Origin of the sequence: Kitasatospora purpeofusca (genome assembly GCF_036010405.1) — a bacterium.
In the GTDB taxonomy this organism is placed as follows: Bacteria; Actinomycetota; Actinomycetes; order Streptomycetales; family Streptomycetaceae; genus Kitasatospora; species Kitasatospora purpeofusca.
In genome coordinates this window covers 6,231,261-6,346,603 of the sequence record NZ_CP108561.1, presented here as the reverse complement: position 1 = coordinate 6,346,603, position 115,343 = coordinate 6,231,261, and the positions used below count along the sequence as shown (strand labels likewise).

Annotated in this window: 96 protein-coding genes, 5 tRNA genes and 2 pseudogenes (1 of these 103 only partly in view); 23 read left to right on the top strand and 80 right to left on the bottom strand. The window is 72.5% G+C overall.

Features of this window, described 5'->3' with window-relative positions:
- Positions 1-30 precede the first annotated feature (30 nt).
- Positions 31-783 (top strand): annotated as a pseudogene (locus OG715_RS27900) (peptidoglycan DD-metalloendopeptidase family protein); the annotation flags it as partial.
- A gap of 130 nt (positions 784-913) precedes the next feature.
- On the opposite strand, the gene OG715_RS27895 reads toward OG715_RS27900, so the two are convergent.
- From OG715_RS27895 to OG715_RS27880, 4 genes and pseudogenes are all read right to left on the bottom strand, one after another.
- The gene (locus tag OG715_RS27895; RefSeq protein ID WP_266274744.1) at positions 914-1,486 is read right to left on the bottom strand and encodes a TetR/AcrR family transcriptional regulator; all 573 of its coding nucleotides are present in this window, start codon (positions 1,484-1,486) and stop codon (positions 914-916) included.
- A 309-nt stretch (positions 1,487-1,795) separates the two neighbouring features.
- Positions 1,796-2,779, bottom strand: a complete 984-nt coding sequence (whiG, locus tag OG715_RS27890; protein ID WP_266274501.1) for an RNA polymerase sigma factor WhiG — start codon at positions 2,777-2,779, stop codon at positions 1,796-1,798.
- Positions 2,780-3,108: 329 nt separating this feature from the next.
- Positions 3,109-4,401 carry a DNA-processing protein DprA gene (gene dprA, locus OG715_RS27885; protein ID WP_266274502.1) on the bottom strand — a complete coding sequence of 431 codons (1,293 nt, stop codon included), beginning with the start codon at positions 4,399-4,401 and terminating at the stop codon, positions 3,109-3,111.
- Between the two features lie 227 nt (positions 4,402-4,628).
- Positions 4,629-5,048: pseudogene (locus OG715_RS27880) on the bottom strand (magnesium chelatase subunit ChlI family protein); the annotation flags it as partial.
- Positions 5,049-5,103: 55 nt separating this feature from the next.
- On the opposite strand from OG715_RS27880, the gene OG715_RS27875 reads away from it, so the two are divergent.
- From OG715_RS27875 to OG715_RS27860, 4 genes are all read left to right on the top strand, one after another.
- Positions 5,104-6,642: a site-specific integrase gene (locus OG715_RS27875; RefSeq protein WP_266274503.1), complete on the top strand. Its 1,539-nt coding sequence runs from the start codon at positions 5,104-5,106 to the stop codon at positions 6,640-6,642.
- Between the two features lie 113 nt (positions 6,643-6,755).
- Positions 6,756-8,396, top strand: a complete 1,641-nt coding sequence (locus OG715_RS27870; protein ID WP_327064168.1) for a hypothetical protein — start codon at positions 6,756-6,758, stop codon at positions 8,394-8,396.
- Positions 8,393-10,621 carry an integrase gene (locus OG715_RS27865; protein ID WP_266274505.1) on the top strand — a complete coding sequence of 743 codons (2,229 nt, stop codon included), beginning with the start codon at positions 8,393-8,395 and terminating at the stop codon, positions 10,619-10,621. The genes OG715_RS27870 and OG715_RS27865 overlap by 4 nt, the downstream gene beginning before the upstream one ends.
- Entirely contained in the window at positions 10,618-11,040 is a 423-nt protein-coding gene (locus OG715_RS27860; RefSeq protein WP_266274506.1) for a hypothetical protein, read from the top strand. The genes OG715_RS27865 and OG715_RS27860 overlap by 4 nt, the downstream gene beginning before the upstream one ends.
- Here OG715_RS27860 and OG715_RS27855 read toward each other — a convergent pair.
- The 7 genes from OG715_RS27855 to OG715_RS27825 all read right to left on the bottom strand — a co-directional run bounded on the left by OG715_RS27855 (position 11,037) and on the right by OG715_RS27825 (position 18,221).
- Entirely contained in the window at positions 11,037-11,633 is a 597-nt protein-coding gene (locus OG715_RS27855) for a zinc finger domain-containing protein (protein ID WP_266274507.1), read from the bottom strand. The genes OG715_RS27860 and OG715_RS27855 overlap by 4 nt on opposite strands.
- Positions 11,634-11,922: 289 nt before the next feature.
- Positions 11,923-13,887, bottom strand: coding sequence for a DUF3732 domain-containing protein (locus tag OG715_RS27850; protein ID WP_266274508.1), 1,965 nt, complete (start codon positions 13,885-13,887; stop codon positions 11,923-11,925).
- A 5-nt stretch (positions 13,888-13,892) separates the two neighbouring features.
- Positions 13,893-14,378: a three component ABC system middle component gene (locus OG715_RS27845; RefSeq protein ID WP_266274509.1), complete on the bottom strand. Its 486-nt coding sequence runs from the start codon at positions 14,376-14,378 to the stop codon at positions 13,893-13,895.
- A 12-nt stretch (positions 14,379-14,390) separates the two neighbouring features.
- Positions 14,391-15,605, bottom strand: coding sequence for an ABC-three component system protein (locus tag OG715_RS27840; protein WP_266274510.1), 1,215 nt, complete (start codon positions 15,603-15,605; stop codon positions 14,391-14,393).
- 393 nt (positions 15,606-15,998) lie between these two features.
- The gene (locus tag OG715_RS27835; RefSeq protein WP_266274511.1) at positions 15,999-16,271 is read right to left on the bottom strand and encodes a ribbon-helix-helix protein, CopG family; all 273 of its coding nucleotides are present in this window, start codon (positions 16,269-16,271) and stop codon (positions 15,999-16,001) included.
- A 721-nt stretch (positions 16,272-16,992) separates the two neighbouring features.
- On the bottom strand, positions 16,993-17,904 hold the full coding sequence (locus tag OG715_RS27830; protein ID WP_266274519.1) for an IS3 family transposase: 912 nt from the start codon (positions 17,902-17,904) through the stop codon (positions 16,993-16,995).
- Positions 17,905-17,909: 5 nt separating this feature from the next.
- Positions 17,910-18,221, bottom strand: coding sequence for a transposase (locus OG715_RS27825; RefSeq protein WP_266271908.1), 312 nt, complete (start codon positions 18,219-18,221; stop codon positions 17,910-17,912).
- 364 nt (positions 18,222-18,585) lie between these two features.
- On the opposite strand from OG715_RS27825, the gene OG715_RS27820 reads away from it, so the two are divergent.
- Positions 18,586-19,125: a hypothetical protein gene (locus tag OG715_RS27820; RefSeq protein ID WP_266274513.1), complete on the top strand. Its 540-nt coding sequence runs from the start codon at positions 18,586-18,588 to the stop codon at positions 19,123-19,125.
- Here OG715_RS27820 and OG715_RS27815 read toward each other — a convergent pair.
- The 16 genes from OG715_RS27815 to proS all read right to left on the bottom strand — a co-directional run bounded on the left by OG715_RS27815 (position 19,082) and on the right by proS (position 33,473).
- Entirely contained in the window at positions 19,082-19,873 is a 792-nt protein-coding gene (locus tag OG715_RS27815; RefSeq protein ID WP_266274514.1) for an IS5 family transposase, read from the bottom strand. The two genes, OG715_RS27820 and OG715_RS27815, sit on opposite strands and share 44 nt — an antisense overlap.
- Positions 19,874-20,288: 415 nt before the next feature.
- Entirely contained in the window at positions 20,289-21,626 is a 1,338-nt protein-coding gene (locus OG715_RS27810) for a YifB family Mg chelatase-like AAA ATPase (protein WP_266271643.1), read from the bottom strand.
- Positions 21,627-22,076: a YraN family protein gene (locus OG715_RS27805; RefSeq protein ID WP_266271858.1), complete on the bottom strand. Its 450-nt coding sequence runs from the start codon at positions 22,074-22,076 to the stop codon at positions 21,627-21,629.
- A 345-nt stretch (positions 22,077-22,421) separates the two neighbouring features.
- On the bottom strand, positions 22,422-22,748 hold the full coding sequence (locus tag OG715_RS27800; RefSeq protein WP_030306725.1) for a DUF2469 domain-containing protein: 327 nt from the start codon (positions 22,746-22,748) through the stop codon (positions 22,422-22,424).
- Between the two features lie 55 nt (positions 22,749-22,803).
- Complete coding sequence (locus OG715_RS27795) at positions 22,804-23,277, bottom strand: NUDIX domain-containing protein (RefSeq protein WP_266271642.1); 474 nt, start codon at positions 23,275-23,277, stop codon at positions 22,804-22,806.
- Positions 23,278-23,395: 118 nt separating this feature from the next.
- The gene (lepB, locus tag OG715_RS27790; protein ID WP_266271641.1) at positions 23,396-24,145 is read right to left on the bottom strand and encodes a signal peptidase I; all 750 of its coding nucleotides are present in this window, start codon (positions 24,143-24,145) and stop codon (positions 23,396-23,398) included.
- A gap of 148 nt (positions 24,146-24,293) precedes the next feature.
- Positions 24,294-25,301 (bottom strand): signal peptidase I, encoded by a 1,008-nt coding sequence (gene lepB / locus OG715_RS27785; protein WP_266271640.1) that lies wholly within the window; start codon positions 25,299-25,301, stop codon positions 24,294-24,296.
- Between the two features lie 241 nt (positions 25,302-25,542).
- The gene (lepB, locus tag OG715_RS27780) at positions 25,543-26,478 is read right to left on the bottom strand and encodes a signal peptidase I (RefSeq protein ID WP_323182172.1); all 936 of its coding nucleotides are present in this window, start codon (positions 26,476-26,478) and stop codon (positions 25,543-25,545) included.
- A gap of 97 nt (positions 26,479-26,575) precedes the next feature.
- Positions 26,576-27,532 carry a signal peptidase I gene (gene lepB / locus OG715_RS27775; protein WP_323182171.1) on the bottom strand — a complete coding sequence of 319 codons (957 nt, stop codon included), beginning with the start codon at positions 27,530-27,532 and terminating at the stop codon, positions 26,576-26,578.
- A 78-nt stretch (positions 27,533-27,610) separates the two neighbouring features.
- Positions 27,611-27,961 (bottom strand): 50S ribosomal protein L19, encoded by a 351-nt coding sequence (gene rplS / locus OG715_RS27770; protein WP_030396741.1) that lies wholly within the window; start codon positions 27,959-27,961, stop codon positions 27,611-27,613.
- 154 nt (positions 27,962-28,115) lie between these two features.
- Positions 28,116-28,934, bottom strand: coding sequence for a tRNA (guanosine(37)-N1)-methyltransferase TrmD (trmD, locus tag OG715_RS27765; RefSeq protein WP_266271855.1), 819 nt, complete (start codon positions 28,932-28,934; stop codon positions 28,116-28,118).
- Positions 28,935-29,077: 143 nt separating this feature from the next.
- On the bottom strand, positions 29,078-29,662 hold the full coding sequence (rimM, locus tag OG715_RS27760) for a ribosome maturation factor RimM (RefSeq protein WP_266271639.1): 585 nt from the start codon (positions 29,660-29,662) through the stop codon (positions 29,078-29,080).
- Between the two features lie 132 nt (positions 29,663-29,794).
- Positions 29,795-30,034, bottom strand: coding sequence for an RNA-binding protein (locus tag OG715_RS27755; RefSeq protein ID WP_030056773.1), 240 nt, complete (start codon positions 30,032-30,034; stop codon positions 29,795-29,797).
- 2 nt (positions 30,035-30,036) lie between these two features.
- Positions 30,037-30,459, bottom strand: coding sequence for a 30S ribosomal protein S16 (gene rpsP, locus OG715_RS27750; RefSeq protein ID WP_030396738.1), 423 nt, complete (start codon positions 30,457-30,459; stop codon positions 30,037-30,039).
- A 522-nt stretch (positions 30,460-30,981) separates the two neighbouring features.
- Positions 30,982-31,560 carry a hypothetical protein gene (locus OG715_RS27745; RefSeq protein ID WP_266271638.1) on the bottom strand — a complete coding sequence of 193 codons (579 nt, stop codon included), beginning with the start codon at positions 31,558-31,560 and terminating at the stop codon, positions 30,982-30,984.
- A gap of 500 nt (positions 31,561-32,060) precedes the next feature.
- Positions 32,061-33,473, bottom strand: coding sequence for a proline--tRNA ligase (proS, locus tag OG715_RS27740; protein WP_266271637.1), 1,413 nt, complete (start codon positions 33,471-33,473; stop codon positions 32,061-32,063).
- 232 nt (positions 33,474-33,705) lie between these two features.
- On the opposite strand from proS, the gene OG715_RS27735 reads away from it, so the two are divergent.
- Positions 33,706-34,506 carry a class I SAM-dependent methyltransferase gene (locus OG715_RS27735; protein ID WP_266271636.1) on the top strand — a complete coding sequence of 267 codons (801 nt, stop codon included), beginning with the start codon at positions 33,706-33,708 and terminating at the stop codon, positions 34,504-34,506.
- Between the two features lie 134 nt (positions 34,507-34,640).
- Here the strand turns inward: OG715_RS27735 and ftsH are convergent, their stop codons facing one another.
- The 7 genes from ftsH to nsdA all read right to left on the bottom strand — a co-directional run bounded on the left by ftsH (position 34,641) and on the right by nsdA (position 45,264).
- Entirely contained in the window at positions 34,641-36,560 is a 1,920-nt protein-coding gene (gene ftsH / locus OG715_RS27730; protein ID WP_266271635.1) for an ATP-dependent zinc metalloprotease FtsH, read from the bottom strand.
- 155 nt (positions 36,561-36,715) lie between these two features.
- Complete coding sequence (locus OG715_RS27725) at positions 36,716-37,255, bottom strand: GNAT family N-acetyltransferase (RefSeq protein WP_053649738.1); 540 nt, start codon at positions 37,253-37,255, stop codon at positions 36,716-36,718.
- Between the two features lie 134 nt (positions 37,256-37,389).
- Entirely contained in the window at positions 37,390-38,958 is a 1,569-nt protein-coding gene (gene ffh, locus OG715_RS27720) for a signal recognition particle protein (protein ID WP_266271634.1), read from the bottom strand.
- A 123-nt stretch (positions 38,959-39,081) separates the two neighbouring features.
- Positions 39,082-41,559: a [protein-PII] uridylyltransferase gene (locus tag OG715_RS27715; RefSeq protein WP_266271633.1), complete on the bottom strand. Its 2,478-nt coding sequence runs from the start codon at positions 41,557-41,559 to the stop codon at positions 39,082-39,084.
- Positions 41,560-41,691: 132 nt separating this feature from the next.
- Positions 41,692-42,030 (bottom strand): P-II family nitrogen regulator, encoded by a 339-nt coding sequence (locus tag OG715_RS27710; RefSeq protein ID WP_266271631.1) that lies wholly within the window; start codon positions 42,028-42,030, stop codon positions 41,692-41,694.
- Positions 42,027-43,391: an ammonium transporter gene (locus OG715_RS27705; protein ID WP_266271630.1), complete on the bottom strand. Its 1,365-nt coding sequence runs from the start codon at positions 43,389-43,391 to the stop codon at positions 42,027-42,029. The genes OG715_RS27710 and OG715_RS27705 overlap by 4 nt, the downstream gene beginning before the upstream one ends.
- A 418-nt stretch (positions 43,392-43,809) precedes the next feature.
- Complete coding sequence (gene nsdA, locus OG715_RS27700) at positions 43,810-45,264, bottom strand: transcriptional repressor NsdA (RefSeq protein ID WP_266271628.1); 1,455 nt, start codon at positions 45,262-45,264, stop codon at positions 43,810-43,812.
- Positions 45,265-45,840: 576 nt separating this feature from the next.
- On the opposite strand from nsdA, the gene OG715_RS27695 reads away from it, so the two are divergent.
- Positions 45,841-46,512, top strand: a complete 672-nt coding sequence (locus tag OG715_RS27695) for a bifunctional DNA primase/polymerase (protein WP_266271627.1) — start codon at positions 45,841-45,843, stop codon at positions 46,510-46,512.
- A 110-nt stretch (positions 46,513-46,622) separates the two neighbouring features.
- Here OG715_RS27695 and ftsY read toward each other — a convergent pair whose 3' ends face one another.
- The 5 genes from ftsY to OG715_RS27670 all read right to left on the bottom strand — a co-directional run bounded on the left by ftsY (position 46,623) and on the right by OG715_RS27670 (position 54,140).
- Positions 46,623-47,816 carry a signal recognition particle-docking protein FtsY gene (gene ftsY, locus OG715_RS27690; protein ID WP_266271626.1) on the bottom strand — a complete coding sequence of 398 codons (1,194 nt, stop codon included), beginning with the start codon at positions 47,814-47,816 and terminating at the stop codon, positions 46,623-46,625.
- A gap of 111 nt (positions 47,817-47,927) precedes the next feature.
- Positions 47,928-51,539, bottom strand: a complete 3,612-nt coding sequence (gene smc / locus OG715_RS27685; protein WP_266271625.1) for a chromosome segregation protein SMC — start codon at positions 51,537-51,539, stop codon at positions 47,928-47,930.
- Between the two features lie 196 nt (positions 51,540-51,735).
- A complete protein-coding gene (locus OG715_RS27680) occupies positions 51,736-51,939 on the bottom strand; it encodes a hypothetical protein (protein ID WP_266271624.1) in 204 nt (67 codons plus the stop codon).
- A gap of 414 nt (positions 51,940-52,353) precedes the next feature.
- Positions 52,354-52,653, bottom strand: a complete 300-nt coding sequence (locus OG715_RS27675; protein ID WP_266271623.1) for an acylphosphatase — start codon at positions 52,651-52,653, stop codon at positions 52,354-52,356.
- A gap of 116 nt (positions 52,654-52,769) precedes the next feature.
- Positions 52,770-54,140: an EGFR-like transmembrane domain-containing protein gene (locus tag OG715_RS27670; RefSeq protein ID WP_266271621.1), complete on the bottom strand. Its 1,371-nt coding sequence runs from the start codon at positions 54,138-54,140 to the stop codon at positions 52,770-52,772.
- A 307-nt stretch (positions 54,141-54,447) separates the two neighbouring features.
- On the opposite strand from OG715_RS27670, the gene OG715_RS27665 reads away from it, so the two are divergent.
- Positions 54,448-55,371 (top strand): DMT family protein, encoded by a 924-nt coding sequence (locus tag OG715_RS27665; RefSeq protein WP_266271620.1) that lies wholly within the window; start codon positions 54,448-54,450, stop codon positions 55,369-55,371.
- 78 nt (positions 55,372-55,449) lie between these two features.
- On the opposite strand, the gene mutM is transcribed toward OG715_RS27665, so the two are convergent.
- The 10 genes from mutM to OG715_RS27615 all read right to left on the bottom strand — a co-directional run bounded on the left by mutM (position 55,450) and on the right by OG715_RS27615 (position 65,582).
- Positions 55,450-56,328: a bifunctional DNA-formamidopyrimidine glycosylase/DNA-(apurinic or apyrimidinic site) lyase gene (gene mutM, locus OG715_RS27660; protein WP_266271619.1), complete on the bottom strand. Its 879-nt coding sequence runs from the start codon at positions 56,326-56,328 to the stop codon at positions 55,450-55,452.
- Between the two features lie 57 nt (positions 56,329-56,385).
- Positions 56,386-57,174, bottom strand: a complete 789-nt coding sequence (gene rnc / locus OG715_RS27655; protein WP_266271618.1) for a ribonuclease III — start codon at positions 57,172-57,174, stop codon at positions 56,386-56,388.
- Between the two features lie 20 nt (positions 57,175-57,194).
- Positions 57,195-57,368, bottom strand: coding sequence for a 50S ribosomal protein L32 (gene rpmF, locus OG715_RS27650; protein ID WP_030056747.1), 174 nt, complete (start codon positions 57,366-57,368; stop codon positions 57,195-57,197).
- A 2-nt stretch (positions 57,369-57,370) separates the two neighbouring features.
- Positions 57,371-58,015: a YceD family protein gene (locus OG715_RS27645; protein WP_266271617.1), complete on the bottom strand. Its 645-nt coding sequence runs from the start codon at positions 58,013-58,015 to the stop codon at positions 57,371-57,373.
- 170 nt (positions 58,016-58,185) lie between these two features.
- Complete coding sequence (locus OG715_RS27640) at positions 58,186-59,400, bottom strand: ATP synthase F0 subunit B (protein ID WP_266271616.1); 1,215 nt, start codon at positions 59,398-59,400, stop codon at positions 58,186-58,188.
- 226 nt (positions 59,401-59,626) lie between these two features.
- Positions 59,627-60,118, bottom strand: coding sequence for a pantetheine-phosphate adenylyltransferase (coaD, locus tag OG715_RS27635; protein WP_030396716.1), 492 nt, complete (start codon positions 60,116-60,118; stop codon positions 59,627-59,629).
- A gap of 51 nt (positions 60,119-60,169) precedes the next feature.
- A complete protein-coding gene (gene rsmD, locus OG715_RS27630) occupies positions 60,170-60,754 on the bottom strand; it encodes a 16S rRNA (guanine(966)-N(2))-methyltransferase RsmD (protein ID WP_266271615.1) in 585 nt (194 codons plus the stop codon).
- Positions 60,755-60,869: 115 nt separating this feature from the next.
- Entirely contained in the window at positions 60,870-61,403 is a 534-nt protein-coding gene (locus OG715_RS27625; protein ID WP_266271614.1) for a hypothetical protein, read from the bottom strand.
- A gap of 203 nt (positions 61,404-61,606) precedes the next feature.
- A complete protein-coding gene (gene recG, locus OG715_RS27620; protein ID WP_266271613.1) occupies positions 61,607-63,841 on the bottom strand; it encodes an ATP-dependent DNA helicase RecG in 2,235 nt (744 codons plus the stop codon).
- A 109-nt stretch (positions 63,842-63,950) separates the two neighbouring features.
- On the bottom strand, positions 63,951-65,582 hold the full coding sequence (locus OG715_RS27615) for a DAK2 domain-containing protein (RefSeq protein WP_266271612.1): 1,632 nt from the start codon (positions 65,580-65,582) through the stop codon (positions 63,951-63,953).
- Between the two features lie 285 nt (positions 65,583-65,867).
- On the opposite strand from OG715_RS27615, the gene rpmB reads away from it, so the two are divergent.
- A complete protein-coding gene (rpmB, locus tag OG715_RS27610) occupies positions 65,868-66,053 on the top strand; it encodes a 50S ribosomal protein L28 (protein WP_073813963.1) in 186 nt (61 codons plus the stop codon).
- 136 nt (positions 66,054-66,189) lie between these two features.
- Here the strand turns inward: rpmB and thiD are convergent, their stop codons facing one another.
- From thiD to OG715_RS27595, 3 genes are all read right to left on the bottom strand, one after another.
- Positions 66,190-66,987, bottom strand: a complete 798-nt coding sequence (gene thiD / locus OG715_RS27605; RefSeq protein WP_266271611.1) for a bifunctional hydroxymethylpyrimidine kinase/phosphomethylpyrimidine kinase — start codon at positions 66,985-66,987, stop codon at positions 66,190-66,192.
- A gap of 17 nt (positions 66,988-67,004) precedes the next feature.
- Positions 67,005-68,030: a 6-phosphofructokinase gene (locus OG715_RS27600; RefSeq protein ID WP_266271609.1), complete on the bottom strand. Its 1,026-nt coding sequence runs from the start codon at positions 68,028-68,030 to the stop codon at positions 67,005-67,007.
- A 210-nt stretch (positions 68,031-68,240) separates the two neighbouring features.
- Complete coding sequence (locus OG715_RS27595; protein WP_266271608.1) at positions 68,241-69,206, bottom strand: thiamine-phosphate kinase; 966 nt, start codon at positions 69,204-69,206, stop codon at positions 68,241-68,243.
- 218 nt (positions 69,207-69,424) lie between these two features.
- Between OG715_RS27595 and OG715_RS27590 the strand changes: the two genes are divergently transcribed.
- Both OG715_RS27590 and OG715_RS27585 read left to right on the top strand, forming a co-directional pair.
- Positions 69,425-69,658 (top strand): Lrp/AsnC family transcriptional regulator, encoded by a 234-nt coding sequence (locus OG715_RS27590; protein WP_030396708.1) that lies wholly within the window; start codon positions 69,425-69,427, stop codon positions 69,656-69,658.
- 20 nt (positions 69,659-69,678) lie between these two features.
- Positions 69,679-70,191, top strand: coding sequence for a DUF3515 domain-containing protein (locus OG715_RS27585; protein ID WP_266271607.1), 513 nt, complete (start codon positions 69,679-69,681; stop codon positions 70,189-70,191).
- Positions 70,192-70,275: 84 nt separating this feature from the next.
- Here the strand turns inward: OG715_RS27585 and OG715_RS27580 are convergent, their stop codons facing one another.
- From OG715_RS27580 to OG715_RS27570, 3 genes are all read right to left on the bottom strand, one after another.
- Positions 70,276-71,418 (bottom strand): D-alanine--D-alanine ligase family protein, encoded by a 1,143-nt coding sequence (locus OG715_RS27580; protein WP_266271606.1) that lies wholly within the window; start codon positions 71,416-71,418, stop codon positions 70,276-70,278.
- Between the two features lie 88 nt (positions 71,419-71,506).
- On the bottom strand, positions 71,507-72,508 hold the full coding sequence (locus OG715_RS27575; protein ID WP_266271605.1) for an NAD(P)H-dependent glycerol-3-phosphate dehydrogenase: 1,002 nt from the start codon (positions 72,506-72,508) through the stop codon (positions 71,507-71,509).
- Positions 72,505-73,326 carry a lysophospholipid acyltransferase family protein gene (locus OG715_RS27570; RefSeq protein ID WP_266271604.1) on the bottom strand — a complete coding sequence of 274 codons (822 nt, stop codon included), beginning with the start codon at positions 73,324-73,326 and terminating at the stop codon, positions 72,505-72,507. Before OG715_RS27570 ends, OG715_RS27575 begins: the two co-directional genes overlap by 4 nt.
- Before the next feature lie 213 nt (positions 73,327-73,539).
- On the opposite strand from OG715_RS27570, the gene cofC reads away from it, so the two are divergent.
- On the top strand, positions 73,540-74,262 hold the full coding sequence (gene cofC / locus OG715_RS27565) for a 2-phospho-L-lactate guanylyltransferase (RefSeq protein WP_266271603.1): 723 nt from the start codon (positions 73,540-73,542) through the stop codon (positions 74,260-74,262).
- Between the two features lie 54 nt (positions 74,263-74,316).
- Complete coding sequence (locus OG715_RS27560; RefSeq protein ID WP_266271602.1) at positions 74,317-74,538, top strand: hypothetical protein; 222 nt, start codon at positions 74,317-74,319, stop codon at positions 74,536-74,538.
- Between the two features lie 161 nt (positions 74,539-74,699).
- Here OG715_RS27560 and OG715_RS27555 read toward each other — a convergent pair whose 3' ends face one another.
- From OG715_RS27555 to leuC, 4 genes are all read right to left on the bottom strand, one after another.
- Positions 74,700-75,449, bottom strand: coding sequence for an HU family DNA-binding protein (locus tag OG715_RS27555; RefSeq protein ID WP_266271601.1), 750 nt, complete (start codon positions 75,447-75,449; stop codon positions 74,700-74,702).
- Positions 75,450-75,582: 133 nt separating this feature from the next.
- Positions 75,583-75,849: an SCO5555 family protein gene (locus OG715_RS42480; RefSeq protein ID WP_455583953.1), complete on the bottom strand. Its 267-nt coding sequence runs from the start codon at positions 75,847-75,849 to the stop codon at positions 75,583-75,585.
- A gap of 265 nt (positions 75,850-76,114) precedes the next feature.
- Positions 76,115-76,711 (bottom strand): 3-isopropylmalate dehydratase small subunit, encoded by a 597-nt coding sequence (gene leuD / locus OG715_RS27545; protein ID WP_266271600.1) that lies wholly within the window; start codon positions 76,709-76,711, stop codon positions 76,115-76,117.
- Positions 76,712-76,716: 5 nt separating this feature from the next.
- Positions 76,717-78,138 (bottom strand): 3-isopropylmalate dehydratase large subunit, encoded by a 1,422-nt coding sequence (leuC, locus tag OG715_RS27540; protein ID WP_266271599.1) that lies wholly within the window; start codon positions 78,136-78,138, stop codon positions 76,717-76,719.
- Between the two features lie 234 nt (positions 78,139-78,372).
- On the opposite strand from leuC, the gene OG715_RS27535 reads away from it, so the two are divergent.
- Complete coding sequence (locus OG715_RS27535) at positions 78,373-79,086, top strand: IclR family transcriptional regulator (RefSeq protein WP_030306825.1); 714 nt, start codon at positions 78,373-78,375, stop codon at positions 79,084-79,086.
- 199 nt (positions 79,087-79,285) lie between these two features.
- On the opposite strand, the gene OG715_RS27530 is transcribed toward OG715_RS27535, so the two are convergent.
- From OG715_RS27530 to OG715_RS27500, 7 genes are all read right to left on the bottom strand, one after another.
- Positions 79,286-79,360, bottom strand: a tRNA-Gln gene (locus OG715_RS27530).
- Between the two features lie 48 nt (positions 79,361-79,408).
- Positions 79,409-79,481 (bottom strand) — tRNA-Glu (locus tag OG715_RS27525).
- 26 nt (positions 79,482-79,507) lie between these two features.
- Positions 79,508-79,580, bottom strand: a tRNA-Glu gene (locus OG715_RS27520).
- A gap of 27 nt (positions 79,581-79,607) precedes the next feature.
- A tRNA-Glu gene (locus OG715_RS27515) sits at positions 79,608-79,680 on the bottom strand.
- A gap of 39 nt (positions 79,681-79,719) precedes the next feature.
- Positions 79,720-79,791 (bottom strand) — tRNA-Gln (locus tag OG715_RS27510).
- 284 nt (positions 79,792-80,075) lie between these two features.
- Positions 80,076-80,876: a fumarylacetoacetate hydrolase family protein gene (locus tag OG715_RS27505; protein WP_266271598.1), complete on the bottom strand. Its 801-nt coding sequence runs from the start codon at positions 80,874-80,876 to the stop codon at positions 80,076-80,078.
- A gap of 228 nt (positions 80,877-81,104) precedes the next feature.
- Complete coding sequence (locus tag OG715_RS27500) at positions 81,105-81,323, bottom strand: hypothetical protein (RefSeq protein WP_266271597.1); 219 nt, start codon at positions 81,321-81,323, stop codon at positions 81,105-81,107.
- A 628-nt stretch (positions 81,324-81,951) separates the two neighbouring features.
- Between OG715_RS27500 and OG715_RS27495 the strand changes: the two genes are divergently transcribed.
- The 8 genes from OG715_RS27495 (at position 81,952) to OG715_RS27460 (ending at position 93,135) form a co-directional block, all read left to right on the top strand.
- Positions 81,952-85,848 (top strand): sensor histidine kinase, encoded by a 3,897-nt coding sequence (locus OG715_RS27495; protein WP_266271596.1) that lies wholly within the window; start codon positions 81,952-81,954, stop codon positions 85,846-85,848.
- 10 nt (positions 85,849-85,858) lie between these two features.
- Positions 85,859-86,272, top strand: a complete 414-nt coding sequence (locus tag OG715_RS27490; protein WP_043468791.1) for a roadblock/LC7 domain-containing protein — start codon at positions 85,859-85,861, stop codon at positions 86,270-86,272.
- 161 nt (positions 86,273-86,433) lie between these two features.
- A complete protein-coding gene (locus tag OG715_RS27485) occupies positions 86,434-86,859 on the top strand; it encodes a DUF742 domain-containing protein (protein WP_030396694.1) in 426 nt (141 codons plus the stop codon).
- Entirely contained in the window at positions 86,840-87,424 is a 585-nt protein-coding gene (locus tag OG715_RS27480; RefSeq protein WP_266271593.1) for a GTP-binding protein, read from the top strand. The genes OG715_RS27485 and OG715_RS27480 overlap by 20 nt, the downstream gene beginning before the upstream one ends.
- Before the next feature lie 406 nt (positions 87,425-87,830).
- Positions 87,831-91,265, top strand: coding sequence for a nitrate- and nitrite sensing domain-containing protein (locus OG715_RS27475; RefSeq protein ID WP_266271595.1), 3,435 nt, complete (start codon positions 87,831-87,833; stop codon positions 91,263-91,265).
- A gap of 10 nt (positions 91,266-91,275) precedes the next feature.
- Complete coding sequence (locus tag OG715_RS27470) at positions 91,276-91,689, top strand: roadblock/LC7 domain-containing protein (RefSeq protein ID WP_043468791.1); 414 nt, start codon at positions 91,276-91,278, stop codon at positions 91,687-91,689.
- A gap of 161 nt (positions 91,690-91,850) precedes the next feature.
- Entirely contained in the window at positions 91,851-92,570 is a 720-nt protein-coding gene (locus OG715_RS27465) for a DUF742 domain-containing protein (RefSeq protein WP_266271594.1), read from the top strand.
- Positions 92,551-93,135, top strand: coding sequence for a GTP-binding protein (locus OG715_RS27460; protein WP_266271593.1), 585 nt, complete (start codon positions 92,551-92,553; stop codon positions 93,133-93,135). Before OG715_RS27465 ends, OG715_RS27460 begins: the two co-directional genes overlap by 20 nt.
- A 102-nt stretch (positions 93,136-93,237) precedes the next feature.
- Here the strand turns inward: OG715_RS27460 and cimA are convergent, their stop codons facing one another.
- The 14 genes from cimA to gatB all read right to left on the bottom strand — a co-directional run.
- Positions 93,238-94,854 (bottom strand): citramalate synthase, encoded by a 1,617-nt coding sequence (cimA, locus tag OG715_RS27455; RefSeq protein ID WP_266271592.1) that lies wholly within the window; start codon positions 94,852-94,854, stop codon positions 93,238-93,240.
- Positions 94,855-95,265: 411 nt separating this feature from the next.
- A complete protein-coding gene (locus OG715_RS27450) occupies positions 95,266-96,378 on the bottom strand; it encodes a branched-chain amino acid aminotransferase (protein WP_266271591.1) in 1,113 nt (370 codons plus the stop codon).
- 217 nt (positions 96,379-96,595) lie between these two features.
- On the bottom strand, positions 96,596-97,633 hold the full coding sequence (locus OG715_RS27445) for a 3-isopropylmalate dehydrogenase (protein WP_266271590.1): 1,038 nt from the start codon (positions 97,631-97,633) through the stop codon (positions 96,596-96,598).
- A 77-nt stretch (positions 97,634-97,710) separates the two neighbouring features.
- Entirely contained in the window at positions 97,711-98,277 is a 567-nt protein-coding gene (locus OG715_RS27440; RefSeq protein ID WP_266271589.1) for a Uma2 family endonuclease, read from the bottom strand.
- A 116-nt stretch (positions 98,278-98,393) separates the two neighbouring features.
- Complete coding sequence (locus tag OG715_RS27435; RefSeq protein WP_266271588.1) at positions 98,394-101,771, bottom strand: S8 family serine peptidase; 3,378 nt, start codon at positions 101,769-101,771, stop codon at positions 98,394-98,396.
- A gap of 278 nt (positions 101,772-102,049) precedes the next feature.
- Entirely contained in the window at positions 102,050-102,211 is a 162-nt protein-coding gene (locus OG715_RS27430) for a hypothetical protein (protein WP_266271587.1), read from the bottom strand.
- Positions 102,212-102,516: 305 nt separating this feature from the next.
- Positions 102,517-104,100, bottom strand: coding sequence for a phosphoglycerate dehydrogenase (serA, locus tag OG715_RS27425; protein WP_030392696.1), 1,584 nt, complete (start codon positions 104,098-104,100; stop codon positions 102,517-102,519).
- A gap of 255 nt (positions 104,101-104,355) precedes the next feature.
- Positions 104,356-105,354 carry a ketol-acid reductoisomerase gene (gene ilvC / locus OG715_RS27420; protein WP_266271586.1) on the bottom strand — a complete coding sequence of 333 codons (999 nt, stop codon included), beginning with the start codon at positions 105,352-105,354 and terminating at the stop codon, positions 104,356-104,358.
- 130 nt (positions 105,355-105,484) lie between these two features.
- Positions 105,485-106,009: an acetolactate synthase small subunit gene (ilvN, locus tag OG715_RS27415; protein WP_030392698.1), complete on the bottom strand. Its 525-nt coding sequence runs from the start codon at positions 106,007-106,009 to the stop codon at positions 105,485-105,487.
- A gap of 35 nt (positions 106,010-106,044) precedes the next feature.
- Entirely contained in the window at positions 106,045-107,898 is a 1,854-nt protein-coding gene (locus OG715_RS27410) for an acetolactate synthase large subunit (protein ID WP_266271585.1), read from the bottom strand.
- A 310-nt stretch (positions 107,899-108,208) separates the two neighbouring features.
- Positions 108,209-111,118, bottom strand: a complete 2,910-nt coding sequence (locus OG715_RS27405; protein WP_266271851.1) for a putative bifunctional diguanylate cyclase/phosphodiesterase — start codon at positions 111,116-111,118, stop codon at positions 108,209-108,211.
- A gap of 612 nt (positions 111,119-111,730) precedes the next feature.
- Positions 111,731-114,766: a helix-turn-helix transcriptional regulator gene (locus tag OG715_RS27400; RefSeq protein ID WP_323182170.1), complete on the bottom strand. Its 3,036-nt coding sequence runs from the start codon at positions 114,764-114,766 to the stop codon at positions 111,731-111,733.
- Positions 114,767-114,897: 131 nt separating this feature from the next.
- Positions 114,898-115,059 carry a hypothetical protein gene (locus OG715_RS27395; protein WP_266271584.1) on the bottom strand — a complete coding sequence of 54 codons (162 nt, stop codon included), beginning with the start codon at positions 115,057-115,059 and terminating at the stop codon, positions 114,898-114,900.
- A 223-nt stretch (positions 115,060-115,282) separates the two neighbouring features.
- Positions 115,283-115,343, bottom strand: the 3' portion of a protein-coding gene (gene gatB / locus OG715_RS27390; RefSeq protein ID WP_266271583.1) for an Asp-tRNA(Asn)/Glu-tRNA(Gln) amidotransferase subunit GatB. 1,448 nt of this gene lie beyond the right edge of the window; 61 of the gene's 1,509 nt are visible here — the last part of the coding sequence; the start codon falls outside the window, past its right edge — the gene reads right to left on this strand; the stop codon is at positions 115,283-115,285.

The following is a 115,343-nucleotide window of genomic DNA, read 5'->3' as shown; positions in this document are numbered from 1 at the left end:
GGTCGGGCCGGCCCGGGGAGCCTCTGGCGCATGGCTTTCGGCGTGGTGGGTGCGGGTGCGGGTGTGACGGCGGGTGTGGGTGCGGGTGTGACCGTGGGTTCGGGTGCGGGTGCGGGTGCCGCTCCGGCTGGGAGCGGCAGCGGGGCAGGAGCGAGAGTGGCGGCGGGGCGGCGGGTGCTGCTGGTCGTGCCGGTGGTGCTGGCCGTCCTGCTGACCGTTGGCCGGCCCGGGGCGCTCGGGCACGCCGCGACCGGGTCGGACCAGGTGAGCAGGGCGGGATGGGCGGACGGGGCGGTGGCCGGTGCCGCTGGGGAGGCCGGTCCTGACTCGGTCGCTTCCGGGGGTCCCGGGGGTCCCGGGGGTCCTGGGGTGGATGGGGCGACTGGGGGCGGGCGGCGGTGGCCGGTGGACGGACCGGGCGGAGGACCGGGGGCCGTGATCGGCCGCTTCGAGCCGCCCGCGCGACCGTGGGGCACGGGCCACCGGGGCGTCGACCTGGCCGCCACCGCCGGAGCGGAGGTCCGCGCCGCCGCGCCGGGAGTGGTGACGTTCACCGGACCGGTGGCCGGACGGCCGGTCGTCACGGTCACCCACCCGGGGACGAGCTCCGCGGTGTCCGCTGCCCCGCCGACTCTCCCGCTGCGGACCACCTATCTACCGGTGGAGGGCGTGCTCCCGGTCGGCACCGCCGTGGCGGCCGGGCAGGTGATCGGACGCCTCGCCCCCGGGGACCACTGCGCCGGCAACCCCTGCCTGCACTGGGGCCTGCTGCGCGGGAAGCGCTACCTGGACCCCTCGGCCCTGTTCGGGACCGGTCGGGCCCGACTGCTTCCGCTCGACCGCCCGACGGAAGCGGTCACCGCCGCGCCGATCTCCCGGACCGGGCCGCGCGCCGTCCTCGGAAGGCGGCGGCTCAGCTCGGGCCGAGGCCGTGCAGGGCGAGGGCGACGGCGGCGTCCGCGATCACCTCGGGACTCTCGGCCCGGCCGCCCGCAGCTCGGTGCTCCGCCTGCCGCACCGCCGCTTCGACGATGCCCTGGAGCAGCGCGGCGGCCAGCCGGGGTTGCTCGTGGCCGAGGTCGTCCAGCGCCTGGACCACCAGTCCGACCAGCGTCCCGTGCGCGGCCCGGATGCGCTCCCGGGCCGCGTCGTCCAGCTCCAGTGCGGAGATCGCCGCGACCGCCCGGTGGCGCGGGTCGGCGGCCAGCGCGAGCTGGCTCCGGACGTACGCCTCGATCCGCTCGGCGGCGGTGTCCCGGCTCGCCATCGCGGCCTCGATCTCGGCGGCCCACAGCGGGAAGTCCACCTCGCAGAGCGCCTCCACCACCGCCCCGCGGGAACGGAAGTACTCGTACACCGAGGAACGCGCGAGCCCGGTACGCATCGCGAGCGCTGGGAAGGTCAGGGCTTCCATGCCTCCCTCGGTGAGGAGACTGCGGGCAGCATCGAGGAGGGCTGCCCGCTGCATCTGGCGATGCTCGGCCACACTGGCTGCTCGGATCTTCGGCACGCCCTCCACTGTACGGAGCCCTACATCCCACCGGTACGGTGCCGCGTACCGCAACGGATACGGAGGGATACGTTCCGGGGCGCGGAGCGCCGACCCGGCGTACGCGGCGCACCGACCGGCCCGCGTGACGACCGGCCGGGGCGTTCGGCCGAGGGGTGTCCGGCCGGGGGCGGTTTTCGGCCGGGGGCGGTTTTCGGCCGGGGCTCGTTCGGAGGGCGGTCGGGGCTCGGCTGGAGGACGTTCGGAGGGCGTTCGGCCGGAGGGTGCCCGGCCGAGGGCGCTCGGCTACCGGATGTCCGACAGCTTGGCGCGCAGCTGGAGCACCGACTTGGTGTGGATCTGGCTGACCCTGCTCTCGGTCACCCCGAGGACCTGGCCGATCTCGGCGAGCGTCAGCCCCTCGTAGTAGTAGAGCGTCACCACGGTCTTCTCCCGTTCGGGAAGGGTGTTGACCGCCTGCGCCAGCAGCCGGCGCAGCTCCCGGTCCTCGGCCACCTCGACCGGGTCGTCCGCCCCGTGGTCCTCCAACGTCTCCATCAGGCTCAGCCGGTCGCCGCCGTCGCCGACCGGGTGGAGCAGCTCGTCGAGCGCGACCACGTTGGCGAGCGAGAGCTGGCTGAAGATGGTGTGCAGATCCTCGATCGCGATGCCCATCTCGGCCGCGACCTCGGGCTCGGTGGGCGTCCGCCGCAGCCTGGCCTCCAGCGTCGCGTAGGTGCGCTCGACCGCCTTCGCCTTCTGCCGCACCGAGCGAGGGATCCAGTCCAGCGCGCGCAGCTCGTCGATGATCGCGCCGCGGATCCGGCTGATCGCGTAGGTCTCGAACTTGATGGCGCGCTCGATGTCGAACTTCTCGATCGCGTCGATCAGCCCGAAGACACCGGAGGAGACGAAGTCGGCCTGCTCGACATTGGACGGCAGACCGACCCCGACCCGGCCCGCCACGTACTTGACGAGCGGTGAGTAGTGCAGGATCAGCTGCTCCCGCAGCCGCTGATCGGCCGTCTCCTTGTAGGCGCGCCAGAGCTCTTCGAGCGCCGTGCGCTCGCGGCGGGGAGCCGGCGCTTCGGTGGACGCGGGGGCGGCCGGGGCGGCGGGGGCGGCGGGGGCGCCGGGCGCGTCCGGGCGGTCGTCGTGCGCCCCAGTGAGCGCCGGACGGCCGCCCTGCCGCGCCAGGGCCCCCATCGCACCCGTGGACTTGGACGGGTACTCGGTCGCGGTCCGCCGCTCGGTGCGCGGCCCTCCCGAGGACCGGGCGCCACCGGTCACTCGGTGTCCGGGAATGTGTGTGGGCATACGTTGGTCTGCGCCGTTCTGCCGAGTCATGTGCTGATAGGGAAGGCATGGCGAGCGTAGCGTGACCGACTCGCTGCAGAGTGCTACCGCCACTCGGTCGTCCCCCGATCCAGTGGCGTTCGTGTCGCCCCACCCGGGCACCGGAGGTGGACGAACCGGATGTCGGCCCCGCCCGGCCGCTCCGCCCCGTCAACCCCGCGCCCTTCCCCGTCCTCCTCCCGGTCGTCCCTCGGGCGCGTTTCCTCCTGACGCTCCGCCCCGCGGCTGCCCATGCCGCTCCGCCGCCTCGTCCGGACGGGCCGTCACCTCCTCCGCACCAGGCGCCAGTGCGCGCCGTGTCGCTCCACATGGCCGAGCGAGCCCAGCTCGTAGAGCCGCTGGAGCACCTCGTCCGGCGGAAGCCCCGACTGTCGGGCCAACCGCTCCACCGGCGCGCCCTCCGCGGTGGCCGGCACCGCCTCCAGGACCCGGGCCGCCTCCGGCTCCAGGAGGTCCCTGGGCAGCACCGGTCCGCCGCGCTGCGGCGCCAGGTCCTCTCCGATCGCCCCGATCAGCTCGACGACCTCGGCCGCGTCGGTCACGACGGTGGCGGCGCCGCTCCGGATCAGCGCGTGCACCCCGGCGGAGAGTTCCGAGGTCACCGGCCCGGGCACACCCATCGTGTGCCGGTTGAGGTCGCGGGCGCGTCTGGCGGTGCTGAGCGCCCCGCTGCGCAGCGCCGCCTCGACCACCACGGTCCCGCGGGTCAGCGCCGCGATCACCCGGTTGCGCAGCACGAACCGGAACCTGGTCGGGTGCTCCCCCGGCGGAAGCTCGCTCACCAGCAGTCCCTGTTCGGCGATCCGGCGGATCAGCGAGGTGTTGCCCCGCGGGTAGGCCACGTCCACCCCGCAGGCCAGGACACCGACCGTCGGACCGTCGACCGCCAGCGCGCCCCGGTGGGCGGCCGCGTCGATCCCGTAGGCACCGCCGGACACGACCACCCAGCCGCGCTCGGCGAGCTGGGCGGCGAGGTCCCCGGCGACGTGCGCACCGTACGCCGTGCAGGCCCGGGCCCCGACCACCGCGACCGATCGCAGGGCGAGCAGGCGCAGCGAACCCGTCCCCACCACCCAGAGCCCGGTGGGCCGGCCCTGCCCGAGGTCGTCCAGCTGGCTCGGCCACTCGGCGTCGCCCGGAATGATGAAGCGCCCGCCGACCGAGCGCACCCGCTCCAGGTCGGCGACCGGATCGAGGCCGGGCATCCGCGCCCGGTAGGCCGCCAGCCTGGCGGTGTCCACGCCCAGTTGCTCGGCCGGAGTGCCGTCCCGGATCGCCCGTACGACGTCCAGTGCGTCGAGGCGGGTGAGCCAGCGGCCGAGTGCGGCGTCCCCCGGTTCGCCGAGCCGGCTGAGTGCCGCCCTGGCGAGGCGCTCCGGCTCGGGCCGGGGCCGGGCCTCCGGCCCCGGCGGTCCCTCGGCCTCCGCTCCGGGGGCCCGGGGCGCCGCCGGGCCGGCCGGTTCGGCGACGCGCGGAGGGGCCTGCGGCCCGGGCTCGGGGACGGCTGCCGGTTCGGTGGGCGGGTGCTGGGGGAGGTCGTTCGCGGTGGGGCTCATGTGCCGCTCTCCTCGGGCTTTTCGGTGGGGGTGGGACCGGGCGGGCGGCGGGCGGACCGGGTGCGGGTGGGACGGCGTCCGGCCGGGGCGTCCGCTCGCTCCTCGGCCTGCTCGTCCGAGCCGTCGCCGGAACGGTCGCCGGTCCGGTTCTCGGCGCGATCGTCAGACCGGTCGGGGCGGTCGGGGCGGTCGGCGGCGAGGTTCGGACTTCGGAAGAACTGCTCGGTCAGCGGGAGCCCCTGCTCCACGCCGGTGCGCAGCACGAGGGCCGTCCGGATGTCGCGCTGTTCGGGGCGGTCCCGGCCGGCGAGGTCGGCGACGGTCCAGGCGACCCGCAGCACCCGGTCCAGGCCCCGGGCGGTCAGCAGACCGCGCTCCAGCTGGCGCGCGGCGTCGTTCAGCGCGCCCGGCGCCAGCTGCCAGCGGGTGCGCAGCTCGTGTCCGGGGACCTCGGCATTGGTCCGCCACGGGGTGCCCGCGAGCCGCGCCGCCGCGCGCTCCCGCGCCGCCAGTACGCGGGCCGCGACGATCGCGGTGGTCTCCGCCGAGGTGTCGCGCTGCATCAGCTCGGCCCTGGTCACCGGAGCGACCTGGACCTGGAGGTCCACCCGGTCGAGCAGCGGGCCGGACAGCCTGCCCTGGTAGCGGCTCATCCATTCCCTATAGCTTCAACGTGTTGAAGGGCTACAGGAGGGGTGTGTGATGACGGAGTGGCGGGTGTTCTGGGTGGGTCCGGACTGGCTGACGGAGTCGGATTCGCCTGGGGCCGAGTGGTCGGATTGGGGGATGCGGGTCGGGGATGCGGTGTTCGTGGGGCCCGACTACCGAGTTGATCCGCTGTTGTGCCGCTTCGGTCAGTCATCGGCGTTTCGGGGGTACGAGCAGGAGACGAAGCGGAACTACGCGACCGACATCTCGTTGCTGCTGGCGTTTCTGTCGCGGCGGGGTCGGCACTGGACGGATGCCCGGGAGAAGGATCTGAACGACTTCCGGAGCTGGCGGCTGGATGCGCCGGCGAATCCGGATCGGGTCGGGAACTCGAAGTCGAACCGGGAGCTGGCGGCGTTCGCGGCGCTGTACAAGTGGGCCAAGCGGGAGAAGTACGTGCCCGCGAGTCCGGTGACGATGCGCCAGGTATCGGACCTGCACGGCGGGACGAAGGAGGTCCCGGACGGACTGCGCAAGGCCGCGCCGTCGGACATGCACTGGCTGACTCCGCGTACGTGGCGGCTGTGGATGGACATCGGTCTGCGCGGCCACACCCGGGCCGGGGTGGTGGAGCCGGGCTGGTTGGGGCGGGTGGAGGACCGCAACACCGCGTTCGTTCGGCTGCTGGTGTCCTCGGGGCTGCGACGCCAGGAGGGCGGGTCGCTGCTGACGTTCGAGGTCCCGGGCACCCGGCTTGGCGGCAGCCGCTACTGCCGTGGCAGGGTGTCGGGGGCGGTGACCCGGTCGAAGGCTTCGCGGACGTTCTACTGCTCGACGGAAGCAGTCCGGGACATCGAGTCGTATGTGGAGTCGTCGAGGGCCTGGGCGGTGCGAAAGGCACAGGTGAAGGGCCGCTACGACAAGCTGACGGACATGCGGCTGGTCACCGAGGTCACCCGGGGGCCCAAGCGGAAGGTCCGCTGGACGGCTCGGGACGGCGTCGTCTTCGAGCAGTTGCTGGACTCCTTGACCTGGCGGGAGCGGGCGACACTGTTCACCGAGGGTCCGGACGGGCCCGAGCCGTTGTGGCTGTGGCTGAACGAAGCCGGACTGCCGTTCCAGCCCCACTCCTGGGATGCCGTGTTCCGCACCGCCAACCAGCGCTGCCGAGCCGCGCTGGAGCCGCCGGCCGAGCTTCGGGCCGACCCGCACAAGGTCTACTCCCCGTATGCCACCGTGCACGGCGCCCGCCACAGCATGGCCCTGTTCATGCTGGTGGTGCTGAACTCTCTGATGGACCAGCGCTTCGGTCTCAGCCCGAGCGAGCGCCGGGACTTCGCCCTTCTGTATGGCGATCCATGGCATCTGGTGCAGGGGCTGCTGGGTCACGCGACGCGGCAGGTCACGGTCGACACCTACCTCGCGCCGGTGCGGCACCTGCAGCTGCAGTCGCTGCTGGCCGAGGTGGAGGAGCCGTTGTCGGCCCCGCTGCCGGATCTGGACGACCTGTTCGCCCGAGTGGCCCGGGAGGCAGACGGTATCCAGGACATCGACGTGCGGCTGGCACCTGTGCTGGCGGGGGCCGCGTCGTGAACGCGAAGGATGGGACCGAAAGCCGTGGTCGGGGTAAGAAAGCTGCTCTGCCGCCCGCCGACTACAACGCGCCGGATGCTGTCAGCATCGTGGCCGGCCTGGTGGTGTGCCACATGAACCGTGACGGCCACCTACGGGACTTCGACTTCTCCACGCTCCCGGGGGCCGAGCCCTTGCAGCGTTCCTTGGCTGTCCTGTTCGCCGTGCACTCCCGCCGCTGGGGCTCCCATGAGACCTCCATCAGGGTCTTCCAGCAGATGCGGTCGTTCGCAAGGTTCGCCTCTGAGCGCATCCGGCCGCCGCAAGACCTGGACGAGGTCACCGCCGCCTTGATGGCCGCCTGGTGGGACCAGCAGAAGCTCACCGCGGGTGGTCGGGTCGTCTTCCGGCAGTTGAGTGCCTTGCTGCGCGACGACCCGCGTCTGCGGACCGGCCCGGTGGCCGAGGAGCTCGCCCGCCGTGTGACGCCGCTGCCCGCGAAGACCACTTCGTACGAGCCGGCGGAGTTCGACGGTATCCGGCTGGAGGCCCGGCGCACGTTCCGCGCCGCGCTGCTGCGGATCGAGGACAACGCCGCCCACCTGGAGCGCTGGCACAGCGGCGAGTTCGCGCCCGACAGCGCGGGCTGGGCGGTGGGTGAGGCCCTCGACCTCATCGCCCGTACCGGCGACCTTCCCCGCTACAAGAGTGGTTGCCTGCAGCGCCGTTTCCAGCGTGTGCTGGGAGGGGGCTCGGTCGAGGCAACGTGGAAGCGGCTGTTCCTGGACCGGATGGAGGCGACGGCTCTGGGGGTGGTGCTGATGGCCCAGTTCAGCTGGAACCTCGCGGTGATCGACGTGATGCCGACGCCGAAAGCCGCTCCCGACCCCGGCAGCGACGGCCACCCCACCTACCGAATACCGATCCGCAAGCACAAAGGCAGCAGCACCCGGACCGAGACCGAGAACGTCACCGACACCGGCGCCGACTCGGCGGGCCGACTGATCACACAGGCATTGCAGGCCACCCGCTTCGCCCGGGCGCTGGCACACGACCTCGCCCCGGACGCGAGCACCGACAGGCTCATCGCCTGGCGCACCCACTACCCGGACCGCGAGGTCGAGGACAAGACGCGGCGGACCGCTATCGGCCCCATCCGCCTGGGACTGGCCGGCAACGACGCGTCCCGCTGGGGAAAGCTGACCGGCACCGGCTCGCCGTTTCGGCGCGGTCGGCGAACGGTAGTGGTGGACCGCGGGGAACCGTCCCAGCACACCCGCGACACCCACGAGCGCCGCTACGTGCTGCCCGACGAGCGAGTCCAGCGGCAGGCCGCGCCCATCATCGCCGCCGGGGCAGCCGCCGCACTGGAGCACGCCCGCCAGGCGGTGAAGCTCGCTGCCCGGCTCAGCGCCGAGCGCGACCCCGGCCATCAGGAGACCGCGACCGCCGACTGCTCCGGCACCGAGCAGAGCCCGGCACCGCTTCCGGACGGGGGCTGCGGCGCCTCGTTCCTACTCTGCCTGGCCTGCGAGAACGCCCGCGTCCACACCGACCACCACCCGCGCCTGGTCCAGCTGCACCAATCCCTCACCCACATTCGCTCGGCTCTGCCGACGCCTGTGTGGGACCGGAACTGGAGCGATGCCCACGCCCGCCTGGACGACCTGAAAGGCAAGATCGGCGACGGATCGTGGACCAGAGCACGCGGCCGGATCACCAAAGCCGACCGGGAGATCGTCGGCGACCTGCTGAGCGGAGACCTCAACCCGTGACCACACCCCTCGCCCCCGAAGCCGACCGCTACCTGCTTCCGATGCCCGAATCCACCACCCCAGTCATATCCGAGCACCTGGTCATCGCCCGCCACGCCCACCTCAACAGCAGCTTCGGTGACATGGTGTGGCCGCTGGCCCCGCTCATCGACAACCCCAGCCAGATGCTCGCCACGATCGACTGGCACACCTGCCAAGCCGTCTTCCGCCCCGAGCTGCGACTGATCACGTGGACGTTCCTGAACGGCGAACTGCGCAACACCTTCGTGCGGGAACGCGGGATCATGCTGCGCTCGCGCATCTCCCCCGACCGGATGCAGGACACCGTGCGGGTCTGGCTGCGGCTGGCGGACTGGCTGCTGGAGCGGGGGATCGGCACTCTGGCCGCCTGTGATCGGACAGTGCTGCACGAGTACGGGCTGCACCTGCGCGACGCGGGCACCAGCCGCGGCAACGTGATGGGCAAGCTGATGGCGCTGACGCGGCTGTGGGCGTTCGACCAGCTCACCGCACTACCCGCTGGGATTGCCCGGCCGCCTTGGGACGAGGCCGGCCTGGACGACTACCTGCCCGCCGCGACGTCGACAGGCGGGGAGAACGCGCGCGAGGTACTGGGCGAGGAGACGATGGGCCCGCTGCTGGTGTGGGCGATCCGCTTCGTCGAGGACCTGGCCGACGACATCCTCGCCGCCCACACCGAAGGCCGCCGCCTGCACCAAGCCGCCCCCGCTCAGAAGGGGACCCCCGCCGGGCGGATCGCGCTCAACACCTACCTGAACCGGCTCACCGCCGCCGGCACCGCATTGCCCTCCACCCACCAGAACGGCAAGCCAGCACTGGCACGCAACTACATCGCCGGGATGACCGGCGCCTCCCTCCACCAGGTCCAGCACGTCTGGGAGAGGGACAACCTGGCCGCTCGCGTGGCCTCCGACCAGGGCCCGTGCCCGCTGGATGTGCCGCTCACCGGCCGGATCAACGACCGCCCATGGCGCGAGTCGATCGACTTCAACGAGACCACCGACCTTCTCAAGCAGCTGGTCACAGCCACGTTCATCGTCTGTTCCTACCTGACCGGCGCCCGCACCCAGGAGATCCTCGGCCTGCGTTCCGGCTGCTGCCCCGACCCGGAACCCGGAACCAGCGAAGCGGCAGGACGCCACGTGCTGCGAGTCCGCCCCGAGGACGTCGTCGCAGACACGGACGACGAGGAATACGAAGAGGAAGAGCCGCACCATCTCATCCGCGGACACCACTACAAGACCGCCATCGACCCCGACACGGGCCACTACCTGCCCGGCGGTACCGAGCGGCCTCTTCCCTGGGTCGCGATCACCCCCGTCGTCAAGGCCATCCGCGTCCTTGAGCGCATCGTCCCCGAGGGCGCACTTTTGTTCGACGCGGCCATCCACTGCCCCAGCCGCGTCACGCAGCAAGGATCGTCACTGAGGAGGAAGAGGCTCGCCGCCTGGATCGAGGACTTCGCGGTCTGGGTCAACACCGAAGCGCAGGCACGGGGCGGCGAGGTCATCCCCCCCGATCCGCACGGCAAGATCGGCACCGCACGGTTCCGTCGCACCCTGGCCTGGCACATCGCACGCCGGCCCGGCGGCCTGGTCGCCCTCGCCATCCAGTACGGCCACATGCGAACCGTCCTGAACACCGACCAGTCCGGGCGCTACGGCAGCCGCGGCCGCGACGGAATCCACAGCATGGTGAATGTCGAGACGGCGCTGGCCACCGCCGACACCGCAGCCGACCTCCACGAACGCATGCAGGCCGGCGAGGCCATCTCCGGCCCCGCCGCCCGCCGGGCGATCCTCGCCGCGGCGAACGGACCAGTGTTCCAAGGCGGCCTGGTCGGACTCGACTTCGTCCGCAAACACGCCGCCGCCCGCCGGTACCTGGCCCGTGACGGCAGCGTCCTCTACGACAACCCTCACGCACTGCTGCTCTGCCTCTACAAACGCGACCAAGCGCTCTGCGCGAAGGAGGGACAGCACGACGCGCCCAGTCTCGACCAGTGCGTTCCTGGCTGCGGTAACACCGTACGCACCGACCAGCACGCCACCTGGCTCCGCCAGCGCGCCGACGACCTCGACAGCAAAGCCGCCCACGTCCCCGGCCCTCTGGCCGCACGCCGACAGGCCACCGCCACCAGACTCCGCGAGCTGGCCAACGAACACGACCGCACCCGCTTCACCCTCAAGGAGAGTCCCGCGTGAGCCCTGCACCCGACGAACGCGACCGCATCCAGGCCGCCATGGACCGCATCCTCACCGGCACCCACGAGCGCTCCAACGGCGCCCTGACCATCGTCGCTCTCGCCATCGAAGCCGAGGTCCCCAGGAACGCCTTGACCCAACGTCACACCGATCTGAAGAACGCGTTCTACGACCAGGTCCGAGCCCGCGGCGGCACCCCCGACGTCGAGACCCGCCTCCGAAAGAAGGTCGTTGCCCTCAAGACGACCATCGCGAACAAGAACGCCGAGCTCGCCCTGCTCAAGGCCGATGCCCAGGGTTTCCTTGCGGAGAACACCCGCCTGACCTTGGAGAACCAGGAGCTGCGCGACGTCCTCAGCAACAAGGCGAGCAACGTTATCCCCCTCCGCGCCCGGCAAACGCCCCGCGACAGGACTTAAATCATGGGCTCTGGAACCGACTTTTTCGCTGCTGCCCACTCAGCCATAAAAGCCGGGTTCATCTCGGAGACGTCAAACACGCGTGCTACATCGGAGTTCGTCTGCACGACCCGTGGCCCGGCCACGTTCAAGAAGCCGCGAGCAAGGAGGCGAGTGATCGCGGTCTCGCGCTCGTCTTCCGTCAAGCCGAGAAACATGCTGGCAGTCATCATGACCACCGGGTTATTCACCATCGAACACTCAGGGTCGTACTGGCCGAGAGCAACAACAGTGAGAGCACCCATCTCATCCGTGTCTCGGAAGAGTGTCCTGAAGATGCTCTGTCTGACGCCCAGGATCGGCGAAGCCGGGTCTGAGACGTTGAGAGGCTGGTAGATCCACGCAGCATCGCGGGCAATCACCTCTTGCGCCGGAAGGGGCGCTTGGTCTCGCGATGCGAACTCCACTCGCGCTCGATGCGTATTCGACCGGCCTCCCGGGCCCGGCTTGCAGGGCTCCTCAGGCTCTGCCCAACAGTGCGTGCAGGTCTTCAGTCGGGCGGCCTTGCGCTGCTGGGCACGCGCCGCCCGCGCCTCGCGGGTGAGTGTATCCATGGCCCGCATAGTGCCCAAGAGATCGGCCGACCAGGTTCCACCACGCCCAGCGATTGAGCTGGATGGAGTACACATCTGTCCCCCTGAGTGAGGCCCGCCTGCGCAAGCAGATCCTCAACCTGAAGGAACTGCGGGCCAAGGACAGCAGCCGTAATGGCGACCAAACCGCTCCCGTGCTTCGACCTGCCGGAACCTAGCCTTGTCATTCAGGGCAAGGCTGGTGGTGTCCCCAGTAGGAATCCCGGACTGGCTCGCCCAGACGAGCATCGCGACTGACTTCCTCGCTTCGTCAGATGTCGAGGGAGCGCGTAATCCAGCTCTGCGGGATCAGCTTCGACCCGTGCCGCCAGTTGTGGACCACGGAGTTCTGGAACCAGTCCTCGTCCAGGTTCGCGTGATCGCAGACGATGACCTGGAGGTCGGGGGCGAGTTCGCTGACGACGTCGTGGATGAGCTGGAAGAGGCGGTTGACCGCTTCCCGGTCGCTGTCGTCGCTCGGCGCTCCGGAGCTCTGGTCCACGTCCGAGCGATACCACACCTGGGTGGGCTGGTCGAGCATGAGGATGCGGGGGACCGGGCGACCCTGCCGCACGAAGTACCGATGCAAGGCCAAGTGGGCGATCAGGTGGTAGCCGACCCAATTCTCACCACTACCGATACGGAACAACGGCGCCGGCCCCTGTTCGGTGTCGGCGACGACGGTCAGGCGGCTCAGGTCAAGCCGGACGTTGCCACCTCCGTGCTCCAGTTCCAGGTCGTTGGCCCAGCGGGTCATATCTTGGCTGATGGCGACGAGGCGGGAGGTCAGCTGTTCGCGTTCTTCCGCCGGGTCAAGTTCGGCTTCAAGGCCACGAACCCTCTCTGCCGCAAATTCGAACAGCTGCTTAAATCGCTCCAGCTCCTCATTGGACCCGCCTGGGAGTACGGCCAAGGTGGCGTGAATCCGGCCGCGGGTGAAGCTGAGCTGGGTGTCTGCTGCAAGTTGCGCAGTGACCTCAGCGCTGGACGTGAGCGACCGCAGGGCTACCTCGACACCTCGCAGGCGGCCTCGCAAGTCCGCCGCCCGCCCGTCGAGGGAGGTCAGCGCCGCCCTCCGGGCCGGCCGGGCAGTCTCGATCCCTTGCAACTGCTCGCTGAGGCCACGCAGGCTGCGGTCGAGCTCAGCAACCGCAGGGTCGGGGTCAGAAAGCTCGCTGCCGCAGAACCCGCAGGTGGCAAGCGCCTGGTTGTCTCCGCCGTCCAAGCCCAGCAGATGCAGGCTCGTGAGCCGCGCAGCCTGGGTCCGCACAGCGCCGACGAATCCCACCTCGGAGTCCTGCTGCTGCAGGAGGATCTCCCGCTCCGAGCCCACCGCCCGCAGTTGGTCGCGCAGATCATCGCGCTCGCGCTCCAGTTGCATGGCGCGGACGGCACTGACGGCCTCTCTCTCACCGTCTGCCGTAGGCGTCATTGGCCCACCGACAACCGCTGCCTGGAGCGCGGCGATGGCAGAAAGGCGGTCGGGCTGCTCGGGGTTGTCCACCATGCCCAGCGTGAACGCCTCCCGCCAGAGTGCCGCGAGAGTAGCGCCGGCAAGCTGGCTCGCTTCCTCGGCGCGGCGGTAGTTGCTCTCTGCTGTACGCAACTCGCGCTTGGCGGCTGTCAGCTGGGCACGTCGCAGGGCCTGGTCCCTGGGCACCGCCCCCAGGAAGTAGGGAAGGGTGTCCTTGAGGGTCTGGGCCATGCCCTGCTCGCCCTGCCGGTGGAAGAGCAGATTGCGGTTAGCGATCTCGCTCTGCCGCTGGAGGCAGAGCAACGTCGCATGCCCTAGATGGGCCTCGACAGCAGACCGCACTGCACCGGCGGGCGGCTCATGAAGGTTCTCTTCGATGCCGATCCGGCGGCCCAGTTGCTCGCGGATGGCAGAGGAGTCCATGTCCGCTTCCAACTCACCAAGCTCCAGGGGCTCCAGCGCGGTGCCGAACCGGAGCGTACCCAGCTGGGTCGAGCTCTTGCCCGGGCGAGGAGCAGGACGGGCCACGAAGGCCCGGCCGGCGCCCAATTTCAGCAGCGCCGCGTACCAGACGACCGTCTCGGTAATCGGGCCGATGGGCATCTGCAGGCTGTCGCGTCCCAAGCAGTACTCGACGATGTCGAGCAGAGCGCTCTTGCCGGTCTGCGACTCGCCAGTAACGATGTTCAGCGCTCCCGGCTTGAAGTCGAGGACGCGCTTTTCGCCCGAGGCGTTGTAAAGGATGATCGCGAGCAGCTGCACGGGAATCAGGGTGCCACGCCGAGGATGGCGAGGACAGTAGCTGGGCTGTCTGTCTTGGACAACCAGCGCCCAGCCAGGCTCGCCTTCCGTAGGAGCTCGTCGAGTTCACGCTCGGTCTTGAAACCGCGGGGGCGCTTGCGAGGCGGCGCGACGAGCCGGTCTTCGTGCATCTGCAGAAGCCCGTGCGCGGTTGCGAAGCGGAGCCCAGCACGCACCGGATCCACCAGGTTCACCGCCCGCTGGGGAAGTCCCGCTCGCAGTACGGGGTTGCGCGACACCCAGGTGGCCAGGTGAGTCCGGGTGGAGGCGGGCAGCGCTTCTCGCGTGCCGCGGTGTAGCACCATGGGGGCGACGACGAAAGACAGGACCCAGGGCATGTCCTGCCCAGACTCTTTCTGGTGGCCCTGCGTCGCCGCCTCCAGCACTGCGGCGAGCAGCGCCGGGTTGAGCATGGTGGCGACGACAGAGGGCTGCTGGTTCCAAGCCGTCACCGGCTTCCCTCCTTACGCTCCAACGGCTGCAGTGCCAATGTTGCTGCCGAGTTGGAGCAGTTCCTCGATCTTGGTTTGAAAATCCGCGTGCCAACCGACTCTTCCTTGGTCGGCCAGGGCGTGGCGCTGGCCTCGGGCGAAGAAGCCGTCGTTGTAGCGGGAGCGGACCGTGATCCCTGTCTGTGCCAGCAGGGCGCGCAGAAGGGCCTTGCCAGCCTCCTGCTTCGCCCTGTCATCGGCGTCGTCGTCGAGGCCGTCCGTCATCCACTCGAACTCGCGCTCCCACTCGTCGACCAGCTCGTTCTCGAATCGGTCGAGCTCCGCGATTCCGATCAAGTCTTCGTCGAGCCACCGGACCGCCTGAGTACAGGCCCGGTAGTAGTCGACGATCGCCTTCTGAAGGTTCTTCGGCGGGTAGGCCACCCACTTCATCTGCTGCACGAAGGGACGGGTGCGGTACTGCTCCTCGATCCCCTGCTCGTCGACATCGTTCAGGCTGATCAGCGTGGGGAGATTCTCCTGGGTGAACTGATCGCGGATGTGGGCGATCGCAGACTGCGCGGCGCCCACATCGAGGCTGCGGAGGCGTCCTTGGAGCATGGCCAGAGCCTGCCCGTCCCACCACTGCCAGACCATCGCGAGGAACAGTTCCTCGTGCCCAGTGGGCAGCGTCCATTGCAGGCACGTCCTCACCACGGCATGCACATCCTCCGCATGGGGGGAGCCGTCGGCGATGAGAACCCGGTGCAGGAAGGTTCTGCGGGTCGAGACGGGAAGGTCCATGAACGCCGCGCGCGCCTTGGCGGTATCGGTAGCGCCCTTCTCTTGGGCGACGGCTTCCAGGAACCGCAGTGCGGCCGCCTCGTCGCGGCCTTCCGTACGCAGGGCGGCGACTGCGCTGCCGGCAGCGGCGCGCTGTGTACTCACCAGCACCAACTTCGGTCCGTCCGCATCCCCAGGGGATGCCTCATCCATCCAGACCTGCAGCGTCTTCCACAGGTCCGTTGCGCGGTCGGTCAGTGCACGGCTGGTTCCCTGGTGGTGCTTGACCTGCAGCAGTTCACTCGGTGTTCCCGCCTTGTCCCAGGCGATGTCGTCATACAACTCCACGCTGATCGCGGCGTCGGGCCGCTCCGGGCCGGTGCGCAACAGCTCGACCAGGGCCCACCAGGTCTGGTGCTGGTAGCCGACGGCATTGGGTGCGGCGTTGTGTGAGCCCTGGGCCATGCGATGAGTGTCCCCGCATAAAACGATCACGTCCAGACGACAGACGGGGCGAACTGGCGCTGGTGGACAACTGAGCCTCCGGCCTGGCTGCCGGTGTAGAACTCCCCGGCCTCGTGCCTACCGTCAACACGCTCACGATGGAGAACCAGCAGCTCCGAAAGATGCTCGCGCAGCCCGACCCCAACGTCATCCCTCTCCCAGCCCGACAAACACATCGCGACACGAGCTGACCCAGCACCGCCCACCAGCACAGCAGTCAGGGGCGGGCTCACCCAACTGGGTGAGCCCGCCCCTGGCCAATCGCGGCCCACACTACCGAGCGCAACGGCGGGCCTCTTCATGTCTGAAGGGCCCGCCGTCGCATGCCACGTGAACGGCAAAATGCCTGCTCAGTCAGGTGAACAACAGCAGTTGACGCACAGCGCCGTCATAGTCGACGATCTGCAGCTTGCCGGGCTGGCCGGGCTTGTTGGTCTCACGCTCCACCAGGTCGAGCAGCGCAACCGCGCGCCTGACCGCCTCGGTGATCGAGATGCCCTTCTCGCTCTTGAGTCGCTGCAGAGCGTCGGCCGTGTCGTCATTGATGTTCACGCTCAGACGGGTGAACGGCTTGAGCTGGGTGTCCCCAGTCTGGGAGCCAGTCGGAGTGCCGGTGGTGTCGGTCATGTCGAGGCCTCATTGGCTGTCGGGGGAGAGGGTCTGGACAGCGCGTGGGGTGTCCAAGGCTTCCAAGAAGCATCTATGACCCGGCCGAGAGGCCGCCGAATCTGCCACGGACGGCGACGGCCGGCTCCATTGCGTCTGACTCGTGAGGCCCGCAGCGCGGGTCGGGCGATGCCTCAAGCCTCACACCAGGCACATCTCATGTCAAGAACATCCACACAGGATGTGGTTCACATGCACATCGACGGAGTGCGAGATCGATCTTGCGAGCATATGGGTGCTATGTTCGAAATGGTCGATTATTCCCCTGGACGTAACCCCGGCAGGACCAACTCGGATGCCAGCAACGGGCGGTGGATCGAACGGCACGGACCAGCGCCCGTGCCTGGTCAACCGATGGTTGGACCGCAAAGCTGCTCGGGACACCTTCGACGAGGTCGACTGCCCGCACTACAGGACCACCAGGGACCCACCGATAGAGGTCTTCGCAGGGGGTCCAATGCTCGACCCGGAAGACCATGATCTTCAGCTAGTCCAGTCTGACGCGCCTCACCCGGACAACGACACGAGCCTTGGCGACGATGAGGCGCCCTCCACAAGCACCTACTCGCTAGGCGAACCCGAAAGGCCGGCATGCCGGACTTGTCAGGAGGAACGCCATGACGACATCAACCCCAGCAGACGGACCCCGACTGAGCTTCCCCCGTTGCGCGAGAGGTGCTGATTACCTGGTCAGGACGGATGTGGGTGGTTCGACGGCCACTGGTTCGGCCGTCGCCTGGTCGGCGTAGTACTTCGTCTCGTACTCGTCCGGGCTGAGCCAGCCCAGGCGCTTCTGGATGCGGCGGGTGTTGTACCAGCCGTCGATGTAGGCGAACAGGGCGAGGTCGGCGTCGGTGCGGGTCGCGAAGGTCGTGCGGCGGACGCACTCGGTCTTCAGGACGCTCCAGAAGTTCTCCGCGAGGGCGTTGTCGAACGAATCGCCCACGCTTCCCATGCTCGGCTCGATTCCCGCCTTCAGCAGGCGAGTTGTGAGCTTGATGGACGTGTACTGACACCCGTGGTCGCTGTGATGGATCAGCCTCCCGGGCTCGACGGGCCGGCCGTGCAGCGCATACTCCAGGGCGGTGAGGACCAGGTCGGCATCCGCGCGCTCCGAGGTGTGCCAGCCCACGATCCGGCGGGAGAAGGCGTCGCGGATCGAGGCCAGCCACCATGGTCCCTCACCGGTCGGGATCAGCGAGATGTCGGCCACCCACAACCGGTTCGGCGCGTCGGCGGTGAAGTCGCGCTGGACCAGGTCCGGGGCGGACTCGGCGGCCGGGTCGCGGCGGGTGAAGGAACGGGGCCGGCGCGGGCTGACACCCTGGATGCCGGCCTGGCGCATCAGGCGTTCGACCCGCTTGCGGCCGACCCGGGTGCCCTCGCGCCGCAGGACGGCGTGGACGCGCGGGGAGCCGTAGGTCTCGTCGGAGTCGGCGTGGATGCGGCGGATGTGATCGGTCAGCTCGGCGTCGTGGCGTCTGCGCTCGCACGGCTCCGCCACGTCGCGGCGCCAGCGGTAGTAGGTGGAGGCGGGGATGTGCAGTTCCCGGAGGACGGGCTCGGCCCCGAAGCGGTCCTGGTGCTCGTCGATGAGCTTCAGTACCGTCGCCGGGTCGGGTCGAGCTCCTGGGCGAAAAAAGCCGAGGCGGCCTTGAGGATCTCGCAGGACCGGCGGAGCTCGGCGTTCTCCTTGCGCAGAGTGGCCAGTTCCTCCTTCTCGACGGTGGTCAGCCGGTCGTCGCGCTCGCCCCGGTCCGCCTCGTCCTGGCGGATCCAGTTGCGCAGGGCCTCGTGGTGCACGCCCAGGTCGCGAGCCATCTGCCGGATCACGGGCTTCGGGTCGGCGGCGCGGTATGCGGCAACAGCTCGCTGCCGCAACTCGGGCGGGTACTTCATCGGTGCAGCCATGGCAGAGGCTCCCTTCTCATGGCCCATCAGGCCATCTCCGGCAACCTTCCGCACGTCGGGGGAACCTCAGACCGAGCCTTGCGGAGGCTGAAACACCAGGGACCAGCGAGGTCACCCAGGCGACAGGTCCTGCCGCACCTAGAGCCCAACCGCAGCTAGCTGAGGACGCGGCCCCGGGCTCCGCTCCATACGCACAGGTGGGGCAACGTCCGACGCCCGATGATAAGACTCGCCAAGTCATCGCATTCGTCTTAGTGGCTGTTGTCTTTCCGGGCTTGAGGGCTGCGTTTCCGCTGGTCGGGCATAGGGTCGGTGGTCTCGGGGAGTGGTGACGTGTCGTGTCGTCGCCCTGGTGGAGGTCGGGATGCCGTCGGTCGTTGGGCTGCTGGAACAGCGCGAGCTCTCCGCTCGCCGTCGTATGGACGATCTGCGGGAGGAGGCCGACCGTATCCAGGCCGAGCTGGTCGTGGCCGAGCGGGAGTGGAACGAGTGGGTCATCGCCCGCTCACGCGTCGGCGAGGTGCTGTCCCCGGGCGACGCCGTCGGCCCGGATGTCGCAGGGAATCCGTCGGATCACGGTGAACAGCCGGCGCTGCCTGCGTCTTCGGAGGCGGTGAAGCGGAAGTCGGTGGTGCCGATGTGGCGCGCGGGTCTGGCCTGGTCGGCGTTGTCGGCGGACTACCAGCGCATCCTGCAGATCCTCGCGGACCGGAGCCGTCTGGGCCAAGGCCCGCTGACGTGCCAGGAGATGGCCGGCTGCTTCGGCCTGGACCCGGTGCCCGCGAAGATCGAGGCGTTGCGGTCGAAGGCGAAGCGGCTGACAGCGCGGGGGTGGCTGGCCGAGCCGGCACCGGGCCGGTTCACGCTCGCGAAGGCCGTGGCCGGGCAAGGCGGCGGGTCATGAGCGTCGTCATCGACCAGTAGACCATCGCCTCCGCGCTGCTGACGGATCGTTCGAAGTCCCGTGTGAGGCGGCGGCTTTGCATCAGGTGGGCGAAGAACCGCTCCACGATCCACCGCTTGGGCAGCACGACGAAGCCGCGCATGTCGTCACTGCGCTTGACGATGGCGAGGACCAGGGCGAGGGCGGCCAGGCAGTACTCGACGAGGCTGCCCGTGTAGCCGCCGTCGGCCCAGACCAGCGCCAGCCGGTGGTGCGCGGCGGCCACCTGGGCGAGCAGAACCCGCGCGGCGGCGCGGTCGCCGACATCTGCGGCGGTGACTGTCACCCCCAGCAGCAGGCCGAGGGTGTCGACCACGGCGTGCCTCTTGCGGCCGTTGATCAGCTTGCCGCCGTCGAAGCCGCGGCTGTCGGCGCCGACGACGGCGTCCGCCTTCACCGACTGGGAGTCGATCACACCGGCGCTCGGCTCCGGCTCCCGCCCGGCCCGCTCGCGGACCTTGCGGCGGAGCCGGTCGTGGAACTCCTTGACCAGACCGTGGTCGCGCCAGCGGCGGAAGAACGCGTAGACCCGGTCCCACGGCGGGAAGTCGGCCGGCATGGCCCGCCACTTCGTTCCGTTGTCGACGAGGTAGCGGACCGCGTCCAACATCGCGCGGTGGCAGTACGCCTCCGGCTGCCCGCCCCGCCCGCGCAGCCAGCCCGGCACCGGCAGCAGCGGCCGCACCACCGCCCACTCCGCATCGGACATGTCCGTCGGGTAGTGGCGCGCACGGACCCCGTGATCGGCGGCGTTCCCGAACCGGTGTGCCAGGCAGTCACACGCGAGAGTGACCGAAGTGGACCCCGCTCCCGCGATGCCGTAGAACTGCGACAACAGGGCCTCCTGGACCGCTCTTTGGCGTAGACACCCTTCGAGCTACCAAGAGGCCCTGCTTTCATGCGCGCCGGCCGCCGCACTCACCCGATCGAGACTCCCGTTCGACCAGCACACCTCAAGATCGGAACGACAACAGCCACTTAGTCGGCTTGGTCTCCGTTCTCGCCATCGCTGGCACTGGGGCGCTCATCGCAAGTAGGTGGACCAGCTTCACAACCGAGCAGCTCAAGGAACTAACGGTGTTCCTCTCACCGATCATCGCCTTGTCTGGCGCTGCCTTCGGCTTCTACTTCGGCAGCAGACCCAAGGAATAGCGGAACAAGCTGATGCCCCAGCGACCGCTCGCGACAGGACGAGAAGCACGCACGTCGTAGCGCCGTCCGGCCGTCGCAGGAGGCATGGCAATGGGGTGCATTGAGAGCCCCTCAGCCCAACACGTCGACTTGACTGGGAAGACCATGGCGGGCGTGCACTCGCACCCCTCGCCCCGCCGCGAGTGGCGCCCGCACGGACAGGGGTTGGCCGCCAGGCAGAGCAGGAAGCGGGCGGGCAGCCGGAGCGATCCGGCGGACCGCGCGATCACCACCTCGCCGGCTTCGAGCGGTTGGCGCAGCGCGTCGAGGACCCGGACGGGGAACTCGGGCGCCTCGTCGAGGAACAGGACCCCGCGGTGGGCCAGCGAGACCGCACCCGGTCTCGGCAGGCCGCTGCCGCCGCCGACGATGGCGGGCATGGTGGTCGAGTGGTGCGGTGAGCAGTAGGGCGCGTGGTCGATCAGCGGTCGGCCGGCCGGGAGCAGCCCCGCGACGGAGTGGACCGCGGTGACCTCCAGCGCATCCTTCTGGGTCAGCCTGGGGAGCAGCGCCGGCAGCCTCTCCGCCAGCATCGTCTTGCCCGCGCCGGGCGGGCCCTTGAGGTAGAGGTGGTGGCCCCCTGCGGCGGCGATCTCCAGGGCCCGGCGGGCCTCGTACTGGCCGGCCACGTCGGCGAGGTCCATCCGGGAGGCTGCCTCGTCGGGCAGGCCGCGTACGCCGGCGCTGGGGAGCATGAGGCCAGCCATCAGCGGGTCGGGGCGCCCGACGATCCGCTCGGGGGGCTCCTCCGGCTCGGGGGCTCCGGTGAGCACGGCGATCAGCTGACGCAGGCTGCGCACGCCGATGACGCTCACTCCGGGGACCAGCTCGGCCTCGGCGGCCGTCTGTTCGGCGACCACCACCCGCTCGTAGCCGGCGTCGGCGGCCGCCAGCACCGACGGGAGCACTCCGCGGACCGGGCGCACCCGCCCGTCCAGGCCCAGCTCCCCGATGAGCAGCAGGTCGGCGATCGCGGAGGGGTCGAGCCGTTCGGCCGCGGCCAGTACGGCGCAGGCCACGGCGAGGTCGAAGCCGCTGCCGCTCTTGGGCACCGAGGCCGGGCTCAGCCCGACGGTCAGTTTGCGCTGCGGCCAGGCCTCGCCGCTGTTCACGATCGCCGCACGGACCCGGTCGCGGGCCTCGGAGAGCGCCTTGTCGGGCAGGCCGACCAGGGTGAACGCCGCCACCCCGGGCTCCAGGTCGGCCTGGACCTCGACGATCACTCCGTCGACCCCGACCAGGGCTACGGAACACGTCCGGGCGAAGGCCATCTAGACCACCCCCCGCAGGTGGTCGACCGTGGCGGCGCCGCGGACCCGGTTGATGACGGCGACGAGGTCGATCCGGACGCCGCCCGGCGGGACGGGCGCCCACGGCGGGTCGGTGGAGCCGGGCCGGTACTCGGGGCCTGCCAGCCGGACGAAGTGGCCGGGCCAGCGCTCGGACATCCAGCGCTCGGCCAGGCGGCGCAGCCGGTCCGCCTTGATGGGGTCGATGGCCTCGGTGGGCTGCTGGAATCCCCGCTCGGAGCGGGTCTTGACCTCGCAGACCGCCACCGTGTCCCCGTCGAGGGCGACGATGTCCAGCTCGCCCTCCACGCACCGCCAGTTGCGGTCGAGGATGCGCAGCCCCTCCTCGGCGAGCCGGCGGGCGGCCACGCGTTCGCCGTAACGGCCGAGGCCGGTGTTGCTGAGCCGCCCCGGTCCGGCCCCGCCGGGCACGGGCGGGGCCGTTACGGGCGGGGCGGGCCCGACCGGAGCGGCTGCGGGCACGACGGAGCCCGGATCGGCCTGCGGGGTCGGGCCTCCCACCGGGCTGCGTGCCGCCCGTCGGCGTGGCTGCCCGTCCCGCCGGGCCTTCGCGGTCTGCTGGCGCGTGGCGCGCTCGATGTCCTGCACGGTGACCACCTCCGACGGGGAGGCTGCCGTGCGATCCGGAAGCGGACCAGGGGGTTGTTATTTCCTGTGGAAAACCCGGGCCTGTGGATAACTCCTGTCACCCACGGGAGTGAGAATTCCGGAATATCCGAAATTCCCCTGGACATCCGGGGACCGGGCGGTCCAACGTCAGTTCCCGAAGCCGGGCTCGTCCGAGGGCAGCTCCAGATCGCTCTTCGCGAGTTCCTCGATGTTCACGTCCTTGAAGGTCAGCACCCGGACCTTTCGGACGAACCGGGCCGGCCGGTACATGTCCCAGACCCACGCATCCGCCATCGACACCTCGAAGAAGACCTCGCCCTGCACCGAGTGCACCTGCAGCTCGTAGTCATTGGTGAGGTAGAACCGTCGCTCGGTCTCGATCACGTACTTGAACAGGCCGACGACGTCCCGGTACTCCCGGTAGAGCTTGAGCTCCATCTCGGTCTCGTACTTTTCGAGATCTTCGGCACTCATCCAGGCGTCCCCTCAACTTGTCACGTCCACCCATTGTGGACCACCGCACTCACCCTCAGAGCCGTACCGGGGCGACCGGCGGCCCCTCGGTCAACAGCCGCTCCAGAAAGTCCACCAGTCCGACCGGATAGACCGTCTCGGAGGTGGACCGCAATTCCTCGACCGTCCACCAGCGCACCGCGAGCAACTGGGCGTGTTCGTCCTCGCCCATGCCCGAGTGGTCCAGCTCCGTCCGCGTCGTCCGGGCCAGATGGAACCACTGTTCCTGCTCGAAGCGCTGCCCCTGATAGGAGAACGACGCATTGCCGTACGCGACCACCGGTCCCAGCTCCACGCCGCGCAACCCGGTCTCCTCCGCGAGCTCCCGCTCGGCGGCCTCCCGGACGTTCTCCCCCGGCTCCAGTCCCCCGCCGGGGGTGAACCACCAGGTGACGCCGGGCGTCGCCGGGTCCGAGCCGTGGAAGAGCAGCAGTCGGTCCTGCCGGTCGAGCAGCAGGATCCGCGAGGCCCTGCGCCGCTGTGCCGCCATGACGAGCCTCCACGCTCCCTCCGTCCGCCCCGGTCGTTCCCCCGATCCTGCCACCCGGCGCGGTCGTCCGGGGCGAGGTTCGGCAGAGCGGTCCCGGCGCGGGCGGCACCGGCCGGGGTCAGGCGGCGCGGCGACGACGGCGCGCCAGGCCCGCCGCACCACCCACCGCCGAGGTCACGACGATCGTCGCCGCGCCTGCGACGCTCGCCCAGAACGCGGGCTCCAGCGGTCCCGGGTCCGCCGGCCGGTGCCCGTCGATCGCCTCGAACGCCGAGGTGCCGCCCAGCAGCGCCATCCGGCCGAACGGCAGCACGGTGGCCTCCACCCTGGCCTGCACCTCGGTGGCCGGGACGGTCCCGCCGTCCGTCTCCAGGTGGACCCGGGAGTCGAGCGAGCCGAGCCGGTTGTCGCCGAGCAGGAACAGCCGGCCGGGCGGTACCTCCACGTTGAAGGAGGCACCCTGGGCACCCGACCCGGCGAGGTAGGGCTCGTCCACCGGTTTGCCGTTCACGGTCAGCCGGCGGTCGCCCTCGCCGACCGCGACGGTGTCCCCTCCGACCGCGACGACGCGCTTGACCATGAGCTCGCCGCCCCACGCCAGGTCCCGGAACACGACCACGTCGCCCCGCCCGATGTCCGAGCCGTCGGACTTCCTGGCCAGGACGGTGTCCTGGGCCTGGAGGGTGGGTGCCATCGAGGCCGTCGGAATGTTGTAGGGCCGGTAGCTCACGGCGATCACCGCGAAGCCGCCGATCAGCAGGACCAGTCCGAGGCCGAGCAGTACGCCCTGGGCCACGGCCGCAGGTCCGCGCCGACGGCGGGGGGCGGTCGGCGGACTGTCGGTCGCGCGTTCCACGACACTGCTCATCGATACCGTCCAAACCCAGACCGACCCGGAAACGCCCACGGCGCCGCGCCGGGACCTCGGGCGGAAAGCCCGGCGGGCCGTGGCACGTCCGAGCAGATTACTCGTCGGTACCACGGCCCGCGCAAGACCCGGGCGCCCCCGGTCGTCGTCAGGACCGGTCGTCGCGGTCCGTCCCGTTCCACCGTCGGCGGACCAGAGGGAGCAGTACGACTGCGCCCAGGGCACCGGCCGCGGCCGGAACGGCGGGCAGGGCCGCCGCCGCCAGCCCCTTCTGGTCGAAGGTGTCCGGCACCGGCAGCGTCGACCAGCGGTTGATCGGCCACGCCACCACGAAGGCACGCCCGATCACGTCGTCCACCGGGACGGTGCCGCCGCCCGGCTGGTCCATGTGGAAGCGCGAGTCGAGCGAGTCCGCGCGGTGGTCGCCCATCACCCAGATCCGACCGTCCGGCACCTTCACCGGGCCGAAGGGCTTGGTCCCGCAGGGGGTGTTGCCCGGGTAGACGTAGGGCTCGTTGAGAGCGATCCCGTTGACCTTGACCGGGCCCTCGCCCTCGCACTCGACGGTGTCCCCGCCGACCGCGATGACGCGCTTGATGAGGTCCTTCTCGTTGTCGGACGGCATCAGGCCGACGAAGCTCAGCACATTCTGGACGCCCCGGACGAAGGAGTTGCTGCTCTCGTTGGTGGGCTCGTCCGCCAGCCAGCCGCCCGGGTCGTGGAACACCACGACCTCGCCGCGCTCCGGCTCGGCACCGAACCACGGGGTGAGCTTGTCCACCAGGACACGGTCACCGACCTGGAGCGTGTTCTGCATCGACTCCGACGGAATGGAGAACGCCTGGACGAAGAACGTCTTGATCACCAGCGCCAGCACAAGGGCGATGCCGATGAGGATCGGCAGTTCCTTCCAGAACGACCGCGGCTTGCGCTCCTTCCGGTCCGGCTGCTCATCGGTGCCGTCCGCCGGCTCCGCGTTGTCCGGGGTGGGCTTCGAGGCGTCGTTCGTGCCGTCGCCGTGTTCGTCCGCGGACTGGGCCGCCGCTTCCTCGGCCGAGGCCGAAGGCGCCGCGGCCTCCGCGGACCGGGCCGCCCGGCCGCCTGAGCCCTCGGGCTCTCCGGCGCCCGAGCGGGCGCCGATCACCAAATCCCCCACAACGTCTCCTCCCTGCTGTGCGGACGCCTGCGCGTCCGCGCTCACAGTGCCGCACAGCGGGCACCACGTTCCACGATCGGCCGCGCCCGCCGGAACTGCCCCTCTGGGGGGTGTCCGACACCGGCACAGCCCTCGGGCGCGGCTCGTCGCAACGGCCGCACCCAGCACTTCTCTATCACTCCCGGACATCCGGCTCGCGGTCCCACGCGCGCGTTCCGACCGTCCACCGGCCCGGCCGGACCTACCGCCTGGGTCGTCCCACCCGGCGGCCGACGAGCGGAAGGATGCCCAACACACCCATAACGAGCGGAGGTTCCTCAGGGATCGGGTCAACACCCACCGCGTTCCGCGCAGTTCCGGGGCCCGTCGGACCCCGCGCCACCGAGGAGAGTGAAACCGGCACATCAAGTTGATGAACCCGGCCGACCGGCCAGGCAATCATGAACGCCCGCCCCAGCACCCCGCTCACCGGGACGGTGCCCTGACCCGGATTGCCCATGTGGAAACGGGAGTCGGCGGAGACGTCCCGATGGTCGCCCATCACCCAGAGCCGCCCCGGTGGCACCTTCACCTTGAACGGCTGCCGCGACGGTGGGTTGCCCGACGCGAGGTAGGGCTCGTCCAGGGGCTTGCCGTTGAGGAGGATCCGGCCCTGATCGTCGCAGCACTCGACCGTGTCGCCACCGACCCCGATCACCCGCTTGATGAGGTCCTGCTCGCTGTCGGAGGGCAGCAGTCCGACGAACGTCAGCACCTGCTTGGCCCCGCGCAGGAGCGCACCGTCCGTCGATGCCCCGTGCTGGTTCTCCAGCCAGCCGCCCGGGTCCTTGAACACCACGACCTCGCCGCGCTCCGGCTCGGCGCCGAACCAGGGAGTGAACTTGTCGACCAGAACCCGGTCCCCGATCAGAATCGTCTGCTCCATCGATCCCGAGGGGATCACGAAGACCTGCACCAGAAAGGTCTTCATCACCAGCGCGACGATCAGCGCGACCACGATGATCAGCGGGATCTCCCGCAGATGGGAGCGCCTGCGGCGACGGGCCGCCCTGCGGGCGGTGCGGCGGCGCTCGGCACGGCCGCGCACCACCGGGGCATCCGCTGCCCCGGAGGGATCCACCGATCCGGCGGCCTCCCCGGGCCCGGTCTCCACCCCGGCTCCGGCTCCGGCTTCCACCTCGGATCCACTCACCGTCCCGGCCCTGCTGTCCCTCCCGGAGGCGGCACCGGCCGAGGGCCCGGAACCGGCGTCCGGGCGGTCGGCGAGCCGACCCCTACCCCTGCTCCCCATGGCCGCCCGTCCCTTCTGCAGCGGCGTAGGCGTCCGGCCGGTCCAGGTCGGCCCAGTGTCCGACCGGGTAGACCACCCAGGCGGCCCGCCCGATCACCTTGGACTCCGGGACGAAGCCGCCCCCCGGTTCGCCGAGGTGGTCGCGGGAGTCGCGGGAGGCACTGCGGTGGTCGCCCATCACCCAGAGCTTGCCGGGCGGCACCACCACATCGAAGGCCACATCGGACGGCTCGTCCCCCGGGAAGAGATGGCCGGACTCGTCGACCGGTACACCGTTGACGGTGATCGGGTGGCCCGGTCCGGCGCTGGTGACCCGGTCGCCGCCGATGCCGACGACCCGCTTCACGTAGACGGAGTCACCGGCCGGGACCAGTCCGACCTCACGGCCGAAGGAGCGCAGCGAGGTCCCGAGGCCGACGGATTCGTGGGGCTTGCGCAGAAAGGAGCCGGTGCCGTCGAAGACGACCACATCGCCGCGGCGCGGATGGCCGCCGAAGGCGTAGGACAGCTTGTTCACGATCAGGCGGTCGCCCGGGCGCAGGGTGTTCTCCATCGATCCGGAGGGCACCGAGAACGGGCGCGCCACGAAGGCGTTCACCAGCAGCAGTACGAACAGGCAGATACCGGTGAGCAGCAACAGCTCGCGCGAGCGCGAGCGCCCGCCCCCGCCCGGGGCTTCGTCCGGAGCGGCCGCATTGGGCGCATCGGGCGCATCGTCCGTGTCGCCGTCCGCACCGCCCGAGGTGTCCGAAGCATCCGACGGACCCGCGACGCCGGGACCGTCCTGCCTCCCCCGGTCGACCGCCCCTCCCGCGTCGGGCACCACCCCGGCCGCGGGCGCGGCCACGGGCGCGGAAACGACCGCGGACCGCGTCGGCGAGTCCGCACCGGTGGGTGCGGGACAGCCGTCGCGGTCCGCGGGTGGTTCGTGCGTGCTCATCGGGGGCTGAGCCTACCGTGCGGCAGTCCGGCCCCCCAGAGCGATCCCGATCCCCCGGCAGTGCCGGGGGGCGGTGGATCAGCGGTCGCGCTTCTCCTTGATCTTCGCGGCCTTGCCGCGGAGGTCACGCAGGTAGTACAGCTTGGCGCGGCGAACCGCACCGCGGGTCACGACCTCGATCTTCTCGACGATCGGGGTGTGCACCGGGAAGGTGCGCTCGACACCGACGTTGAAGCTGACCTTGCGAACGGTGAAGGTCTCACCGATGCCGGCGCCGTGACGGCGGATGACGACGCCCTGGAAGACCTGGACACGGGAGCGGTTGCCCTCGATGACCCGGACGTGAACCTTCAGGGTGTCACCGGCGCGGAAGGCCGGAATGTCGCTACGCAGCGAGGCCGCGTCGACAGCAGCGAGCTTGTTGCTCATGTTGCTCTCCATCGCAGGCGCCACGGGCCGCCCACGGAAGTCGTCACAAATGGGGTTCGCTGCGGGCCGCACCGGTTACCGACGAGCCCCCCGTGGCGGGGGCGACGGACCACGTGACCCCTACGGGAGGAGCCCAGCGACAGACAGCAGCGGCCTATTCTTCCACACCATCGGCCACGGACCGAAATCGGCCGAGGTCCTCGTCCCAGGCCAGGCCCAGCAGGCTGAGCGCCTCACGGTCCTTCTTGTCGAAGTCCGCGTGCCGCCAGCGCGCCACCAGGTCCGCCCGGTTCGCCAGCGTGCGGGCGAATGCCTGCTCACGGCGCCAGCGGGCGATCCGGCCGTGGTTCCCGCTCAGCAGGATGTCCGGCACGGTGCGACCGCGCCACTCGGCGGGCTTGGTGTAGACGGGCCCCTCCAGCAGGTCGGCCATCGCGCCGGGCGCGAACGAGTCGTCCCGGTGGGACTCGGCGTTGCCGAGCACGCCGGGCAGCAGCCGGGCGATCGCCTCGACCATGACCAGCACCGCGACCTCGCCGCCGGCCAGCACGTAGTCGCCGATCGAGACCTCGACCACCGGCATCCGGGTGGCCGCCTCCTCGATGACCCGCCGGTCGATGCCCTCGTACCGGGCCGGGGTGAACGCCAGCCAGGGCCGGCCGGCCAGCTCCTGCGCGAGCTCCTGGGTGAACGGCCGGCCGCTGGGGGTGGGCACCACCAGGGTCGGCACCTCGCCCTCCGGCCCCTGGCCGAGCACCGCGTCCAGGGCCTCGCCCCACGGCTCGGGCTTCATCACCATGCCGGGGCCGCCGCCGTACGGGCTGTCGTCGACGGTCCGGTGCACGTCGTGCGTCCAGCCCCGCAGGTCGTGGACGTGCACGTCCAGCTGACCGCGGACCCGGGCCTTGCCGACCAGCGAGATGTTCAGCGGCTCCAGGTACTCGGGGAAGATCGACACGACGTCGATCCGCATCCCGTCCCGCACGGACGGCCGTACGGACGACTCCACGACCGACTCCACGACCGACTCCACGGCCGACTCCACCGAGGAATCAACGGACGCCCCACCGGACTCCCCCGCGTCCGCCGTCACGGCCGCCACGCCTTCCTCGGTGCTCACCGCGACTCCTCCGCGTCAGCACCGTCAGCGTCGCCGTCACCGGCCGCCTCACCAGCGGCGACCTCGGCCTGCCCCAGGTCGATCAGCCCGACCGGCGGGTCGATCACCGCGCGCTGGTTCTCCAGGTCGATGGTCGGCACGATCCGGCTGACGAAAGGCACCAGTGCGTCCGTACCGTCCGCCTTCCGCACCGTGAGCAGGTCCTGGTACGGCAGGTGGACCACCTCGGTGAGCTCACCGACCAGGGTGCCGTCGAGCAGAACGACGTCCAGACCGATCAGCTGGTGGTCGTAGTACTCCTCCGGGTCGTCAGGACGCTCCTCCGGGTCCACCTCGGAGATCAGGATCGTGCCCCGCAGCTCCTCGGCGGCGTTGCGGTCCTTGACGCCGGCGAACCGCAGCAGCAGCCGCCCGCTGTGGACCTTGCCGGACTCGACGGTCAGCGGACCCGCCGAGGCGGGGTCGGTGAACAGGACGGCGCCGGGCCCGAGCCGCAGCTCGGGTTCGTCGGTGCGGACCTCGACGCTGACGTCCCCCTTGATGCCGTGGGCGCGGCCGATCTTGCCGACGACGAGCTGCACGGTGATCGTTCTCCTGGATGAGTGCTACGGGGTTGCGGAGTTGCGGATTTGCCGCCGGAACGGCGAAAGCCGGCCGGGACGACATGCGTCCCGGCCGGCCTCGAAACCCTGACGGCTGAACGAGCAGCCGGATCAGCGAATGTTGTCCACGTCGACCAGGTCGACCCGGACGTTGCGACCGCCGAGGGCGCCGACGACCGTGCGCAGAGCACGAGCCGTACGACCGCCCCGGCCGATCACCTTGCCGAGGTCATCGGGGTGCACCCGCACCTCGATGGTGTTGCCCCGACGCAGGTTGCGCGAGCGCACCTGCACCTCGTCGGGGTGCTCGACAATGCCCTTCACCAAGTGGTCGAGGGCATCCTCGATCACGCTCAGGCCTCGGCGTCGGCGTCGGCCTCGGCCTTGTCCGACTTCTTGGCCTTCGGGGTGATGGCGACACCGGTGGTGGCGTCCTCGAAGCCGGCGACGGCCTTCGCGAACAGGTGCGAGAAGTCCTCGACCTTCGGCTCGGCAACCAGCAGCGGCGCCGGGGCCGGCAGGCCCTTGAACTTCTGCCAGTCGCCGGTCAGCTTCAGGATCGCGAGCACGGGCTCGGTCGGCTGGGCGCCGACGGACAGCCAGTACTGGGCGCGGTCGCTGTCGACCTCGATCTTCGAGGGGTTGTAGGTCGGCTGGTAGAGGCCGATCTCCTCGATCGCACGGCCGTCACGCTTGGTGCGGGCGTCGGCGACGATGATGCGGTAGTGCGGGGAGCGAATCTTGCCGAGACGCTTCAGCTTGATCTTGACTGCCACGGGAGTGGATTCTCCTGGTGTTGACGTGGGTGAGCGGCCCTGCCCTCGCGTGGGGTTGCGTGGTGGGCCGTTCAAGGGACACGCCAGCCGTAGGAGAGAGGGGTCCTGCCCGGCTGCCGGGTACTCAGCTGTCCATTCTGCCACAAGGGCGCCCTACCCCCGAAAACAGGTCGACCGGGAGCCCCCGCTCCCGGTCAGCCCAACACGTGCACCTTCGCGGCGCACCTCCCTGGCGGATCGCGGTGGACCGCCTCCGGATCACCGGCCGACTTCGGCCGATCACCCGCGAACATCCGCAGACCCCCTGCGGATCCCCTGCGGCCACCGTTCGTCACTGCGGCCGGACCACTGCCCGCACAGTCGCCGGCCGGCTCTCCTGGTCACCCGGGCCCCGGGTCTCCCCGGATCCCGGAACTTCCCGGACTTCCCGAACTGCGCAACCACGCGAACTGCGCGACCCGGATCACCCGACCCGAGCTGCGCGCCCCGCGCTGCACCGTCACTCGCGTGACGCGACCCGCGTTACGCGATCTTGAAGGGCTGCTGGCACGCGCCGCAGACGATGGACGCCTGGGCGAGCACCGAGGGAACGACCCGGACGTTGCGCCCGCAACCGCAGACCGCCTTCACCCGGACGCCGCCCCCGGAGGAGCCGTGCCGGGCCGCCGGACCGCGGAAGGCGCGCGAGGCACCCTCGCCGGCCACCGCCTCCTGGTGCGCGCCGAGGGCGCGGTCCAGGCGTTCGATGGTGTCGGCGTACCGCTCGCGGGTCTCCTTGAGCATGGTCACCTGGGAGAAGCCGCTACTGGCGTGCGGTTCGACCGGGTGCGCCAGGCCCAGCTCGGAAGCCAGGAGCAGGAAGCGCCGGTTGTGGTAGCGGCCGGCGCGCGAGGTGTCCCGGATGTCCCGGGCCGCGGCCAGACCGTGGGCAGCCTCGTGGAGCAGCCGCTCGAAACCGAGCCGGGTGCCACAGGCCGAGGAGGACTCGCCGATCAACGCCTCGGGCGAGGCGAGGTCGGGGAGGTCCTGGTGGTGGGCCTGGATGTCACTCCAGGCGGCGGCCAGTTCGGCCGCGAGAACGAGGGGCTGTGTCGTGCTCACGCTAGACCAACGATGGAGTAGGAGCCGATGTTCCGCGTGTTCCCGTTCCCCGGGATTTCCCAGGAAACTCTCAGGAATGTGCGACCTCGCGCGAAATGCGCGTTCCGGATCTGACGCAAGACCAACCCCCTACAGGTTCGGGCCCCGTCGAGCTCGACGGGCGCCTCGTCAATTCCGTCCGGGGACGGGCTGTCGCCCCCAGGACGTACGGCCCGCGGTCCTGTCGAGTTGACAGGGCCACGGGCCGTACACCGTACCGCTATTCCGTTAATACCGGCAGTTGACCGACCAGTAGGGATGTCGACAGGTGAGACATCAGTGGAACAACACCGCTCATCGGACGTTCGAATTTCCTGTCGGCCAGGTCGAGAACCGTCAGAACGCGTCGCCGGGCGTCGTTTTACGGCAACATCCTTCGCGCACGGGAAGCCACCGCCGAAGCCGCCCCGGAAGCCACCGCCGAAGTGATCGCGGAGGCCACCGCGGAAGCCACCGAACGGTCAGTAGGCGCGCGCGACGATCGCGATGTTGCCGTCCTGGTCGTCCGTCTGCGGCACCGAGCCGTCGGCGGCCACGATGCAGCGGACCGAAACGCCCTGCTCGGCCAGCTTGGCCTCGCCCTCAGGACCCAGCTCGGCCCAGGAGATCCGGCCCCAGCCGGTGGCGGCGGCCTCGACGGCCTCGTCGAGGTTGGTCACGTCCACCGTGCGGGACTCGCGGCGCTCGCGCGACTGACGCAGCAGCAGGGCCTGGTCCTCCTCCAGGATGCCCGGGAGGATCGACACCAGCGAGTCGATCGAGACCGGCTCCTTGCCGCCCGGGATCCGGCGGGCCAGCATGGCCGTGCCGTTCTCCAGGTCGCGCGGGCCGACCTCGATCCGCAGCGGAACGCCCTTGAGCTCCCAGTCGACCGCGCGGCGGCCGAACGGGGTGTCGGTGCGGTCGTCGACGACCACGCGGATGCCGGCGGCCTCCAGCGCGGCGCCGATCTCACGGACCTTGGCGATCACCGCGTCGTCGCCCTTGATGGCGAGCACGACGGCCTGGACGGCGGCGAGCCGCGGCGGGACGCGCAGACCGTTGTCGTCACCGTGGGACATGATCAGGCCGCCGACCATACGGGTCGAGACGCCCCAGGAGGTCTGCCAGACGTACTCGCGCTCGGCGCCCTGCAGCTGGTAGGTGGTGTTGAACGCCTTGGCGAAGTTCTGGCCCAGCTCGTGGCTGGTGCCCATCTGCAGCGCCTTGCCGTCGCCCATCATGCCCTCGAGGGTGAGGGTGTTGATGGCGCCCGCGAAGCGCTCCTTGGCGGTCTTGCGGCCGAGCACGACGTCGATGCCGAGCACGTTGGTCATGAAGTCGCCGTAGACCTGGGTGTGGATCATCGAGGCGTACTCACGCGCGTCCTCGTAGGTGGCGTGGGCCGTGTGGCCCTCCTGCCAGAGGAACTCGGTGGTGCGCAGGAAGACGCGCGGGCGCAGCTCCCAACGGACCACGTTGGCCCACTGGTTGATCAGCAGGGGCAGGTCCCGGTGGCTCTGCACCCACTTCGAGAAGTACTCGTTGATGATGGTCTCGGAGGTCGGCCGGACGACGACCGGCTCGTCCAGCTGCTTGCCGCCGCCGTGCGTGACCACCGCGAGCTCGGGGGCGAAGCCCTCCACGTGCTCGGCTTCCTTGGTCAGGTACGACTGCGGGATGAACATCGGGAAGTAGGCGTTCTGGGCACCCGCCTTCTTGATCCGGGCGTCCATCTCCTGCTGCATCCGCTCCCACAGGCCGTAGCCGTACGGTCGGATGACCATGGTGCCGCGCACCGGACCGTTGTCGGCCAGCTCGGCCTTGTTGATGAGGTCCTGGTACCAGCGCGGGAAGTCTTCCGCCTGGGGGGTGAGAACGGGTGCCTTAGCCATGGGCGAATCGTACGGGGAGCGGGCCCCCGACTTCGAATCCGTTCCGGGCCGCCGTCCGGGCCGCCGTCCGGGCCCCGTCCCCGGTGTCCCGCACCGGGGCGCACGCCCCCGACACGCGCGCACCACCCCGCACCCCTCTGGACGCCGCGCCCGAGCCGCTGTTCGCTGGAGTGGGGCGGGACGTCGAGGGGGGTTCGGAGCAGCACGTCGAGGGACCGGATGGGAGGCCGCGATGGCTTCGGCTGGGGTGATCGGCACGACCGCAGGATCCGTGGGCACCGGGCAGGACAACGCCCGGGCGCGGGACTGGGCGGAGATCCAGGAACGGATGCTGGTACCGCTCTACGAGGCCGTCCACGACCGGCTGGAGGTGGGTCCGGCGACCAGTGTGCTGGGCCTGGGCTGCCGCTCCGGTCTCGCCCTGCTGCTGGCGGCCGGACGGGGCGCCCAGGTGGCCGGTCTGGAGCAGGACGGCGAGCTGCGCGCGCTGGCCGGCGGACGCGGTCTGCGGGTGGGCGCGGGCCACCGGCCGACCGAGGATGTCGCCCGCTCGGCCTATTCGCTGGTCACTGTTTTCGAGCAGCCGCCACCGGCGGGCGAACCGCGCCGGACGGTCGCGGCGGCGGCCCGGCTGGTGCTGCCCGGCGGGCACGTGGTGCTGGCGGCCTGGGGGCCCAGGGAGCGCTGCGAAAGCGCGGCCGTCCTGGACGTCGCCCGGCGGATGGCCCGGCGCAGCGGCGCCCGCGACCCGTTCGAGCTGAGCCCGCCGGGGGCGCTGGAGGACCTGCTCGCCGGAACCGGCCTGCGCCCGGCCGGCGGCGGACGGGTCGGCTGCCCGTTCGCCTACCCGGACCTGGTCAGCGCCGTGCGCGGGCTGCTCTCCACCGGGCTTTACGACGCGGCGGCGGAGTTCTCCGGGGCGCCGCTGGTCGCGAAGGAGCTGGAGGAGGCACTGCAGCCGTACCTGCGGCCGGACGGGACCGTGCGGATGGCGAACGTCTTCCGCTACCTGATCGCCGAACGCCCCCGCTGACAGCGGCCTTGCCGCACCCGGGACGGCCGTGCCGGCCGCAGCGCGGCAACGACGGAGGGGAGTGCATCACCTGACGCACTCCCCTCGGTCCGGAGGCGGGAACGGGGACCGTCGGCCCCGGCCCGGGGCCGGACTCAGGCCTGGTCGAGCGTCTTCCTGCGCACCCCCGCCGCCCGGTAGGCCGCCTCCTCGTCCAGCGTCTCCGCCTCCAGCAGCGCCGCCGCCAGCGCGTCCAGCCGGTCCCGCTGCTCGGTCAGCAGCCGCACCGCCTCGTCGTAGCACTCCGCGACGATCCGCCGCGCCTCCTCGTCCACCGCGTCCAGCGTGGTCGGCGCGGCGGAGAGCCCGTACGCCCCCTGCGGGTCGGACGGCACGGCGGTGAGCCGGCCGACCCGCTCGCTCATGCCCCACCGGCCGGCCATGCCGCGGGCGATGTTGGTGACCTGCTCCAGGTCGCTCTCCGCCCCGGTGGTGATGACCCCGTAGACCACCTGCTCGGCCGCCATCCCGCCGAGCGCGCCGATGATCCGGCCGCGCAGGTAGGGCTCGGTGTAGGAGTACCGGTCGGTCTCCGGGGTGGACAGGGTGACCCCGAGGGCGCGGCCGCGCGGCACGATGGTGATCTTGCGGACCGGGTCCGCGCCCGGCTGGAGCATGCCGAGCAGGGCGTGGCCGCTCTCGTGGTACGCCGTCCGCTCGCGTTCGGCCTGCGGCATCACCAGCGGCCGGACGGCGCCCAGCTGGACCTTCTCCAGCGCGTCCGAGAGGTCTCGCTCGTTCACCGCGTCCTGGCGGCGCTTGACCGCCAGCAGCGCGGCCTCGTTGACCAGGTTCGCCAGTTCGGCGCCGGTCATGCCGGGGGTCACCTTGGCGAGCCGGTCGAGGTCGGCGTCCCCGGCCAGCGGGACGTGCCGGGAGTGGATCCGCAGGATGGCCGCGCGGCCGTCGCGGTCCGGCGGGCTGACGGTGATCCGCCGGTCGAAGCGGCCGGGGCGCAGCAGGGCCGGGTCGAGCACGTCGGCCCGGTTGGTGGCGGCGATGACGATGACGCCCTCGGAGCCGCTGAAGCCGTCCATCTCGGTGAGGATCTGGTTGAGCGTCTGCTCGCGCTCGTCGTGGCCGCCCATCCCGCCGCCGCTGCCGCGCTGCCGGCCGATGGTGTCGATCTCGTCGATGAAGACGATCGCCGGGGCGACCTTGCGGGCCTCGGCGAAGAGTTCGCGCACCCGGCTGGCGCCGACGCCGACGATCATCTCGATGAACTCGGAGGCGGAGGCCGAGAAGAACGGCACGTCCGCCTCGCCCGCGACGGCCCGGGCCAGCAGTGTCTTGCCGGTGCCGGGCGGGCCGCTGAGCAGGACGCCGCGCGGCATCTTGGCGCCGAGCCGGCGGTACTGCTGCGGGTTCTTCAGGAAGTCGACCACCTCGCTGAGTTCGGCCTCGACCTCGTCGATGCCGGCCACGTCGGCGAAGGTGGTGCGCCGGCCGGCCTCGGCGGTGACCGGCCTGGGCGGGGCCTTGCGGCCGAGCGCGCCGCCGCCGAGGCCGCCGGCCATCCGGCGGGCGAGCAGTACCCAGACCAGGATCAGCAGCAGCATCGGGGCCAGTGAGATCAGCAGGTTGGCGAGGAAGCTGCGCTGCTGGACGACGGGCGAGGCGGTGACCTCGACGCCCTGCTGCTGGAGGGTGGTCCAGAGGTTGTCCCCGGCGAAGACCGGCCGCTGGGTGTCGAACTCGGTGTACGTGCCCTTGTCGCCGTCCGGCTTCGGCTCGGCGTTCTTGAGGGTGCCCTCGATCGAGTCGCCCTTGGAGTAGATCTTGGTGACGTTGCCCTTGTTCAGCTGGTTGTTGAACTCGGTGTAGGAGATCGTGGTGGCGCCGCCGGGGCCGAAGAAGGACAGCAGCAGATCGCTGATCAGGAACACCACGAGCGCCGTCAGGACGAGGCCCGTCCAGCCGCCGGGCATTCTGCGGCGCGGGGGCTGCGGGGGCGGGGCCCCTTCCGAACGCCATGGCTGGTCGGGGGTCTGGCGCGGCGGCACGGGATCAGTCACCCATCGGACAATACGGACATCTGCTCGGCGCCTCCAACCGCAACGCCGCTCCCCGCCCGCTCCCCCGCACCCCGCCCGGTCCCGGCCCGGCCCAGTACCGACCCCGATCCCGGCCCGCCCTCAGCCCCGACCCCAGCCCCGATCCCGGCCCGCCCTCAGCCCCGCTCGTCCGCCGCGGCCGAGCCGGGCCACTCCTCCGAGGTCAGCGCGAACCGCTCGTGGTCCCGCCAGGCCCCCTGGAGGAACAGCATCCTCGGCGTGAACCCCTCGTGCCGGAAGCCCAGCCGCTTGGCGAGCGCGATCGACCGCCCGTTGTCCGGCTGGACGTTGATCTCCAGCCGGTGCAGCCCGAGACCGCCCTCCGGGTGCCCGGCGAAGCAGGTGTCCAGCACCAGCCGCAGGCCCTCGGTCATCCGCCCGGTGCCGGCGAACGGCAGGAACGAGTCGTAGCCGAGCGAGCCGTTGCAGAAGCGGCCCATCACGATGTTGGCCACATTGACCTTGCCGACCAGTCCACCGGTCTCCAGGTCGACGATCAGGAAGGTCCGCAGGCCAGGCCCCTGGCGCTCCAGCAGGTCCGGCAGCGCGTCCGGCTCGACCGGGTTCCACCGGCCGATGTGCTCGGCGGACCGCCGGACCGCCTCGGCGTACGCCACCTCGTCCCCGGCCCGCGGGGCCCTGATCGTTACTCGCATCGGACCATCATCTCGGATGACTATCGGGCGTGCGAACGGCCCGCCACCCCGGGAAGGCCGGGGTGGCGGGCCGTTCGTCCCGGGACCCGCGGGCAGCGGGACCGGGTCAGGACCGGGTCAGGACCGGGTCAGGACTACAGCAGGTCCTTGAACTCCTTGGGCAGCTCGAAGTCGGCCGGGCCCTTGCCCGCGCCGAGACCGAACGCGCCGCCACCCTGGGCGGGCGCCTGGTCGGCACCGGGGCCGAGCGCGCGGCGCTCGGCGGCCGCGGCCTCCTCCTGCGCCCGCTTCAGCGGGTTGCCGCTCTTGCGCTTGCCCTTGGCCGCCGGGGCCTTCTTGGTGCTCTTCTTGCCGCCGCCACCCATGCCCGGGATGCCCGGCATGCCGGGGATGCCCTTGCCGGAGGCCATCGCCGACATCATCTTGCGGGCCTCGAAGAACCGCTCGACCAGGTTCTTCACCTCGCCGACCTGGACGCCCGAACCCTTGGCAATACGGGCCCGGCGCGAGCCGTTGATCAGCTCCGGCTCGGCCCGCTCGGTCGGGGTCATCGACCTGATGATGGCGCCGACGCGGTTGACGTCCTTGTCGTCGATGTTGTTGATCTGGTCGCGGATCTGGCCCATCCCGGGCAGCATGCCCAGCAGCTTGGAGATCGAGCCCATCTTCTGGACCTGCTCCAGCTGCGACAGGAAGTCGTCCAGCGTGAAGGCCTTCGGGCCGCCGCGCAGCTTGGCGGCGATCTTCTCGGCCTCGGCCTGCGAGAAGGTCTGCTCGGCCTTCTCGATCAGCGAGAGGACGTCACCCATGCCCAGGATGCGCGAGGCCATCCGGTCCGGGTGGAAGGCGTCGAACTCGTCGACCTTCTCGCCGTTGGAGGCGAACATGATCTGGCGGCCGGTGACGTGCGCGACCGAGAGCGCGGCACCGCCGCGGGCGTCGCCGTCGAGCTTGGAGAGCACCACGCCGGTGAAGTCGACACCGTCGAGGAAGGCCTGCGCGGTGGTGACCGCGTCCTGGCCGATCATGGCGTCGACGACGAACAGGACCTCGTCCGGGTTCACCGCGGCCCGGATGTCGGCGGCCTGCTGCATCAGCTCGGCGTCGATGCCGAGGCGGCCGGCGGTGTCGACGATGACGACGTCGTACTGCTTCTGCTTGGCGTACTCGATCGAGTCCCGGGCCACCTGGACCGGGTCGCCCACGCCGTTGCCCGGCTGCGGCCCGTAGAACGCGACGTCCGCGCGGTCGGCGACGACCTGCAGCTGGTTGACGGCGTTGGGGCGCTGGAGGTCGCAGGCGACCAGCAGCGGGGTGTGCTTCTGCTTCTTCAGCCAGTGGCCGAGCTTGCCCGCGAGGGTGGTCTTACCGGCACCCTGGAGGCCCGCGAGCATGATCACCGTCGGGCCGCTCTTGGCGAACCGCACCCGGCGGGTCTCGCCGCCGAGAATGGCGACGAGCTCCTCGTTGACGATCTTGATGATCTGCTGCGCCGGGTTGAGCGCGCCGGAGACCTCGGAGCCGAGCGCGCGCTCCTTCACCCGCTTGATGAAGGCCCGGACGACCGGCAGCGCGACATCCGCCTCCAGCAGCGCGATGCGGATCTCGCGGGTGGTGGCGTCGATGTCCGCCTCGCTCAGGCGGCCCTTGCCCCGGAGGTTCTTGAACGTCGCTGCGAGGCGATCGGAAAGGGTGTCGAACACGTCGTCGCGGGTCCTCTACGGCATCGGTCTGAGTACGGTCGTCGCCCCCAAGGGTATCCGGCCGGTCCACGGACGGTCTCCACCCGGGTTCGGAGGAACTCCGGCGGCCCCCGGAGGGGCCGCTCAGCCCAGGGCCGCGCGCACCGCCGCCGCCACCTCCCCGGCCCGCCGGGCGGACAGCGGACGGCCCGCCGCGTCGGTCAGGTAGAAGGCGTCGACGACGTCCGCGCCCAGGGTGGAGACGTGCGCCGTCCGCACCCGCACCCCCGCGCCGTCCAGGGCCCGGCCGATCCGGTGCAGCAGCCCGGGGGCGTCGTGGGCGCGCACCTCCAGCACCGTCGCGTTCGCCGAGGCGACCGGGGGCGCCACCGCGACCACCGGCGGCGGGGTCGGGATCCCCCGCCGGCGCGGGGCCGCCGCGTCCCGCTCGGCCAGCCGGCGCGCGACGTCCAGCGAGCCGTCCAGGGCCCGGCGCAGGTCGGCCCGCAGCCGCGCCGCCTCCGGCAGCTCGCCGAACTCCGCCGCCACCGTCCAGGACAGCAGCAGCACCGGCCCCGCGCCGATCGGGTCCAGCTCCCGCAGCCCCGCCGAGCGGACCGCCAGCCGGTGCAGGGCCAGCACCCCGGCGACGGTGCCGAGCAGCCCCGGCCGGTCCGGGACGGCCAGCAGCAGCCGCACGCCCATCGGCTCGGTGCCGGCCGTCTCCACCCCGGTCTGGGCCAGCAGCGAGAGCGCCGGTCCGCCGGTCCTGGCCGCCTCCACCGCGAGCCGCTCCTGCCCGGCGGTCGGCGCGGCGGCCGGCTCCGGGCCCGCAGCGGCGTCCCCGGCCAGCCGGGCGGCGGCCCGCGCGGCCAGGCCGTCCACCAGCGAGGCCCGCCAGCCGCTCCACGCGGCCGGGCCGGTCGCCAGCGCGTCCGCCTCGGTCAGCGCCCGCAGCAGCTCCAGCCGGGGCAGCGTGGTGACCACCTTGGTGACCGCCTCGACGGTGGCCGGGTCGTCCGGATCGCGCCGGGTCGCGGTGTCCACCAGGGTCAGGTGGTGGCGGACCAGCACGGCGAGGGTCTCCACCGACTCCGGGTCGAAGCCCATCCGGGCGGCCACGTCGCGGACGATCACCTCACCCGCCTCGCTGTGGTCGCCGGGCCAGCCCTTGCCGAGGTCGTGCAGCAGCGCGGCGACCAGCAGCAGGTCCGGCCGGGCCACCCGACGGGTCATCGCGGCGGCCCGCACCGCGGTCTCCACCAGGTGCCGGTCCACCGTCCAGCGGTGCACCGCGTTGCGCTGCGGCCGGCAGCGGACCCGCTCCCAGTCCGGCAGCAGCCGGGTGATCAGCCCCTCCGCCTCCAGCGCCTCCCAGACCGGCAGACAGGCCTCGCCGGCGCCGAGCAGGGTGACCAGCTGCTCGCGCGCCTCGTCCGGCCACGGCACCGGCAGCGGACGGCACTCGGCGGCCAGCCGGCGCACCGTCGCGTGGGAGACGGTGAGCCCGTTCTGGGCGGCCGCCGCCGCGGCGCGCAGCGGCAGCACCGGGTCCGAGGCCGGGCGGGCGCCCTGGGCGAGCACCGCCTCGCCGTCCTGCTCGACGACGCCCTCGGCGAGCGGCCGGCGCTCCACCGCGCCCCGGGCCACCGCGCCCGCGCCGCGCCGGGCCGCACCGGAGGCGCCGCCGAACGGACCGGCGAACGGGAACCCGCGCCGGAGCGGGCGGCGGCCCCGGCCCGAGCGGGCGGCCAGCACCCGGTCCACCGCCCGCCAGGTGACGTCCGAGGCGTAGGCGACCGTCCTGGCCGCCTCGTAGACCTGCCGCAGCAGGGTGTCCGCGTCCAGCACACCGAGCCGCTCGGCGACCTGGTCCTGGTCCTGCAGGGCAAGCCGCTCGGTGGCCCGGCCGGTGACCAGGTGCAGCGCGTCGCGGACGTCGGCCAGCCGGAGCGCGGCCGCGTCCAGACCCTCCCGGGGCGCGTCGGCCAGCCAGCTCGCGGCGATCGCGTCCAGCGCGACCACGTCCCGCAGACCGCCCTTGGCCTCCTTGAGGTCGGGCTCCAGCAGGAAGGACAGCTCGCCGTGCCGCTCGGCCCGCTCCCGACCCAGCTCGCGCAGCTCCGGCAGCCGCCCTGCCGCGCCCGCCCGCCAGTCGGCGAGCACGGTGGAGCGCAGCGCGGCGGTGAGCGCCGGGTCGCCCGCCACGTGCCGGGCGTCCAGCAGGCCGAGCTGCGCCTTGAGGTCGGCGGCCGCCACCGCCCTGGCCTCGGCCGGGGTGCGGACGGCGTGGTCCAGGGCGGCGCCGGAGTCCCAGACCGGGTACCAGAGCCGCTCGGGCAGGGCCTGGTCCAGCCGGCCCTCGTGCAGCAGCAGCACGTCGAGGTCGCTGCGCGGGGAGAGCTCGCCGCGCCCGTAGCCGCCGACCGCGACCACGGCGGTCCCTGCGGGGGCGCCGGCCGAGGCGAACAGGGCGGACAGCCAGTCGTCGGTGCGCGCGGACAGCTCGGCGCGCCGGGCCCGGCCGCCGGGCCCGGGGTCGGTGAGCAGCCGGGCCCGGGCGGCGGCGGGGTCGGCCGGTCCGGCCGGGCCCGGGTGGGAGTCGTCGGTGTGGGAGGCCATGTGAAGTCCCCGTCCGTGGTCGTGCGGGTCGTGCGGGTCGGTCGTTCCGGCGCCGGAACGCCGTCGGCGGACCTGCGACCGTGGGGGGTCGCAGGCCCGCGGGAGGGGCTGCTGAGCGGTGCGCCGGAGGGCCTAGAGGGCGTCGGGGCCGCGTTCGCCGGTGCGGACCCGGACGGCGGTCTCGACCGGGACGGTCCACACCTTGCCGTCGCCGATCTTCCCGGTCCTGGCCGCCTCGACCAGGACGTCGATCAGCTGCTCGGCGTCCTCGTCCTCGACCAGGACCTCGACTCTGACCTTGGGCACCAGGTCCACGGTGTACTCCGCGCCCCGGTAGACCTCGGTGTGGCCGCGCTGGCGGCCGTAGCCGCTCGCCTCGGAGACGGTCAGACCGTGCACGCCGAAGGACTGCAGGGCGGCCTTCACCTCGTCCAGGCGGTGGGGCTTGATGACGGCGGTGATGAGCTTCATCGGGCGTCCACCTCGGTCTTCTCGGTGCTCTTCGCCGCGGCGGCGACGGTTGTGGCGGCTGGTACGGCGGTCGCGGGCGCCGGGGCGACCGAGGACCGGCCCAGGCCCGAGCCGAGGGCGCTGAAGTCGTACGCGGACTCGGCGTGCTCGGCCTGGTCGATACCGGCCACCTCGACCTCCTCGGCGACCCGGAACCCGATCGTCCTGTCGATCGCCTTGGCCAGCAGCCAGGAGAGCACGAAGGAGTAGGCGGCGACGACCGCCACGCCCATCGCCTGCTTGCCCAGCTGCTCGAAGCCGCCGCCGTAGAAGAGCCCCTTGGCGGTCTGGCCGACCGTCCCGGTGGCGAACAGGCCGACCAGCAGCGAGCCGATCGCCCCGCCGACCGCGTGCACGCCGACCACGTCGAGCGAGTCGTCGAAGCCGAAGCGGTACTTGAGGCTGATCGCGGCCGCGCAGACGGCGCCGGCGACCAGGCCGATCGCCACCGCGCCGAGCGGGGAGACCGAGCCGCAGGCCGGGGTGATCGCCACCAGGCCGGCCACCGCGCCGGAGGCGGCGCCCAGGGTGGTGAAGGCGCCGTGCCGCAGCTTCTCGTAGATCAGCCAGCCGATCAGCGCGGCACCGGTGGCGACCTGGGTGTTGATCAGGGCCATCGCCGCGACGCCGTTGGCGGCCAGCGCCGAGCCGGCGTTGAAGCCGAACCAGCCGAACCACAGCAGCCCGGAGCCGAGCATCACCAGCGGCAGCGAGTGCGGGCGCATCGGGTCCTTGCGGAAGCCGATCCGTCGGCCGAGCACCAGGCACAGCGCCAGGCCCGCGACACCGGCGTTGATGTGGACGGCCGTCCCGCCGGCGAAGTCGATCACGCCGTTGCGGTCGCCGAGCCAGCCGCCGTTGCCGCCGTCGAAGAAGAACACCCAGTGCGCGACCGGGAAGTAGACCACGGTGACCCAGAGCGCCACGAACAGGCCCCAGGCGGTGAACTTCGCGCGGTCCGCGATCGCCCCGCTGATCAGGGCCGGGGTGATGATGGCGAACATCAGCTGGAAGGCGGAGAAGGCCGTCACCGGGATCGTCCCGGCGAGGTCGTTCAGGCCGATGCCCTGCATCCCCAGGAAGTCGAGGTTCCCGATCAGACCGGCGCCCGCGTCGGGCCCGAAGCTGAGCGAGTACCCGTAGAGGACCCACAGCACGCTGACGATGCCCAGCGAGAGGAAGCTCATCGCCAGCATGTTCAGTGTGCTCTTGGCCCGGACCATCCCCCCGTAGAAGAAGGCCAGCCCCGGGGTCATCACCATGACCAGGGCCGCACTGACGAGTACGAAGGCGGTGTCACCCGCGCTGAAGCCGTCCGGCATCGGCGTACCTCCTGACTGGAGCCGATCCGCACCCGGGTTCCTGTCCCGTGCACCGGGGCGTCGGCGATGAGGAGGAGCGTGCCGAAGGCCGGTTTCGGCCGATGCCGCTGGTTGTTTCACCGCCGTGACGAGGGCGACAGCGGGGTTACACCCGCGTGAACCCCGGCCGTGTCGCGGGGCCGGAGGGGTTACCGTACGGCCGCCCCGTACGGGGTGTGCCCGGGACGGCACGGAACGGCACCGGCGCGGCCACGGGCACAGCCCTGGAACGGCACCGGCACGGAACGGCACAGCACGCGCGCGGAACGACCCCGAACGGCACCGACCGCGCCGTCGGCGGACGGCGCGGTCGGCGGGTCGGGGCCCGAGGTCGGGGTCGGGGTCGGACCGGGTCGGGTCGGGTCGGATCAGGCCGGGCTCAGACCACCGAGACGTACTCCGGGATGTCCTGCACCACCCGCTCCTTGAGCCGGCTGACCGCGTCCACGCCCCGGTAGCGGGACGAGGCGGCCTCGGTGGTCTTGCGCACCCGGGAGTTGAGCCGCTCGGAGCGGACCTTGGTAGCGATGTCCACCGCCTGCTCGGCGAAGACCGCCGCCTGCTCCGGCTCGTTCTGGAGCAGGTGCACGCTGGCCATGCCGACCAGGTTGAAGGCGTAGGAGCGGACGTGGTCGCCGTCCTGGCGGAACAGGTCGACCGCGCGCTCCATCACCGGCGCGGACATCGAGGCGTAGAGCGCGCCGTTGTCGGAGTGGTAGGCGAGGTCGCGGAAGGAGTGGGCGTTCTCGGCGTTCAGCTCGGCCGGCGAGAAGAACTTCAGCCAGTCCGGGTCGGCGTCGCCCTCACGGATGTCGGTGAAGGTGTCCTCGGCCAGCCGGACCGCCCGGGCGCACCGGTTCACCTCGCCGATGGTGGCGTACGCGCGCGCCTCCATCGCGTACAGCAGGGCCTGCTGGCGCGGGGTGGCGGTGTCCCGGCTGCCGTACTGGGCGAGGTGGATCAGCTCCAGCGCGTCCTCGCCCCGGTTGAGGTGGATCATCTGCCGGCTCATGTCGGTGAGGATCAGGGCGCCGAACGGGCGGTCCCCGGCCTCCTTGGCGGCGTGCAGCGCCAGCACGTAGTACTTCTGCGCGCTCGGGTGCATGCCGACGTCGTAGGACATCCAGCCCGCCAGGTGGGCGAGCTCGGCGGTGAGCCGGAACAGCCGCCGGGTGGTCTGCTCCGGGTAGGTCTCCTGGAGCAGGTCGGTGACCTCGTGCAGCTGGCCGACCACGGCCTTGCGGCGCAGGCCGCCGCCGTTCTGCGCGTCCCACTGGCGGAACATGACCGTGGTCTGCTCCAGCAGTTCCAGCTCGGGCTCGGAGAGCCGGCCGGTGAACGGCTCGCCGCCGTTGGCGGCGGCCAGGATCGGCGTGGGGGCGCCGTTCGGGCCGGGGGCCAGCCAGCGCTGCATCGGCTCGATCAGGGCGGCGCCGGCGGTCAGGGCGAGCGAGGTGCCCAGGAAGCCGCGCCGGTTGAGCATGAGGTCGCTGCGGGAGTAGTCACTGATCAACTGGACGGTCTGCGGGGCGCTCCACGGCAGGTCGACACCGCCGCCCACGGTGGAGACCGGGACGGCGGCGCGCAGGCCGAGGTCCTCGATCGAGACCACCGAGCCGAACCGCTCGGAGAACAGCTCCGACATGATCTTGGGAATGGGCTCCCGGGGCTGCTCGCCGTCCAGCCAGCGGCGCACCCGCGAGGTGTCGGTGGAGACGTGGTGGGCACCGATCTGCCGGGCCCGGCGGTTGACCTGGCGGGCCAACTCCCCCTTGGACCAGCCGCTGCGGGCGAACCACGTGGTCAGCTTCTCGTTGGGTTGCTTCTCTGCCATGGGTCCCCATCCCGCCCGGCCCCTGCGGGGCCCCGATCGTGACCGCCCGACGGTTGCGGGCTCTTGCCGGCCGTACCGTTGACGAACTGCGGCGCTGCCGTCGCAGACGGACCGTCAGTTCCCCAACTCCCGGCTCCCCAGGGCCCGGAGCGGCCCCCTGACGAGGTCCGTGTGCTGAACGTAACGCCCCGCGCACTGCCCCGGGGAGCGGCCCTGGCGAAACGCCACCTTTCGCCACCCCCAGGAGTGAACCGAAGCGTGTCGACAGACGGTTCACTTGGAAGTCCCGACGGTCCGGCATATGCGGGCCGCCAAGTCCCCGCAGATATCCGGTCCTTCGGGCGATCCGCCACCGCCGCAGGGGATTTCGCCACCCGCACCGATCACCGGCCGCCCCGCGCACAAGACGATCCGGCATCCGTACCGCCCGCCACAAGGCGGCGCCCGAGGCACATCACCGCAACTGGCGCACACCGGGCGCTGCGCGCCGTCACCGCACAACGCACCACGCAACGGACAATCAACACAAAGTCACCGTCCCGTAACCATCGGCAACCAGAACCTGTTGGGGGAGGCATGGACAACCTGTTCGGCGAACTTCGACTGGGGAGCCTGCGGCTGGCACCGCTGAGCGCGCGCCGTCGCACCCGCGTCACCACGAGCCGGGCGGCCGCGGAGTACACCGGCCGGTGGGGCTGGGCCGTCGTCGTCGGCGAGCCGGCCCGCGCCGCCGGCACCCCGGAGCGCTGCCACTGCGGCACCCCGCGCTGCGCCGCCCCCGGTCTGCACCCCGTCCCCGGAGCCGGCCCGTCCGGCGGCCCCGGACCGGACGCCTCGGTACTGTTCCCCACCGGCCGCGCCTTCGACGTCCTGGACGTCCCCGAGCAGGCCGGCCTCCAGGCGCTGGTCCGGCTGGAGCGGATGGGCACCCAGATCGGGCCGGTGCTCGCCGCGCCCACCGGGCGGCTGCAGTTCCTGGTCGCGGCCGGTACCGCGCGTCGGCTGCCGGACCTGCTCTACCGGATGGGCTGGGACGACGCCGCGCTCGACCTCGCCTGCCACGGCGAGGGCAGCTTCGTCGCCGCGCCGCCCACCGTGCTGGCCGGCCTCGGCCCGGTCCGCTGGCTGCGCCGGCCGACCCGGGACAACGCGGGCTGCCCGCCCGAGGCGCGGCTTCTGCTGGGCACCCTCGCCTACGCCTGCCACCGCGGCCGGGAGCGCACCCCCGAACCGGCCTGGATCGCCTGAGGAGTACTCGCCCGCGCCGGCCGCGCTGACCCGCGCGGCGGGAGCGGCCGGGAACGCCGAAGGGCCCGCCCCTCGCGGGGGCGGACCCTTCATCGGTGGACCGGCGGTCCTCAGTCCCCGACCAGCGCGTCCACGAACGCGCCCGGCTCGAACGGCGCCAGGTCGTCGGCGCCCTCGCCCAGACCGATCAGCTTGACCGGCACGCCCAGCTCCCGCTGGACCGCGATCACGATGCCGCCCTTGGCGGTGCCGTCCAGCTTGGTCAGCACGATGCCGGTGATGTCGACCACCTCGGCGAAGACCCGGGCCTGGACCAGCCCGTTCTGACCGGTGGTGGCGTCCAGCACCAGCAGCACCTCGTCCACCGGGCCGTGCTTCTCGACGACCCGCTTGACCTTGCCCAGCTCGTCCATCAGGCCGGTCTTGGTGTGCAGTCGCCCGGCGGTGTCCACCAGCACGGTGTCCACGCCCTCGGCGATGCCCTCCTTGACCGCGTCGAACGCGACCGAGGCCGGGTCGCCGCCCTCGGGGCCGCGCACCGTGCGGGCGCCGACGCGCTCGCCCCAGGTCTGCAGCTGGTCGGCGGCGGCGGCACGGAAGGTGTCGGCCGCGCCGAGCACCACGCTGCGGCCGTCGGCGACCAGCACCCGGGCCAGCTTGCCGGTGGTGGTGGTCTTGCCGACGCCGTTGACGCCGACCACGAGGACGACCGCGGGGCCCTCCTCGTGCTTGGTGGAACGGACGACGCGGTCGGCGTCCTTGCCGATCAGCTCGACCAGTTCCTCGCGCAGCAGGGCGCGCAGCTCGTCCGGGGTGCGGGTGCCGAGCACCTTGACCCGGGTGCGCAGCCGCTCGACCAGCTCCTGGGTGGGGGCAACGCCGACGTCGGCGGTCAGCAGGGTGTCCTCGATCTCCTCCCAGGTGTCCTCGTCGAGGTGCTCGCGGGAGAGCAGCGAGAGCAGCCCCTTGCCCAGCGAGTTCTGCGAGCGGGAGAGCCGCGAGCGCAGCCGGACCAGGCGGCCGGCGGTGGGCTCGGGGACCTCGATGGAGGGGGCTTCCTCGACGGCCTCGGGAACGACCTCGGCCTCGGGGAGCTGCACCTCCTCGACGGTGCGGCGCGGTTCCTCGGTGGGCGGCGCGGACTCCTCGCCGACGGCGGGCTCGCGCGGGGTCGGGGGCGCCGTGATGACCGGCGCCTGCGACTTCGGGGGCAGTTGCTGGCGTCGTCTGCCGGAAACGACGAGTCCGGCGATCGCGCCGACGGCGACCACCGCGATGACTACGGCAAGAATCACGTATTCCATAACCACCCCAGTATCCGTGACGACGGTCCGCGCGGACCGCAGGCGGCGGACCGGATCCGGAACGGATCGGGAACGGACCGCCGCGGGCACCGCCTCCCGGTCACCGCCGGCTCAGGACGGGACGGCCGCCGGCTCCGCCGCCGGAGCGGGCACCGGCCCGGTCCGGCGCCCCTTCCGGTCCTCCCGCAGCCGCTGGCTGATCACCTGCGAGATGCCGTCGCCCTTCATGGTCACCCCGTACAGCGCGTCGGCGGACTCCATGGTCAGCTTCTGGTGGGTGATCACGATGAGCTGGGAACTCTCCCGCAGCTCCTCCATGATCCCGATCAGCCGGCGCAGGTTGGTCTCGTCCAGCGCCGCCTCGACCTCGTCCATCACGTAGAACGGGCTGGGCCTGGCCTTGAAGATCGAGACCAGCAGCGCCACCGCGGTGAGCGAGCGCTCCCCGCCCGAGAGCAGGGAGAGCCGCTTGACCTTCTTGCCGGGAGGGCGGGCCTCCACCTCGACCCCGGTGGTGAGCATCGAGTCCGGGTCGGTCAGCACCAGCCGTCCCTCGCCGCCCGGGAACAGCCGCGAGAACACGCCCTCGAACTGCGCGGCGGTGTCGTGGTACGCGGCGGTGAACAGCTGCTCGACCCGCTGGTCGACGTCCTTGACGATGTCGAGCAGATCGCGCCGACCGCGCTTGAGGTCGTCCAACTGCTCGCCGAGGAAACGGTGGCGCTCCTCCAGGGCGGAGAACTCCTCCAGCGCCAGCGGGTTGACCTTGCCCAGCTGCTGGTACGCCCGCTCGGCCGCGCGCAGCCGCTTCTCCTGCTCGGCCCGGTCGTACGGACGGGGCTCGCCCGGCTCCTGCCCCTCCTCCGGGGTCGAGGGCGGGACCGGCCGGTCGGGACCGTAGGAGTCCAGCAGTTCGCCGCCCTCGATGCCGAACTCCTCCAGCGCGCGGCTCTCCAACTGCTCGATCCGCAGCCGCTTCTCCGCCCGCAGCACCTCGTCCCGGTGCCCGGCGTCGACCAACTTGTCCAGCTCGTCCTTGAGTTCGCGGCCGTGCTCGCGGTGCTCCCGCAGCTCCGCCTCCCGGGCCGCCCTGGCCTGCTCGATCGCGGCCCGTTCGGCGTCCGCTCGGGCCAGCGACACCTCCAGGCAGGCGAGCAGCTGCCGGGCGCCCTCGGCGACCGCGACCGCCACGGCGGCGTCCCGCTCGGCCCGGCGGCGGCGTTCGGCGGCCCGGGCGCGCGCCTCGCGTTCGGCGCGGGCGGCCCGGTCCAGCTGGTCGGCCCGCCCGGCCAGGGCGCGGACCCGCTCCTCGTGGGTGCGCACCGCGAGCCGGGCCTCCAGTTCGGTCGCCCGGGCCGAGGTGGCGGCCCCGGCCAGCCGCTGCTGCTCGGCGGCGTCCGGCTCGTCCTCCCCGTCGGCGGCGGTCTCCTCGGCCACCGCCAGCCGTTCGGCCAGCTCCTCGGCGGTGGTGAGCAGCCGGTCCAGGCCCTCCTCGGCGCGGCCGGCGGCGGCGGTCAGCCGTTCGGCCTCGCCGGCGGCGGCCCTGGACTGTCCGCCGAGCCGGCCGAGGGTGCCCGCCACCTCGGCCCGCTCCCGTTCCAGCTGCCGCCGCCGGAGGGCGAGTTGCTCCACGGCGGCGGCCGACTCGCGGCGCCGCTCGGTGAGTTCGGACAGTCGTTCGGCCGATTCGGCGCACCGGACGTCGAGTTCGGCGATCGCCCGGGCGGCCTCGTCCACGGCCGCCCTGGTCTCCAGCAGGCTGGGCGCGGCGCCGGAGCCGCCGTGGGCGAAGGCCGCGCCGAGCCGGTCGCCCTCGGTGGTGACGGCGCTCAGCCCGGGGTGCTCGGCGACCAGCCGGAGCGCCGCGTCGAGCGTGTCCACCACGGCGGTCCCGGCCAGCAGGAGGCCGACGGCGGGCAGCAGTTCGGGCGGCCCGTCGACCAGCTCCGCGGCCCAGCGGGCGCCCGGCGGCAACTCCCCGGCCGGGGCCTCGGGCCGGGGGGCACCGGCGATCAGCAGGGCGGCCCGGCCGGCGTCCTGCTCGCGCAGCAGCCGCAGTGCCTCGGCGGCGGCGCCGGGCGAGTCGACGGCCACCGCGTCGGCGGCGGCGCCGAGCGCGGCCGCGACGGCGGTCTCGTGGCCCGGGGCGATCCTCAGCAGTCCGGCGGCCGACCCGAGCAGTCCGGCGAGCCGGTCCCCGGCGGCGAGCAGCGCGCCGCTGCCGTCCTTGCGGCGCAGGCCGAGGGCGAGCGCGTCGCGCCGGGCCGTCAGCGCGGCCCGCTCGCGCTCGGCGACGGCGGCCGCCTCACGGGCCGCGGCGAGCTCCCGCTCGACGGCGGCGAGCAGTTCCCCGGCCTGCTCGTGCGCGCTGTCGGCCCGTTCGCCGTCCTCGGCCTCGGCGTCGACCCTGGCCTTCAGCTCCTCGTACTCCTCCCGGGCTGCCCCGGCGCGTTGCAGCGCCTCGTCCCGGGCCTCGGCGAGCCGGCCGATCTCGGCCTCGGCGGCGGCGGCCTTGGACCGGGCGGCGGCGGCCTGCCCCTGGAGCCGGGCCAGCCCCTCGCGGCGGTCGGCGATGGCCCGGGCGGCGTCCTTGAGCCGGCGTTCCTCGGCGACGAGGGCCCGCTCCAGCCCGGTCTTGGCGTCGATCGCCTCGTCCAGCGCCTCCTGGGCCTGTTCCAGGGCCTCGGCCAGCGCGGCCTCCTCCTCCCTGACCCGCTCGGCCTCGCGTTCCAGCTCCTCCGGGTCGCGGCCGCGGCGCTCCTCGGACTGCCCGTCGGCGGCCGCGTGCCGGGCCTTCGCCCCGGCGAGTCCGACGGTGCCGCGGGTGCGTTCGGCGAGGGCGGAGAGCCGGTACCAGGTCTGCCGGGCGGCCTCCAGGCCGGGGCCGAGCTGCTGGACCTGCGCCTCCAGCACGGCTTCGCGCTGGATCGCCCGGCCGAGTTCCTGCTCGACGGTGGAGCGGCGCAGCCGCAGGGCCAGTTCGTCGGCGATCTCCGCCTCGACGGCCCGGCGCAGGGCGAGCAGGTCGTCGGCGAGCAGCCGCAGCCGGGCGTCGCGCAGGTCGGCCTGGATGCCGGCGGCCCGGCGGGCGATCCTGGCCTGTCGGCCGAGCGGGCCGAGCTGGCGCCGGAGTTCGGCCACCAGGTCCTGGACCCGGTTGAGGTTGACCTGCATCGCGTCGAGCTTCCGCAGCGCCTTCTCCTTGCGCTTGCGGTGCTTCAGGACGCCCGCCGCCTCCTCGATGAAGGCGCGCCGGCCCATCGGGTCGGCCTGCAGGACGGAGTCGAGCCGGCCCTGCCCGACGATGACGTGCATCTCGCGGCCGATGCCGGAGTCGGAGAGCAGTTCCTGGATGTCCAGCAGCCGGCAGGTGTCGCCGTTGAGCGCGTACTCGCTGCCGCCGTTGCGGAACATCGTGCGGGTGATGGTCACTTCGGCGTACTCGATCGGCAGGGCGCCGTCGGTGTTGTCGATGGTGAGGCTGACCTCGGCCCGGCCGAGCGGGGCGCGCCCGCTGGTACCGGCGAAGATGACGTCCTCCATCTTGCCGCCGCGCAGCGACTTGGCGCCCTGCTCGCCCATCACCCAGGAGAGCGCGTCGACGACGTTGGACTTGCCGGAGCCGTTCGGCCCGACCACGCAGGTGATGCCGGGCTCGAAGCGCAGGGTGGTGGCGGAGGCGAAGGACTTGAACCCGCGCAGCGTCAGACTCTTCAGGTGCACGCGCCGCTCTCCTCGCCCCTCGCCCGCCGGGCCCTGGCCGGGGCCCTGCGGCGACTGTATCCGCCCGCAGGGCCGGGACCTGCGGCGATCGCGGCCGGACACGACGAAGGGACGCCACACGGGGCGTCCCTTGCAAGCTGCGTCCCTTTCGGGGCGCTCAGTGCACAGCGGCGTCGACCGAGAGATCGGGCGGGACTCAGGTGAGAGCCGGCTCCCGCTGATCCAGATCGATGCTGTTGAGCAACGAGTGCTCGCCGGCGACAGCGGTGAGTGCGTCGTTCACAGCCTGCATCCTGATGAGCTCGGCTTCGAGATCCTGGACGCGCTGCTGCAGCCGTCGCATCTCGGTGAGCATTCGCGGGTCGGGGCCGCCGACGTACCCGAGAAGCGCCTTTGCCATGATGAATGGTCCTCCACGCTGAGTGACCGAACCGGAACGGTACAGGTCTAGGGGGAAGGGGGACGCACGCGCGGCGTCGCACCGGCAGTGCTGGCTGGGCACTACGGCACAACCACCGTGAGCTGGGCTCACGGGGGCATGCGCCTACCGGAATAACGCGGTCGTGTGCGCGGGTTTCCAGCGTCTCACCAAAGACGGTACGGGTCAACACGATCACCGCACGCTACCGCGCCCCTGTCACCTGCCTGGCGGTGTCGTCACGCCCGACGGCTACGAAGGGGGGTCCTTCACATGCTCGTGGATCATCGTTCGATGCGGAGTCAACCACGAGTCTGCCCGGATGGCAACCGTACGACACCGCCGGTTGACGATCGTTTTCGATCGACCCGTCCCGGCCCCGGCCGACGGGGGTGTTCAGCGGATCTCGAAGGTCCCGTACCCAGGGCCGACGGCGGTCCAGATCTCGGTCACCCCGCTGACCCGGCCCGGCGTGTCCGGGCCCCTGAGCAGCGCGAGCAGTTCCTCGCACTCCGGGGCGAGCCCCTCGGCCACCACCTGCACCCGGCCGTCGCCGAGGTTGCTCGCGTAGCCGGTCAGTCCGATCTCCAGCGCCCGCGCCCTGGTCCACCAGCGGAAGCCGACCTGCTGCACCTTGCCGCGTACCCAGGCGGTGACGCGGACGGGCTCGTCACTGTGGGCGTCGCGACCGTGCATGTCCCGACCCTATCCGCCGCGACGGCGGCCCGCGTCACGGCGGAGCAGGTACGACGCCGCCCCCGGCCGGTCGCGGGACCGGCCGGGGGCGGCGGAGCGGAGCGGGGCCGACGGGTTCAGAAACCCCCGCCGAAGTCGCCGCCTCCACCGAAGTCGCCGCCGCCACCGCCGAAGTCCCCACCGCCGCCGTCGAAGCCGCCGCCGAAGTCGGAGGAGTCGAAGTCGGCGCCGGACTGGTCCCCGCCCTCGTAGCCGGAGCCGCCGTCCGCCGGGCCGTACGCGTACGCCGGGGTGGCCATCATCGAGCCGAGCATGGTGCCGACCAGCAGCCCCGGCAGCAGACCGCCGCCGCCGAAGCCCCCGAAGTAGCCGCCGGCCCAGGGGCCGTACGCCGGGCCCGCGTTCCAGTACGGCTGCGGGCCGTGCTCGGTGGGCACGGTCCGGATGTCCGGGTCCTGCCCGGCCGCCAGCCGGTCCGCGTCGGCCCGGCAGACCGGGACGGAGCGGGCGGCGCCGCCGGCCGGGGCCCAGTCCGCGTCCTTGACCGACGGGCCGTGCCGGGGGTCGAAGAAGCACGGGGGACGCCGCTCGGGCAGCGGGTGCCCGGCCCGCCGGGCTGCCAGGGTGGCCAGCGCGAACCGGCCGTCCTCCAGCGCCTCGGCGACCGGCTTGGCGTCCTCCGGCCCCTTGGCCCCGTCCATCAGCCGCTTGGCCCGCTCGTAGGAGTCCAGGGCGTGGGTGTAGTCGCCGCGCTGCACATCGTCGGCGTCGGACGCGGACGGGACGAAGTCGAGCCGGTCCAGCTCCTCGCCGTAGGCGGTGATGTCCTCGTCCACCACCCGGCGGACCTGGGCCAGTTCGGCCCGGCGCTGCTCCTCCTTGCGCCGCTTGGACCGGCGGAACAGCAGGAACACCCCGGTGCCGGCCAGCGCCAGCAGGGCCAGCGGGACGACGATCGCGGCGGCGGAGACGCCACCCGCCGTGCTGTTCGCACCGTGTCCCTTGACCTGCGGGGCGGCGGTGTCCACGAAGTCGTTGAGAGTGGCGTCGATGTCGCCGGGGTGCGCGCGGAAGGACGCGCCGGCGATCCGCTGGGCGCTCGCGGCGGGCAGCGCCTCCTTGTCCGAGCGGGCCTGGAACTGGTCGCCGCGCCAGATCGCGTAGGTGCCGGTGATGCCGACCTTGGTACGCAGGTCGTCGAAGACGGTCGAGGCGCCGTACGGGTCGGCCGCCGGGACCACCGCCACGAAGATCGGCTTGTCCGCCTTGCGGATCTTCTCGGTCAGCGCGTCGGCCTGGGCCTGGCCGAACCGGCCCGTCATCGCCGGGTCGACGTACACCCGGCCCTGCTTGAGCGCGGCGGTCGCGTCGTCGAGGCCGCCCACCGCCGAGGCGGCCGGCGCCAGCAGGAGCAGCAGCCCGAGCAGCGCCGCCACCAGGGCCAGCGGCCCGGCGCCCCGGGAACGTCGTCGAGCAAGGGTTCTCATGCCACCGACGCTACCGCGACCGGTCCCCCGGCAGGGCATACCGGCCGGGTACGGAGCGGACCGGCACCCCCACCGTCCGCCGGGGTGGGTCCCCTTCCACGGGATGATCTTTCCTCCGGCCGCCCCGGAACCTCGGTCCGGGCGGGAACCCGGCCACCGGCCCGGTCGTACCTCCCGGCGTGCCCCGGTGGGCCCGGAGCCCTTCCCGGGGCGTCCCGACCGTACCGCGCGACCAGGCATAGTGGTGGCCGAACGGTCGCCCCCTGCCTCCCGACCGTCCTCCCCGTCCCTCCTGATCGGAGCACGTGTGATCATCGGCCTCGTCACCGCTGTGGCGGCCTCCGCCTGCTACGGCACCGGTTCGGTCCTGCAGGCCGTGGGATCCCGGCGCTCCGCCCGCGAGGAGGCCGCCAAGGGCGGCGACTCCACCGGCACCACCGCACACGGCGGGCCGAGCCTCTCCTCCACCGCCAAGGCCGCCGTGACCTGGGAGTTCATCCTCGGCACGGTGCTGGACTTCATCGGCTTCGGACTCGGCGCGCTGGCAGCCCGGCTGCTGCCGCTGTTCCTCTCCCAGACCATCATCAGCGCCAACCTGGTGATCACCGCGGTGCTGTCGATCAAGCTGCTCGGGATCCGGCTGAAGCAGCTGGAGTGGGCCTCGATCGGCGTGCTCTGCTCGGCGCTCGTCCTGCTCGCCGTCTCGGCCGGGCCCGAGGGCGGGCACCACACCGAGATGGCCTTCCACTGGTGGCTGCTGCTGATCACCACCGTGCTGCTGGTGGGCGGCGGACTGCTGGTGCGCCGGATGGGCGCCAACGGCGCGATCGTCGCCGGCCTGCTCTCCGGCCTCGGCTTCGGCGCGCTCGGCGTCGGTGTGCGGATCCTGAACGGCGTCGAGCCGTTCGACCTCGGCAGCCTGCTCTCCGACCCGGCGCTGTACGCGATCCTGGTCGGCGGCATCGGCGGCATGTACGTGCACACCGTGGCCCTGCAGATCGGCTCGGTGAACGGCGCCACGGCCGCCCTGGTGGTCGGTGAGACGGTGCTGCCGGGCGCGGTCGGCGTGCTCTGGCTCGGCGACTCGTCCAAGGCCGGGCTGGGCTGGCTCGGTGTGGCCGGCTTCGTGCTGGCGGTGGTCTCGGCGGTCGGTGTCGCCTACTTCGGCCAGGACACCCACGGCGGCCTCCCCGACGGCGAACCGGCCCGGCCCGAACTCGCCGACCGCTGAGGTCGATCGCCGAGGTCGACCGCTGAGGCCGACCACTGGCACCGGGGGCCGGAGGGGCGGGCGGCGCCGCCCGCCCCTTCAGCCCCCGTCGCGCACCCGCGGAACCCGCTGGCAGCGCGGGCAGAAGTAGCTGGACCGGTTCATCCAGGCCGCCCGCCGGATCGCGGTGCCGCAGCGGCGGCAGGGCTCGTTCTCCCGGCCGTAGGCGTCCAGGTCCCGGGAGAAGTAGCCGCTCTCGCCGTTCACATTGACGTACAGGCTGTCGAAGCTGGTGCCGCCGACCGCCAGCGCCGCCGCCATCACCTCGCGGGCGTTCGCCAGCAGCAGCGCCGCCTGCGGCCGGGTGAGCGTCGCGGACGGCCGGTCGTAGTGCAGCCGGGAGCGCCACAGCGCCTCGTCCGCGTAGATGTTGCCGACCCCGCTGATCAGCGTCTGGTCCAGCAGCGCCCGCTTGACCGTGGTGCGCCGGGCCCGCAGCGCCGCGACGAAGACGGCGTCGTCGAACCGGGCGTCGAGCGGGTCGCGGGCGATGTGCGCGATGGAGACCGGGGTGCCCTCGGGGTCGTCGTCCTCGGCCTCCTCGACCGCCAGCCCGCCGAAGGTCCGCTGGTCGACGAAGCGCAGTTCGCGCCCGCCGTCGGTGAAGCGCAGCCGGACCCGCAGATGGGTCTCGTCCGGCACGGTCGGGTCCTGGACGAGCAGTTGGCCGCTCATGCCGAGGTGGCCGATCATCGAGAATCCCTGGCCCCGGCCGGTCAGCGGCACCCAGAGGTACTTGCCGCGGCGCTGCGCGGCGCCGAACGTGGTGCCGGTGAGCCGGGCCGCGAAGTCCGCCCCACCGCCCGGCTGGCGCCGGACCGCGCGCGGGTGCAGGACGTCGACGCCGGCGACCGTCCGCCCGGCGACCCAGTTCGCCAGACCTCGGCGGACGACCTCGACCTCGGGAAGTTCGGGCACGGGAAAACGCCTCCTGCGGAACGGACTCGGCTCTGCAGGAGGAAGGCTACTGCGTGCTCAGGCGCCGCTCGGCAGCCGGTCGGCGTGCTTCTCCTTGATCGCGCGCCAGGCGCTCTCGGCGGCCTTCTGCTCGGCTTCCTTCTTCGAGCGGCCGACGCCGCTGCCGAAGTCCTCGCCGGCCACCCGGGCCGCCGCGGTGAAAGTCTTCTCGTGGTCCGGACCGGACTCCTCGACCACGTACTCGGGCACTCCGATGCCCACCGAGGCGGTGAGCTCCTGGAGGCTGGTCTTCCAGTCCAGGCCCGCGCCCAGCTGAGAGGACTCCTCGATCAGCGGGTCGAACAGGCGGTGGACGAACTCGGTGGCGGCGTCCAGGCCCTGGTCCAGGTAGACCGCGCCGATGACCGCCTCGACCGTGTCGGCGAGGATCGACGACTTGTCGCGGCCGCCGGTGCCCTCCTCGCCCTTGCCGAGCCGGATGAACACACCGAGGTCGAGACCCCGGCCGACGTCGGCGAGCGCGCGCGAGTTCACCACCGCGGCGCGAAGCTTGGCGAGCGTGCCCTCGGGGACGTCCGGGTGGACGCGGTAGAGGGTGTCGGTCACCACCAGGCCCAGCACCGAGTCGCCGAGGAACTCCAGGCGCTCGTTGGTGGGCAGGCCACCGTTCTCGTACGCGTACGAGCGGTGGGTCAGGGCACGCACCAGAAGGGCGCGCTCGAGCGTGTACCCGAGGCGCCCTTCCAGGACGTCGTATTCGGTCGAAGCCGGCCCGCCGGCCTTACCACCGCCCGAAGGGGTCTTCGGGGCGCTGGCCGCCTTGCGGGAAGAGTTACCGTCCGACATCGATCCGTACACCCCGCCGATCAGACCGAGAGGACCTGGCGACGGTTGTACGTGCCGCAGCTCGGGCACGCGATGTGACCCAGCTTCGGCTCGTGGCAGCGGTCGCACGCCACGAGGGCCGGGACAACGGCCTTCCAGTTGGAACGGCGGTGGCGCGTGTTGCTGCGCGACATCTTCCGCTTCGGAACAGCCACGGCTACTTCTCCTGGTTCTCGGCGAGACCCTCACGGGTACCGCTGTTCTTGGTTCCGTCACCCTCGTCGCCGGGGGCGGCGGAGAGTCCCTGCAGAGCCGCCCACCGGGGGTCGGCGGCATCGTGGTGGTGCGCCGGGTCGTCGCTCAGGCGCGCCCCGCATTCGGAGCACAGGCCCAGGCAGTCTTCCTGGCACACCGGCTGCAGCGGCAGTGCGAGCACCACCGCGTCACGCAGCACCGGCTGGAGGTCGAAGAAATCGCCCTCCAGGCGGTAAGTCTCGTTCTCCGGGTCCTCGTCGAGGTCCTCGGCCCCGGGGGTCCGGGCGCGGAGGCGCTCGTCGGACTCCGGGTAGTAGTACAGCTCCTGGAAGTCGACGTCGAGGTCGAACTCGACGGGCTCCAGGCACCGGACGCACTCGCCCTCGACCACGGTCCCGGCGGTGCCGGTGACCAGCACGCCCTCGACCACGGACTCCAGGCGGAGCTCCAGCTCGATCTCGCTCTTCTCCGGAACACCGATCACATCGATGATCCCCAGGCCCTCGGGGGCCTCCAGGGTGCGGGACACCTTGCGCAGCGCACCCGGACGACGGCCCAGCTCGTGCGTGTCGAACACGAGGGGGTCGCGGTGGTCGAGGCGGTTCAAGATGTCCTGACTTCCTGAGGGGGATCGGTGCGCGGCGCTGCCGGTCGGGCGGTTCGCGGGCAGACCTGCGGTCCGACACGGAGAGGCCGGAGTGGTCAGACTACCCGAGTCTCCCGTCAGGCCCAACTTCGCTCCCGGCCGCCGGGGCCGGGAGCCGGGAGCGCGCCCTCCTACCGGCCGCCGAGCTCCCGCAGCCTGGTCATGTCGATCATGCTGGTGTCGAAGAAGCTGGTCTCGTCCAGTCCGGCCTGGTTCTGCTGCGGCACCGGCGCCGGCGGGTGGCCCGGCTGCTGCGGGTAGTCGTAGCCGCCCCCGCCGTACTGCTGCTGCTGTTGCTGCTGTTGCTGCTGCTCGTAGCCCTGCTGCTGGGCCGGGTAGCCGTAGCCGGCCTGCTGGCCGTCGGGGTAGCCCTGGTGCTGCTGCTGGTACCCGCCGGCCTCCTGGCCCTGGTGGCCCCACTGGTTGCCGTAGGGGTCCGCGCCCTGGCCTGCGGCCGGGTCGAAGCCGCCGCCGTACACCTCGGCGTACTGGGCGCCGCCCTGCTGGGCCACCGCGTACTGGTCCGCGCCGGGCGCCTGCCAGCCGGCCGCGGCCGGGGTCTGCTCCGGCCAGGTCTGCTGCTGCGGCACCTCCTCGCGGTACCAGGCCAGCTCACTGCCCTCCGAGTCCCCGGCGAAGCCGGCCGCGACCGCCTCGGCGCGCTCCTTGGCCTGCTGCGCCTCGTCGGCGGCGGCCAGGTAGGCGCCCAGTTCGTCGATCGGCCGCTTGCCGAGCAGCTTGTCGCGGCCCTTGCCGACCGCCTCCAGGGTGGCGCTGAGCACGTTCTCCAGGGTGGCGAGCTTCACATCGACGTACTCGTCGACCTCGGGGCTGGGGCTGATCCGCTGCGGCCGGAACTCCTCGCCGTCGGTCTCGGCCTCGTACTCGACCTCGAAGACGCTGCCGTCGCCGCGCAGCTTGGTGCGGCCCCGGCCGACCGCGCCGAGCGTCTTGGTGAGCACGACCTCGAAGTTGGCCAGCTTGCTGTCCACGTAGTCGTCGGCCTCGGTGCGCTTGGTGTCGACCTCGGCGCGGGCCTCGGCGAGGATCCGGTCCGCCTCGGACTGGGCCCGCCGGACCACCTCGGTGTCGGAGATCAGCGAACCGCGCTCGGCGTGCGCGCCCTGGATGATCCGATCGGCCTCGGCGTGGGCGCCGGCCACCATCGAGTCGTGGTCGGCCACCACCGACCGGGCCTGGGCCAGCTCGGCCGGAAGGGCCGACCTGAGGTCCTGGAGCAGGTTGATCAGCTCGGCACGGTTCACCACGCAGGAGGACGACATGGGCATCGAGCGGGCGTTCTCGACGGCCGCCACGATCTCGTCGACCTTGTTCTGCACGTCCACGGGGATTCGTCTTTCCGTGTGCCGCCGAGGTCCGGCGGAGGCAGCGCCCGGCGCGATGGACGTCACCGCAGGGCAGGAATACAGACTGTACGGCCAGCGCCGGGCGAGCTCACAACGCCCGGACCGGGCCGCCCCGCCACCTGCCCGGCATACCGTGACGAACCGGCAGAAACGGACGGGCGGTCACCGTCGGCCGGTCACCGCCCGTCCTTCCCGGGACCGCTCCCTACTGCTGGGCGCGCCGCTCGGCGATCCGCTCGACCAGCCGGCGGTGCACCGTCTCCGGCAGCAGGTGCGAGACGTCGCCGCCGTAGGAGGCGACCTCCTTCACCAGGGTCGAGGAGAGGAAGCTGTACGTCGGCGAGGTCGGCACGAAGAGCGTCTCGACGCCGGTCAGCCCGTGGTTCATCTGGGCCATCTGCAGCTCGTAGTCGAAGTCGCTGACCGCGCGCAGGCCCTTGACGATGGCCGGGATGTCCCGCTCCCGGCAGAAGTCCACCAGCAGGCCGAGGTGCGACTCGACCACGATGTTGCCGTACTGGGCGGTGGTCTCCTCGATCAGCGCGATCCGCTCCTCGATGGTGAACATGCCCTGCTTGTTGCGGTTGATCGCGACCGCGACGTGCACCACGTCGTACAGCTTCGAGGCCCGCTCGATGATGTCGAGGTGACCGTTGGTGATCGGGTCGAAGGACCCGGGGCAGACGGCGCGGCGCATGGCGTGTGTGCTCCCTCGTGGGGTGACGTGATTGCTGCGGGCCCGGGCCCGCTAGGGGTGGTCGCGGGTCTCGTCGGCGGCGCGACCGTACCAGAGCGTGCCCTCGCCGTAACGACGGGAGCGCAGCTCCTCGAAGCCCTCCGGCCAGCCGAACGCACCACCGCGGGTGCTGCGCTCCACGGTGACGAGTACGTCCTCCGCGAGCCAGCCCCCGGCCGACAGTGTGATCAGCATCTCCCGGACCTCGTCGTCGGTCACCACGTACGGCGGGTCGAGGAAGACCAGGTCGTACGGCACCTCCGGGGCCGGCCCGGCGACGACCTTCTCGGCCCTGGCCGCCTGCACCAGCGCGCCCGGCAGGCCGACCGTGCGGACGTTCTCCCGGATCACCCGGGCCGCCTGGGCGTCCGCCTCGACCAGCAGCACGTGCGCCGCCCCGCGCGAGAGCGCCTCCAGGCCGACCGCGCCCGATCCGCCGAACAGGTCCAGCATCCGGGCGCCGTGCAGGGTGCCGCGCAGCGCCTCCAGGGTGGAGAACATCGCCTCGCGGGCCTTGTCGGAGGTCGGTCGGGTGCCCCGGCCGGGCGGTACGGCCAGTCGGCGGCCGCCGGCCGCCCCGGCGATCACGCGGGTCATGGTGGTGGAGGGTCCTTTCGTCGCTGCCCGACCACGCTATCCCGATCACCGCCCTCCGCTCACGCCGAAGGGGCGCCCGCGCGGGACGCCCCTCCGGTGCCGCCCCCCGGTCGGGTCAGCTCGCCTCTGACCCGGCCGCCGGCTCCGGGACGGCCGCGCCGAGCAGCGACGGCGAGGCGTAGCGGGACCAGGACAGGCAGCCGTCGGGCGGGCAGTACTCGGGACGGCGCGGGTCGTGGCCGAGCTCGCGCAGCTTGGTGCGGACGGAGTCGGGCGTGCGGCCGAAGCGGGCGGCGATCCGGGCGACGGTCTCGTTCTCGTGGAAGCGCCGGACCAGCTCCTCCTCGTGCTGCGGCACCCAGGGGGCGCCGTGGCCGGGGTAGAGCTCGCGCAGCACGTCGCGGTCGGGGATGGGCTCGGAGACGTCGGCGACGATGGCCAGGGCCCGGAGGGCGCGGTTGAGGGCGATCCGCAGCGAGGCGACGTCCTCGACCGGGAGCCGCAGCTTGCCGGAGGCGAGCGGGGTGGCGGCGGCCCCCTCGCGCCAGCCGGCCAGGGTGAGGGTGACCTCGCGGTCGTCGTCGCTGGCGAGTTCGATCCGGAAGACCTTGTCGCCCAGCGGGAGCTCGTTGAGATGACGGAATGCCATTGGCTAAACCCCCAAGTGTCGTGCCGGGAACGCACCTTGGGGGTGCGTCCCGAACACCTTCATTCTCTCCCGGGGGTCTGACAATCGGGCCCGGCCGAGGGCCCGGCGGGCGGGTCCGGCGGGTGGGTCCGGCGGGTGGGTCCGGCGGGCGGGTTCGGCGGGCGGGTCCGGCGGGCGGGTCCGGGCGGCCCTCCCCGGACCGGTCAGCCCTTCTCCATGTAGGCCGCGCGGTCCTCGTCCAGCAGGCTGGCCAGGGCCGTGCGCAGGTCCGGATGGGCGGTGAGGTCCGGGTCCTCGGCGACCAGCCGGGTGGCCTCGGCCCGGGCGGTCACGATGACCTCCTCGTCCTCCAGCACCGAGAGCACCTTGAGCGAGGACTTCACCCCGGACTGCGCCTGGCCCAGCACATCGCCCTCACGGCGCTGTTCGAGGTCGATCCGGGACAGCCGGAAGCCGTCCAGGGTCTCCGCCACCGCGTCCAGCCGGGCCCGGGCCGGACTGGCCGCCGGCATGTCGGTGACCAGCAGGCAGAGCCCGGGGGCGGAGCCCCGCCCGACCCGGCCGCGCAGCTGGTGCAGCTGGGAGACGCCGAACCGGTCCGCGTCCATGATCACCATCGCGGTGGAGTTCGGCACGTTCACCCCGACCTCGATCACCGTGGTGGCGACCAGGACGTCCACCTCGCCGGCCGCGAACCGGCGCATCACCTCGTCCTTGACCTCCGGTGCCAGCCGGCCGTGCAGGATCTCCACCCGCAGCCCGGCCAGCGGGCCCGCCACCAGCTTCGCGGTGGTCTCCACCACGGACAGCGGGGGCCGCCGATCGCCGTCGGCCGCCGCGCCCTCGTCCGGCGCGTCGTCGAGCAGCTCCTCCGAGTCCTCCGCCGGACGGCGCTTGCGCTTCGCGCCCTTCGCCGGCTCCGGCTCCTCGTCGCCGATCCGGGGGCAGACCACGTACGCCTGGTGGCCCTTGGCCACCTCCTCGCGGACCCGCTCCCAGGCCCGGGTCAGGAAGTTGGGCTTCTCCACGGCCGGCACCACATGGGTGGAGATGGGCGAGCGCCCGGCCGGCAGCTGGTCCAGGACCGAGGTCTCCAGGTCCCCGAAGACGGTCATCGCGACCGTGCGCGGGATCGGGGTGGCCGTCATCACCAGCAGGTGCGGCGGCTGCTCGCCCTTGGCCCGCAGCGCGTCCCGCTGCTCGACGCCGAACCGGTGCTGCTCGTCGACCACGACCAGGCCGAGGTCCTGGAACTGCACCTTGTCCTCGATCAGGGCGTGGGTGCCGATCGCGATCCCGGCGTCCCCGCAGGCCATGTCGAGCAGTGCCTGCCGCCGGGCCGGCACGCCCATCGACCCGGTGAGCAGCGCCACCCGGGTGCCCAGGTCGGAGCCGCCGAGCAGGCCGCCCTCGGCGAGGTCGCCCATCATCTCGACGATCGACCGGTGGTGCTGCTGGGCCAGCACCTCGGTGGGCGCGAGCAGCACCGCCTGCCCGCCCGCGTCGACCACGGCCAGCATGGCCCGCAGCGCCACGAGGGTCTTCCCGGAGCCGACCTCGCCCTGGAGCAGCCGGTGCATGGGGTGGTCGGTCGCCAGGTCGGCGGCGATCTCGGCGGAGACCTTCTGCTGGCCCTCGGTGAGGGTGAACGGCAGCCGGGCGTCGAAGGCGTCCAGCAGGCCGTCGGGGCGGGGCACCCGCGGCTTGGCGGGCAGGGCGGAGTCGGCGGCCCGGCGCCGGGCGAGGGCGACCTGGAGGACGAAGGCCTCGTCCCAGCGGAGCCGGTCCTGGGCGCGCTCGCGGTCGGCCTGACTCAGCGGGCGGTGGATCAGTTCGAGCGCCTCGGGCAGCGCGATCAGGCCGTGCCGGTCGCGGAGTTCGGCGGGCAGCGGCTCGCCGACGTCGGACACGTGCTTGGTGAGCGCCGTCTCCACGCAGAGCGCGAGCTTCCAGCTGGGCATCTGGGCGCTGGCCGGGTAGACCGGGATCATTCGGCCGGCGAACTTGGCGGCAGCGCCGTCGCCGTCCGTGTCGTCGAGCAGCTGGTAGTCCGGGGAGGCCAGCTGGCGGGCCCGGTTGAACACCCCGACCTTGCCCGCGAACAGGCCCTGGGTGCCCGGTCGCAGCTCCTTCTGCCGCCAGCCCTGGTTGAAGAAGACCAGCGTGAGCCGGCTGCGGCCGTCGGTGACCACCACCTCCAGCCGGTCGCCCTTGCGGCCGCGGAACGGGATCAGGGTGACCTTGTCGATCCGGGCCAGCACGGTGACGTGCTCGTCCACCTCCAGCTCGTCCAGACTGGTGAGCTGGCCCCGCTCGACGTAGCGGCGCGGATAGTGGTGCAGCAGGTCCCCGACCGTGCGCAGCTTGAGACTGTCGGCGAGCACCTTGGCGGTCCGGTCGCCGACGAGCTTGGTCAGTGGTTCATCGAGAGCGCCCATCAGGCCCCTGTCTACACCACCGGACCGACAGTGCGGCCCGCACACCGCCCGGTCGCCCGACCGATCGCCCGACCGATCGCCCGACCGATCGCTCGACCGGTCCGGGTGTTCACTCGACTCCGATGAGCAGCGGCGCCGACTCCTGGCCGCCGTGGAAGACCACCGCGTCCACCTCCGGGCGGCTGTGCCGGGCCTGGGCGGCCAGCTGCTCGGCGAGGCCCTCGGGGGCGCCCTCGCCGAGGATCAGGGTGACCAGCTCGCCCCCGCCGCCGAGCATCCGGTCCAGCACGCTCGCGCCGACCTCGGCCAGCCCGGCGCCGATCACCGCGACGTCCCCGTCGATCAGCCCCAGCACGTCACCGGCCTGGCAGACCCCGGCCATGGTCCAGGACTCGCCCTCGGCGACGGCCAGTTCGGCGTACCGGGTGGCACCGGCCGCCGAGGTCATCGCGACCACGTCCTCGTCGAAGCGCCGGCCGGCCTCGTGCACGGCGAGCGCGGCCAGCCCCTGGACCGGCGAGCGGGTGGGCAGCACCGCGATCCGCACCCCCTCCTCGCGCAGCTGGTCGGCGGCGGCCCCGGCGGCGGCCCGCAGCTCGGGGTCGTTGAGCAGCAGCACCACCTCGCGGGCGGCGGCGCGGCGTACGGCGGCGGTGAGCTCGGCACTGGCCGGCGGGCGGCCGGGCTCGGCGTGCAGCACGACCGCGCCGGCCTGTTCGCAGAGTTCGGCGAGGCCCGCGCCGGAGACCACCGAGAGCACCGCGCGGGCCCGCCACTCGGGCTCGCCCCGGCCGGCGGCGGTGCCGGAGCGGGCGGCGGCCTCGGCGAAATGGGTGATCCGGATCTGGTGCGGGCGCCCGGCCCCGACCCCGGCCTCGACGGCCGCGCCGGCGTCGTCGACGTGGACGTGGACGTTCCACAGGCCGTCGCCGCCGCCGACCACCAGCGAGTCCCCGAGCCCGGCGAGCCGTTCGCGCAGCGCGGGCAGCGCCTCGTCGGGCGCGTCCAGCAGGTAGATCACCTCGAAGGCGGGGTGGCCCGGCCCGGGCGGGCGCAGATGGCGCCGGCAGCTCTCCACCGGCCGGAGGTCGTCGCGCAGCGCGACCGGACCCATCGGCTGGTGGCCGGCGACCGCGTCGGCGAGCGCCCCGAGGACGGCGACCAGGCCCCGGCCGCCGGCGTCCACCACGCCGTTCTCGGCCAGGACGGGGAGCTGCTCGGGGGTGTGCCGCAGGGCCTCCCTGGCAGCCCGGTGGGCGGCCTCGGCGACCTGGCCGAGGCCGTCGCCGGCCCGGGCGGCCTCCCCGGCGGCTACCCGGGCGACGGTCAGCAGGGTGCCCTCGACCGGTTCGGCGACCGCCTGGTAGGCGGAGTCGGCGGCCCGCTGGAGGGCGGTCCGCAGCCGGTCGGCGCCGCCGCCACCGGCGAGGGTCTCGGCGGCGCCGCGCAGCCACTGGGCGAGGATCACCCCGGAGTTGCCCCGGGCACCGACGAGCGCGCCCCGGGCCATCGCCCGGACGGTCTCGGCCAGGCCGGGCGCCGGACCGGGGCCAGGGTCGGCGAAGCGGCTCTCGACGGCCGCGGCGGCCGACTCCACGGTCAGGTACAGATTGGTGCCGGTGTCGCCGTCCGGGACGGGGTAGACGTTGAGCGCGTCGATCTCCTCGCGGGCCTGGCCGAGCGCCCGCAGCGCCAGTTGGCACCAGCTGCGCACGGCCGGGGCGTCGAGCGTGTGCAGCACCAGGTCTCCTCCGGAGTGGGACGCCGTGATGGCCTGAGAGTGAACGGCGAGGGGTGGTACGGGCAGGTTATCGGGGCCCGGACGGCGGCGGCGGACACGGCGGCCGGAGCGATCACCCCCCTGGTCATGGTAGTTTCGTCGAACGGAAGCAAGCGTTGTATGCTCTTCCGGTTGCCTGGAACAGGTCCAGGCTCTCCCCTTGGTCCGGTTCGGTTCACGTGAGTGCTCCGCTGGTCCGGCGGGGTTGTCTCACGTAAATGATTCTGAAGTCTTGGAGTGACTCCTGTGGCTGCCAACTGCGACGTCTGCGGCAAGGGGCCGGGCTTCGGCAACAGCATCTCCCACTCGCACCGCCGTACCCCCCGTCGCTGGAACCCCAACATCCAGACGGTGCGCGCTGTGGTTGGGCGGACGCCGAAGCGGCTCAATGTCTGCACCTCGTGCATCAAGGCCGGTAAGGTCTCGCGCTGACGCGCAGACCGGTATGCCGGTCCTCCAGTGAGTCGGTTCATCCCCGGGTGAACCGGCTTTCTGTTGTTCCGGTATCCAGCCGTCCTGATGTGGGCGGGCCCTCGGGCCCGCCCACAGGCATGTCCGGGGGCGGGAGCTAGCGCCAGCGCCAGGCGTGGTCCACCGGGCCGATGCCGGCGCCGAGCGCGAAGCCGCCGGCGATCGCGCCGGTGATGTACTCCTTGGCCGAGGCCACCGCCGCCGGCAGCTCCTCGCCCTTGGCGAGGCCCGCGGCGATCGCGCTGGCCAGGGTGCAGCCGGTGCCGTGGGTGTGCCGGTTGTCGTAGCGCGGCGCCCGGTACCAGTACTCCTCCCCGGCGCCCCCGTACAGCAGGTCGGCCGCCTCGCCGGCCAGGTGCCCGCCCTTGACCAGCACCCAGCGGGGCCCGAGGTCGAGCAGCGCCTTGGCGGCGTCCAGCATGTCGCCCTCGCCCTCGACCGTCCGGCCGGTGAGCTGCGTCACCTCGTGCAGGTTGGGTGTGGCGAGGGTGGCGACCGGCAGCAGCCGCTCCCGGACGGTGGCGACGGCCTCGGCGGCGAGCAGCGCGTCGCCGTGCTTGGAGACGCCCACCGGGTCCACCACGACCGGGGCGCCGACCCCGGTCAGCAGTTCGGAGACGGTCTCGACCAGCTCGATCGAGGCGAGCATGCCGGTCTTCACGGCCTGGACGCCGATGTCGTCGACCACACTGCGGAACTGGGCCCGGACGGCCTCGGCCGGAAGCTCCCAGTAGCCCTGGACGCCGAGCGAGTTCTGCGCGGTGACGGCGGTGAGGACGCTCATGCCGTGGACGCCGAGGGCGAGCATCGCCTTGAGGTCGGCCTGGATGCCGGCGCCGCCGCCGGAGTCGGAGCCGGCGACGGTGAGCACACGAGGGGGTGCGGTGGAGGACATGGCCCCAACCTACGTGGTCAGAGCACGGCCTCCGACTCCGCCCAGCGCTCCTCGGGGACGGTCTTGAGCCGGGTCACCGCGTCGGCGATCGGCACCAGCCGGATGTCGCCCCGGCGCAGCGCGGTGAAGTGGCCGAACGCGCCCTGGTGGACGGCCTCCACGGCGTGCCAGCCGAAGCGGGTGGCGAGGACGCGGTCGCGGGCGGTCGGGGTGCCGCCGCGCTGGACGTGGCCGAGGATGACCGGGCGGGCCTCCTTGCCGAGCAGGTTCTCCAGTTCGTTGGCGAGGCGGTTGCCGATCCCGCCGAAGGTGCGGTGCCCGAACCGGTCGAGTTCGCCGTGGTCGAAGCGCATGGTGCCGGGCATCGGGGAGGCGCCCTCGGCGACCGCGATGATGGCGAACTTCTTGCCCCGGGAGAAGCGGTCCTCGACCATCCGGGCCACGCCCTCGATGTCGAACGGCTTCTCGGGGATCAGGATTCCGTGCGCACCGCCCGCCATGCCGGCGGTGAGGGTGATCCAGCCGGTGTGGCGTCCCATCAGCTCGACGACCATCACCCGCTGGTGCGACTCGGCGGTGGTCTTGAGCCGGTCGATCGCCTCGGTCGCCACGTGCACGGCGGTGTCGAAGCCGAAGGTGACGTCGGTGGCGTCGATGTCGTTGTCGATGGTCTTCGGGACGCCGACCACCGGCAGTCCGGCCTCGCTGAACTGCCGGGCGGCGGTGAGGGTTCCCTCGCCGCCGATCGCGATCAGCGCGTCGATGCCGATGTCCCGGGCGAGGGTCTTGGCGTTCTCCACCGCCCAGGCGATCCGCTCGCGCTGCACCCGGGCCGAGCCGAGGACGGTGCCGCCGAGGGTGAGCAGACCGGTGACGTCGTCGTGCGAGACCGGCCGGGTGCGGCCCTCGATCAGCCCGAGGAAGCCGTCCTCGATGCCGACGATCTCGTCGCCGTGCACATCGGTGCCGCGGTGCACCACGGAGCGGATCACCGCGTTCAGGCCGGGGCAGTCGCCGCCGCTGGTCAGGACTCCGATGCGCATGCCGGTGGCTCTCCCGCTCCAAGTGGTTCAGACCACAGTGGTCCAGACCACTCATGTCGAGGACGGGTGGCCGGGCTGTGGGCCAAGCCTACGCACACACCCCGCCGGGGGCCGGTTCGCGCCAGCGCCCGGGAGCGTCGCGCGCCCCCGTCGTGCGCCCTGCGGACCTGCCCCCCGGACTCCCCATTGCCTCTCCCGGCCCCGGGCCGGTCACTCCGAGAAGTGGTCCCAGCCGCCGACCCGGTCCCAGGGCTCGCCGTCCACCGTCACCCGGCCGCCCCTGGCCGCCCGCGAGCGGCCGACGACCTCGCCCACCACCCGCCAGCGGGCGGGCAGTTGGACCCCGCGCGGGAAGGTCGCCACGATCGCGTGGTCCTCCCCCCCGGACAGCACCCACACCAGCGGGTCGACCCCGACCGCCTGGCCGATGTCCGCCATCTGCGCGGGCACGTCGAAGTCGGCCGCCCTCAGGTCGATGTCCACCCCGCTCGCCAGCGCCACATGCCCGAGGTCGGCCACCAGCCCGTCGCTCACGTCGATCATCGCGGTGGCGCCGAGCTCCGCGCCGGACGGCCCCGCGTGGTACGGCGGTTCGGGACGGCGGTGGGCCTCGACGAAGGCCCGCGGCGAGCGGAAGCCGCGCTGCAGCACCGTCAGGCCCGCCGCCGACCAGCCGAGCCAGCCGGTGACCGCGACCACGTCGCCCACCTGGGCACCGGCGCGCGTCACCGGCGCGCGCCCCTGAAGGTCCCCGAGCGCCGTGATGGCCAGCGTGATGGTGTCCCCGCGCACCACGTCACCGCCGACCACCGTCGCGCCGGCCACCTGGCACTCGTCGCGCAGCCCGTCCATCAGCTCGGTGGCCCAGGTGGTCGGCAGGTCCGCCGGCGCGACCAGGCCGAGCAGGATCGCGGTCGGCACGGCGCCCATCGCGGCCACGTCGGCGAGGTTCTGCGCGGCCGCCTTGCGGCCCACGTCGTACGCGGTGGACCAGTCCCGGCGGAAGTGCCGGTTCTCGATGAGCACATCGGTGGTCGCCACCACCCGGCCGTCCGGGGCCTTCACCACGGCGGCGTCGTCGCCCGGGCCGAGGTCGACCGCGTCGGTGAGCGGCACCCGGGCGGTCAGCTCCCTGATGAGTCCGAACTCGCCGAGCTCGCCCACGGTCCCCTGCATCTGCCGTCCTCCCGGTCGCGCCCGGCCCCGGGCGCCTACGTCCTGCGGCCACGCCGCCCTCGCGCGCAGCGTACGCCCTCCGACGGCGCAGAGGTCTCCCCTCCCCGGCCCACCGGGGGGTAGCGTGGTGATCAGTCTGCCGTGAACCCGTTCGCCACCCGACACCCGACCGGGTCCGCACGGCCGCGATCCCCGTACCCAGCCGCCCGGAGGTCCCCGTGGTACAGGCCTACATCCTGATTCAGACCGAGGTCGGCAAGGCCAGCGCCGTCGCCGAGTCCATCGCCAAGATCCCCGGCGTCCTGCAGGCCGAGGACGTCACCGGACCGTACGACGTGATCGTCCGGGCCGAGGCCGACACCGTGGACGACCTCGGCCGTCTGGTCGTCGCCAAGGTCCAGCAGGTCGAGGGCATCACCCGCACCCTGACCTGTCCCGTCGTCCACCTGTAGGACCCGCATACCATCGGCGGGTGACCCGAGAACTCCGCGCCCCCCGCTTCCTGGCGGCACTGCCGGCCCCCGTTCGGTGGCTGGCGGTGCCGACCGCGCTCACCTGCACCGTCGTGGTGCTGGTCGGCAGCTGGAGCACGCCAGAGAAGATCGAGACGCCGGCCCCGGCCCCCAAGGCCGCCGGCTACTGCCGGGCCCTCGCCGACGCGCTCCCCCAGGAGCTGTACGGCCACCCCCGCAAGGACCCGACCCCCGCCTCGCCGTTCGTGGCCGCCTGGGCCAGCTCGCCGAGGGTGGTGCTGCGTTGCGGCGTTGACCGGCCGGAGGCCCTGAACGGCCCGGCCGCCCTGGACGTCTCGCCGATGATCGACGACGTGACCTGGTGGCCGCAGGAGTTGGGGGACGGCGGCTACCGCTACACCGTCACGATGCGCAAGGCGTACGTGGAGCTCACCGTGCCCAAGGGCTCGTTCGCCAACCCGATGGACGTGGTCGCCGCGCTCTCCCCCGTGGTCGCCGCCACCATCCCCTGACCGAACGGGACCGGAGCGGACCCGACCGGCACGCAGGAGGGCGGCCCCGGAACCCCGGGACCGCCCCGTCACGCGTCGGCGCGGTTACCGCAGGCCGGTCGAGCGGCGCAGCGCCGCCTGCAGCAGCCGGTCCACCAGCTCCGGGTACGACATCCCGCTGGCCTCCCACATCTTGGGGTAGGCCGAGATCGGGGTGAAGCCGGGCATGGTGTTGACCTCGTTGACCATCCAGCTGCCGTCGTCCAGCAGGAAGAAGTCCACCCGGGCCAGGCCCTCGCAGCCGAGCGCCTCGAAGGCCTCGATCGCCTGGCGGCGGATCGCGGCGGTCTCCCCCTCGGTGAGCTCGGCCGGGATCCGGACCTCGGAGGAGTCGATGTACTTGGCCTCGAAGTCGTAGAACTCGTAGCCGCCGCCGACCAGGACCTCGGCCGGGACGCTCGCCCGCGGGCCGTCCTCGAACTCCAGCACCGCGCACTCCAGCTCGCGGCCGGAGACACCCGCCTCGATGATCAGCTTGGGGTCGTGGCGGCGCGCCTCCTCGATCGCGGCGTCGAGGTCGGAGAGGTCCTTGACCTTGCTGATGCCGATGCTGGAGCCGGCCCGGCAGGGCTTCACGAACAGCGGCAGGCCGAGGCCCGCGACGCGCTCGCGGACCGCGGCCCGGCCCTCCTCGGTCTCCCACTCGCGCGGCCGGACGACGGTGTACCGCCCGACGCCGAGGCCGTGCGAGGCCAGCAGGCGCTTGGTGAACTCCTTGTCCATGCCCGCCGCGCTGGCCAGCACGCCGTTGCCGACGTACGGCACGCCGGAGAGCTCCAGCAGGCCCTGCAGCGTGCCGTCCTCGCCCCACGGGCCGTGCAGCAGCGGGAAGACCACGTCCACCTCGCCGAGCGCCTTGGGGGCGGCACCGGGCTCGCTCCAGACCACCTCGCGAGTGCCTGGGTCGACCGGCAGCGCGACCCGGCCCTCGGTGGACTCGGCGACGTGCTCGACGTCCGGCAGCCGGCCGTCGGTGATCGCCATCCGGGCCGGCTCGTCGCTGGCCAGCGCCCAGCGGCCCTCGTGGGTGATGCCGATCGGCAGCACCTCGTACTTGTCGCGGTCGATCGCCCTCAGCACGCTGCCCGCGGTGGAGACCGAGATGGCGTGCTCGGAGCTGCGGCCGCCGAACACGACGGCGACCCGCGGCTTCGCGGACGGGTTCTGGGAGGTCTGTTCGATGCTCATATCGCGACAGAGGGTACCCCGAGGCGGGTTTCGGGACAGTGACCGACCCGACCGGGCCCGGTCCGGTGCCCGGCCGGGCACCGGACCGTCAGCGCCGTTCGGGCTTGGCCGAGCGGGACATCAGCGCCCGCAGCGCCTCCTGGGTGGGCCGCCCGTTGTGCACGACGTCCACCACCGCCTCGACGATCGGCATGTCGACGCCGCTGCGCCGGGCCAGGTCGAGCACCGACTCGCAGGACTTGACGCCCTCCGCGGTCTGCCGGGTGGCCGCGATGGTCTCCGCGAGCGACATGCCCCGGCCCAGGTTGGTGCCGAAGGTGTTGTTGCGGGAGAGCGGCGAGGAGCAGGTCGCCACCAGGTCGCCCATGCCGGCGAGCCCGGCGAAGGTGTGCGCGTCCGCGCCGAGCGCCAGCCCCAGCCGGGTGGTCTCGGCCAGCCCGCGGGTGATCAGGGTCGCCTTGGTGTTGTCGCCGAGCCCCATGCCGTTGGCCATGCCGACCGCCAGGCCGATCACGTTCTTCACCGCGCCGCCCAGCTCGCAGCCGATCACGTCGGTGTTGGTGTACGGCCGGAAGTACGGCGTGTGGCAGGCCGCCTGGAGCCGCTTGGCGACCGCCTCGTCGGTGCAGGCGACGACGCTCGCGGCGGGCTGCCGGTTGGCGATCTCCCGGGCCAGGTTGGGGCCGCTGACCACGGCGATCCGCTCCGGGCCGACCCCGGCGACCTCGCCGATGACCTCGCTCATCCGCTTGGCGGTGCCGAGCTCGATGCCCTTCATCAGGCTGACCAGGACGGTCTGCGGCTCCAGCAGCGGCGCCCAGGCGGCGAGGTTCTCGCGCAGCGTCTGCGAGGGCACCACCAGCACCGCGAAGTCCGCGCCGGCCAGCGCCTCGGCGGGGTCGGTGGTGGCCCGGACGGTGTCCGGCAGCCGGACCCCGGGCAGGTAGTCCGGGTTGGTGTGGGTGGCGTTGACGGCGTCCGCCAACTCCTGGCGGCGGCCCCAGAGGGTCACCTCGCACCCGGCGTCCGCGAGGATCATCGCGAACGCGGTGCCCCAGGAACCGGTGCCGAACACGGCGCAGCGGGTCACTTGGCTTCCTCCCCTGCCTCGTCGGTGCCGCGGCCGCCCTCGCGGCGGGCCGCGGCGGCGGCCCGCAGCCGGGCCGCTTCCCGCATGTCGTACCGCTCCGCGGGCGGTTCCTCGCCCCGGACGTCGGCCAGCACGGCGGTGATCGCCGTCATGATGTCCTCGGTGGCGTCCCTGAGGACCTGGGCGGTCAGCTCCTGGCCCTGGTACTTGCTCAGGTCGACGGCCGGTCCGGCCGCCACGACCACCCGGTGGCGCGGGAACAGGTTGAACCTGCTCCGCCCCGCCCCGCCCCGGCCGTACGGCGGGATGATCTCGTGCGCGCCCCAGTGGGCCACCGGGACGACCGGCGCGCCGGTCATCAGCGCCACCCGGGCGACCCCGCTCTTGCCGGTCATCGGCCACAGGTCCGGATCCCGGGTCAGCGTTCCCTCCGGGTAGAACTGCACGCACTGGCCGCTGTTGACCGCGTCGATGGCGGACCGGAAGGCCTGCGCCGCGTCGGTCGACTCGCGGAACACCGGGATCTGGCCGGTCTTGCGGAGCATGAACCCGATGAACGGGACCGAGAACAGCGAGGACTTGCCGAGGATCCGGGGCGGCCGCCCGCTGTTGTACTGCCAGTGCGCGTACACGAGCGGGTCGATGATCGAGTTGTGGTTGACCGCGACGATGAAACCGTCCCGCTTCGGCAGGTGCTCCCAGCCGCGCCAGTCCGGCTTGACCAGCGCGGTGGTCACCGGCTTCACCAGCACGGCCGCAAAGCGGTACCAGAAGCCGTAGTCGGCGTTGCCGAAGCTGGCGTACGAGCGGCGGGCCACCCCAGGTCCTCCTCATTCGTGCGGCACGTGGGGTGCCGCGGTCGATCTCGCTTCCGCCGCCCTCTCGGGGGCACGGGCGCGGAACAGTGTCGCCCGACCGCTCGCCGGCTGTCGAGCAACCCCGCCCGGACGTCCGGCGGGCGTGATCAAACGCACGTCCGCACAGCTCGGACGGCCTGGCGAGGCTCCGGGACCGGCGACAGAATGACGCCGATGACCCAGGACACCGTACGCCCCGGCAGGCCCGTCGCGCCCGCCGCACCCGCCGCCGACTGGTCGCTGGTAGTGCCGCTCAAGCGGCTCGCCGGGGCCAAGTCCCGGCTGGCCCCGTTCGCCGGCCCGCACCGCCCCGACCTCGCACTCTCGTTCGCCCTGGACACCGTCGCGGCCGCGCTGGCCGCCCCGGGGACCGGCCGGGTGCTGGTGGTCACCCGGGACGCCGGGGCCGGGGCGCGGCTGGCCGCGCTCGGCGCCCTGGTGGTCGACGACGAACCCGGCGAGGGCCTCAACGAGGCCCTGGCGCACGGCGCGGCGGCCGCGCTGGCCCTCGCGCCCCACGCGCCGCTGGCCGCCCTCTCGGCGGACCTGCCGGCCCTGCGACCGGCCGAGCTGGGCCGGGTGCTGGCCGCCGTCCCGGCGACCGGCCGGGCCTTCCTGCCGGACGCGCCCGGACTGGGCACGACCCTGCTGGCCTGCGCCCCGGGCAGTCCGCTCGACCCCGCGTTCGGGGACGGCTCGCGCGCCCGGCACGCGGCCGGCGGCGCCCGCGAACTCCGGCTGTCCGGCGTGGAGTCGGTCCGCAGGGACGTCGACACCGGCGAGGACCTGGCCGAGGCGCTGGCGCTCGGCGTCGGTCCGCACACCCTCGCCCTGGCCACCCTGCTCGGATACCTGCCGCGGCAGCGGCGGCAGTCCGGCGCGGCATTGCCCGGCTAGGGCTCCCTTCGGAGCTCGCCAGGGGTTGTCGGTGCCCCTCGCTATGCTGCTGGCATGCAGGCCACCGCGTTCACCTACGACCCCGCCACCCGGGCCGGCTCCGTGCTGCTCGACGACGGGACCCCGGTGCCGTTCGACACGGCCGCCTTCGACGCCGGCGGGCTGCGCCTGCTGCGTCCGGGCCAGCGGGTGCGGATCCGCACCGAGGGCGCGGGTGACGCCCGTCGGGTGGTCTTCCTGACGCTGCAGACCTTCCCGGACCCGGCCTCGGACTGACCGGGGCGGCGGCTCCCTCAGGAGCCGCGGATCCACCGGGAGCCCGGGCCGCGGGGGGAAATCCCGGAAAAGCGATAAGCCGTGGCACCACCCCGCCGGGAATTCCCGGAGGAGGGCGGCGCCACGGCTCGCGAAGGCCGTCCGACGACGACGCGCACCGACTACTTGGCGGTGGTCTTGCGCGCGGTGGTCTTGCGGGTGGTGGTCTTCTTCGCCGGCGCCGTCTTCTTGGCCGTGGCGGTGGTCTTCTTGGCGGCGGCCGTGGTGGTCGCCTTCTTGGCGGCGGCGGCCGTCTTCTTGGTGGCGGTCGCAGCCGTCTTCTTGGTCGCGGTCGCGGTGGTCTTCTTCGCGGCGGCGGTGGTGGTCGCCTTCTTGACGGCGGCCGTCTTCTTGGTGGCGGCCGTCTTGGTGGCGGCGGCCTTGGTCGCGGTCGCCTTGGTGGCGGTCGCCTTGGTGGCCGTCTTCTTGGCAGCGGCCTTCTTCGCCGGGGTGGCGGCAGCGGCGGCGGCAGCGGCCGTGGCGGCGCGCTTGGTGGCGGCACGCTTGGCGGCCGGAGTGGCGGCGACACCGCTCTTGCCCGGGGTGAGGGAGCCCTTGGGCGCCTTCTTCACCGAGGGGCCTTCCTTCGGCAGCTTCTTGGCGCCGCTGACCAGGTCCTTGAAGCCCTGGCCCGGGCGGAAGCGCGGCACCGAGGTCTTCTTGACCTTGACCTTCTCGCCGGTCTGCGGGTTGCGGGCGAAGCGCGCGGAGCGCTCCACCTTCTCAAAGGTGCCGAAACCGGTGACCGAAACACGGTCGCCGGCCACGACGGCGCGCACCATGGTGTCGAGCACTGCGTCGACGGCCTCTGCGGCAGCCTTGCGACCGCCCAGCTGCTCGGCCACCGCTTCGACAAGCTGAGCCTTGTTCACGTCTTCCCCTTCAGAAACGGGCGCCGGATGATTCCATCCGTTCATTTCGCACGTTAGGTATGTATCTGCGGACTTTCAATTACCAAACGCGCGAATCACCCTAGTGTCGCAATGGATTTGCGCGTCGGCGACCTCAGACGACGGGCGGGCGCCCCTCGTCGAGGTCCTGCACAAAGCGACTCAACCGCCGCGCCGCCCCCGGAAGATCGCGCTTGGCGGTCTCGGTGACGATGAGCAGTTGACGGGTGAGAGCGGTCTTTGCATCGGCAGACACGTTCAGCGCATGCACGCGGTCGTGAGCTTGCTTCAACCGCTCGGCCACAAGCGCGAAGAGCGCTGCGACTTCCGGGTCGTCCGGCCCCTCAGCAGCTGAGGTGGCAGCGTCCGGCCGATCGTCAATTCGGCGTTCGGATCCCCGGCCCATGGACTCCGGTGACGCGGGTTCGCCACCCGCGTACGGAGGTTCATGGTGCCGGTGCATGCACTGATTGTGCCATCTACGCGCAGTTGTGCATGCGCGGGGCCCTCCGCCGCTAAACCGAATCATCAATCCGGGCCCCGCGGACGGGCACAACTTCCGCCCCGGAACGGCGGATGGCCCGCCCCCCCGAGGGGGGAGGCGGGCCATCCGGCGGATCGTCAGAATGCTTGTTCAGAACGGGCGGTCAGGCCGCCGGGAGGGTGCGCGGCTTGAACGCGGGACGGCTCTCCTCGAAGGCCGCGATGTCGGCCTCGTTCCGCAGCGTGATGCTGATGTCGTCCAGGCCGTTGAGCAACCGCCAACGGAGGTTGTCGTCCAGTTCGAACGGCTCGGTGATGCCCTCGGCCCGCACCTCGCGGGCCTCCAGGTCGACGGTGACGGGGGCGGTCGGGTCCGCCTCGGTCAGCTCCCAGAGCCGCTCCACGGTCTCCTGCGGGAGGACCACGGTGAGCAGGCCGTTCTTCAGCGAGTTGCCGCGGAAGATGTCGGCGAAACGCGAGGAGATCACGGCGTGGAAGCCGTAGTTCTGCAGGGCCCAGACGGCGTGCTCGCGGGAGGAGCCGGTACCGAACTCGGGGCCGGCCACCAGGACGGTCGCGCCCTGCCGCTCGGGCCGGTTGAGGATGAACCACTCGTCCCGGCGCCAGGCCTCGAACAGTCCGCCCTCGAAACCGGAACGGGTGACCTTCTTCAGCCAATGGGCGGGGATGATCTGGTCCGTGTCGACGTTGCTGCGGCGCAGCGGCACGGCCCGCCCGGTGTGGGTGGTGAACTTCTCCATGCTGCTCAGACCTCCACGGCGGCGGCGGCCACCAGATCGGCGGGGGCCGCCAGGCGGCCCAGGACGGCGGTCGCGGCGGCGACCTGGGGCGAGACCAGGTGGGTGCGGCCGCCCTTGCCCTGGCGGCCCTCGAAGTTGCGGTTCGAGGTCGAGGCGCAGCGCTCGCCGGGGGCGAGCTGGTCCGGGTTCATCCCCAGGCACATCGAGCAGCCCGCGTGCCGCCATTCGGCGCCGGCCGCGGTGAACACCTTGTCCAGGCCCTCCTCGACGGCCTGGAGGGCGACCCGGACGGAGCCCGGGACGACCAGCATCCGCACGCCGTCGGCGATCCGGCGGCCGCGCAGCAGGTCGGCGGCGGCGCGCAGGTCCTCGATCCGGCCGTTGGTGCAGGAGCCGACGAAGACCGCGTCGACCGCGACCTCGCGCAGCGGGGTGCCGGCCTCCAGTCCCATGTAGGCGAGGGCGTTCTCGGCGGCGATCCGCTCCTGCGGGTCGGCGAAGGAGGCCGGGTCCGGCACCGAGGCGCCGAGCGGGGCGCCCTGGCCGGGGTTGGTGCCCCAGGTGACGAAGGGGGTCAGCTCGGCGGCGTCGATGAAGATCTCGTGGTCGAAGACCGCGTCCTCGTCGGTGCCCAGGGTCCGCCAGTACTCGACGGCGGCGTCCCAGTCCTCGCCCTGCGGGGCGTGCGGGCGGCCCTGGAGGTAGGCGAAGGTGGTCTCGTCCGGGGCGATCATGCCGGCCCGGGCACCCGCCTCGATGGACATGTTGCAGATGGTCATCCGGGCCTCCATGGAGAGGCCGCGGATCGCCGAACCCCGGTACTCCAGGACGTAGCCCTGGCCGCCGCCGGTGCCGATCCGGGTGATGATCGCCAGGATGAGGTCCTTGGCGGTGACGCCCTCGGGCAGTTCGCCCTCGACGGTGATCGCCATGGTCCGGAACGGGGCCAGCGGCAGCGTCTGGGTGGCGAGCACGTGCTCGACCTGGCTGGTGCCGATGCCGAACGCCAGCGCGCCGAAAGCGCCGTGGGTGGAGGTGTGGGAATCGCCGCAGACCACGGTCGTGCCGGGCTGGGTGAGGCCCAGCTGGGGGCCGACGACGTGCACGACGCCCTGCTCGATGTCGCCGAGGGAGTGGATCCGGACGCCGAACTCCGCCGCGTTCTTGCGCAGGGTCTCCAGCTGGACCCTGGAGACCGGGTCTGCGATCGGCTTGTCGATGTCCAGGGTCGGGGTGTTGTGGTCCTCGGTGGCGATCGTGAGATCGGTGCGTCGGACCGTGCGCCCGGCCAGCCGGAGGCCGTCGAAGGCCTGCGGGCTGGTCACCTCGTGGAGCAGGTGCAGGTCGATGTAGAGCAGGTCGGGCTCGCCCTCCGCGCGCCGCACGACGTGGTCGTCCCAGACCTTCTCTGCGAGTGTCCGTCCCATCGGAATCCCTCCAGCCGGCCGCGTTGCCGGCCTTCTCGTGTCGTCGGGGTCAAAGCTGTCGCGGCCCGGTGGTGCGGCACTCGACGAGCGACCTGCACACCGGATCGGTGTCCACGATGCGGACACCTCGGCGGGGTCGCATCCTGGATGTCTCCCGGGCTGCTGCATCCAGAGTGGCGCTTTTCGCAGAAGATTGAACTTGCGTCTCGCGGAATGAGACTGCAGTCTTAGCGCATGGACAACTCTAGCGGCGTCGGCGTGCTCGACAAGGCCGCTCTGGTGCTGAGCGCACTGGAGTCGGGCCCCGCCACGTTGGCGGGGCTGGTCGCCGCCACCGGTCTGGCGCGCCCCACGGCCCACAGACTCGCCGTCGCACTCGAACACCACCGTCTGGTCACCAGGGACATGCAGGGCCGGTTCATCCTCGGCCCGCGCCTGTCCGAACTCTCCGCCGCGGCGGGCGAGGACCGGCTGCTCGCCACCGCGGGCCCGGTCCTGACCCACCTGCGCGACGTCACCGGCGAGAGCGCACAGCTCTACCGCCGGCAGGGCGAGATGCGGATCTGCGTCGCGGCCGCCGAGCGGCTCTCCGGTCTGCGGGACACCGTCCCGGTCGGCAGCACCCTGCCGATGAAGGCCGGCTCGGCCGCCCAGGTCCTGCTGGCCTGGGAGGAGCCCGAGCGGCTGCACCGGGGCCTGCAGGGTGCCCGGTTCACCGCCACCGCGCTGAGCGGGGTCCGGCGGCGCGGCTGGGCCCAGTCGATCGGCGAGCGGGAGCCGGGCGTCGCCTCCGTCTCCGCGCCGGTCCGGGGCCCCTCCAACCGCGTCGTGGCCGCCGTCTCGGTCTCCGGGCCGATCGAGCGCCTGACCCGCCACCCCGGGCGGCTGCACGCCCAGGCCATCATCGAGGCCGCCAACCGCCTCACCGAGGCCCTGCGCCGCAGCTGACCCGCCCGTCCCCCGCCCGCCCCCACGCCTCGCCCGAATTCCCCCGCACTCACTCCCCCACTCCCCCGCCGAAGAACCGCGAAGGGCCCCGCTCGCTGTCGAGCGGGGCCCTTCGGACGGGGCTCCCGAGGGATTCCCGGTGGGTTCCCGGCGGCCCGGGAAATCAAAAAAGGCCCCGGGGACCGGGGCCTTTCTTTTCTGGCTGGGGTACCAGGACTCGAACCTAGACTAAATGAACCAGAATCACTCGTGCTGCCAATTACACCATACCCCAACACAAAGCAATCAGCCGATGAGCAACCCCATCGGCTTCCTGCTTCAGTACCCCCGACCGGATTCGAACCGGCGCTACTGCCGTGAGAGGGCAGCGTGCTAGGCCGCTACACAACGGGGGCATCCTGGCGATTCCTTGCGGAATCAGTACCCCCGACCGGATTCGAACCGGCGCTACTGCCGTGAGAGGGCAGCGTGCTAGGCCGCTACACAACGGGGGCTTTCCAGGCGATCCCTTGCGGGACCAGTACCCCCGACCGGATTCGAACCGGCGCTACTGCCGTGAGAGGGCAGCGTGCTAGGCCGCTACACAACGGGGGCTTGTCTTCACTTGTCGCGGTGTGGACCGCAGGTACTGCGCTGGGGTACCAGGACTCGAACCTAGACTAAATGAACCAGAATCACTCGTGCTGCCAATTACACCATACCCCACCAGAGTTGAACCCCTGTCGGGGATCCTCTCGGGCTTGCGCCTCCCGCTCGGCTCCGGCGGGGGCTTTGACTCCCTCGTCGTTGCCCTCCCGGGCGGCGCAGAAAGAACATTACCCGACGTCCGCCCCGGCTCCAAAATCGATAACCCCAGGCAGCGGGGAGGGGGCCGTCCGGTGACCTCCGGGGGCGCCGCGGGCCCGGCCCGGAGGCCGGACCCGCAGGGGCGCCGCCGGTGTCCGGCGGCCGGTCGGAGCGGCGTCCCGGCGCGGCCGGGCAGCTCCTCGCTAGCCCCGCTTCACCACCTTGTTGGCGAGGGTGCCGATGCCCTCGACGGTGACCGCGACCTCGTCGCCGACCTGGATCGGGCCCACGCCGGCGGGGGTGCCGGTGAGGACGACATCGCCGGGCAGCAGCGTCATGGCCTCGGAGATGTGGACGATCAGCTCGGCGACCGAGCGGACCATCAGGGAGGTGCGGCCGGTCTGCCGGAGCTCGCCGTTCACCGTGCAGGTGATGGCGAGGTCGGAGGGGTCGAGGTCGGTCTCGATCCAGGGGCCGAGCGGGCAGGCCGTGTCGAAGCCCTTGGCGCGGGCCCACTGGCCCTCGCGCTGCTGGACGTCGCGGGCGGTCACGTCGTTGGCGCAGGTGTAGCCGAGGATCACCTCGGGGACCCGCTCCAGCGGCACCTCGCGGCACATCCGGCCGATCACCACGGCCAGTTCGGCCTCGTGCTGGACGTCCGAGGAGAACGGCGGGTAGGCGATGTTCTCGGTCGGGCCGATCACCGAGGTGGAGGGCTTGAAGAAGGTGAGCGGGACGTCCGGGACGGCGTTGCCCAGTTCGGCGGCGTGCGCGGCGTAGTTGCGGCCGACCGCGACGATCTTGTTGGGCAGGATCGGGCTCAGCAGCCGGACGTCCTGGAAGCGGTAGCTCTCACCGGTCGGCCGGGGCTGGCCGAACGGATGGCCCGCCAGCGCGTGGACCACCAGCGACTCGGGCCGCGCCGGGTCCCCCTCGACCACACCGAAGGAGACGCTGCCGGCGGCAGGACTCCCCTCCCGGACGGAAAACCTGGCAATGCGCACGGCTCGGGCACCCCTCGCGTCGTCGGCCGCCCGGGGCGCGCCCGGGCGCTGGTGGAGGCCGGTCCCGCTTCGGGCCCGGCCCCGCTCAATCGCCGCCCAGGCTATCGCGCGGGCCCCGGACCGGCCCCTCCACCGGCCCGGGTGTCCGGACGCCGGCGCGGGCGCCCGGGTACGCGAAGGGCCCCGCCACCGGGGTGGCGGGGCCCTTCAGGGTGTATGCGGAACGCTTCAGTCCTGCGGGACGTTCACCACCGGAGCGACCATCAGCCGGGTGCGGCGCGGGTTGGCGGTGGAGGTCGGCAGGTCGGTCGGGTAGGTCACGGCCTCCGGCCGGCGGGCGCCGGGGATCTGGCCGAAGTCCTCGACCGAGGCCAGCGTCGTCCGGCGCGGGTTCGCGGTGGAGTCGGCGGACAGCGTGGACTCGGCGGCCTTCTTCGCCTGGGACATCTCGTCAGCACCTCAAGGTCGTGGCCGGGCGACCGACCGCGATCGGCCCCGGCCTGAGTGATTCGGGAGGATTCTGGGCAGGCTGATTCGGGGCCGTGCTCCGGATACCGCAAGGTTACGGATCTCTTTCCACAGGCACCGTGACCAAAGCTACACATTCATCTGTGATTTTCGTCACAAATCACGGAACATAATGCCTATATCCGACATGTCGCTGCATCAGTTTTTACCGGCATATCGGATATATCGGTCATACCCGAAGCGCCGCGCATCAGGTTGATCTCGCCGCTGCTTGGCATGTATCTGACGAGTGTCCGAAAAAGGCGGTATTCAGGTCCGGTTGCCGTACAGACCGTGAGATTCCGCGCGCGGTGGGTAGTGCCGTCCGATGTGCCCCGCTCGCCCTTGTTGGGATTCCCCGGCTGTGCTGGAATGCCACGGACCGTGGGTAGGGAGTACTCCACCCCGGTGCCCGCTCTCCCGGACCGGCCGGGGTGCGGATGGAAACTCCACACCGTCCAGGCTGCGGCGACGCGGCGGGACGCCCGGTCCAGAGGTTGCGACGCCAGTGCAGGGACGTTTCAAAAGGGGTAGCGGCGGCGCGGGTGACCCTGAGTCGCGTGAGCCGGTGGCAGCCCCCCAGCCGGCGGCGGCCCCCGGCGGTCCGGCCGAACCGACGCCCGACGTGATCGGACGACCCGAGGACGAGGGTGCCGAGCGGAAGTCGGCCCGGGGCAAGCTCCGGTCCTCGCTGACCCGCCGCCGGGCCAAGGGCATGAGCCGGCTCGCCATGCGCAACTGGCGGATCCGCAGCAAGCTGATCGCCCTGCTCGCGCTCCCGGTCATGGTCGCGCTGGTCCTCGGTGGCCTGCGCATCCAGACCTCGCTCGAGACCTCGCAGCAGCTGGCCCAGATGGCCAACCTCTCCGACCTGGCCAAGAAGGCGACCGACCTCGCCAACGCCCTGCAGAACGAGCGGGACGTCAGCGCGGGGCCGATGACCAACAAGCCCAACGCGCCGCTGGACGACGACATCGTCGCCTCCCGCAAGGTCACCGACGACCTCAGCCGCACCTTCACCGCGTCCGCGGACAAGTTCGAGAACCTCGAACTCTCCGGTGGAAAGGCCCTGCTCTTCCAGATCCGCAAGGACCTGAACTCGGTCTCCGACGCGCGTGGCAACCCGTACCAGAACAACCAGAACATCCAGGCGACGATCACCGCCTACGACGTGATCATCCGCGACCTGCTGTCGATCACCCAGGACATCGCGCTCGCGTCCAACAACCGCGAGCTGGTCCGCGCGACCCGTGCCCTGCAGCAGTTCTCGCTCGCCAAGAACTCCACCTCGCAGCAGCGCGCGCTGATCAGCGCCGCGCTCGCCAACCCGGGCGGCCCGGACCTCAGCCTGAGCGACGAGTCCTTCGGCATCCGGTTGAAGTCGTCCTACGACAACGCGCTGACCGGCTTCAACAACATCTACACCTCGCACGACCTGGACAACCTGCGCGGCCAGCTGAGCTACAACTCGGTCGTCGCCGCGGCCGACCGCTACGCCCGGTCGATCCTGCAGCAGAGCGGTATCCACCAGAGCGAGGTCGTCAGCTACAAGGACTGGTACGAGCAGTCCACCGCCAAGATCGCCGCCGAGCGCCGGATCGAGTCCAAGCTCATCGAGGACCTCGACGGAAAGGCCCAGGAGCTCCAGTCCCAGGCCGACACCGAGGCCCTGATCATCGGTGCCGCCGTCGCGCTGGTGCTGCTCGTCGCCCTCGGTGGCGCCGGTCTGATCGCCCGCTCGATGGTGCGCTCGCTGACCCGGCTCCAGGCCGCGGCCGAGGACGTCGCCGAGCGGCGACTGCCCGAGCTGGTCAAGACGCTCTCCGAGACCGACCCGCACGACGTCGACGTCGCCGTCGAACCGGTCGGCGTCGACTCCGCGGACGAGATCGGCCACGTGGCCCACGCCTTCGACATGGTGCACAGCGAGGCCGTCCGCCTCGCCGCCGAGCAGGCCCTCCTCCGCGGCAACATCAACGCGATGTTCACCAACCTCTCGCGCCGCAGCCAGGGCCTCATCCAGCGCCAGCTGTCGCTCATCTCCGAGCTGGAGAGCCGCGAGGCGGACCCGGACCAGCTGGCCAACCTCTTCAAGCTGGACCACCTCGCGACCCGAATGCGCCGCAACGGCGAAAACCTCCTCGTCCTCGCCGGTGAGGACCCGGGCCGCCGTTGGACCCGCCCCGTCCCGCTGGTCGACGTGCTCCGCGCCGCCGCGTCCGAGGTGGAGCAGTACGAGCGCATCGAACTCGCCGCCGTGCCGTCGGCCGAGGTCGCCGGCCGCGTCGTCAACGACCTCGTCCACCTGCTCGCCGAGCTGCTGGAGAACGCCACCTCGTTCTCCAGCCCGCAGACCCGCGTCCGGGTCACCGGCCACGCCCTGCCGGACGGCCGGGTGCTGGTCGAGATCCACGACACCGGTATCGGTCTGAGCCCGGACGACCTCGCCGACATCAACGAGCGCCTCGCCAACCCGCCGACGGTGGACGTCTCGGTCTCCCGCCGGATGGGCCTGTTCGTGGTCGGCCGCCTGTCCCTGCGACACGGCATCCGGATCCAGCTGCGTCCCAGCGACTCCGGTGGCACCACCGCGCTGGTCATGCTCCCGGTGGACGTCACCAACTCCGCCGACCGTCGCGGCGCCGGTCGCCCCGGCGGCGGCCAGCAGCAGCCCAAGCAGCAGCGCGGGGCCGCCCCGACGCCGCGCCAGCAGCGCCAGATGCCGGCCGGCCAGGGCGGCCCCGGCGGCGACCGGGCCGCGCTCGGCCAGGCTCCGGCGGGCGGTGCCCCGCAGGGCCGGCCGCAGCTCGGCCAGGGCGGCCCCGGCCCGTCCGGCGGCCCGGGTGCCCAGGGCGCTCCCGCCGGCGGTCTGCCGACCCGCCAGATCGGCCAGTCGCTGCGGGAGAACCCGCAGCAGGCCGGCCGTCCGGGCACGCCGAACCAGCAGGCCCCCGGCCAGCAGGGTCCCAACCAGCAGGCGCCCAACCAGCAGTCGTCGACCCAGCAGGGCGGCCTCCCGCAGCGTTCCCCGGGCCGGCAGGGCCCGCCGCAGCAGGGCGCGCCGAACCAGCAGGGCGGCCTCCCGCAGCGCTCCCCGGGCCGGCAGGGCCCGCCGCAGCAGGGCGCCCCCGGCGGTCTGCCCCGGCGCGACCGGCAGCCCGGCGGCCCCCAGGGTCCGCAGGGTCCGCAGCAGAACGGCCCCCAGCAGGGCGGCCCGCAGCAGAGCGGTCCGGGGGCACGCCGCCCCGGCCAGGAGCGTCCGCAGGGCGCCGGCGCCCCCGCCGCACGCGGCGGCGAGCAGCCGCAGCACGGCTGGGCCGACCAGTCGGGCCGCCCCGGCGCGCCGGCACCGCAGGGTGCCCGCCCGGGCGAGCGTCCGCAGGACGGACTGCCGCAGCGCCAGCGCCCCGGCCAGGGCCGTCCCGGTCCGCAGGGCCGGCCGCCGCAGGGCCCCCAAGGTCCGCAGCAGGGTCAGGGCGGCCGTCCGCAGCAGCCCGCCCAGGGCAACCGTCCGCAGCCGGGTCAGCAGCAGCCGCTGCCGCAGGCCCAGCAGCCCCAGCCGCTGCCGGCCGCCGACGCCTCCTCGATGGAGAGCACCCAGCAGCTCGCCCGGCCCCGGTTCGAGGCCAGTGACATCGACCCGCGCGACCCGCTGGGCCTCGGCCTGGTGGAGCCGGTGCTGCCGACCGTGCCGAACCCGGCCCGTCCGGAGCGGAACGTCCAGCAGCCGCAGGCCCCGCAGCAGCAGGCCCCGCAGCCGCCCGTGCGGCAGGAGCCGATGGCGCTGCCGTCCGGCCCGTCCGAGGGCGGGGCGCCGGCCGAGCAGGGCTGGTACCGCGAGGAGGGCCGTCCGGGCGAGCAGGCGTACCAGCCGCGCCGTCCCGGCACCACGGCCCCGGGCTTCCCGGCGCAGGACGGTCAGCGACAGGCCCCCCAGAGCCGACCGCAGCGACCGCAGGGCCCGCAGCAGCAGGCGCCGCAGCAGCGGCAGCCGCAACAGGCCCAGGCTCCGCAGGCCCAGCAGCCGCAGGCTCCGCAGGCCCAGGCTCCGCAGTCGCGGCCCGAGCAGCAGGCACCCGGCCAGCCGCAGTCCGACGAGGCCCCGTGGCGCCCGTCCGCCAACGACGAGCGCTGGCGCCGGGCCGAGCAGGTCCGCGAGCCCTCGACCAGCGGGGTCACCATGTCGGGTCTCCCCCGGCGCACCCCGCAGGCCAACCTGGTCTCCGGGACCGCCGAGTCGTCCCCGATGACGGGTCCGCAGGTGTCCCGGGCGCCCGAGGAGGTCCGCGGCCGCCTGACCAACCTGCGCCGCGGCATCCAGCAGGGCCGCCGGGCGGGTGCCGAGCAGGCCGCGGGTCAGCCTCCGGCCAATCCGGCCGGTTCCCACCATGGTGCCCAGCAGCCCGGGTTCGATAGCTTCGGGGGCCGGAACGACGGCAACGCCGCAGATCATCAGGAGCGTTGAGTTGAATCAGATGAGCCAGGCCGCACAGAACCTGAACTGGCTGATCACCAATTTCGTGGACAACACCCCCGGGGTGTCGCACACGGTGGTGGTCTCCGCGGACGGCCTCCTGCTGTGCATGTCGGAGGGTTTCCCCCGCGACCGCGCAGACCAGCTCGCCGCCGTCGCCTCCGGCCTCACCTCCCTCACGACCGGCGCCAGCCGGATCTTCGAGGGCGGCGAGGTCAACCAGACCGTGGTCGAGATGGAACGGGGCTTCCTCTTCCTCATGGCCGTCAGCGACGGCTCCGCCCTCGCCGTCCTCGCCGCCCCCGACTCCGACATCGGCCTGGTCGGCTACGAGATGGCCCTCCTCGTCGACCGCGCCGGCGCGGTCCTCACCCCCGCACTCCGCGCAGAACTCCAGGGCAGTCTCCTGCACTGAGTCGCCCTGAGCGGTACTTCAACCGTCCCACCTCCCCGCCGGGTCCGACCCGACCGGACCCGGCGTTCCGCCCTCAGCTACCCTCAGGCAGCTGATTTCGCCTCAGCTGGCATCGCCCCAGCTGGAACCGGCTGCCCCAGGCTGCAGCACAAGGAGGACCCATGACCCCGCCTTCGAATCCCGCCGGCTCGTACGGCAACGGGTACGGCAGCGGCTACGGCGGGCAGCAGTCCGACGGCTACGAGCAGCAGCCGCTGGTCCGCCCGTACGCGATGACCGGTGGCCGCACCCGGCCGCGCTACCAGCTCGCGATCGAGGCCCTGATCTCGACCACCGGCTCCGCCGAGCGGACCGGTGGCCTGCTGCCCGAGCACGCCCGGATCGTCAACCTCTGCCGAGAGGTCAAGTCCATCGCGGAGATCTCCGCGCTCGCCGGTGTCCCGCTCGGTGTCGCCCGGATCCTCGTGGCCGACCTGGCCGAGGCCGGTCTCGTCGCCATCCACCAGCCCGCCGCCGCGGGCGAGTCGGGCGGAACGCCCGACGTCACGCTGCTCGAAAGGGTCCTCAGTGGACTTCGCAAGCTCTAACGCGGCCGCCCCCACCCGCGCCACCACCTCCGCGAAGATCGTCGTCGCAGGCGGCTTCGGCGTCGGCAAGACCACGCTCGTCGGCGCCGTCTCCGAGATCAACCCCCTGCGCACCGAAGCCGTCATGACCAGCGCCTCCGCCGGCATCGACGACCTCAGCCACGTCTCCGGCAAGACGACCACCACCGTCGCCATGGACTTCGGCCGCATCACCCTCGACGAGGACCTCATCCTCTACCTGTTCGGCACCCCCGGACAGGACCGCTTCTGGTTCATGTGGGACGACCTCGTCCGCGGAGCCATCGGCGCCGTCGTCCTCGTCGACACCCGCCGCCTCGCCGACTGCTTCCCCGCACTCGACTACTTCGAGAACAGCGGACTCCCCTTCGTCGTCGCCCTCAACGGCTTCGACGGACACCAGCCCCACACCGCCGACGAAGTCCGCGAAGCCCTCCAGCTCAGCACCGAGACCCCCGTCGTCACCCTCGACGCCCGACGCCGCGACAGCGCCAAGAGCGCCCTCATCACCCTCGTCGAACACGCCCTCCTCGCCCGGCTCCGCTGAGCGGAGTCCCAGGTCGGCGGCCCCGGCACCCCGTCGCACCGACGGGGTGCCGGGGCGCGTTCGCTTGCGGGGAGGTGTCGTCCGGGCGCCACGCGCAAGACCCTTGCATAAGCAGCGGATAACAGTTCGGTAGGCATTTCGTGATCAACAATGACTGTTTGTAGCGAATCAGCGTCGCTCAGCGCCAGAAGACCACAGTTTTGCTCCAAGTTGTCGGCGAATGTCCTAAATTGCACCGCAGACAGCGCCCACCAGCAGCTGTTTGTCCCCCATCCCTGCACGTGCTGAAATTCCAGCTACCCCTGGATCCCGTACGGCTGTCGTTCCGCTCCCCGGAACGCGCGGCCACCGGGGGTAGCGCTGGATTGATCCATGGCCGCCCTAGCGGCCGAGAGGTAGTTGTCGAGTGAGGCGTAAGCAGCAGGTCGCCCCGCAGCGGCGCTCCGAGCCCCGCCAGAGCGAGCCGAACGGCACGGCACCGGGCGGGTTCTCGGCGTTCACCCCGACCGAGGAGCGGCCCCAGGCCGCCCCGTCACCGCAGCCGCCCGGCACCGGGAAGGACCGCCCCACGGGCGCCCCGGTCCTCGGGTCGGGCAGCGGTCAGGGCACGGACGGCGCCGAACCGAAGAGCAGCCGGTACGACTTCGTGCGCCCGCGCAACTGGCGCGTGCCGGCCCGTCTGATCGCGATTCTGCTGATCCCGGTCATCATCGCCCTGGTCTTCGGCGGCCTGCGCGTCAACACCTCGATCGACGGCTTCGTCAAGGCCGACCGCGCCCAGCGCACCGCGGCCCTCGCCAAGGCCGCCACCGAGCTCTCCGAGGCCCTGGAGAGCGAGCGCGACAAGACGCTCATACCCCTGATCACCAAGCAGGACCCGAACAACGACGTCACCAAGGCGCGCTCGACCACCGACGCCGCCCTCAAGGCGTACAACGCGGCCTACGAGGCGAGCGACAAGTCCGGCGAGCTCCCCCGGCGCCACGACGCGTTCCAGCAGATGGTCGTCTTCCTGCCCCAGCTGCGCGCCACCGCCTACAGCGACACGCTGTTCGCCTCCGCGACCGTCAGCGCCTACTCGGTGATGTTCGCGCCGCTGCTCGCCTACGACAACTCGGTCGGCCTCGGCTCCAGCAACCTCACCAGCAAGGGCCGCTCGATCTACGCGATGTCGCTGGCCAAGGCCTCCGCCTCGACCCAGCGCGCCCTGATGCTGCAGCTCCTGGTCGGCATCGCCGCCCAGAAGACCACGCGCTACGAGAACGTCGACCTCATCCAGCAGCTGCTGGTCGCCCAGCGCCTGGAGCAGACCGCGCTCTCCGAGTTCAACACCGGCAGCGCCCCCGAGGACGCCAAGAAGTACGCCGACGCCCAGGTCGCCCAAGCCAACGCCGACCAGCGGACCGCGTACCGGATGCCCAACGGCAGCGCCCCGACCATGGGCGGCCTGCTCAACATCGGTGCCGCCTACACCCAGGCCGCCGCCAACGGGCAGTCGCAGGGCCGCGAGGCCGCCGACCGCGCGTACAAGGAGGCCAAGGAGTCCGGCCTGACGCCGGAGAACTGGAACCAGGCCGCCAACACCCACATCTCCAGCCTCCGCGCGACCGAGGTCGTGCTGCTGGACGACGTGCTCGACGATGCCGCCAACCTGCGCGACAACGCGCGCTTCGACGCCATCCTCAACTCGCTGATCGTCATCGTCGCGCTGGTCCTCGCCGGTGTGCTCACCGGCTACGTGGCCCGCTCGATGATCCTCGGCATGCGCACCCTGCGCAGCGCCGCGCTCGACATCGCCGACCACCGCCTTCCCGACCTGGTCGAGAAGCTCTCCAAGACCGACCCGGAGCGGGTGGACACCAACGTCACCCCGATCCCGCTGTACGGCAAGGACGAGATCGGCGAGGTCGCCCGGGCCTTCGACCAGGTCCACCGGCAGGCGGTCGCACTCGCCGCCGAGCAGGCCCTGCTGCGAGGCAACGTCAACGCGATCTTCACCAACCTGTCGCGCCGCAGCCAGAGCCTCATCCAGCGCCAGCTGGCTCTGATCACGGACCTGGAGAACAACGAGGCCGACCCGGACCAGCTGGAGAACCTCTTCAAGCTGGACCACCTCGCGACCCGAATGCGCCGCAACGGTGAGAACCTGCTCGTCCTCGCGGGCGAGGAGGCCGGCCGCCGCTGGAACACCCCGGTCCCGCTGGTCGACGTCCTGCGCGCCGCCGCGTCCGAGGTGGAGCAGTACGAGCGCGTCGAGCTCGCCGGCATCCCCGAGGCCGAGGTCGTCGGCGCCGCCGTGACCGACCTCGTCCACCTGCTCGCCGAGCTGCTGGAGAACGCCACCACCTTCTCCAGCCCGCAGACCCGGGTGCTGGTCAACGCGACCCGCCTGCCCGACGGCCGGGTGCTGGTCGAGATCCACGACAAGGGCATCGGCCTCACCGCCGAGGACTTCGCGGAGATCAACGAGAAGCTGGCCGAGCCGCCCACGGTGGACGCCACGATCTCGCGCCGCATGGGCCTGTTCGTGGTCGGCCGGCTGTCCCAGCGGCACGACGTCCGCGTCCAGCTCCGCCCCTCCGGCGAGTCCGCGGGCACCACCTCGCTGGTCATGCTGCCGCCGTTCCTGACCCAGATGGCCGCGGCGCCGGAGCCCGAGGAGCAGTTCACCGTCTCCCGGATCTTCGCCGAGCAGGAGCCGGCCGCCGAGTGGGCCCCCGACCGGAGCCAGGCCCGCAGCGCCGCCGAACTCGGCTTCGACGACCACCTCACCGGCCACAACGGCACCGGTTCCAGCGGCTTCAGCCCGGCCCTGGAGGCCGTCCAGCGCTCGCAGCGCCTGGACCAGGTCCGCCGCGCCGCGCTGGAGTCCGGCCCGGAGGGCGACCGGCCGGTGCTGGACGCCGAGGTCGAGGACGAGTACCCGGCGTACGGCCGTCGCAACGACGAGGACTACGGCCAGGACGCGCAGTACCCGCAGCAGGGCTACGAGCAGTCCGGCTACGCCGACGACCAGTACGGCTACCAGCAGGACGAGTACGGCCAGGACGCCGGGTACCAGCAGGACGGGTACAGCCAGCAGGGCGCCTACCAGCAGGACGAGTACGGCCAGTACCCGCAGCAGGGCTACGACCAGTACGGCCGGCAGGACGGCTACGGCCGGCAGGACGGCTACGGCCAGCAGGACGAGTACGGCCAGGACGCCGGGTACGCCGAGGAGGCCCCGGCGGGCCACCCGTACGCCCCGGAGCAGCCGGCCCTCCCGGCCGCGGCCGACCACGGCTCGGCCACCCTGCCGTCCGGGCTGCCGCAGCGCCGCCCCGGCCAGCAGCTGGCCGGCGGCGGGTTCCCGTCCGGCCCGCAGGAGGGCGGCGAGGCCCCGAACTGGTTCGCCGGTGCCAAGGACACCTCGGCCGCCCCGGCCGAGCCCCGCGGCAGCCACGACGTGTCCGCCCTCGGCGGCTACGGGCCCACCGGCCCGACCGCGGCCGACGGCCAGAGCTGGCAGTCGCCCAACGACGGCGACTGGCAGCGGGCGGAGAAGCTCCGTGAGCCCTCCTCCGGCGGCACCACCCAGGCCGGCCTGCCCCGGCGCGTGCCCAAGCAGAACCTGGTGCCGGGCAACGCCCAGCCCACCCCGCAGGACGGTCCGCAGGTGTCCCGCGCGCCCGAGGAGGTCCGCGGCCGTCTCACCAACCTGCGCCGCGGCGTCGAGCAGGGCCGCAGCGCCGGCAGTACCGGAAGCTTCCGGATCGACCCCGATCAGGTAGACCCGTCCGGCAACGGACAGCAGAATCGCAGCACCGATCTCTTCGGCGGCTCGAACCACCAGGAGCGTTGAGTTGAGTCAGATGAGCCAGGCCGCACAGAACCTGAACTGGCTGATCACCAATTTCGTGGACAACACCCCCGGGGTGTCGCACACGGTGGTGGTCTCCGCGGACGGCCTCCTGCTGTGCATGTCGGAGGGTTTCCCCCGCGACCGCGCAGACCAGCTCGCCGCCGTCGCCTCCGGCCTCACCTCCCTCACGACCGGCGCCAGCCGGATCTTCGAGGGCGGCGAGGTCAACCAAACCGTGGTCGAGATGGAACGGGGCTTCCTCTTCCTCATGGCCGTCAGCGACGGCTCCGCCCTCGCCGTCCTCGCCGCCCCCGACTCCGACATCGGCCTGGTCGGCTACGAGATGGCCCTCCTCGTCGACCGCGCCGGCGCGGTCCTCACCCCCGCACTCCGCGCAGAACTCCAGGGCAGTCTCCTGCACTGACGGTTCGTCGGATACCGTCCAGGTATTCGAAGCACCTCCACGTCCGTCCCGGGCCCGCTTCGGCAGGCTCGGGTTCGGACGTTGTACGGCCTTCGCACCACTGGCTCAGGACTCGTGCCCGAGCTCGCACCGCACCGCCGCACCTTGTGAGGAGAGGAACCGTGACACCGCCCGACGACCGCAGCGGCCAGTACGGCGTTCCGTACCCTGGCACGGGCCACGACGCCTTCGGAACACCCGGCGTCGGCGGCCACGGTCAGCAGTACGGCCAGCCGCTCCCCGGCCAGCAGCAGCAGAGCCGGCACGACGACCGGCAGCAAGGCCCGTCCTACGGCCGGCCGGCGTACGGCCAGCCGTACCCGCCGCAGTACGACCAGTACGGTCGGCCCCAGCCCTCGTACGACTCCCCTCCGGCCGGCTACCCGGGCGGGGAGGGCGGGCAGCAGCCCGGTCACCTCCGCGGTCGCGGACCGGCTGCCGGGCAGCAGCCCGGCGGACCGTCCCGGTCCGGGTACGACGACTACGAGGACGAGCCGGACAGCGGCCCGCTGATCCGCCCGTTCGCGATGACCGGCGGACGGACCCGGCCCCGGTACGAGCTCGCCCTGGAGGCGCTCGTCTCCGCCGACGTGGATCCGCAGCGACTCTCCACCCTGCTGCCGGAGCACCAGCGGATCTGCACCCTGTGCACCGAGGTGAAGTCCGTGGCCGAGGTCTCGGCGCTGCTCTCCCTTCCCCTGGGAGTGGCGCGGATCCTCGTGGCCGACCTGGCCGAGGCCGGCCTGGTCGCCATCCACCAGCCCGCTTCCGGCGGCGAAACCGGAAACCAGCCCGACGTCACGCTGCTCGAAAGGGTCCTCAGTGGACTTCGCAAGCTCTAACGCGGCCGCCCCCACCCGCGCCACCACCTCCGCGAAGATCGTCGTCGCAGGCGGCTTCGGCGTCGGCAAGACCACGCTCGTCGGCGCCGTCTCCGAGATCAACCCCCTGCGCACCGAAGCCGTCATGACCAGCGCCTCCGCCGGCATCGACGACCTCAGCCACGTCTCCGGCAAGACGACCACCACCGTCGCCATGGACTTCGGCCGCATCACCCTCGACGAGGACCTCATCCTCTACCTGTTCGGCACCCCCGGACAGGACCGCTTCTGGTTCATGTGGGACGACCTCGTCCGCGGAGCCATCGGCGCCGTCGTCCTCGTCGACACCCGCCGCCTCGCCGACTGCTTCCCCGCACTCGACTACTTCGAGAACAGCGGACTCCCCTTCGTCGTCGCCCTCAACGGCTTCGACGGACACCAGCCCCACACCGCCGACGAAGTCCGCGAAGCCCTCCAGCTCAGCACCGAGACCCCCGTCGTCACCCTCGACGCCCGACGCCGCGACAGCGCCAAGAGCGCCCTCATCACCCTCGTCGAACACGCCCTCCTCGCCCGGCTGCGGTGATCCGGGAGCACCGTTCCACGACGCACGGCCGAACGGCGCGGCCCGCGGACCCTCCGGTCCCCGGGCCGCGCCGTCGTGTCACCGCGGCGGGCTGACCGCCCCTCAGCCCTGGGGCGCGTCCGGCTCCAGTCCGGCCCGCAGCAGGCCGTAGGTGTAGGCGTCCTCCAGCCCCAGCCAGGAGGCGGCCACCACGTTGTCGGCCACCCCGACCGTGGACCAGGTCGCGGTGCCGTCGGTGGTCTCGATCAGCACCCGGGTCTTGGAGCCGGTGCCGTGCTGGCCCTCCAGGATGCGGACCTTGTAGTCCACCAGCTCCAGCTTGGCCAGCTGCGGATAGATCCGCTCCAGCGCGGTGCGCAGCGCCTTGTCCAGCGCGTCGACCGGTCCGTTGCCCTCGCCGGTGGCGAGCATCCGCTCGCCCTTGGCCCACAGCTTGACCGTCGCCTCGTTGCCCGCGCTGCCGCCCGGGCCCTGCTCGCTGATGGTGCGCCAGGACTCCAGGGCGAAGTAGCGCTCGCGGCGGCCGCGCACCTCGTCGCGCAGCAGCAGCTCGAAGGAGGCGTCGGCGGACTCGTAGGTGTAGCCGAGGTTCTCCTGCTCCTTGACCCTGGCCACCACCCGGCCGGCGAGGTCCCGGTCGGTGGAGAGGTCGTAGCCGAGCTCCTTGCCCTTGAGCTCCACCGAGGCGCGGCCGGCCATGTCGGAGACCAGCATCCGCATGGTGTTGCCGACCGTCTCCGGGTCGATGTGCTGGTAGAGGTCCGGGTCGACCTTGATCGCCGAGGCGTGCAGTCCGGCCTTGTGGGCGAAGGCCGAGAAGCCGACGTAGGGCTGGTGGGTGGAGGGGGCGAGGTTGACCACCTCGGCGATCGCGTGCGAGATCCGGGTCATCTCGGCGAGGCTGCCGGGCGGCAGCACCCGGCGGTCGCACTTGAGCTCCAGCGCGCCGACCACCGGGAAGAGGTTGGCGTTGCCGACCCGCTCGCCGTAGCCGTTGGCGGTGCACTGGACGTGGGTGGCGCCGGCCTCGACCGCGGCCAGGGTGTTGGCGACGGCGCAGCCGGTGTCGTCCTGGGCGTGGATGCCGAGCCGGGCACCGGTCTCGGCGAGGACGTCGGCGACGGTGTCGCGCACGCCGGAGGGCAGCATCCCGCCGTTGGTGTCGCAGAGCACCACCACCTCGGCGCCCGCCTCGTGGGCGGTGCGGACCACGGCCAGCGCGTAGTCCCGGTTCGCCCGGTAGCCGTCGAAGAAGTGCTCGCAGTCGATGAAGACCCGGCGGCCCTGCGCCCGCAGGTGGGCGACGCTGTCGCGGACCATCTCCAGGTTCTCGTCCAGGGTGGTGCGCAGCGCCAGTTCGACGTGCCGGTCGTGGGCCTTGGCGACCAGGGTGATCACCGGGGCGCCGGAGTTGACCAGGGCGGCGAGCTGCGGGTCGTCCGCGGCGCTGCCGCCGGCCCGCCGGGTGGCGCCGAAGGCGACCAGCCGGGCGTGCCGGAGGTCCAGTTCCTCGGCGGCGCGGGCGAAGAACTCGGTGTCCCGGGGGTTGGCGCCGGGCCAGCCGCCCTCGATGAAACCGACGCCGAACTCGTCCAGGTGCCGGGCGATGGCCAGCTTGTCGGCCACCGTGAGGTTGATGCCCTCGCGCTGGGCGCCGTCGCGCAGGGTGGTGTCGAAGACGTGGAACGCGTCGTCGGGGAGGTTGCTCGCCTGGGTCATGACCCTGGGTCTCCGTTCCGGGAGGTCGGGTTACTGCTCTGCCGGTTCTGATTCCGGCTCCACTGTCCAGCATCCCGCGCGCGCCCGGTGTCCCTCGGCCCCTTGTGGGGGCTCCGGCCGGTCCGGGGGAAACAAAAAGACCCCTCGCGGGTGCGAGAGGTCTGCGCGCGGGTCTGGACGCTGGTGGTCGCTGCTCCGCATCGGGTGGTGCGGGAGCGGTCACTGCGGACCGGCGCGCCTGCTGCTAATAATCAGCGAAAGCGAGGACACGTCGGCAGTCTGGCACATCGTCCGCGCCCCGGCCCGGCCGTCTCGGCATCCGGAACGGGCGGGCGGGTGGCGGTCGGCCGCGGCTGACTGCGGCGCAGCGACCGGGCGGGCTCCACGAGCGGCCCGCCCGGCGCGGCGGGATCAGACGATCCGGTGCAGCCAGCCGTGGGTGTCGGGGGCCTGGCCGCCCTGGATCGCGAGCAGGGTGCGGCGCAGCTCCATGGTGACCGGGCCGGGCTCGCCGGCGCCGACGGTCCAGTCGCCGCCGCGGGACTTCACCGAACCGACCGGGGTGATCGCGGCGGCGGTGCCGCAGGCGAAGACCTCGGTCAGGGTGCCGTCGGCGTTGCCCTGCTTCCACTCCTCGGTGGAGATCTTCCGCTCCTCGACCGCGTAGCCGAGGTCGGTGGCGAGCTGGAGCAGCGAGTCGCGGGTGATGCCGGGCAGCAGGGCGCCGGACAGCTCGGGGGTGACGATCCGGGCGTCCTTGCCCTCGCCGAAGACGAAGTAGAGGTTCATGCCGCCCATCTCCTCGATCCACCGGTGCTCGGCGGCGTCGAGCCAGACGACCTGGTCGCAGCCCTTCGCGGCGGCCTCGGCCTGGGCGACCAGCGAGGCGGCGTAGTTGCCGGCGCACTTGGCGGCACCGGTGCCGCCCGGGGCCGCGCGGACGTAGTCCTCGGAGAGCCAGACCGAGACCGGCTTGACGCCGCCCGGGAAGTAGGCGCCGGCCGGGGAGGCGATGATCATGAAGAGGTAGGAGTTGGCGGGCCGGACACCCAGACCGACCTCGGTGGCGAACATGAACGGCCGCAGGTAGAGGGTCTGCTCCGGCTCGTTCGGGACCCAGGCCCGCTCCTGCTGGACCAGCAGCTCGACGGCCTCGACGAAGGCCTCGACCGGCAGCTCGGGCATCGCCAGCCGGCGGGCCGAGGCCTGGAAGCGCGCGGCGTTGGCCTCCGGGCGGAAGGTCGCGATCGAGCCGTCCGGCTGGCGGTAGGCCTTGAGGCCCTCGAAGATCGCCTGGCCGTAGTGCAGGGTCATGTTGGCCGGGTCCATCTCGATCGGCGCGTAGGGCGCCAGCTGGGCGTCGTGCCAGCCCACGCCCTCGGTCCAGCGGATGGTGACCATGTGGTCGGTGAACACGCGCCCGAAGCCCGGGTTGGCCAGCCGGGCCTCGCGCTCCGCCTGGGGCAGCGGGTGCGCGGAGGGCTTGAGGTCGAACGTGATGGGCGCCTGGGTGGGCGTGCTCATGGCTGTGTGTCCTTCACCGTGGGGTTGGTCCGGGCCGCCTCCGCCGGTGCTCGTCCCGGACTCTCGCTCCGGTACGGACGCACGACGGCACGGCCCACTGTCGATACTCGCATCCAGAGGGCCGTGCCGAACAGTCGCGGACTCCTTGGAGTACCGCAAGCTGCCGTTATGGGGTCCGGCCCTCGGGCCGGAACACCGTTTGTCGGGTCCCGGCCTCCTAGGCGGATACTCGGGCGGCGAGCGCGTCGCCGACCTGGGAAGTGGTACGGGTGCCGGTCCGCTCGGTGAGGTCCGCGGCGACCGCGGCCTCGATCCGGGCGGCCTCGGCGGCGTACCCGAGGTGGTCGAGGAGCATGGCGACCGACAGCACGGTGGCGGTCGGGTCGGCCTTGCCCTGCCCGGCGATGTCCGGCGCCGAGCCGTGCACGGGCTCGAACATCGACGGGAAGGCACCGCTCGGGTTGATGTTGCCGCTGGCGGCCAGGCCGATCCCGCCGGTGACGGCGGCGGCGAGGTCGGTCAGGATGTCGCCGAACAGGTTGTCGGTCACGATGACGTCGAACCGCTCGGGCTGGGTGACGAAGAAGATGGTCGCCGCGTCGACGTGCAGGTAGTCGGTGGTGACCTCGGGGAACTCGGTGCCGACCTGCTCGAAGATCCGGGTCCACAGGTGGCCGGCGTGCACCAGCACGTTGTTCTTGTGCACCAGGGTGAGCTTCTTGCGCGGACGCGCCTGCGCCCGGCGGTAGGCGTCGCGCACCACGCGCTCGATGCCGAAGGCGGTGTTGAGGCTGACCTCGGTGGCCACCTCCTGCTCGGTACCGGTGCGCAGGGAACCGCCGTTGCCGACGTACGGGCCCTCGGTGCCCTCGCGGACGACCACGAAGTCGATCTCCGGCTCGCCGGCCAGCGGCGACTTCACACCCGGGAAGAGCCGGCCCGGCCGGAGGTTGATGTGGTGGTCGAAGGCGAACCGCAGCTTCAGCAGCAGCCCCCGCTCCAGCACTCCGGACGGCACGCTCGGGTCGCCGATGGCGCCGAGCAGGATCGCGTCGTGGCCCTTGAGCTCGGCGAGGACGCTCTCCGGGAGGGTCTCACCGGTGCGGTGGTAACGCCGGGCGCCGAGGTCGAACTCGGTGCTCTCCAGCTTCACATCGGCGGGAAGTGCCGCCTCCAGCACCTTGAGGCCCTCGGCCACCACTTCCTGGCCGATACCGTCACCGGGGACGACTGCGAGACGAATCGTGCGAGACATGCTCGGAGGCTACTCCCGCATCCCAGAGCCTGACATCTGACGTCCGCCATTCGGACAGGGGCCTTGATGAAAAGTGCTCAGGTGAGATCGATGTCGACCAGGAAGGGCCGGTCGACCTTCAGTTGCTTGTGGTGGATCCCGGTCAGCCCGTAGAGCCGGGTGGCCGGGTCGATCTCGTAGGTGTGGACGATCGCCTGCCCGTGTTCGTCCTTCTCCACCCGCCAGAAGTGCGCGATACCGGCAGCCGCGTACTTGCGCGGCTTGACCTCGCGGTCACGGTCCCGGGACTCCTCGGAGACGATCTCAACAGCGAGCAGGACGTCCTGTGCATCGCAGTAGGTGCCGTCGGGGCCGGTGTCCGCCTGCTCGTTCACGACAGTGAGGTCCGGCTCGGGGCGATTGCGTGCGTCGAGCCGGATCGTCATTTCCCGCCACGCCTGCCAACCCTCCGGGACCGCCGACTCCAGGGCCCGCTCGAACCTACGGAGCATGCGCATATGGAACAGGGTCTGCGGACTCACGAAGATCAGGCTCCCGTCGAGCAGCTCGGTGTGCGGCGGGAGATCCGGCAGTCGGTCGAGGTCCTCGGCCGTGTACCCCTCGGCCGGGGGGATGATCCAATCGGGGTACGGCGCGACGCTCATGGTTCCTCCCATACGGGCATCCTCGTGGCCATTCTCAGGCTACTCGGACCATCCTTTCGGCACTTCACCCATTCGAGGGGGCGCCCGACCGTGGTCGGGCGCCCCCTCGGGTACGGCTACGGCAGGGTCAGGATCTGGCTGCGGCGGCCCTCCGGGTTGAGGTGGTGGAGGAGGAGGACACGGGAGCGGTCGCCGTCGGTGCGGCGGATGTCGAGGAGGGTGGCGGGGTGGACGGGGGCGGCCAGGGCGGTGGGGCCGCCGGGGCCGGTGCGGATGTCGACGGCGGGGTGCAGGACGTCGACGGCCAGGGTGGGACGGGTGCCGCGCAGGCCGATCGCGGAGAAGGCGTCGGCCGGGTCCCGTCCGGAGCCGGCCAGGCCGGTCCAGACCGCGTAGTGGACCGTACTGTGCCCGGCGCGGACGCCCGGGAGGACGGACAGCCGGACCGGCAGGACCACCGTGTCGGAGTCCAGCAGGGCGGTGTCGGTGTCGCCCCAGCGGGCGTTCAGCGGCTGGACGTCGAGTTCGGCGCCGGTGCGGGCGTCCAGGGTCCGGGCCACCAGGACGTCGCTGCCGCGCATCCGGTCGGCCTTGACCACCACGTCGGTGACGCCGTCCCCGTCGGTGTCCAGCACCGCGCGGACGCCGAACGGCCCGACCGGGGTGGCGGCCGGGGCCCACACCTGGGCGCCGAGGTAGAGCCGGCCCTCGGCGAGCGGGTCCCCGGCGACGGCGGGCGCGTCGCTGGCGGCCCCGGCGGCCCGCAGGTTGGCGGCGCGGTCGCCGGGGCGCTCGATGCAGAGGTCCCGCAGGTGCTCGGCCTCCTCGGTGCTGCCCTCCGGCACGAAGCCCGCGCCCGGTCCGACGGCCGCCCCGCTGTTCGGCGGGCAGTCGGCCCAGCGGGCGCCCTCCCCGCCGAGCGCGAAGGCGCTGAGCAGTCCGGGCGCGTCACCGGGCGCGTCGGTGCCGGTGAGCGCGACCACGGCCCCGGAGCGGGTGGTGCGGACCGGGGCGGTGGCGGCCAGGTCGCTGGCGGGTCGCGGGGCCGCGAACAGCGGCACCCGCAGGCCGGGGGCGGCCCGGTCGTCCGGGGTCAGCAGCAGCCGGCCGGAGAGCTCGCCCCGGTAGCTGCGGGCCCGGCCGCCCTGGAGGGTGGCGATCGTCGGGTCCGGGGCGCGGCCGAGCGCGCCGGGCACCCTCAGGGTGACCCGGACCCGCGCGGTGCCGCCGGGCGGCAGCTCGATCCGGTCGGGCGAGAGCTCGAAGCGGGCGCCGGGCAGCTCGGTGGCGGCCGCGTAGCCGGTCCGGTAGGCGACCGGGGCCGCGGACAGGTTGCGGACCTCGACCTCGCGCACCAGGGCGATCGGCCCGGTGACGGCGACCGGGCCGAAGGAGACGCCGACGGCGCCCTCCACCGCGCCCTCCCCCGCCGCGTAGGCGACGGCCGGGGTGCGGACGGCCCGGTCGACGGCGGCCCGGCCGGCGCCGGTGCGCTCGGGCCCGTAGACCGGTCCGGTGCCGCCGTCGCCGAGCCAGGTGTCCCCGGCGGTGTTCATCAGCGCGGCCTTGACCTGTTCGACGGTCCAGTCGGGGTGGGCGGCACGGACCAGGGCGGCCAGGCCGGCGGCGTGCGGGGTGGCCATCGAGGTGCCGTCCTCGCGCTGGCCGTCGGTGCCGCTGCCGACCCGGGCCGACCAGATGGTCTCGCCGGGGGCGGCGAGGTCCGGCTTGACCACCCCGGGCACACCGATGCCGCGGGAGGTGAAGTCGGTGAGGGTGTCCAGCCGCTGCGGCTGGTCCTGGGCGACGACGCCGTGCAGCGGGTTGCCGGGCGCGGCGAGGCGTACCCGGACCGGGCCGGCGGCGGCGCCCGCGCGCAGCCGTTCGCCGTCGGCCCGGGCGAGCAGGGCCAGCGGGACCCGGTCGTTGCCGGCGATCTCGGCGAGGTGGTCGTCGTCGGCCGCGAGCAGCGCGCCGAGCGCGCCCGCGTCGGCGACGTGGTCGGCGCGCGGGCCCGAGCCGCAGGCGCGCTCGGACTCGCGGGTGCTCCAGGCGAGCACGGCGATCCGCCCGGCGATCCGCTGCCGGTCGGCCTCGGAGAAGGCCGCGCAGCCGTCCCGCTGGTCGGCGGGCAGGGCGAGCTCCCCGGCCACGTCGGCGGTGGACCAGTCCTGGTAGCGGGCGCTCCAGTGGGCCGGCACGACCCCGGCGAGCGGCTGCGGGTCGAGCACGGTGAGGCCGTCGGCGTCGCTGTGCGGGTCGACCGAGGCGGCGACGGCGAGCGCCCTGGCGGCGGTGCCGGGGCTGCCGCCGATGGCGTACACGTCGCCCTCGTTGCCCGCGGCGGCGGCCACCACGGTGCCGAGCGCGGCGAGCCGGTCGACGGCGAGGGCGTCGGCGTCGTCGGTGGCGCCGAAGCGGCTGCCGAGCGACAGGTTGAGGACGTCGAGCCGGTCGCTCGGATCGCCGTCGCCGTCCGGGTCGGCGGCCAGGTCGAGGGCCTCGCCGAGCTGGTCGGTGGAGCCGTCGCAGCCGAACACCCGGATCGCGTACAGCTGGGCGCCGGGCGCGGCGCCGGGGCCGACCCGGAAGCCGGCCGGGTCCAGGCCGGGCCGGTAGGGGCCCCGGTAGGGCTGCCCGTCGGTGGTGACGCCGAGGCCGGCGGCGGTACCGGCGACATGGGTGCCGTGGCCGTTGCGGACGCAGTCGATCGGGTTCCCGTCCGGGTGCGGCTCGGGCTGGTAGTGCGGGGAGGTCGGGTCGGGCTGGTAGTCGTCGCCGACCAGGTCGCGACCGCCGGTCACCTTGGCGTTCGGGAAGAGGCCGGCCGGCGCCGGCTTCGCCCCGTCGACCGAGCGGAACGCCTCCTCGGTACCGGGGCCGCCGAAGTCGGCGTGGGTGTAGTCGATGCCGCTGTCCGCGACGCCGATCCGCACCCCGACACCGGTGTTGCCGTCGGCGGAAGCACCGGCCCAGACCTCGGTCGCGCCGGTGACCGGCACCGAGTGGGCGTTGTCCCGCTGCTTGCGGACGATCGGGTGCACGGCCGCGACCCCGGGCAGGGTGCGCAGCGCGGGCAGCCGGTCGGCGGGGGCGTTGACGGCGAGTCCGGTGATCAGGGTGCGGGTGCGGTAGAGCTCCCGGGCAGCGGGGACGGCCTCGTGGACGGCGTCGGCCAGGCGGTCCAGCGCCGTGGAGGCGCGGCCGCGTTGGGCGGCGCCGGCCCGGGCGGCCTCGCCCCGGACGGCCTCCGGGGAGCGCCGGTTGCGCCGGGCCTCGTCCCCGGCCCGGCGCCAGGCGGGGGCGACCGGTTCGGTGGCGAGTTCCAGCAGGACGGCGACGGGTCCGGCGGCGGAGCGGCCCGGTGGGGCCGCCGGGGCCGTCGGCGGGCTGCCGGTGGCCGGGGCGGCCCCGGTGAGCAGGGCCGGTCCGGCGAGCAGGGTGAGCGTCAGGCCGAGCCGGGAAAGCGGTCGGCGGACGACGGGATGGCGCATGGTCCTCTCCCCCGGCCGGGGGAACTGATCCGCATCCGGTGCCGCTGACGCCCGCCCGCGCGGCCGTCGATCACCCTTCCGGGGGCCCCAAATTAGGAATATCGCGCCGGTCGGGGCGAGCAACTTCCACCGAACGGCGGCAACTTGCACTCCTGGGGGTGACCTTCCGTCAGCCCGTCCGGCCCATTCGGCGGATGAACGCCGAACGGGCCCGGGAGGGTCGGAGGCGGCCGGTCAGAAGCCGCCGACCGAAGGCCGCCGACAGGAGGCGCGGCCGGTCAGTGGTGGCCGGTCGCGCCGCCGTTGTCGCGGCGGTCCAGCGCCCGCTGGAGCGCGGCGGCGGCGAAGGGGTTCTGCTCGACGGCCCGGCGGCGCCGGGGGGCGCGGGTCTGCGGGGCGGCGGGGGCGGAAGCGGCGTGGCGGTCGGCAGTCGGGGGCATACCGGGGCTCCTTGGTTCGATACGCGCCGTGGGAACGGACGCGGCGGGGTGGGGAGGAGGGGGGTAGGTACACCGGGCAGGGGTCTCCCGCCCATCGGGTGCGGACGCGCGCACGGGCCGGACGCCCTGGCTACAGGGGCGGCACACCGTGCGGCTGACTCCACGGTACGACCCGCGCACGGCGGTGTCTGCACGAATACTTGGATTTCCTACTATCTGAGACGGCCGTCACCCGGGGGAACGCACCAGGGCCCGGACCGCCGTGCGAACGGCGGTCCGGGCCCTGGTGAGGGGTGGTGCGGGGCTCAGGCGCCGAGGTCGACCGAGCGGGCGAAGCGGGCGCCGATCTCGGCCGCGATCGCCGACAGCACCTCCTGCGGGATCTCGCTGTCCACGGTGAGCGAGGCGAGCGCGCCGCTGCCGTCGCGGGCGACCTGCATGCCGGCGATGTTGATGCCGGCGTCACCGAGGTGGCGGCCGAGGACGCCGACCACGCCGGGGCGGTCCTCGTACTTGAAGAAGGCCATGTGGTCGGTGAGCGCGACGTCCACGTCGAAGGCGTCCACGCCGACGATCTTCTGGACCTGCTTGGGGCCGGCCAGCGTGCCGGAGATGGCGATCTCCTCGCCGTCCGCCAGGGTGCCGCGCACAGTGATGACGTTGCGGTGCTCGGGGCTCTCGCTGGAGGTGGTGAGCCGCACCTCGACACCGCGCTCCTGGGCGAACAGCGGGGCGTTGACGTAGGACACCGTCTCCGCCACGACGTCCTCGAACACGCCCTTGAGGGCGGACAGTTCGAGCACCTTGACGTCGTGCTGGGTGATCTCGCCGCGCACCTCGACGTCGAGTCGGACGGCCACCTCGCCGGCCAGCGCGGTGAAGATCCGGCCGAGCTTCTCGGCCAGCGGCAGACCCGGCCGGACGTCCTCGGCGATCACGCCGCCCTGGACGTTGACCGCGTCCGGCACCAGCTCGCCGGCCAGCGCCAGGCGGACCGACCTGGCGACGGCGATGCCGGCCTTCTCCTGGGCCTCGTCGGTGGAGGCGCCCAGGTGCGGGGTGGCCACCACGTTGTCGAGGGCGAACAGCGGCGAGTCGGTGCACGGCTCCTTGGCGTACACGTCCAGGCCGGCGCCGGCCACCCGGCCGTCGCGCAGGGCGCTGAGCAGCGCCGCCTCGTCGACGATGCCGCCGCGGGCGGCGTTGACGATCCGGACGGTCGGCTTGACCTTGTGCAGCGCCTCGTCGCCGATCAGGCCGATGGTCTCCGGGGTCTTCGGGAGGTGGACGGTGATGAAGTCCGAGACCTCCAGCAGCTCCTCCAGCGAGACCAGCTTGACGCCCATCTGCGCGGCGCGGGCGGCCTGGATGTAGGGGTCGTACGCGACGATCTTCATGCCGAACGCGGACATCCGCTGGGCGACCAGCACGCCGATCCGGCCGAGGCCGACGACGCCGAGGACCTTCTCGCTGAGCTCGACACCGGTGTACTTGTTGCGCTTCCACTCGCCGCCCTTGAGCGCGGCGTTGGCCGGCGCGATGTTGCGGGCGACGGAGATCAGCAGGCCGCAGGCGAGCTCGGCGGCGGTGACGATGTTGGAGGTCGGCGCGTTCACGACCATGACGCCGGCCTTGGTGGCGGCGGAGACGTCCACGTTGTCGAGGCCGACGCCGGCGCGGGCGACCACCTTGAGCTTGCGGGCCGCGGCCAGCGCCTCGGCGTCGACCTTGGTGGCGGAGCGGACCAGGATCGCGTCCACGTCGGCGATGGCGGTCAGCAGCTCGGTGCGGTCCGCACCGTTGCAGTGCCGGATCTCGAAGTCCGGGCCGAGGGCGTCGACGGTGGCGGGCGACAGCTCTTCGGCGATCAGTACCACGCCAGATTTCACAGTTGTAGCAGCGCTCACGACAGTGTGTCCTTAACTGTCCGGTTCTCCCCGGATCCGGGCACGAGGGTGGCCTTGCCGGGCGGGGGGAAGGTGGCATGCCGCGTAGCTAGACGCACGACGCTGTGGGCCTGACGCGCACTCGGAAGTGTATCGACGGGCTGGGTAACGGGCTGCTCCCGTCCGGCAAAATCACCCGGACGGGAGCCGCCTTGTTGTACAAGGGGGATACAAACCCGCGAGGGCTCCCCCGAGGGCTTACGCCTCTTCCTTGACCCAGCTCATCAGCTTGCGGAGCTTCTTGCCGGTGCTCTCCAGCAGGTGGTCCTCGTCGGCCTTCTTGTACTCGTTGTACTTGGGCAGACCGGCCTTGTACTCGGCGATCCAGGTGTTGGCGAAGGTGCCGTCCTGGATCTCGGTGAGGACCTTCTTCATCTCGGCCTTGGTGTCGGCGGTGATGATCCGCGGGCCGGTGACGTAGTCGCCCCACTCGGCGGTCTCGGAGACCGACCAGCGCATCTTCTCCAGGCCGCCCTCGTACATCAGGTCGACGATGAGCTTCAGCTCGTGCAGGCACTCGAAGTAGGCGATCTCCGGCTGGTAGCCGGCCTCGACCAGGGTCTCGAAACCGGCCTTCACCAGGGCGGCGGTGCCACCGCAGAGGACGGCCTGCTCACCGAACAGGTCGGTCTCGGTCTCCTCGGTGAAGGTGGTCTTGATGACGCCGGCCTTGGTGGCGCCCAGGCCCTTGGCGTAGGACAGCGCCAGGTCGAAGGCCTTGCCGGAGGCGTCCTGCTCGACGGCGACGATCGCGGGGACGCCGCGGCCCTCCTCGTACTGGCGGCGGACCAGGTGGCCCGGGCCCTTCGGGGCGACCATGCAGACGTCGACGTCGGCCGGGGGCTTGATGAAGCCGAAGCGGATGTTCAGGCCGTGGCCGAAGAACAGGGCGTCGCCGGCCTTCAGGTGCGGGGCGATGTCCGCCTCGTAGACGTCCGCCTGGATCGGGTCCGGGACCAGGATCATGATGACGTCGGCCTCGGCCGCGGCCTCGGCGGGGGTGACCACGCGCAGGCCGGCCTCCTCGGCCTTGGCCCGGGACTTGGACTCCGGCTTCAGGCCGACCCGGACGTCCGCGCCCGAGTCGCGCAGGGACAGCGCGTGGGCGTGGCCCTGGCTGCCGTAGCCGATGACCGCGACCTTGCGGCCCTGGATGATGGACAGGTCGGCGTCGTCTTCGTAGAACAGCTCGGCCACGGGGGCACATCTCCTTGCGAGTGGTTTGCCGGGTCTGCGGTAATTCCTACCGTATGCGGATCCGGCGTCGGGGTGGGGCGGTGCTTCAAGGTTTGAGACGGCGGCGCGTCCCGGAGGGGCGGAGCCGGTCCTAGGCGCTGCGGTCGAGGGCGCGCAGCGAGCGGTCCGTGATCGAACGGGCGCCGCGTCCGATGGCGACCAGACCGGACTGGACCAACTCCTTGATGCCGTAGGGCTCCAGCATCCGGAGCATGGCCTCCAGCTTGTCCGAGCTGCCGGTGGCCTCGATGGTCACCGCGTCCGGGGACACGTCGACCGTCTTGGCGCGGAACAGCTGGACGATCTCGACGATCTGCGACCGGGTGTCGTTGTCGGCGCGGACCTTCACGAGGACCAGTTCCCGCTGGATCGCAGCGGACTGGTCGAGCTCGACGATCTTTATCACGTTGACGAGCTTGTTGAGCTGCTTGGTGACCTGCTCCAACGGGAGGTCCTCGACGTTGACCACGATGGTCATCCGGGAGATGTCCGGGTGCTCGGTCGGGCCGACGGCGAGGGAGTCGATGTTGAAGCCCCGACGGGAGAACAGCGCGGCGATCCGGGCGAGCACGCCGGGCTTGTTCTCGACCAGGACGGAGAGGGTGTGCTTGGACATGGGTCGTGGGTTCCCTTGGTCGTTCCGGAAGGGGCTCAGTCGAGGTCGTCGCCGAAGTCGGGACGGACGCCGCGGGCGAACTGGATCTCGTCGTTGCTGGTGCCGGCCGCGACCATCGGCCAGACCATGGCGTCCTGGTGGACGATGAAGTCGATGACCACCGGGCGGTCGTTGATCTCCATCGCCTGCTTGATCACCGCGTCGAGGTCCTCGGGGCGCTCGCAGCGCAGACCGACGCAGCCCATCGCCTCGGCGAGCAGGACGAAGTCGGGGATCCGGGTGCCCTGGGCCGGCGGCTCGATGCCGTCGTGGCCGGGGCCGGCGTGCAGCACGGTGTTGGAGTAGCGCTGGTTGTAGAACAGCGTCTGCCACTGCCGGACCATGCCCAGCGAGCCGTTGTTGATGACCGCGACCTTGATCGGGATGTCGTTCAGGGCGCAGGTGACCAGCTCCTGGTTGGTCATCTGGAAGCAGCCGTCGCCGTCGATCGCCCAGACCGCGGCCTCCGGGCGGCCGGCCTTGGCGCCCATCGCGGCCGGCACCGCGTAGCCCATGGTCCCGGCGCCGCCGGAGTTGAGCCAGGTGCCCGGCTTCTCGAACCGGATGAACTGCGAGCTCCACATCTGGTGCTGGCCGACGCCCGCGGCGTAGACGGCCTCCGGGCCGACCAGCCGGCCGATCCGCTCGATCACCTGCTGCGGGGAGAGCTGGCCGGCGGGCGCGGCCTCGTAGCCGACCGGGTAGGTGGTCTTCCACTCGTCGAGCCGCTCCCACCAGTCGGCGTAGTCGCCCTTGTGGCCGGCGTCGAACTCGGCCTGGACGGCGACGATCAGGTCGGCCAGCACCTCGCGGGCGTCACCGACGATCGGCACGTCCGCCGGGCGGTTCTTGCCGATCTCGGCCGGGTCGATGTCCGCGTGGACGACCTTGGCGTACGGCGCGAAGCTGTCCAGCTTGCCGGTGACCCGGTCGTCGAAGCGGGCGCCGAGGGTGAAGAGCAGGTCGGCCTTCTGGAGCGCGGTGACCGCCGGGACGGAGCCGTGCATGCCGGGCATGCCCAGGTGCTGCGGGTGGCTGTCCGGGAAGGCGCCGAGCGCCATCAGGGTGGTGACCACCGGGGCGCCGGTCAGCTCGGCCAGGATGCGCAGCTCGGCCGTGGCACCGGCCTTCATGACGCCGCCGCCGACGTACAGGACCGGGCGCTTGGCGGTGACCAGCATCTTGGCCGCTTCGCGGATCTGCTTGGCGTGCGGCTTGGTCACCGGGCGGTAGCCGGGCAGCGAGGGCTCGACCGGCCAGCGGAAGGTGGTGGTGGCCTGCAGGGCGTCCTTGGCGATGTCGACCAGGACCGGGCCGGGGCGGCCGGTGGCGGCGATGTGGAACGCCTCGGCGATCACCCGGGGGATCTCGGCCGGGTCGGTGACCAGGTAGTTGTGCTTGGTGATCGGCATCGTGATGCCGCAGATGTCCGCCTCCTGGAAGGCGTCGGTACCGATCGCCTTGGAGGTGACCTGGCCGGTGATCGCGACGATCGGCACCGAGTCCATGTACGCGTCGGCGATCGGGGTGACCAGGTTGGTCGCGCCCGGGCCGGAGGTCGCCATGCAGACGCCGACCCGGCCGGTGGCCTGCGCGTAGCCGGTGGCGGCGTGGCCGGCGCCCTGCTCGTGGCGGACCAGGATGTGGCGCACCTTGGTCGAGTCCATCAGCGGGTCGTACGCGGGAAGGATGGCCCCGCCCGGGATGCCGAAGACGGTGTCCGCACCGACGGCCTCCAGCGAGCGGATGAGCGACTGGGCGCCGGTCATGGTCTCGACGACGTGCTGAGGAGCGGGAGCGTGGGCGGCCGGGGTGTCCCCGCGGCGGGGGGATGCGGCGTGCTCGGTCATCTGCCTGTCTCTTCTCGGTTCTGGCCGGCCCGGTGGATTGCGGGCCCCGGGGGGTCGAGGGTGGGGTCCCGCTTGCGGGCCGATCGCCGGCTCTGCCCCAATCGTCCCTTTCGCGGGGCCTCGGGGCCAGGGGTCTTGCGGTGGTGGAACAGCGTCGGTGCAACAAAAAACCCCTCGTGCCCAAGGGCATGCGAGGGGTGGCGCGTCGGTCTGTCACGAACGGGTCGGGGCCCGCTCAGCCGACGCGCCCGCCAAGTACGAGAATTCGGGTGCGCATGGCAACGACCTTCCTCCCGCCAAGGGTCGGCTGTCAAGCAGGTGGGACGGCCGTCTCGCCATGCGGACCGGCTCCCGGACCGGCCACGGCCGGGTGTTCGGGCAGGTCGGAGCCGTTGTGGAGGGGTACCACACGCCCCGCGGCGGCCTCGCCGCGGCCACTCGTCCGGGTGTCCGCGGCCAGGAAGGCGCGCCGTGCGGGCAGCGGGCCGAGCGGCCTCGGCACCGGGTACGCGCGGCGGGCCAGCTCGCGCCGGAGCCGGAGCTCGTCCAGCGGCGCGGAGAACGCCGAGCCCTGCACCTGGCGGCAGCCCAGCTCCTGCAGCACGGCCACCTGGCGCGGCAGGTCGACGCCCTCGGCGGCGGTGACCAGCCCGAGGTCCCGGCCGAGCCTCAGGGCGTGCCCGGCGAGGGTCCGGGCGAGGGCGGACTCGCCCAGGTCCTGGACCAGCGAGCGGTCCAGCTTGAGGCCGTCGAAGGGGAGCCGGACCAGCGTCCCGAGCGAGCCCCGGCCGGCCCCGAAGCCGGCCAGCGCGGTGCCGACGCCGAGCCGGCGCAGCGCGTCGAGCCGGCGGCCGAGCTCGTCCGCCAGGTCGTCCGGGCCGGTCCTGGCCACCTCGACGATCAGCTGGCCGCCGGGCAGTCCGCTGTCCCGCAGGGCCGCGACCACCGCCTCGTACAGGCCGGGCGCGCACAGCCGCTCGGCCGACAGCCGGACCGACACCGGGACCGGCGGCGGGACGGCGCGGCCCCGGACGGGCACGCCCCGGCGCAGCGCGGCGGCGGTCACCGCCTCGCGGACCAGCCAACGGGAGAACCGCGCGGCGGCGTCGCCCGGCTCGGTGGAGCGCAGGAACTCGGCGGGGGTGAGCAGCAGGCCCTGCGCGGAGCGCCAGCGGGCCTGCGCCTCGACGGCGGTGACCGCGCCGGTGGTGAGGTCCACCACGGGCTGGTGGAGCAGGGTGAAGCCGCCCTCGCGGACGGCCGCGCGGAGCCGTTCGTCCAGTTCGGTGCGGCGCTCCAGGTCGGCGCGCATGGCCGGGGTGTAGAGCATCACCCGGCCCTTGCCCTCGGACTTGGCGCGGTACATCGCGAGGTCGGCGTTGCGCATCAGCTCGTCGGCGGCGGCGCGCGGGTCGGCGGCCGGACCGCGTTCCGGGGTGCCGAAGGCGATCCCGATGCTGGCGGCGACGCTGAGTTCGCTGCCGCCGATCCAGTAGGGCTCGGAGAGCGCGGCGCGCAGCCGTTCGGCGAGCTCCTGGACCTGGAGCCGGCCGAGCGGGCCGCAGACCAGGGCGGCGAACTCGTCGCCGCCGAACCGGGCGACGGTGTCCCCGCAGCGGACGGCGCCCTGGAGCCGGCGGGCGGCCTGGACCAGCAGCTCGTCGCCGACCTGGTGGCCGGCGGTGTCGTTGACCGCCTTGAAGCCGTCCAGGTCGAGGAAGAGCACGGCGACCCCGGAGCCCGCCTCGTCCTGCGGCCCGCGGGCGGCCAGGGCGGCCCGCAGCCGCTGGGTGAACAGCGCCCGGTTGGGCAGGTCGGTGAGCGGGTCGTGGAACGCGTTGTGCTGCAACTGGGCCTGCAGCATGACCCGTTCGGTGACGTCGCGGCTGTTCAGGATCAGGCCGTCGCGGTAGCGGTCGACGGTCGACTCGACGTGCAGCCACTCGCCGCCGCCGGAGCCGATCCGGCACTCCACCCGGGCCGCGGGCAGCGGCTCGGCGCCCGGGTCGCGGTGGGCGGCGAGCCGGCCCCGGGCCAGGAAGCGGCGGACCTCCAGCAGCACCCGGTCGACGTCCTCGGGGTGGATGAGGTCCAGCAGGTTGCCGCCGACGAGCTCCTCCGGGTCGCGCCCGTAGACGCCGAGCGCGGCCGGGGAGACGTAGGAGAGCACGCCGTTGGCACCGGCGATCATGATGACGTCGCTGGAGCCCTGCACCAGGGAGCGGAAGTGCGCCTCCTTGTGGGCGAGTTCCTGGGCCAGCGAGAGGTTGTCGAGCAGCATGATGCCCTGGCGCAGGATCAGCGCCAGGCCGACGGTGCAGGCCGCCGAGGCCACCACCCGGTCCAGCGAGCGCCCGCCGAGGGCGTTGTAGAGGATCCCGGCTGTGCAGACGGCGGCGGCCGCGTAGGGGGTGAGCGCGCTGAAGGTGGTGGCGACCCGGCGGCGGGGCAGCCCGCCGAGCGCCGGGTGCTCGCGCAGCGGGCGGCGCCAGCGCGGGGACCACGGGGCCCAGGCGAGCAGCAGGCTGCCGGCGAACCAGCCGGCGTCCAGCAGTTCGCCGGAGTGGTAGCTGCTGCGCAGTTCCGGCGAGGTGAACAGGGCGTCGCAGAGCACGGTGACGGCGAGGCCGACCATGGCGGTGTGGACGGCGGCCCGGTTGCCGTCCCGGCCGCCGAAGCGCAGCCCGACGACCAGCGAGACGAGCAGGATGTCCAGCACCGGGTAGGCCAGGTTGAGGGCCAGCCGCAGCGGCGAGCCGTTCTCGCCGGCGGCGGTGCGGCCGAGGGCGAGGCTCCAGCTGAGGGTGAACAGCGAGCCGGCCACCAGCCAGCCGTCCAGCAGCAGGCAGAGCCAGCCGGCGGCGGTGCGCGGGCGCTGGGCCAGGACCAGGACGCCGGTGATGGCCAGCGGGGCGAACAGCAGGAAGGCGTACTCGGCCAGCGAGTTGGGCGGCAGCTGGGTCCGCTCGACCAGCTCGTACCAGCCCCAGGTGCCGTTGCCGAAGGCGACCATGAGCGAGGAGAGGCCGAAGAGCAGCCAGGCCGGGCGGGCGTGGCCGCCGACCGTACAGCCGTAGGCGAGACAGGAGAGCGCGGCGGCGAGGGCGGCCGCCGCCAGCCCGAAGTCGCCCATGAAGACGGCCACCTGGTGCGAGCCCCAGCCGAGCGCGGCACCGATGGTGTAGGCGAGGCAGAGCACGCCGAGGACGGCGCCCGGCAGCTTGCGGCTGCAGAGCGCCCGGCGGAGCGGCCCCGGTCTCGCCCCGCCGGCCGGGCGGTACGGGGGCGGGCCGCCCGCGCGGGGGCGCGGGGGCGGGCCGGGCCTCGGCGGCCCCGGCCTGGGCGGGCCCGGTCGCGGCGGACCGTCCTCGGGCAGGACGGCGTCCGGCGCCTGGGGCCGTCCGGCTCCGGGCAGCACCGCGTCGGTGGAGCTCACTCGGCCTCTCCCCCTCCGGCCCGGGGCCTCGCGCCCCGGTCACGGACCACCGGCCGCGCGCCCGGTGGCCGTGCGCGGTGCCCTGGCGCCCCGGCAGGGCGGTGACCCAGGGGGCGGGGGGCCTGCCGGCCGTCCCGCCACACCGATGTTCCCGTTCGGGACCCTACACCACTTCGGTCACTCAATGACACGCACACTCAACTTAGAGTAATGGTCCAGGGGTGGGGAATTGCGTCCGATTCCACCGAATCGGTCCGGTTGACGGGGGCGCGCACAAGGGGGCTCACGCAGCGCGCACAGGAGCATACGGCAGCGCCCGCCCGGCACCGGCCACCGCGGCGGTACGCCGGGCGGGGCATCGGACGGGCGCACCGGGCGGGAGCGCCGGACGGGCCGTCAGCGCGCGGCCGGGGCCAGGTCCTCGGGGAACAGCCGCAGCCGGTGGGCCAGCGCGGCCGCCTCGCCGCGTCCGGCCACCGCGAGCTTGCCGAGGATGTTGGAGACGTGCACGCTCGCGGTCTTCGGCGAGATGTACAGTTCCTCGGCGATCTGCCGGTTGGTGCACCCCCGGGCGAGCAATCGGAGCACGTCCCGCTCACGGGGGGTGAGGCCGAGGGAGTCGCCGGCCGGCGGTGCCGGAGCGGGCACCCGGCGGTCCGCGACGAGCGGGAGTCCGGCCCGCGCGGCCAGGCCGTCGATCTCGGCCCGCAGTGCGGCATCGGACCGGGCGGACGCCAGTTCCCGTGCCTCGCGCAGGAGTTCGGTGCCGGACTCGCGGCGTCCGGCCAGCACCTCGGCCTCGCCGGCCCGCAGCAGCGCGACCGCCAGCGGGTACGGCAGCCCGGTCGGGCGCAGCGCCGCGACCGCGGTGGCCCACTGCTCGGGGGTGTCCGCGCCCTCGGCGCGGGCCAGTTCGGCCTCCAGCAGCCGCGCCCAGCCGTGGTGCAGCGGCACGGTCGGGGTCAGCCCGGCCGCCGTCGCGGCGATCCTGGCCAGCACCTCGGCCCGGCCCCGGTCGGCCTCGGGCAGGCCCCGGCTGTCCGCCTCGGCGGCGGCGCCGTCCACCAGCAGCGGGTAGAGGTCGGCGAGGTAGCCGCAGCGGAGGTCCTCGTCCAGGGCGGCGATCAGCTCGGCGCGGGCCTCCAGCGGGCGGCCGACCCCGACGGCGACCCGCAGCGCCAGCCGCGCGACCGGGACGGAGTGCTGGAGCTGGCCGACCCGGTTGGCCGCCCTGGCCTGCGCCAGCATCGCGGCGGCGGCGGGCAGGTCGCCGCGGAGCAGGGCGAGTTCGCCGCGCATCCGGTCCAGGAACTCCGCATGGGTGCCGGTGACACCGATCTGCTGGCACTCGGCGAGCACCTGCTCGGCCTCGTCGATCCGCCCGAGGTCCATCAGCGCCTCGGCGAGGTTGCCGGTCAGGATGGTGCCGATGTTGCGCTGGAGGCCGTTGCCCCGGGCCGACTCCAGACCCTCCCGGGCGAGCGCAGCCGCCTCCTCGGCCCGGCCGAGCCCGCGCTGCATCGAGGACAGGTTGTTGATGCCGCGCAGCAGGATGTCGGGGGCGCCGATCCGCCGGGTGGCCTCCACCGCCGCGGTGAGCTGGGCGACCGCCGCCTCCGGGTCGGAGTCGAGGTCGTTGCGCAGCCCGCCGAGCGTCATCAGGGCGTGCTGCTCGACCGCGTCGGCGCCGACCTCGCGGGCGATCCGGACCGCCCGCTCGGCGAGCTCGACCAGCTCGGGCCGGGGGTTGGAGAGCATCCCGCTGCCGGCGCCGAGGGCGAACACCTCGGCCTGGACGGCGGACGGCGGCAGGTGCTCGACCAGCCGGTGCGCGTAGGCGATCTCCTCCTCGTCGCCGGAGCGGCGCAGGTGGCCGAGCATCCGGGCCCGGTTGATCCGGAACCAGGCGGCGCGGGCCGGGTGCTCGGTCTCGTCGACCAGCTTGAGTGCCCGCTTGGCCAGGCTCAGCCCGCGCTCGCGGTCCCCGCTGCGGCGGGCCGCGACCACGGCCTCGGCCAGCACGTCGATCAGGCAGAGCCGGTCGCAGCGCTCGTCGTGCCGGTCCACGTCGCAGGAGCAGGGCGGGTAGGTCTCGGCCCAGTCGTGCGGGCGCAGGGTGCCCGCCAGCACCTCCTCCGGGACCTCGTCCCAGAGCTCCAGGGCCCGTTCCAGCATCCGGAGCTGCTCGGCGAAGGCGTTGCGGCGGCGGGCGGCCCTGGCGGCCTCCAGCGCCGTCGGCAGGGCCCGGGCCGGGTGGTGGGCGTGGTACCAGTAGTTGGCCAGCCGGGCGGGGCGCACGTCGGAGCCGACCAGGTGCGGATCGGCCTCCAGTGCGGCGGCGAAGCGCCGGTTGATCCGGTGCCGCTCTCCCGGCAGCAGGTCGTCCGAGACCGCCTCCCGGACCAGCGCGTGCCGGAACCGGTAGCCGTCGCCGTCGGTGTCCGGGCGCAGGATGTTGGCGCCGACCGCGACCCGGAGCGAGGCGATCAGCTCCTCCTCGTCCTCCAGGACAGCGGCGAGCAGGGCGTGCTCGACGTAGGAACCGCCCTCGGCGGCGATCCGCAGCACCCGCTGGGTCTGCTCGTCCAGCGCCTCGACCCGGACCAGCAGCATGTCCCGGAGCGAGTCGGTGAGCCCGGCCGAGCAGCCCTCGCGGAAGGCGGTGGCGAGCTCCTCGACGAAGAAGGGGTTGCCCTCGGAGCGGCGGTGGATCCGGTCGACCAGCTCCCGGTCCGGGGCGGCGGTGCCGAGGATGCCGGCCAGCTGCGCGGCGACCTCGCCGGGCCCGAAGCGCTCCAGCTCGGCCCGCTGCACGGTGCGCAGCCGCTCCAGCTCGGCCAGGAACGGCCGCAGCGGGTGGCGGCGGTGCAGGTCGTCGCTGCGGTAGGTGGCAACCAGCAGCACCCGGGCCCGGTGCAGGGTGCGGACCAGGTAGGCCAGCAGCTCCCGGGTGGAGCGGTCGGACCAGTGGAGGTCCTCGACGGCGAGCACGAGGGTACGGTCCGTGCCGAGTCGTTCGAACAACCTCGCGGTGTGCTCGAACAGCCGGGCTCGTCCGTACTCGTCGTTGGGTTCGCCGTCGGCCTCGCCGAAGTCCGGCATCAGCCGGGCGAGATGCCCCTCCATCCCGGCCGCGGCCGCCTCCAGCTCGGTGCCCAGGCCCCGGTGCAGCCGGCGCAGCGCGGTGGCCAGCGGCGCGTAGGGCAGGCCCTCGGCGCCGATCTCCAGGCAGCCGCCGACGGTGGTGACCACGCCGTCGAGGCAGGCCTGGCGGAGGAACTCCTCCAGCAGCCTGGTCTTGCCGACGCCGGCCTCGCCGCCGATCAGCACGGTCTGCGGCTGGCCGTCCCCGGCCCTGCGCATGGCGTCCAGCAGGACGGTGAGTTCCGGATCGCGGCCGACGAAGACGGGACTCACCGATATCTGCTGCATGGAGGCGAGCATGCCATAGAGGTCGGGTGCGCTCCGAGGGGTTATCCCGCCCTCCGGACGCCCGGAAGGGGAGGCGCACCCCCGTGTCGCCTCCCCCTCCGGTCCCTGCTCGGCACCTCGGTGCCGGTCCGTCAGCATTCGCGCGGACGGACGGCGCGGCGCTGGAAGCGGAAGCCGACGTTCGGACGCCAGCCGGTGCGCTTGGCACCCTTCGCCTCGCGGACCAGGCGCTCGTGCTGGGCCTGGGCCCGGAGTTCCAGCTCCTGCTGCTTGATGAGCTCGTACTCGATCACGGTGTTTCCCCTCGTGGGTTTCGGTGTCTCTCTCGTTCTGAGGTAAAGATTCCTCTCCCAGGGGGGTGGGCCGCATCGGCAGCCTGCCGGATGTTCCGGGCCCCGACCGCCTTAGGCCGGGGATCCCGGGCACGGCAAAGGCCCGGCCCTACCCCTGACGAAGGGTAAGACCGGGCCTTAGGCCACTAAGTAGCCCTAAGAACGCCTTAGGCGCCTTGGAAACTCAGACAGAAACGCCCAGCTTCTCAAGGATCAGATCCTTGACCCGGGCCGCGTCGGCCTGG

Excerpts from the sequence above, each read along its gene's own strand:
- OG715_RS27815 (WP_266274514.1), bottom strand. The coding sequence starts at position 19,873 with ATGTCCGATGCGGAGTGGGCGGTGGTGCGGCCGCTGCTGCCGGTGCCG.
- leuC (WP_266271599.1), bottom strand. The coding sequence starts at position 78,138 with ATGGGACGGACACTCGCAGAGAAGGTCTGGGACGACCACGTCGTGCGG.
- OG715_RS27445 (WP_266271590.1), bottom strand. The coding sequence starts at position 97,633 with ATGTCTCGCACGATTCGTCTCGCAGTCGTCCCCGGTGACGGTATCGGC.
- dprA (WP_266274502.1), bottom strand. The coding sequence starts at position 4,401 with ATGAGCCCCACCGCGAACGACCTCCCCCAGCACCCGCCCACCGAACCG.
- OG715_RS27670 (WP_266271621.1), bottom strand. The coding sequence starts at position 54,140 with ATGAGAACCCTTGCTCGACGACGTTCCCGGGGCGCCGGGCCGCTGGCC.
- leuD (WP_266271600.1), bottom strand. The coding sequence starts at position 76,711 with ATGGAGAAGTTCACCACCCACACCGGGCGGGCCGTGCCGCTGCGCCGC.
- OG715_RS27625 (WP_266271614.1), bottom strand. The coding sequence starts at position 61,403 with ATGGCATTCCGTCATCTCAACGAGCTCCCGCTGGGCGACAAGGTCTTC.
- rnc (WP_266271618.1), bottom strand. The coding sequence starts at position 57,174 with ATGTCGGACGGTAACTCTTCCCGCAAGGCGGCCAGCGCCCCGAAGACC.
- OG715_RS27680 (WP_266271624.1), bottom strand. The coding sequence starts at position 51,939 with ATGGCAAAGGCGCTTCTCGGGTACGTCGGCGGCCCCGACCCGCGAATG.
- OG715_RS27800 (WP_030306725.1), bottom strand. The coding sequence starts at position 22,748 with ATGAGTGCCGAAGATCTCGAAAAGTACGAGACCGAGATGGAGCTCAAG.
- thiD (WP_266271611.1), bottom strand. The coding sequence starts at position 66,987 with ATGTCCTCCACCGCACCCCCTCGTGTGCTCACCGTCGCCGGCTCCGAC.
- OG715_RS27820 (WP_266274513.1), top strand. The coding sequence starts at position 18,586 with ATGCCGTCGGTCGTTGGGCTGCTGGAACAGCGCGAGCTCTCCGCTCGC.
- OG715_RS27705 (WP_266271630.1), bottom strand. The coding sequence starts at position 43,391 with ATGCCGGACGGCTTCAGCGCGGGTGACACCGCCTTCGTACTCGTCAGT.
- OG715_RS27595 (WP_266271608.1), bottom strand. The coding sequence starts at position 69,206 with ATGCAGGGGACCGTGGGCGAGCTCGGCGAGTTCGGACTCATCAGGGAG.
- OG715_RS27400 (WP_323182170.1), bottom strand. The coding sequence starts at position 114,766 with ATGCAGCAGATATCGGTGAGTCCCGTCTTCGTCGGCCGCGATCCGGAA.
- ilvN (WP_030392698.1), bottom strand. The coding sequence starts at position 106,009 with ATGTCCAAGCACACCCTCTCCGTCCTGGTCGAGAACAAGCCCGGCGTG.
- OG715_RS27875 (WP_266274503.1), top strand. The coding sequence starts at position 5,104 with ATGACGGAGTGGCGGGTGTTCTGGGTGGGTCCGGACTGGCTGACGGAG.
- OG715_RS27715 (WP_266271633.1), bottom strand. The coding sequence starts at position 41,559 with ATGGCCTCCCACACCGACGACTCCCACCCGGGCCCGGCCGGACCGGCC.
- cimA (WP_266271592.1), bottom strand. The coding sequence starts at position 94,854 with ATGACCCAGGCGAGCAACCTCCCCGACGACGCGTTCCACGTCTTCGAC.
- OG715_RS27430 (WP_266271587.1), bottom strand. The coding sequence starts at position 102,211 with ATGCCCCCGACTGCCGACCGCCACGCCGCTTCCGCCCCCGCCGCCCCG.
- proS (WP_266271637.1), bottom strand. The coding sequence starts at position 33,473 with ATGGCTAAGGCACCCGTTCTCACCCCCCAGGCGGAAGACTTCCCGCGC.
- OG715_RS27500 (WP_266271597.1), bottom strand. The coding sequence starts at position 81,323 with ATGTCCCAGGCGAAGAAGGCCGCCGAGTCCACGCTGTCCGCCGACTCC.
- OG715_RS27440 (WP_266271589.1), bottom strand. The coding sequence starts at position 98,277 with ATGAGCGTCGCGCCGTACCCCGATTGGATCATCCCCCCGGCCGAGGGG.
- OG715_RS27410 (WP_266271585.1), bottom strand. The coding sequence starts at position 107,898 with ATGACCGAGCACGCCGCATCCCCCCGCCGCGGGGACACCCCGGCCGCC.
- lepB (WP_323182171.1), bottom strand. The coding sequence starts at position 27,532 with ATGAGCACGCACGAACCACCCGCGGACCGCGACGGCTGTCCCGCACCC.
- OG715_RS27855 (WP_266274507.1), bottom strand. The coding sequence starts at position 11,633 with ATGGATACACTCACCCGCGAGGCGCGGGCGGCGCGTGCCCAGCAGCGC.
- rsmD (WP_266271615.1), bottom strand. The coding sequence starts at position 60,754 with ATGACCCGCGTGATCGCCGGGGCGGCCGGCGGCCGCCGACTGGCCGTA.
- OG715_RS27580 (WP_266271606.1), bottom strand. The coding sequence starts at position 71,418 with ATGAGCATCGAACAGACCTCCCAGAACCCGTCCGCGAAGCCGCGGGTC.
- lepB (WP_266271641.1), bottom strand. The coding sequence starts at position 24,145 with ATGAGCAGTGTCGTGGAACGCGCGACCGACAGTCCGCCGACCGCCCCC.
- OG715_RS27810 (WP_266271643.1), bottom strand. The coding sequence starts at position 21,626 with ATGGCCTTCGCCCGGACGTGTTCCGTAGCCCTGGTCGGGGTCGACGGA.
- OG715_RS27560 (WP_266271602.1), top strand. The coding sequence starts at position 74,317 with ATGCAGGCCACCGCGTTCACCTACGACCCCGCCACCCGGGCCGGCTCC.
- OG715_RS27840 (WP_266274510.1), bottom strand. The coding sequence starts at position 15,605 with ATGGCCCAGGGCTCACACAACGCCGCACCCAATGCCGTCGGCTACCAG.
- OG715_RS27835 (WP_266274511.1), bottom strand. The coding sequence starts at position 16,271 with ATGACCGACACCACCGGCACTCCGACTGGCTCCCAGACTGGGGACACC.
- nsdA (WP_266271628.1), bottom strand. The coding sequence starts at position 45,264 with ATGGCAGAGAAGCAACCCAACGAGAAGCTGACCACGTGGTTCGCCCGC.
- OG715_RS27600 (WP_266271609.1), bottom strand. The coding sequence starts at position 68,030 with ATGCGCATCGGAGTCCTGACCAGCGGCGGCGACTGCCCCGGCCTGAAC.
- OG715_RS27485 (WP_030396694.1), top strand. The coding sequence starts at position 86,434 with ATGACCCCGCCTTCGAATCCCGCCGGCTCGTACGGCAACGGGTACGGC.
- rplS (WP_030396741.1), bottom strand. The coding sequence starts at position 27,961 with ATGAGCAACAAGCTCGCTGCTGTCGACGCGGCCTCGCTGCGTAGCGAC.
- coaD (WP_030396716.1), bottom strand. The coding sequence starts at position 60,118 with ATGCGCCGCGCCGTCTGCCCCGGGTCCTTCGACCCGATCACCAACGGT.
- OG715_RS27725 (WP_053649738.1), bottom strand. The coding sequence starts at position 37,255 with ATGCGAGTAACGATCAGGGCCCCGCGGGCCGGGGACGAGGTGGCGTAC.
- OG715_RS27450 (WP_266271591.1), bottom strand. The coding sequence starts at position 96,378 with ATGAGCACGCCCACCCAGGCGCCCATCACGTTCGACCTCAAGCCCTCC.
- OG715_RS27470 (WP_043468791.1), top strand. The coding sequence starts at position 91,276 with ATGAGCCAGGCCGCACAGAACCTGAACTGGCTGATCACCAATTTCGTG.
- ftsY (WP_266271626.1), bottom strand. The coding sequence starts at position 47,816 with ATGGAATACGTGATTCTTGCCGTAGTCATCGCGGTGGTCGCCGTCGGC.
- OG715_RS27795 (WP_266271642.1), bottom strand. The coding sequence starts at position 23,277 with ATGGCGGCACAGCGGCGCAGGGCCTCGCGGATCCTGCTGCTCGACCGG.
- cofC (WP_266271603.1), top strand. The coding sequence starts at position 73,540 with ATGACCCAGGACACCGTACGCCCCGGCAGGCCCGTCGCGCCCGCCGCA.
- OG715_RS27535 (WP_030306825.1), top strand. The coding sequence starts at position 78,373 with ATGGACAACTCTAGCGGCGTCGGCGTGCTCGACAAGGCCGCTCTGGTG.
- OG715_RS27490 (WP_043468791.1), top strand. The coding sequence starts at position 85,859 with ATGAGCCAGGCCGCACAGAACCTGAACTGGCTGATCACCAATTTCGTG.
- recG (WP_266271613.1), bottom strand. The coding sequence starts at position 63,841 with ATGGGCGCTCTCGATGAACCACTGACCAAGCTCGTCGGCGACCGGACC.
- trmD (WP_266271855.1), bottom strand. The coding sequence starts at position 28,934 with ATGCGGATCGACGTCGTGTCGATCTTCCCCGAGTACCTGGAGCCGCTG.
- OG715_RS27435 (WP_266271588.1), bottom strand. The coding sequence starts at position 101,771 with ATGCGCCATCCCGTCGTCCGCCGACCGCTTTCCCGGCTCGGCCTGACG.
- OG715_RS27735 (WP_266271636.1), top strand. The coding sequence starts at position 33,706 with ATGGCTTCGGCTGGGGTGATCGGCACGACCGCAGGATCCGTGGGCACC.
- OG715_RS27675 (WP_266271623.1), bottom strand. The coding sequence starts at position 52,653 with ATGCACGGTCGCGACGCCCACAGTGACGAGCCCGTCCGCGTCACCGCC.
- OG715_RS27870 (WP_327064168.1), top strand. The coding sequence starts at position 6,756 with ATGAACCGTGACGGCCACCTACGGGACTTCGACTTCTCCACGCTCCCG.
- OG715_RS27695 (WP_266271627.1), top strand. The coding sequence starts at position 45,841 with ATGGACAACCTGTTCGGCGAACTTCGACTGGGGAGCCTGCGGCTGGCA.
- OG715_RS27710 (WP_266271631.1), bottom strand. The coding sequence starts at position 42,030 with ATGAAGCTCATCACCGCCGTCATCAAGCCCCACCGCCTGGACGAGGTG.
- OG715_RS27825 (WP_266271908.1), bottom strand. The coding sequence starts at position 18,221 with ATGGCTGCACCGATGAAGTACCCGCCCGAGTTGCGGCAGCGAGCTGTT.